106 protein-coding genes, 1 tRNA gene and 1 riboswitch (1 of these 108 cut by a window edge) are annotated in these 112,786 nt (G+C 72.7%); of the genes, 53 read left to right on the plus strand and 54 right to left on the minus strand.

Annotated elements, in window-relative coordinates; translation table 11 throughout:
* Window positions 1-303, plus strand: the end of a protein-coding gene (locus QRN89_RS15600; RefSeq protein ID WP_290350018.1) for a GDSL-type esterase/lipase family protein. It extends 387 nt beyond the left edge of the window; 303 of the gene's 690 nt are visible here — the last part of the coding sequence; its start codon lies beyond the left edge, outside the window; the stop codon is at window positions 301-303.
* Between the two features lie 106 nt (window positions 304-409).
* Here the strand turns inward: QRN89_RS15600 and QRN89_RS15605 are convergent, their stop codons facing one another.
* Window positions 410-865 carry a carboxymuconolactone decarboxylase family protein gene (locus QRN89_RS15605; protein ID WP_290350019.1) on the minus strand — a complete coding sequence of 152 codons (456 nt, stop codon included), beginning with the start codon at window positions 863-865 and terminating at the stop codon, window positions 410-412.
* Between the two features lie 210 nt (window positions 866-1,075).
* Between QRN89_RS15605 and QRN89_RS15610 the strand changes: the two genes are divergently transcribed.
* Window positions 1,076-1,279, plus strand: a complete 204-nt coding sequence (locus QRN89_RS15610) for an antitoxin (RefSeq protein ID WP_290350020.1) — start codon at window positions 1,076-1,078, stop codon at window positions 1,277-1,279.
* Between the two features lie 39 nt (window positions 1,280-1,318).
* Complete coding sequence (locus tag QRN89_RS15615; RefSeq protein WP_290350021.1) at window positions 1,319-1,759, plus strand: CBS domain-containing protein; 441 nt, start codon at window positions 1,319-1,321, stop codon at window positions 1,757-1,759.
* 672 nt (window positions 1,760-2,431) lie between these two features.
* Here the strand turns inward: QRN89_RS15615 and QRN89_RS15620 are convergent.
* The 4 genes from QRN89_RS15620 to QRN89_RS15635 form a co-directional block, all read right to left on the minus strand.
* On the minus strand, window positions 2,432-3,421 hold the full coding sequence (locus QRN89_RS15620) for an aldo/keto reductase (protein WP_290350022.1): 990 nt from the start codon (window positions 3,419-3,421) through the stop codon (window positions 2,432-2,434).
* Window positions 3,422-3,784: 363 nt separating this feature from the next.
* Complete coding sequence (thpR, locus tag QRN89_RS15625) at window positions 3,785-4,354, minus strand: RNA 2',3'-cyclic phosphodiesterase (protein ID WP_290350023.1); 570 nt, start codon at window positions 4,352-4,354, stop codon at window positions 3,785-3,787.
* Between the two features lie 89 nt (window positions 4,355-4,443).
* Window positions 4,444-5,808 carry an MFS transporter gene (locus QRN89_RS15630; protein WP_290350025.1) on the minus strand — a complete coding sequence of 455 codons (1,365 nt, stop codon included), beginning with the start codon at window positions 5,806-5,808 and terminating at the stop codon, window positions 4,444-4,446.
* Window positions 5,809-5,833: 25 nt separating this feature from the next.
* Window positions 5,834-6,271, minus strand: a complete 438-nt coding sequence (locus tag QRN89_RS15635; RefSeq protein ID WP_290350026.1) for a MarR family winged helix-turn-helix transcriptional regulator — start codon at window positions 6,269-6,271, stop codon at window positions 5,834-5,836.
* A 162-nt stretch (window positions 6,272-6,433) separates the two neighbouring features.
* Here QRN89_RS15635 and QRN89_RS15640 point away from each other — a divergent pair, with 162 nt between their 5' ends.
* Window positions 6,434-6,667 (plus strand): hypothetical protein, encoded by a 234-nt coding sequence (locus QRN89_RS15640; protein WP_390701578.1) that lies wholly within the window; start codon window positions 6,434-6,436, stop codon window positions 6,665-6,667.
* Window positions 6,668-6,712: 45 nt separating this feature from the next.
* Here QRN89_RS15640 and QRN89_RS15645 read toward each other — a convergent pair whose 3' ends face one another.
* On the minus strand, window positions 6,713-8,179 hold the full coding sequence (locus QRN89_RS15645; RefSeq protein WP_290350028.1) for an NCS2 family permease: 1,467 nt from the start codon (window positions 8,177-8,179) through the stop codon (window positions 6,713-6,715).
* A 213-nt stretch (window positions 8,180-8,392) separates the two neighbouring features.
* Here QRN89_RS15645 and QRN89_RS15650 point away from each other — a divergent pair, with 213 nt between their 5' ends.
* Complete coding sequence (locus QRN89_RS15650; protein ID WP_290350029.1) at window positions 8,393-8,653, plus strand: DUF2530 domain-containing protein; 261 nt, start codon at window positions 8,393-8,395, stop codon at window positions 8,651-8,653.
* Between the two features lie 130 nt (window positions 8,654-8,783).
* A complete protein-coding gene (locus QRN89_RS15655) occupies window positions 8,784-11,237 on the plus strand; it encodes an HAD-IC family P-type ATPase (RefSeq protein ID WP_290350030.1) in 2,454 nt (817 codons plus the stop codon).
* A 281-nt stretch (window positions 11,238-11,518) separates the two neighbouring features.
* Here QRN89_RS15655 and QRN89_RS15660 read toward each other — a convergent pair whose 3' ends face one another.
* Window positions 11,519-14,668: a sacsin N-terminal ATP-binding-like domain-containing protein gene (locus QRN89_RS15660; RefSeq protein ID WP_290350031.1), complete on the minus strand. Its 3,150-nt coding sequence runs from the start codon at window positions 14,666-14,668 to the stop codon at window positions 11,519-11,521.
* A 652-nt stretch (window positions 14,669-15,320) separates the two neighbouring features.
* Window positions 15,321-16,232, minus strand: a complete 912-nt coding sequence (locus tag QRN89_RS15665) for a DUF3027 domain-containing protein (protein WP_290350033.1) — start codon at window positions 16,230-16,232, stop codon at window positions 15,321-15,323.
* Between the two features lie 280 nt (window positions 16,233-16,512).
* Between QRN89_RS15665 and QRN89_RS15670 the strand changes: the two genes are divergently transcribed.
* The 4 genes from QRN89_RS15670 (at window position 16,513) to QRN89_RS15685 (ending at window position 20,330) form a co-directional block, all read left to right on the plus strand.
* On the plus strand, window positions 16,513-17,880 hold the full coding sequence (locus QRN89_RS15670) for an MFS transporter (protein WP_290350034.1): 1,368 nt from the start codon (window positions 16,513-16,515) through the stop codon (window positions 17,878-17,880).
* Between the two features lie 221 nt (window positions 17,881-18,101).
* Complete coding sequence (locus QRN89_RS15675; protein WP_290350035.1) at window positions 18,102-18,581, plus strand: DUF2771 domain-containing protein; 480 nt, start codon at window positions 18,102-18,104, stop codon at window positions 18,579-18,581.
* A gap of 190 nt (window positions 18,582-18,771) precedes the next feature.
* Window positions 18,772-19,491 carry a futalosine hydrolase gene (locus QRN89_RS15680; protein WP_290350036.1) on the plus strand — a complete coding sequence of 240 codons (720 nt, stop codon included), beginning with the start codon at window positions 18,772-18,774 and terminating at the stop codon, window positions 19,489-19,491.
* Window positions 19,488-20,330, plus strand: a complete 843-nt coding sequence (locus tag QRN89_RS15685; protein WP_290350037.1) for a 1,4-dihydroxy-6-naphtoate synthase — start codon at window positions 19,488-19,490, stop codon at window positions 20,328-20,330. Before QRN89_RS15680 ends, QRN89_RS15685 begins: the two co-directional genes overlap by 4 nt.
* Before the next feature lie 39 nt (window positions 20,331-20,369).
* Here QRN89_RS15685 and QRN89_RS15690 read toward each other — a convergent pair whose 3' ends face one another.
* Complete coding sequence (locus QRN89_RS15690; protein ID WP_093657457.1) at window positions 20,370-20,753, minus strand: cold-shock protein; 384 nt, start codon at window positions 20,751-20,753, stop codon at window positions 20,370-20,372.
* 159 nt (window positions 20,754-20,912) lie between these two features.
* Here QRN89_RS15690 and QRN89_RS15695 point away from each other — a divergent pair, with 159 nt between their 5' ends.
* On the plus strand, window positions 20,913-21,170 hold the full coding sequence (locus tag QRN89_RS15695; protein WP_290350038.1) for a hypothetical protein: 258 nt from the start codon (window positions 20,913-20,915) through the stop codon (window positions 21,168-21,170).
* A gap of 60 nt (window positions 21,171-21,230) precedes the next feature.
* Here QRN89_RS15695 and QRN89_RS15700 read toward each other — a convergent pair whose 3' ends face one another.
* Window positions 21,231-21,872, minus strand: coding sequence for an HAD family hydrolase (locus tag QRN89_RS15700; RefSeq protein ID WP_290350039.1), 642 nt, complete (start codon window positions 21,870-21,872; stop codon window positions 21,231-21,233).
* Between the two features lie 155 nt (window positions 21,873-22,027).
* On the opposite strand from QRN89_RS15700, the gene QRN89_RS15705 reads away from it, so the two are divergent.
* The 3 genes from QRN89_RS15705 to QRN89_RS15715 are packed head-to-tail and all read left to right on the plus strand — an operon-like array spanning window position 22,028 to window position 24,992.
* Window positions 22,028-23,038, plus strand: coding sequence for a FecCD family ABC transporter permease (locus QRN89_RS15705; RefSeq protein ID WP_290350041.1), 1,011 nt, complete (start codon window positions 22,028-22,030; stop codon window positions 23,036-23,038).
* A complete protein-coding gene (locus QRN89_RS15710; RefSeq protein WP_290350042.1) occupies window positions 23,035-24,159 on the plus strand; it encodes a FecCD family ABC transporter permease in 1,125 nt (374 codons plus the stop codon). Before QRN89_RS15705 ends, QRN89_RS15710 begins: the two co-directional genes overlap by 4 nt.
* Window positions 24,156-24,992: an ABC transporter ATP-binding protein gene (locus QRN89_RS15715; RefSeq protein ID WP_290350044.1), complete on the plus strand. Its 837-nt coding sequence runs from the start codon at window positions 24,156-24,158 to the stop codon at window positions 24,990-24,992. The genes QRN89_RS15710 and QRN89_RS15715 overlap by 4 nt, the downstream gene beginning before the upstream one ends.
* Window positions 24,993-25,259: 267 nt before the next feature.
* On the opposite strand, the gene QRN89_RS15720 is transcribed toward QRN89_RS15715, so the two are convergent.
* Window positions 25,260-26,285 carry a hypothetical protein gene (locus QRN89_RS15720; RefSeq protein ID WP_290350045.1) on the minus strand — a complete coding sequence of 342 codons (1,026 nt, stop codon included), beginning with the start codon at window positions 26,283-26,285 and terminating at the stop codon, window positions 25,260-25,262.
* Window positions 26,286-26,361: 76 nt separating this feature from the next.
* Between QRN89_RS15720 and QRN89_RS15725 the strand changes: the two genes are divergently transcribed.
* The 3 genes from QRN89_RS15725 to QRN89_RS15735 all read left to right on the plus strand — a co-directional run bounded on the left by QRN89_RS15725 (window position 26,362) and on the right by QRN89_RS15735 (window position 32,558).
* Window positions 26,362-29,214, plus strand: coding sequence for a helicase C-terminal domain-containing protein (locus QRN89_RS15725; RefSeq protein WP_290350046.1), 2,853 nt, complete (start codon window positions 26,362-26,364; stop codon window positions 29,212-29,214).
* Between the two features lie 1,175 nt (window positions 29,215-30,389).
* The gene (locus tag QRN89_RS15730; RefSeq protein WP_290350047.1) at window positions 30,390-32,033 is read left to right on the plus strand and encodes a DNA repair helicase XPB; all 1,644 of its coding nucleotides are present in this window, start codon (window positions 30,390-30,392) and stop codon (window positions 32,031-32,033) included.
* Window positions 32,034-32,276: 243 nt separating this feature from the next.
* Entirely contained in the window at window positions 32,277-32,558 is a 282-nt protein-coding gene (locus QRN89_RS15735) for a type II toxin-antitoxin system RelE family toxin (RefSeq protein ID WP_290350048.1), read from the plus strand.
* A 102-nt stretch (window positions 32,559-32,660) separates the two neighbouring features.
* Here the strand turns inward: QRN89_RS15735 and QRN89_RS15740 are convergent, their stop codons facing one another.
* Complete coding sequence (locus QRN89_RS15740; RefSeq protein ID WP_435833254.1) at window positions 32,661-33,869, minus strand: glycosyltransferase 87 family protein; 1,209 nt, start codon at window positions 33,867-33,869, stop codon at window positions 32,661-32,663.
* Window positions 33,870-33,994: 125 nt separating this feature from the next.
* Window positions 33,995-34,183: a hypothetical protein gene (locus QRN89_RS15745; RefSeq protein ID WP_290350049.1), complete on the minus strand. Its 189-nt coding sequence runs from the start codon at window positions 34,181-34,183 to the stop codon at window positions 33,995-33,997.
* A 250-nt stretch (window positions 34,184-34,433) separates the two neighbouring features.
* On the opposite strand from QRN89_RS15745, the gene QRN89_RS15750 reads away from it, so the two are divergent.
* Both QRN89_RS15750 and QRN89_RS15755 read left to right on the plus strand, forming a co-directional pair.
* The gene (locus tag QRN89_RS15750) at window positions 34,434-36,506 is read left to right on the plus strand and encodes a HelD family protein (RefSeq protein ID WP_435833255.1); all 2,073 of its coding nucleotides are present in this window, start codon (window positions 34,434-34,436) and stop codon (window positions 36,504-36,506) included.
* Window positions 36,507-36,722: 216 nt separating this feature from the next.
* Window positions 36,723-37,589 carry a GNAT family N-acetyltransferase gene (locus tag QRN89_RS15755; RefSeq protein WP_290350050.1) on the plus strand — a complete coding sequence of 289 codons (867 nt, stop codon included), beginning with the start codon at window positions 36,723-36,725 and terminating at the stop codon, window positions 37,587-37,589.
* A 33-nt stretch (window positions 37,590-37,622) separates the two neighbouring features.
* On the opposite strand, the gene QRN89_RS15760 is transcribed toward QRN89_RS15755, so the two are convergent.
* Complete coding sequence (locus QRN89_RS15760; RefSeq protein ID WP_290350052.1) at window positions 37,623-38,321, minus strand: copper homeostasis protein CutC; 699 nt, start codon at window positions 38,319-38,321, stop codon at window positions 37,623-37,625.
* 180 nt (window positions 38,322-38,501) lie between these two features.
* A complete protein-coding gene (locus QRN89_RS15765) occupies window positions 38,502-38,876 on the minus strand; it encodes a DUF6479 family protein (RefSeq protein WP_290350053.1) in 375 nt (124 codons plus the stop codon).
* 323 nt (window positions 38,877-39,199) lie between these two features.
* Here QRN89_RS15765 and QRN89_RS15770 point away from each other — a divergent pair, with 323 nt between their 5' ends.
* From QRN89_RS15770 to QRN89_RS15780, 3 genes are all read left to right on the plus strand, one after another.
* A complete protein-coding gene (locus tag QRN89_RS15770; protein WP_290350054.1) occupies window positions 39,200-39,874 on the plus strand; it encodes an HD domain-containing protein in 675 nt (224 codons plus the stop codon).
* A 138-nt stretch (window positions 39,875-40,012) separates the two neighbouring features.
* Window positions 40,013-41,401 (plus strand): Cmx/CmrA family chloramphenicol efflux MFS transporter, encoded by a 1,389-nt coding sequence (locus tag QRN89_RS15775; protein ID WP_290353724.1) that lies wholly within the window; start codon window positions 40,013-40,015, stop codon window positions 41,399-41,401.
* On the plus strand, window positions 41,398-42,600 hold the full coding sequence (locus QRN89_RS15780) for a hypothetical protein (protein ID WP_290350055.1): 1,203 nt from the start codon (window positions 41,398-41,400) through the stop codon (window positions 42,598-42,600). Before QRN89_RS15775 ends, QRN89_RS15780 begins: the two co-directional genes overlap by 4 nt.
* Window positions 42,601-42,668: 68 nt before the next feature.
* On the opposite strand, the gene QRN89_RS15785 is transcribed toward QRN89_RS15780, so the two are convergent.
* Together QRN89_RS15785 and QRN89_RS15790 are read right to left on the minus strand one after the other, a co-directional pair.
* Window positions 42,669-42,941 (minus strand): DUF4031 domain-containing protein, encoded by a 273-nt coding sequence (locus QRN89_RS15785; RefSeq protein ID WP_290350056.1) that lies wholly within the window; start codon window positions 42,939-42,941, stop codon window positions 42,669-42,671.
* On the minus strand, window positions 42,938-43,291 hold the full coding sequence (locus tag QRN89_RS15790; protein WP_290350057.1) for a DUF8819 family protein: 354 nt from the start codon (window positions 43,289-43,291) through the stop codon (window positions 42,938-42,940). The genes QRN89_RS15785 and QRN89_RS15790 overlap by 4 nt, the downstream gene beginning before the upstream one ends.
* Before the next feature lie 310 nt (window positions 43,292-43,601).
* On the opposite strand from QRN89_RS15790, the gene QRN89_RS15795 reads away from it, so the two are divergent.
* Window positions 43,602-44,492, plus strand: coding sequence for a MurR/RpiR family transcriptional regulator (locus QRN89_RS15795; RefSeq protein WP_290353725.1), 891 nt, complete (start codon window positions 43,602-43,604; stop codon window positions 44,490-44,492).
* A gap of 23 nt (window positions 44,493-44,515) precedes the next feature.
* Window positions 44,516-45,442: an N-acetylmuramic acid 6-phosphate etherase gene (gene murQ / locus QRN89_RS15800; RefSeq protein WP_290350058.1), complete on the plus strand. Its 927-nt coding sequence runs from the start codon at window positions 44,516-44,518 to the stop codon at window positions 45,440-45,442.
* Window positions 45,443-45,714: 272 nt separating this feature from the next.
* Here the strand turns inward: murQ and QRN89_RS15805 are convergent, their stop codons facing one another.
* The 6 genes from QRN89_RS15805 to QRN89_RS15830 form a co-directional block, all read right to left on the minus strand.
* A complete protein-coding gene (locus QRN89_RS15805) occupies window positions 45,715-46,404 on the minus strand; it encodes an ABC transporter ATP-binding protein (RefSeq protein ID WP_290350059.1) in 690 nt (229 codons plus the stop codon).
* A gap of 55 nt (window positions 46,405-46,459) precedes the next feature.
* The gene (locus tag QRN89_RS15810) at window positions 46,460-47,920 is read right to left on the minus strand and encodes an ABC transporter permease (RefSeq protein WP_290350061.1); all 1,461 of its coding nucleotides are present in this window, start codon (window positions 47,918-47,920) and stop codon (window positions 46,460-46,462) included.
* A 97-nt stretch (window positions 47,921-48,017) separates the two neighbouring features.
* Window positions 48,018-48,140, minus strand: a complete 123-nt coding sequence (locus tag QRN89_RS15815) for a hypothetical protein (protein ID WP_290350062.1) — start codon at window positions 48,138-48,140, stop codon at window positions 48,018-48,020.
* 76 nt (window positions 48,141-48,216) lie between these two features.
* The gene (locus tag QRN89_RS15820; protein ID WP_290350063.1) at window positions 48,217-49,017 is read right to left on the minus strand and encodes a putative protein N(5)-glutamine methyltransferase; all 801 of its coding nucleotides are present in this window, start codon (window positions 49,015-49,017) and stop codon (window positions 48,217-48,219) included.
* Window positions 49,018-49,157: 140 nt separating this feature from the next.
* A complete protein-coding gene (locus QRN89_RS15825; RefSeq protein WP_290353983.1) occupies window positions 49,158-49,373 on the minus strand; it encodes a hypothetical protein in 216 nt (71 codons plus the stop codon).
* Window positions 49,370-49,594 (minus strand): hypothetical protein, encoded by a 225-nt coding sequence (locus QRN89_RS15830; RefSeq protein WP_290350064.1) that lies wholly within the window; start codon window positions 49,592-49,594, stop codon window positions 49,370-49,372. The genes QRN89_RS15825 and QRN89_RS15830 overlap by 4 nt, the downstream gene beginning before the upstream one ends.
* Before the next feature lie 108 nt (window positions 49,595-49,702).
* On the opposite strand from QRN89_RS15830, the gene QRN89_RS15835 reads away from it, so the two are divergent.
* The 4 genes from QRN89_RS15835 to QRN89_RS15850 all read left to right on the plus strand — a co-directional run bounded on the left by QRN89_RS15835 (window position 49,703) and on the right by QRN89_RS15850 (window position 52,194).
* Window positions 49,703-50,545 carry a helix-turn-helix domain-containing protein gene (locus QRN89_RS15835; RefSeq protein ID WP_290353726.1) on the plus strand — a complete coding sequence of 281 codons (843 nt, stop codon included), beginning with the start codon at window positions 49,703-49,705 and terminating at the stop codon, window positions 50,543-50,545.
* On the plus strand, window positions 50,526-50,795 hold the full coding sequence (locus tag QRN89_RS15840) for a DUF397 domain-containing protein (RefSeq protein WP_093657414.1): 270 nt from the start codon (window positions 50,526-50,528) through the stop codon (window positions 50,793-50,795). The genes QRN89_RS15835 and QRN89_RS15840 overlap by 20 nt, the downstream gene beginning before the upstream one ends.
* 226 nt (window positions 50,796-51,021) lie before the next feature.
* Window positions 51,022-51,882: a hypothetical protein gene (locus QRN89_RS15845; protein WP_435833256.1), complete on the plus strand. Its 861-nt coding sequence runs from the start codon at window positions 51,022-51,024 to the stop codon at window positions 51,880-51,882.
* A gap of 87 nt (window positions 51,883-51,969) precedes the next feature.
* On the plus strand, window positions 51,970-52,194 hold the full coding sequence (locus QRN89_RS15850) for a hypothetical protein (protein WP_290350065.1): 225 nt from the start codon (window positions 51,970-51,972) through the stop codon (window positions 52,192-52,194).
* On the opposite strand, the gene QRN89_RS15855 is transcribed toward QRN89_RS15850, so the two are convergent.
* Window positions 52,175-53,167 (minus strand): amidohydrolase family protein, encoded by a 993-nt coding sequence (locus QRN89_RS15855; protein WP_290350066.1) that lies wholly within the window; start codon window positions 53,165-53,167, stop codon window positions 52,175-52,177. The two genes, QRN89_RS15850 and QRN89_RS15855, sit on opposite strands and share 20 nt — an antisense overlap.
* Before the next feature lie 356 nt (window positions 53,168-53,523).
* Between QRN89_RS15855 and QRN89_RS15860 the strand changes: the two genes are divergently transcribed.
* On the plus strand, window positions 53,524-55,383 hold the full coding sequence (locus QRN89_RS15860; protein ID WP_290353728.1) for a PAS domain S-box protein: 1,860 nt from the start codon (window positions 53,524-53,526) through the stop codon (window positions 55,381-55,383).
* A gap of 171 nt (window positions 55,384-55,554) precedes the next feature.
* Here QRN89_RS15860 and groL read toward each other — a convergent pair whose 3' ends face one another.
* The 4 genes from groL to thrC all read right to left on the minus strand — a co-directional run bounded on the left by groL (window position 55,555) and on the right by thrC (window position 60,038).
* The gene (gene groL / locus QRN89_RS15865) at window positions 55,555-57,177 is read right to left on the minus strand and encodes a chaperonin GroEL (protein ID WP_290350067.1); all 1,623 of its coding nucleotides are present in this window, start codon (window positions 57,175-57,177) and stop codon (window positions 55,555-55,557) included.
* A gap of 651 nt (window positions 57,178-57,828) precedes the next feature.
* Window positions 57,829-58,032: a cold-shock protein gene (locus QRN89_RS15870; RefSeq protein WP_003986833.1), complete on the minus strand. Its 204-nt coding sequence runs from the start codon at window positions 58,030-58,032 to the stop codon at window positions 57,829-57,831.
* A gap of 441 nt (window positions 58,033-58,473) precedes the next feature.
* A complete protein-coding gene (locus tag QRN89_RS15875) occupies window positions 58,474-58,749 on the minus strand; it encodes a MoaD/ThiS family protein (RefSeq protein WP_290350072.1) in 276 nt (91 codons plus the stop codon).
* Window positions 58,746-60,038, minus strand: coding sequence for a threonine synthase (thrC, locus tag QRN89_RS15880; protein WP_290350073.1), 1,293 nt, complete (start codon window positions 60,036-60,038; stop codon window positions 58,746-58,748). The genes QRN89_RS15875 and thrC overlap by 4 nt, the downstream gene beginning before the upstream one ends.
* Window positions 60,039-60,055: 17 nt before the next feature.
* Window positions 60,056-60,201, minus strand: a riboswitch (SAM riboswitch).
* A 116-nt stretch (window positions 60,202-60,317) separates the two neighbouring features.
* Between thrC and QRN89_RS15885 the strand changes: the two genes are divergently transcribed.
* The 3 genes from QRN89_RS15885 (at window position 60,318) to QRN89_RS15895 (ending at window position 64,370) form a co-directional block, all read left to right on the plus strand.
* Complete coding sequence (locus QRN89_RS15885; RefSeq protein WP_290350075.1) at window positions 60,318-61,277, plus strand: glucosyl-3-phosphoglycerate synthase; 960 nt, start codon at window positions 60,318-60,320, stop codon at window positions 61,275-61,277.
* A gap of 89 nt (window positions 61,278-61,366) precedes the next feature.
* Window positions 61,367-62,266, plus strand: a complete 900-nt coding sequence (locus QRN89_RS15890) for a DUF7927 domain-containing protein (protein ID WP_290350077.1) — start codon at window positions 61,367-61,369, stop codon at window positions 62,264-62,266.
* Window positions 62,267-62,864: 598 nt separating this feature from the next.
* Window positions 62,865-64,370, plus strand: a complete 1,506-nt coding sequence (locus QRN89_RS15895; protein WP_290350078.1) for an alpha,alpha-trehalose-phosphate synthase (UDP-forming) — start codon at window positions 62,865-62,867, stop codon at window positions 64,368-64,370.
* Between the two features lie 214 nt (window positions 64,371-64,584).
* Here the strand turns inward: QRN89_RS15895 and otsB are convergent, their stop codons facing one another.
* From otsB to QRN89_RS15910, 3 genes are all read right to left on the minus strand, one after another.
* Entirely contained in the window at window positions 64,585-65,436 is an 852-nt protein-coding gene (otsB, locus tag QRN89_RS15900) for a trehalose-phosphatase (RefSeq protein WP_290350079.1), read from the minus strand.
* Window positions 65,437-65,497: 61 nt separating this feature from the next.
* Window positions 65,498-65,737, minus strand: coding sequence for a DUF3263 domain-containing protein (locus QRN89_RS15905; protein WP_290350080.1), 240 nt, complete (start codon window positions 65,735-65,737; stop codon window positions 65,498-65,500).
* A gap of 440 nt (window positions 65,738-66,177) precedes the next feature.
* Window positions 66,178-67,455: an ABC transporter substrate-binding protein gene (locus QRN89_RS15910; RefSeq protein ID WP_290353729.1), complete on the minus strand. Its 1,278-nt coding sequence runs from the start codon at window positions 67,453-67,455 to the stop codon at window positions 66,178-66,180.
* A gap of 160 nt (window positions 67,456-67,615) precedes the next feature.
* Between QRN89_RS15910 and QRN89_RS15915 the strand changes: the two genes are divergently transcribed.
* The 3 genes from QRN89_RS15915 to QRN89_RS15925 all read left to right on the plus strand — a co-directional run bounded on the left by QRN89_RS15915 (window position 67,616) and on the right by QRN89_RS15925 (window position 70,752).
* The gene (locus tag QRN89_RS15915) at window positions 67,616-68,566 is read left to right on the plus strand and encodes an ROK family protein (RefSeq protein WP_290350081.1); all 951 of its coding nucleotides are present in this window, start codon (window positions 67,616-67,618) and stop codon (window positions 68,564-68,566) included.
* Window positions 68,566-69,702 carry an N-acetylglucosamine-6-phosphate deacetylase gene (nagA, locus tag QRN89_RS15920; protein WP_290350083.1) on the plus strand — a complete coding sequence of 379 codons (1,137 nt, stop codon included), beginning with the start codon at window positions 68,566-68,568 and terminating at the stop codon, window positions 69,700-69,702. Before QRN89_RS15915 ends, nagA begins: the two co-directional genes overlap by 1 nt.
* A 123-nt stretch (window positions 69,703-69,825) precedes the next feature.
* Complete coding sequence (locus QRN89_RS15925; protein WP_290353730.1) at window positions 69,826-70,752, plus strand: 1-phosphofructokinase family hexose kinase; 927 nt, start codon at window positions 69,826-69,828, stop codon at window positions 70,750-70,752.
* Between the two features lie 174 nt (window positions 70,753-70,926).
* Here the strand turns inward: QRN89_RS15925 and QRN89_RS15930 are convergent, their stop codons facing one another.
* Together QRN89_RS15930 and cdgB are read right to left on the minus strand one after the other, a co-directional pair.
* On the minus strand, window positions 70,927-71,904 hold the full coding sequence (locus QRN89_RS15930; protein ID WP_290350084.1) for a CBM35 domain-containing protein: 978 nt from the start codon (window positions 71,902-71,904) through the stop codon (window positions 70,927-70,929).
* A gap of 133 nt (window positions 71,905-72,037) precedes the next feature.
* Complete coding sequence (gene cdgB / locus QRN89_RS15935; RefSeq protein ID WP_290350085.1) at window positions 72,038-73,747, minus strand: diguanylate cyclase CdgB; 1,710 nt, start codon at window positions 73,745-73,747, stop codon at window positions 72,038-72,040.
* 454 nt (window positions 73,748-74,201) lie between these two features.
* Here cdgB and QRN89_RS15940 point away from each other — a divergent pair, with 454 nt between their 5' ends.
* Window positions 74,202-74,711, plus strand: coding sequence for a flavin reductase family protein (locus tag QRN89_RS15940; RefSeq protein WP_290350086.1), 510 nt, complete (start codon window positions 74,202-74,204; stop codon window positions 74,709-74,711).
* Window positions 74,712-74,814: 103 nt separating this feature from the next.
* Here QRN89_RS15940 and arfB read toward each other — a convergent pair whose 3' ends face one another.
* Complete coding sequence (arfB, locus tag QRN89_RS15945) at window positions 74,815-75,249, minus strand: alternative ribosome rescue aminoacyl-tRNA hydrolase ArfB (protein ID WP_290350087.1); 435 nt, start codon at window positions 75,247-75,249, stop codon at window positions 74,815-74,817.
* A gap of 148 nt (window positions 75,250-75,397) precedes the next feature.
* Here arfB and QRN89_RS15950 point away from each other — a divergent pair, with 148 nt between their 5' ends.
* Window positions 75,398-75,973, plus strand: coding sequence for a TerD family protein (locus QRN89_RS15950; RefSeq protein WP_290350088.1), 576 nt, complete (start codon window positions 75,398-75,400; stop codon window positions 75,971-75,973).
* Window positions 75,974-76,130: 157 nt separating this feature from the next.
* Here the strand turns inward: QRN89_RS15950 and QRN89_RS15955 are convergent, their stop codons facing one another.
* Window positions 76,131-77,534, minus strand: coding sequence for a M1 family metallopeptidase (locus tag QRN89_RS15955; protein WP_290350089.1), 1,404 nt, complete (start codon window positions 77,532-77,534; stop codon window positions 76,131-76,133).
* A 158-nt stretch (window positions 77,535-77,692) separates the two neighbouring features.
* Entirely contained in the window at window positions 77,693-78,250 is a 558-nt protein-coding gene (locus tag QRN89_RS15960; RefSeq protein WP_290350090.1) for a GlcG/HbpS family heme-binding protein, read from the minus strand.
* A gap of 407 nt (window positions 78,251-78,657) precedes the next feature.
* On the opposite strand from QRN89_RS15960, the gene QRN89_RS15965 reads away from it, so the two are divergent.
* The 3 genes from QRN89_RS15965 (at window position 78,658) to QRN89_RS15975 (ending at window position 81,356) form a co-directional block, all read left to right on the plus strand.
* Window positions 78,658-79,875: a sensor histidine kinase gene (locus QRN89_RS15965; RefSeq protein WP_290353731.1), complete on the plus strand. Its 1,218-nt coding sequence runs from the start codon at window positions 78,658-78,660 to the stop codon at window positions 79,873-79,875.
* Entirely contained in the window at window positions 79,872-80,501 is a 630-nt protein-coding gene (locus QRN89_RS15970) for a response regulator (RefSeq protein ID WP_290350091.1), read from the plus strand. The genes QRN89_RS15965 and QRN89_RS15970 overlap by 4 nt, the downstream gene beginning before the upstream one ends.
* A gap of 354 nt (window positions 80,502-80,855) precedes the next feature.
* Complete coding sequence (locus QRN89_RS15975; RefSeq protein ID WP_290350092.1) at window positions 80,856-81,356, plus strand: hypothetical protein; 501 nt, start codon at window positions 80,856-80,858, stop codon at window positions 81,354-81,356.
* Between the two features lie 60 nt (window positions 81,357-81,416).
* Here QRN89_RS15975 and QRN89_RS15980 read toward each other — a convergent pair whose 3' ends face one another.
* The gene (locus tag QRN89_RS15980) at window positions 81,417-82,091 is read right to left on the minus strand and encodes a pentapeptide repeat-containing protein (protein WP_290350093.1); all 675 of its coding nucleotides are present in this window, start codon (window positions 82,089-82,091) and stop codon (window positions 81,417-81,419) included.
* Between the two features lie 99 nt (window positions 82,092-82,190).
* Here QRN89_RS15980 and QRN89_RS15985 point away from each other — a divergent pair, with 99 nt between their 5' ends.
* Together QRN89_RS15985 and QRN89_RS15990 are read left to right on the plus strand one after the other, a co-directional pair.
* A complete protein-coding gene (locus QRN89_RS15985) occupies window positions 82,191-83,363 on the plus strand; it encodes an NAD(P)-binding protein (RefSeq protein WP_390701576.1) in 1,173 nt (390 codons plus the stop codon).
* 161 nt (window positions 83,364-83,524) lie between these two features.
* Window positions 83,525-84,520: a zinc-binding dehydrogenase gene (locus QRN89_RS15990; protein WP_290350095.1), complete on the plus strand. Its 996-nt coding sequence runs from the start codon at window positions 83,525-83,527 to the stop codon at window positions 84,518-84,520.
* A gap of 254 nt (window positions 84,521-84,774) precedes the next feature.
* On the opposite strand, the gene QRN89_RS15995 is transcribed toward QRN89_RS15990, so the two are convergent.
* On the minus strand, window positions 84,775-85,731 hold the full coding sequence (locus tag QRN89_RS15995) for an aminoglycoside phosphotransferase family protein (RefSeq protein WP_392854426.1): 957 nt from the start codon (window positions 85,729-85,731) through the stop codon (window positions 84,775-84,777).
* A gap of 38 nt (window positions 85,732-85,769) precedes the next feature.
* Between QRN89_RS15995 and QRN89_RS16000 the strand changes: the two genes are divergently transcribed.
* On the plus strand, window positions 85,770-87,164 hold the full coding sequence (locus QRN89_RS16000) for an NAD(P)/FAD-dependent oxidoreductase (protein WP_290350097.1): 1,395 nt from the start codon (window positions 85,770-85,772) through the stop codon (window positions 87,162-87,164).
* 83 nt (window positions 87,165-87,247) lie between these two features.
* Here QRN89_RS16000 and QRN89_RS16005 read toward each other — a convergent pair whose 3' ends face one another.
* Both QRN89_RS16005 and QRN89_RS16010 read right to left on the minus strand, forming a co-directional pair.
* Window positions 87,248-88,810: a hypothetical protein gene (locus tag QRN89_RS16005; protein ID WP_290350098.1), complete on the minus strand. Its 1,563-nt coding sequence runs from the start codon at window positions 88,808-88,810 to the stop codon at window positions 87,248-87,250.
* Window positions 88,811-88,914: 104 nt separating this feature from the next.
* Window positions 88,915-88,988, minus strand: a tRNA-Thr gene (locus tag QRN89_RS16010).
* Between the two features lie 180 nt (window positions 88,989-89,168).
* On the opposite strand from QRN89_RS16010, the gene QRN89_RS16015 reads away from it, so the two are divergent.
* The 6 genes from QRN89_RS16015 (at window position 89,169) to QRN89_RS16040 (ending at window position 95,494) form a co-directional block, all read left to right on the plus strand.
* The gene (locus tag QRN89_RS16015; RefSeq protein ID WP_290350099.1) at window positions 89,169-90,305 is read left to right on the plus strand and encodes an ABC transporter ATP-binding protein; all 1,137 of its coding nucleotides are present in this window, start codon (window positions 89,169-89,171) and stop codon (window positions 90,303-90,305) included.
* 200 nt (window positions 90,306-90,505) lie between these two features.
* Window positions 90,506-90,931, plus strand: coding sequence for a hypothetical protein (locus QRN89_RS16020; RefSeq protein WP_290350100.1), 426 nt, complete (start codon window positions 90,506-90,508; stop codon window positions 90,929-90,931).
* A 76-nt stretch (window positions 90,932-91,007) separates the two neighbouring features.
* Complete coding sequence (locus QRN89_RS16025; RefSeq protein ID WP_290350101.1) at window positions 91,008-91,724, plus strand: nucleotidyltransferase family protein; 717 nt, start codon at window positions 91,008-91,010, stop codon at window positions 91,722-91,724.
* Window positions 91,725-92,589: 865 nt separating this feature from the next.
* Window positions 92,590-93,027: an amino acid ABC transporter permease gene (locus tag QRN89_RS16030; protein ID WP_290350102.1), complete on the plus strand. Its 438-nt coding sequence runs from the start codon at window positions 92,590-92,592 to the stop codon at window positions 93,025-93,027.
* Window positions 93,027-94,889: an alpha/beta hydrolase gene (locus QRN89_RS16035; RefSeq protein WP_290350103.1), complete on the plus strand. Its 1,863-nt coding sequence runs from the start codon at window positions 93,027-93,029 to the stop codon at window positions 94,887-94,889. Before QRN89_RS16030 ends, QRN89_RS16035 begins: the two co-directional genes overlap by 1 nt.
* Window positions 94,886-95,494: a hypothetical protein gene (locus QRN89_RS16040; protein ID WP_290350104.1), complete on the plus strand. Its 609-nt coding sequence runs from the start codon at window positions 94,886-94,888 to the stop codon at window positions 95,492-95,494. The genes QRN89_RS16035 and QRN89_RS16040 overlap by 4 nt, the downstream gene beginning before the upstream one ends.
* A 243-nt stretch (window positions 95,495-95,737) precedes the next feature.
* Here the strand turns inward: QRN89_RS16040 and QRN89_RS16045 are convergent, their stop codons facing one another.
* The 9 genes from QRN89_RS16045 to QRN89_RS16085 all read right to left on the minus strand — a co-directional run bounded on the left by QRN89_RS16045 (window position 95,738) and on the right by QRN89_RS16085 (window position 104,397).
* The gene (locus QRN89_RS16045; protein ID WP_290350105.1) at window positions 95,738-96,067 is read right to left on the minus strand and encodes a hypothetical protein; all 330 of its coding nucleotides are present in this window, start codon (window positions 96,065-96,067) and stop codon (window positions 95,738-95,740) included.
* Window positions 96,068-96,148: 81 nt separating this feature from the next.
* Complete coding sequence (locus QRN89_RS16050) at window positions 96,149-97,018, minus strand: IS5 family transposase (RefSeq protein WP_290350107.1); 870 nt, start codon at window positions 97,016-97,018, stop codon at window positions 96,149-96,151.
* A gap of 235 nt (window positions 97,019-97,253) precedes the next feature.
* Complete coding sequence (locus QRN89_RS16055) at window positions 97,254-98,948, minus strand: DoxX family membrane protein (protein ID WP_290350108.1); 1,695 nt, start codon at window positions 98,946-98,948, stop codon at window positions 97,254-97,256.
* A gap of 182 nt (window positions 98,949-99,130) precedes the next feature.
* Window positions 99,131-100,081 (minus strand): 23S rRNA (guanosine(2251)-2'-O)-methyltransferase RlmB, encoded by a 951-nt coding sequence (gene rlmB / locus QRN89_RS16060; protein WP_290350109.1) that lies wholly within the window; start codon window positions 100,079-100,081, stop codon window positions 99,131-99,133.
* Between the two features lie 118 nt (window positions 100,082-100,199).
* Window positions 100,200-101,600: a cysteine--tRNA ligase gene (gene cysS, locus QRN89_RS16065; RefSeq protein WP_290350110.1), complete on the minus strand. Its 1,401-nt coding sequence runs from the start codon at window positions 101,598-101,600 to the stop codon at window positions 100,200-100,202.
* A 96-nt stretch (window positions 101,601-101,696) separates the two neighbouring features.
* A complete protein-coding gene (locus QRN89_RS16070; protein ID WP_290350112.1) occupies window positions 101,697-102,104 on the minus strand; it encodes a PPOX class F420-dependent oxidoreductase in 408 nt (135 codons plus the stop codon).
* 95 nt (window positions 102,105-102,199) lie between these two features.
* Window positions 102,200-102,730 carry a 2-C-methyl-D-erythritol 2,4-cyclodiphosphate synthase gene (ispF, locus tag QRN89_RS16075; RefSeq protein WP_290350113.1) on the minus strand — a complete coding sequence of 177 codons (531 nt, stop codon included), beginning with the start codon at window positions 102,728-102,730 and terminating at the stop codon, window positions 102,200-102,202.
* Window positions 102,720-103,466: a 2-C-methyl-D-erythritol 4-phosphate cytidylyltransferase gene (gene ispD / locus QRN89_RS16080; protein WP_290350114.1), complete on the minus strand. Its 747-nt coding sequence runs from the start codon at window positions 103,464-103,466 to the stop codon at window positions 102,720-102,722. The genes ispF and ispD overlap by 11 nt, the downstream gene beginning before the upstream one ends.
* 448 nt (window positions 103,467-103,914) lie before the next feature.
* The gene (locus QRN89_RS16085) at window positions 103,915-104,397 is read right to left on the minus strand and encodes a CarD family transcriptional regulator (protein WP_017945956.1); all 483 of its coding nucleotides are present in this window, start codon (window positions 104,395-104,397) and stop codon (window positions 103,915-103,917) included.
* A 588-nt stretch (window positions 104,398-104,985) separates the two neighbouring features.
* Here QRN89_RS16085 and QRN89_RS16090 point away from each other — a divergent pair.
* Complete coding sequence (locus QRN89_RS16090; RefSeq protein ID WP_290350116.1) at window positions 104,986-105,687, plus strand: DUF461 domain-containing protein; 702 nt, start codon at window positions 104,986-104,988, stop codon at window positions 105,685-105,687.
* A gap of 151 nt (window positions 105,688-105,838) precedes the next feature.
* Here QRN89_RS16090 and phoP read toward each other — a convergent pair whose 3' ends face one another.
* Both phoP and phoR read right to left on the minus strand, forming a co-directional pair.
* Window positions 105,839-106,519: a two-component system response regulator PhoP gene (gene phoP, locus QRN89_RS16095; protein ID WP_064067557.1), complete on the minus strand. Its 681-nt coding sequence runs from the start codon at window positions 106,517-106,519 to the stop codon at window positions 105,839-105,841.
* Window positions 106,516-107,934 carry a two-component system sensor histidine kinase PhoR gene (gene phoR, locus QRN89_RS16100; RefSeq protein ID WP_290350120.1) on the minus strand — a complete coding sequence of 473 codons (1,419 nt, stop codon included), beginning with the start codon at window positions 107,932-107,934 and terminating at the stop codon, window positions 106,516-106,518. Before phoR ends, phoP begins: the two co-directional genes overlap by 4 nt.
* A 198-nt stretch (window positions 107,935-108,132) precedes the next feature.
* Here phoR and phoU point away from each other — a divergent pair, with 198 nt between their 5' ends.
* Window positions 108,133-108,810 carry a phosphate signaling complex protein PhoU gene (gene phoU / locus QRN89_RS16105; protein WP_093661104.1) on the plus strand — a complete coding sequence of 226 codons (678 nt, stop codon included), beginning with the start codon at window positions 108,133-108,135 and terminating at the stop codon, window positions 108,808-108,810.
* A 239-nt stretch (window positions 108,811-109,049) separates the two neighbouring features.
* On the plus strand, window positions 109,050-109,199 hold the full coding sequence (locus QRN89_RS16110) for a hypothetical protein (protein ID WP_290350121.1): 150 nt from the start codon (window positions 109,050-109,052) through the stop codon (window positions 109,197-109,199).
* A 118-nt stretch (window positions 109,200-109,317) separates the two neighbouring features.
* On the opposite strand, the gene QRN89_RS16115 is transcribed toward QRN89_RS16110, so the two are convergent.
* The 3 genes from QRN89_RS16115 to QRN89_RS16125 form a co-directional block, all read right to left on the minus strand.
* Window positions 109,318-109,791 carry a GNAT family N-acetyltransferase gene (locus QRN89_RS16115; RefSeq protein ID WP_290350122.1) on the minus strand — a complete coding sequence of 158 codons (474 nt, stop codon included), beginning with the start codon at window positions 109,789-109,791 and terminating at the stop codon, window positions 109,318-109,320.
* A gap of 70 nt (window positions 109,792-109,861) precedes the next feature.
* On the minus strand, window positions 109,862-110,116 hold the full coding sequence (locus QRN89_RS16120) for a hypothetical protein (protein ID WP_290350123.1): 255 nt from the start codon (window positions 110,114-110,116) through the stop codon (window positions 109,862-109,864).
* Window positions 110,117-110,463: 347 nt separating this feature from the next.
* Window positions 110,464-111,225: a phosphoglyceromutase gene (locus tag QRN89_RS16125; protein WP_290350125.1), complete on the minus strand. Its 762-nt coding sequence runs from the start codon at window positions 111,223-111,225 to the stop codon at window positions 110,464-110,466.
* A 135-nt stretch (window positions 111,226-111,360) separates the two neighbouring features.
* Between QRN89_RS16125 and QRN89_RS16130 the strand changes: the two genes are divergently transcribed.
* Window positions 111,361-112,755, plus strand: a complete 1,395-nt coding sequence (locus QRN89_RS16130; RefSeq protein WP_290350126.1) for an MDR family MFS transporter — start codon at window positions 111,361-111,363, stop codon at window positions 112,753-112,755.
* Window positions 112,756-112,786: the final 31 nt, after the last annotated feature.

Here is a 112,786-nt window from a genome sequence, read left to right on the forward strand (position 1 = left end):
AACCCGCACGTCCGGGCCGTGCTGCTGCCGGTCATCCCCAACGTCCGTGCCCTGGTGGACGCCCCGTTCGCCGCCGAGTGCGAGCGGTTCAACGAACTCCTCGCCAAGGCGGTCGCGGACCTGGACACACCCGCGTCGCCGCTGCTGCTGGCCTCGACGCCGGAGACCTACGACCTCCACACCGACACCTACGACGGCACCCACCCGGGCCCCTCCGGAGAGCACAAGCTGGCGGCGGCCTTCGCCGGTGCGATGCAGCAGGCCTGGGGGCTGGGCGGACCGTACGAGCGGGCGGCGGACTAGGTGTGTTGCGAAAGCCCTGGCCTCCACCCGTTCCCGTCCGGTTCCTGTCCTCACCTGCCGCCGCACGTCACCGGGCGGCCTCAGCGGCCGCCCGGCCACCGGGCCCTCACCAGGTGGCGCCCGCGACCTGCCGGGTCGTGGCGTTCAGCCGGTTGAAGAGGTTCGTCGTACCGATCATGAGGATGACGGCGGCGAGCTGCCGCTCGTCGTAGTGGTCGGCCGCCTCGTCCCAGACCTCGTCCGGCACCGGATCGGACCGGTCGGCGAGGCGGGTCGCCGCCTCCGTCAGCGCCAGGGCGGCCCGCTCGGCATCCGAGAAGTACGGTGCCTCCCGCCACGCCGCGACGGCGGAGAGCTGCTCCTCGGTCACGCCGGCCTTCCTCGCGCTCCCGACACCGCCCACCACGCAGTAGCCGCAGCCGTTGATCTGGCTGGCCCGCAGGTGCACCAGTTCCAGTGTCGTCTCCGGCACCCCGCCCTTCCTCGTCGCCTTCAGCAGGCCGAGGACGGCCGGCATGGCCTCGGGGATGACGGTCGCGGGGTTGTTCATCCGTGCCTGCATGGTCTCTGTCCTCCGGGTTCTCGTCGTCACACCGCACTGACGGATCCCGCGGCGCGGATGTGACCGATGCCGGGAAATTTCTTCCGCCCGGTTCCGCCCCTGTTCGGCCCGCACGGGTTCGGCCGTCCGGGCGACCGCCCGCGCAGATGCGAACCGTGCAGGGGGAGGCGACCCTGGAGAAGCGGGGGCTCACGGCAAGGAGGACTGCCCATGTCCATGATGGACAAGCTCAAGCAGATGCTGAAGGGCCACGAGCACCAGGCCTCGAAGGGCGTCGACAGAGGCGGGGACACGATCGACGAAAGGACCCAGGGCAAGTACAGCGGCCACGTCGACACCGGCCAGGACAGGCTCAAGGAGCAGTTCGGCGGCGACCAGCCGGGCCAGGGTCAGGACAAGCCGCCGCAGCCCTGACGGGTACCCGTCGGAAGCCCTGAGGAACGGAAGGCAATCATGGCCGGGAACAGCAAGCTCACCGCCCGCGACATCATGAGCGGCGGAGTGCAGTGCATCGGTGCGCACCAGTCACTGCAGGAAGCGGCGCGCATGATGCGCGACCTGAACGTCGGCGCCCTTCCCATATGCGGCGACAACAACAGGCTCACGGGCCTGGTCACCGACCGCGACGTCGTCGTCCGGTGCTGTGCGGACGGCATAGACCCGGCGACGGTCCAGGCCGGTTCCCTCTCCGGTGAACTCCGCTGGATCGATGCGAGCGCCCCCGCCGATGAGGCGCTGCACCTGATGGAGGAGCACCAGATCAAGCGTCTCCCGGTGATCGACGTCGAGCACGGGCACCAGCTCGTCGGCATGATCACGGAGGCCAATCTCGCCAAGAACCTCTCGGACGAGCAGATCGCGGAGTTCGTGTCCAAGGTGTACGCGAACGCCTAGCCGGAGCGTGTTGCGCAAGTAGCTCCGTCCGCCCGCAGGGCGGGGCCTGCGGCGTCCGGTGCGTGCGATCGCAAGACGAAGGTCATCCTCGTACTGGACGTACTCGGATGACTCCGACAACGCAGCGGGCGTGCGTGCCGGGCGTCGCGGGCCAGGAGGGACTGTCGCCACACGCCCCAGGAGGGGCCGGTTCCCCTGTGGTCCGGCCGTACTCGGCGACCGCGCACTCTCTCTCCTGACAACCACCGACGCCGCCGCCGCGGCACACGCCGACGAGAAGATCCTCGCCTGGCGCTGGTGGACCCCGGAACAGCTGGCGCACGCCACGGAGGCGGTGTGGCCGCCGGACCTCGCGGAACTGCTGGCGGGCCGGCGGACGAGCCCCTGAGCCGGCCTCGCCGCCGGGCGCCTTGAGGGACGGCCCACCTTCCCCGTCCCCGGGGAGGCGTTCCGCGCGTACGCGTCGGGCGGTTCGGCGCCGGCGCCCACCTCCACCGCCAGGGTCGCCGAAGAAGGGGCGGACGTCCCGCCCCTCCCCCGGCAGCACCGGTCACGGTCTCCTCCCGATCCCGGCACCCCTCGGGCCCGGCACCCCTCGGGCCCGGCGACCCTCAGGCCCGGCACCCCTCGGGCCCGGCACCCCTCAGGCCCGGTGAACCCCGATCCCGGCGCTCACCAGGCGAACGCCTCCGGGGACGGGCCCGGGCCCGGGAAGATCGCGTCGAGTTCCTTCAACAGCTCCTCCGGAAGCTCCAGTTCGAGCGCCCGGAGAGCCGACGCCAGCTGGTCCGCCGTGCGCGGGCCGACGATCGGGCCCGTCACACCGGGACGGGTGAGCAGCCAGGCCAGGGCCACCTCGCCCGGCGGCAGGCCGTGCTTGTCGAGCAGGTCCTCGTACGCCTGGACCTTCTCCCGTACGGACGTGTCGGCGAGCGCGTCGGCCGAGCGTCCGGCGGAACGGCGGCCGCCCTCGGCCTCCTTCCTGATCACACCGCCGAGGAGCCCGCCGTGCAGCGGCGACCAGGGGATCACGCCGAGGCCGTACTCCTGTGCCGCCGGGATGACCTCCATCTCGGCGCGCCGCTCGGCGAGGTTGTAGAGGCACTGCTCGCTGACCAGCCCGAGGGAGCCGAGCCGGCGCGCTGTCTCGTTGGTCTGGGCGATCTTCCAGCCGGGGAAGTTGGAGGAACCGGCGTAGAGGATCTTGCCCTGGGCGATGAGGACGTCGATCGCCTGCCAGATCTCCTCGACCGGCGTGCTCCGGTCGATGTGGTGGAACTGGTACAGGTCGATGTAGTCGGTCCTCAGCCGCTTGAGGCTGGCGTCGACGGCCCGGCGGATGTTGAGGGCGGACAGCTTGTCGTGGTTGGGCCAGACCTCGCCGTCCGCGGCCATGTTCCCGTACACCTTGGTGGCGAGGACCACCTTGTCGCGGCGGTCGCCGCCCTTCGCGAACCAGGAACCGATGATCTCCTCGGTGCGGCCCTTGTTCTCGCCCCAGCCGTAGACGTTCGCGGTGTCGAAGAAGTTCAGGCCCGCGCCGAGCGCGGCATCCATGATCGTGTGGCTGTCGGCCTCAGTGGTCTGGGGCCCGAAGTTCATTGTGCCGAGGACGAGTCGGCTTACCTTGAGTCCGGTGCGTCCGAGCTGCGTGTACTTCATGGGGCTCAGCCAACTGCTTCGAGTCCGCTCGAAGCAAGGGCATACCGGCGCGACCGGCCCCCGGCCTTCGTCGCGCCTCGGCGCCTCCCGGCACGGCCCGGCGCCTCCCCGGGCGCTTCTCGCGCCTGCCGCGCCTTCCGCGCTTCCCGGCGCTCAGCGTCCGAGCGCGGCGGCCACCGCGACGACGGCGAACATCAGCACGAGCACACCGGCCATGATCCGGTTACGGGTCTTCGGGTCCACCCTTTGAGCGTAACCGGCAGGTCCGGGCCACCGGTGCGGGGGGCGTCGCATGCGACGTGGCGCGCAGGAGGCGGCAGCGCGGGCCGGTCCCGCGGCGCCGCAGCTTGTGACGTGCCCGCGTCAGCCAGCCGCTCCCAGGGGCCAGCTGTCCACCTCCTCGTAGCGCGGCCGCTCGCCCGGCCGGCCGCCGCCGGGCAGATTGCTGCGGACCAGCAGCAGCCGGGTCACCGTCCACGGCCGGCCCTCGAAGGGGGCCAGGGCGTCGACGTACGGGCGCAGGTCGGTGTCGGTACGGGTGCGGGCGAGGGTCAGATGGGCGTGGTAGCGGCGGTGCTCCTCCATCGCGATGCCCGCACGCCGCGCCGCGGCGTCCGTGCGCTCGGCGAGCACCCGCATCGCGTCGAGCCCGCCCGCCGCGCCCACCCAGAGCGTCCGCCGGCCGAAGCGGCCCCCGCCGTGCAGCCGCAGCCGGAACTCCTCGCTGCGGCGGGCGGCCCGCCCGAGCCGCTCCCCCAGATCGGGGAGCAGCGCCTCGTCGACCTCCCCCATGAACGCGAGGGTGAAGTGCCACCCCGGCCGGCCGGTCCAGCGCAGGCCGTCCGCTCCGGGCAGCCCGTGCAGCCGGTCCACGGCCCGCCCGAGCTCCCGCAGGGCCTCCTCGGGCGGCATCACGGCGGCGAAGAGTCTCATGCCCCGAGTCTCGCAGCGAGGGGTTCGCCCCCGCTCGGTGCCGGCGCGGGCGCCGGGACCCGTCGGCCCCGGCGCCCGCGCCGGAACTCCTACGCCGCGGCCGTCAGACGCTCGCGCGGAACCATCCGTACGTGCCGATGCCCGGGGCGGAGGTCCAGCTTCAGCCGCATGCCGCCGACCCTGACCAGGATCAGTCCGATCGTGACGGCCGCGATCGCCGCGACCGCGCCGCCCGTCGCCATGCCGGCCCGTACGCCGTAGGTGTCAGTGATCCAGCCGACGACGGGGGCGCCCACCGGCGTACCGCCGACGAAGACCATCATGTAGAGGCTCATGACCCGGCCCCGCATCACCGGGTCCGTCGCCATCTGGACCGACGAGTTGGCCGTCACGTTCACCGTCAGGCCGACCATGCCGATCGGGACGAGCAGCGCGGCGAAGAGCCAGAAGGACGGCGAGAACGCGGCCGCGATCTCCAGCACGCCGAAGAGGGCCGCCGCGCCGAGGAGCATCCGCAGCCGCGCGGAGGCGCGGCGGGCGGAGAGCAGGGCCCCGGCCAGGGAGCCGGCCGCCATCAGGGTGTTGAACAGGCCGTACGTACCCGCGCCCGCGTGGAAGACCTTGTCGGCGAAGGCCGTCAGCCAGATCGGGAAGTTGAAGGCGAACGTGCCGATGAAGCCGACGAGCACGATCGGCCAGATCAGCTCGGGCCGTCCGGCGACGTACTTCAGTCCCTCCCTCAGCTGGCCCTTGCCGCGCGGCACCCGTTCGGTCCGGTGCAGTTCGGCCGGACGCATCAGCAGCAGACCGATGATCGGCGCCAGGAACGACAGGCCGTTGAGCAGGAAGGCCCAGCCGCTGCCGACGGCGGTGATCAGCACACCGGCGACGGCGGGGCCGATCAGCCGCGCGGACTGGAAGTTCGCGGAGTTGAGGCTGACGGCGTTGCGGAGCTGCCCCGGCCCGACCATCTCGGACACGAAGGACTGGCGGGTCGGGTTGTCGACGACCGTGACCATGCCGAGCAGGAACGCGACCAGGTAGACGTGCCAGACCCGGACCTCGCCGGACAGGGTGAGCACGGCGAGCGCGAGCCCGCAGAGGCCGAGGGCACCCTGGCTGAAGAGCAGCAGCAGGCGCTTGGGGTAGCGGTCGGCGACGACTCCGCCGTACAGGCCGAGGAGCAGCATCGGCAGGAACTGCAGGGCCGTGGTGATGCCGACGGCCGCGGACGAGCCGGTGAGGCTCAGGACGAGCCAGTCCTGGGTGATGCGGGCCATCCAGGTGCCCGTGTTGGAGACGATCGCTCCGGTGAAGAACAGCCGGTAGTTGCGGACCCGGAGCGAGGAGAACGTCCCCTGGCCCGTCCGGTCTCCCGGGGCTGCGGCGTGCGTGTCGTTGTCGTCGTGGGGCTTCGGTGCGGGTGCGGAGTCTGCTCCGGGTCCCGAACTCAAAGAGGTCGCCTCCTCGGCTGGTCGTCTACAGGTGCGCGAGCTTCTCCAGTACGGGGGCGGCCGCGCGCAGCTTGGCCCACTCCTCCTCGTCCAGGCCCTCGGCGAGCGAGGCCAGCCAGGCGTTCCGCTTGCGGCGGGACTCCTCGAGCATGGCCTCGGCCCGCTCGGTCTGGCTGACCACCTTCTGCCGGCGGTCCTCGGGATGCGGCTCCAGCCGGACCAGCCCCTTGGACTCCAGCAGCGCCACGATGCGGGTCATCGACGGCGGCTGGACGTGCTCCTTGCGGGCCAGCTCACCGGGGGTGGCCGAGCCGCAGCGGGCGAGTGTGCCCAGCACCGACATCTCGGTGGGGCTCAGCGATTCGTCGACGCGCTGGTGCTTCAGGCGCCGGCCCAGCCTCATGACGGCCGAGCGCAGTGAGTTCACGGCGGCGACGTCGTCGCCGTGGGTCAGGTCAGGCATGTTCCTTAGCATAACTCATTACCTATGCTAATGACCACTGGGTTGTACCCCGCATGCCTGCATCACTCAAATGAGTGAGATGGCTTCGGAAAGTGACGCACCGATCGGTTCCGGCCAACGATGCTGGCCGGCATGGCAACGACAGCATCGAGCGCATCGGCAGTGCTCAGCCTGCGGATGGACGGCGAGCTGCTCGACCGGCTCCGGGAGCATGCCGCCAGACGCGGAATGAGCGTCCAGGACTACGTGGTCCGGACGCTCGTCCGGGACGACTTCGACGAGCGCTTCAAAGCGGCCGTCGACGAGACGGAGAAGTTCTACGGCCCGGTGCCGGACCGGCCGGGACCCTGCGGGGATCCCGGCCGGTCCGGCACCGGGCACGGTACGGCGAGGTGAGGCCGGATGCCGGCGGCCGCGGAAGGCGCGGCGCCGGCGACGCGGTCAGGTGAGGCCCAGCGCCGGCATCGCGTAGTAGAAGAGGAAGACCGCCGAGACCACGTACATCGGGACCGGCACCTCACGGCCGCGCCCCACCGCGAGCCGCAGCACGCTGAAGGCGATGAAGCCGATGCCGATGCCGTTGGTGATCGAGTAGGTGAACGGCATCATCACCATGGCCAGGAACGCCGGCACGGCGATCGTGAAGTCGCTCCAGTCGATGTCCTTGACCGACCCGGCGAGGATCAGGAAACCGACCGCGAGCAGCGCGGGCGTCGCCGCCTGGGACGGGACCATCGTCGCCAGCGGCGTCAGGAACAGCGCCACCGCGAAGAGCCCGCCCGTGACGACGGACGCGAGGCCCGTGCGCGCGCCCTCGCCGACGCCTGCCGTGGACTCCACGAAGCAGGTGTTGGCGGAGGAGGAGGTGGCACCGCCCGCGGCGACGGCGATGCCGTCGACGATCAGCACCTTGTTGATGCCGGGGAAGTTGCCCTTGTCGTCCATCAGCTTCGCCTCGTCGCCGACGCCGAGGATGGTGCCCATCGCGTCGAAGAAGCACGACAGCAGCACGGTGAAGACGAACAGCGCGCCCGTGAGCAGGCCGACCTTCTCGAACCCGCCGAACAGGCTGACCTGGCCGACGAGGCCGAAGTCCGGCGTGGCGACCGGATTGCCCGGCCACTCCGGCACCGTCAGGCCCCACGCCCGGCCGGGGAGCTGGGCGACCAGCTGGATGACGACGGCGACCACCGTCATCACGACGATGGAGACCAGGATGGCGCCCGGCACCTTGCGGATGAGGAGCGCGAGCGTGAGCAGCGCGCCGAGCACGAAGACCAGGACCGGCCAGCCGGAGAGATGACCGGTGAGTCCGAGCTGCAGCGGGACGGTGGTGTGGGCGGCGTCCGGGATGCGGGAGACGAAGCCGGAGTCGACCAGGCCGATCAGCATGATGAACAGGCCGATACCGATCGCGATGCCCTTGCGCAGGCCGAGCGGCACGGCGTTCATGACCCGTTCGCGCAGGCCCGTCGCCACGAGCAGCATCACCACCAAGCCGGCGAGGACCACCATGCCCATGGCGTCGGGCCAGCTCATGCGGGGGGCGAGCTGGAGGGCGACGACCGTGTTCACCCCGAGGCCGGCGGCCAGGGCGATCGGCACATTGCCGATGACGCCCATGAGGAGCGTCGAGAAGGCCGCGGTCAGCACGGTCGCGGTGACCAGCTGGCCGCCGTCGAGCTGATGCCCGTACATGTCCTTGGCGCTGCCGAGGATGATCGGGTTCAGCACGACGATGTACGCCATGGCGAAGAAGGTGGCGAAACCGCCGCGAACCTCACGGGCGACCGTGGAGCCGCGGTCGGAGATCCTGAAGTAGCGGTCGATCCGGCCGGGGGCACGGGAACCGGAGTCGGGCCGCTGAGGCTGCCGGACGTCCGCGGGAGCGGTGGCCGTGGGGGGCATACGAGTCCTCGTCGAGGTGGTGCGGGGAAGCTGACCGCGCCCGACACTCCTTGGAGCTTCATACGAAGCAAACCGGCCGGACACAAACCGTTTCAGTATGAACGTATGACCCGAAGATCGGTATCTCCGCGCGTAGACGCCTGGGGGCACAGGGCGGTCACGGTCCTCGGGGACTCCGTCGGGGCCCGCAAGGGTGCCGCCTACACTGACCGCATGGCGAAGTGGACCCCCAAGCACGAGGCACCCGAGCCCCTGGAGGGGCCGGTCGTCGCCACCATCACCGGCGGCACGATCCTGTGGTTCGTCCTCTTCCTGGTCCAGGTCCCCTTCTACGCCTGGTTCGCCGAGCGCGAGCTGGACTGGTGGGTCTGGACGTGCCTCGCCGGCGGCGGCCTGGGCCTCATCGGCATCTGGTACGTACGCAAGCGCGACGCGGCGATCAAGCGCGCGGAAGCCGCGCGCGACACCGGCTGACGGGCCCGCCCCATCCGCCGGGACCGTACCGCCGGCCGTGGACCAACCCTCCCGCCGGACCCGGTCCCCGCCATGGCGGGATCCCCGGCTCGGGGGGTGAACGGGCCCGCGTCGCCGTACCGTACGAGGCATGACTCAGCGGTCGGAGATCGGCAGCGACGGAACCGAGCCGCGCGGCGGCCCGGTCATCGACGCGGGGGCGGAGCTCGACCCCGTGCATCCCGTGCCGCCGCCCGTGCGGCACCGGCCCGGCGGGCTGAGCGCCCACGAGGTCGCCGAACGCATCGCGCGCGGTGAGGTCAACGACGTCCCCGTACGCAGCAGTCGCTCCACCGTCGACATCGTCCGGGGCAACGTCTTCACCCGCTTCAACGCGATCATCGGCGTGCTCTGGGTGATCATGTTCTTCGTCGCACCGTTCCAGGACACCCTGTTCGGCTTCGTCATCCTCGCCAACACCGGCATCGGCATCATCCAGGAGCTGCGCGCCAAGAAGACCCTCGACGGCCTCGCCGTCATCGGCGAGGCGAAACCGACCGTCCGGCGCGACGGCGTCTCCGGCGAGGTGTCCACCTCGGAGATCGTGCTCGGCGACCTCATCGAACTCGGACCGGGCGACAAGGTCGTGGTCGACGGCGAGGTCGCCGAGGCCGACGGCCTCGAGATCGACGAGTCCCTGCTGACCGGTGAGGCGGACCCGGTCCTCAAGCGGCGCGGCGACCGGATGATGTCCGGCAGCTTCGTCGTCGCCGGCGGCGGGGCCTTCACCGCCACCAAGGTCGGCCGCGAGGCCTACGCGGCCCAGCTCGCGGAGGAGGCCTCCCGCTTCACCCTCGTCCACTCCGAACTGCGCTCCGGCATCTCCACGATCCTCAAGTACGTCACCTGGATGATGGTCCCGACCGCCCTCGGTCTCGTCGTCAGCCAGCTCTTCGTCAAGGGCGACGACTTCAAGGACTCGGTCGCGCGCACGGTCGGCGGCATCGTGCCGATGATCCCCGAGGGCCTCGTGCTGCTCACCTCCGTCGCCTTCGCGATCGGCGTCATCCGGCTCGGGCGCCAGCAGTGCCTCGTCCAGGAACTCCCCGCGATCGAGGGCCTCGCCCGGGTCGACGTGGTGTGCCTCGACAAGACCGGCACCCTCACCGAGGGCGGCATGGACGTCACCGAGCTGCGCACCCTCGACGGCTGCGACGAGGACTACGTGCGCACCGTCCTCGGCGCGCTCGGCGAGTCCGACCCGCGGCCCAACGCCTCCCTCCAGGCGATCATCGAGGCCTACCCGGACCGGGAGGAGTGGCGCTGCACCGAGTCCCTGCCCTTCTCGTCGGCGCGCAAGTACAGCGGCGCCGCGTTCAGCGAGGGCGACGGACAGAGCTCGACCTGGCTGCTGGGCGCCCCCGACGTACTGCTGCCGCCCGGCGCCCCCGCCCTGCGCGAGGTCGACGGCCTCAACGAGCAGGGCCTGCGCGTCCTGCTGCTCGCGCGCGCCGCGGTCGAGCTGGACGACCCGGACGTGGCCGCGGGCGCCCGGCCCACCGCGCTGGTCGTCCTGGAGCAGCGGCTGCGGCCGGACGCAGCCGACACCCTGCGCTACTTCGAGGAGCAGGACGTCGCGGCGAAGGTCATCTCCGGCGACAACGCGGTGTCGGTGAGCGCCGTGGCCGGCAAGCTCGGTCTGCCGGGCGCCGCGGACACCGTGGACGCCCGCAAGCTCCCGGCCGAGCGGGAGGCGATGGCCGACGAGCTCGCCGGCAACGCCGTCTTCGGCCGCGTCACCCCGCAGCAGAAGCGGGACATGGTCGGCGCCCTGCAGTCACGCGGCCACACGGTCGCGATGACGGGCGACGGCGTCAACGACGTCCTCGCGCTCAAGGACGCGGACATCGGCGTCTCCATGGGCTCCGGTTCCGAGGCGACGAAGGCCGTGGCGCAGATCGTGCTCCTCAACAACAGCTTCGCCACGCTGCCGTCGGTGGTGGCCGAGGGCCGCCGCGTCATCGGCAACATCACCCGCGTCGCCACGCTGTTCCTGACCAAGACGGTGTACTCGGTGCTGCTGGCGGTCCTGGTGGTCTGCTCCCAGGTCGAGTACCCCTTCCTGCCCCGCCATCTGACCCTGCTGTCCACACTGACCATCGGCGTCCCGGCGTTCTTCCTGGCCCTCGCGCCCAACAAGGAGCGGGCGAAGCCCCACTTCGTACGGCGGGTCATGAGGTACGCGATCCCCGGCGGGATCGTCGCCGCGGGCGCGACCTTCGCGACGTACCTCCTCGCCCGGCACCACTACAGCGGCCCCGGCGCACTGGCCGCCGAGACCAGCGCGGCGACGCTGACGCTGTTCCTCGTCGCCATGTGGGTCCTGGCGATCGTCGCCCGCCCCTACACCTGGTGGCGCGTGTGCCTGGTCGCCGCGATGGGGCTCGCCTTCCTGATCGTCCTCATGGTGCCCTGGCTGCAGGACTTCTTCGCCCTGCGGCTGGTGGGCACGACGATGCCCTGGGCGGCGGTCGCCATGGCCGCGGTGGCCGCGGCGGTGCTGGAGCTCGCGTGGCGGTGGGTGGACCGCCGTTTCCCGGCTTAGCCGTACGGACACACGACGCCGTCCGCCGGGAGGGCGGGGCGCGCGCCGTCCGGTGCGCGCGATCGCGAGGCGGAGGTCATGGGCGTACCCGGGACGACGCGGCGCGTGGGCGCGCCGCGTCGTCGGGCGGGATGTCAGACCCGGCCTGGGTGACCGGTGCGTCCGTGCGGGCAAGAGCCGTTCCCCGCACCGTGGGCCGGCGCGTCCGGCCCGGGACGCGTCCCGGCCCGGGAAACGCCGCGCCCGGCCCTTGAGGGGTTCTCAGGGCTCCTCGGGGGTCCTCAGTCGAACCAGCGGTCCCGTGCCAGCTCCTCCGTGCGCGACGGGTCCTCGAGGAGCGCCGCCACCTCGAAACGGCGGGGCCACTGGCCCGCCGCCCAGGCGAGACCGGCGGCGACGCCCTCCAGCGTCGCGGCGTGGATGACGCCGTCGGACGTACGGCGCCAGTCGAGTTCGACGCCGCCCGCGAGGAGTTCCTCGTGCTCGACGTACGACGTCGGCGTCGCCGGGCCCAGCAGCGCGTGCACCGGCTCCGGCACCTCGTGCTCCTCCCCGACCGTCGTCACCTCCGCCTCCACCGCCTCGCTGAGCCGCCCCACCTGGAACAGCTCGGCCAGGTCCGCGGCCCGGTCCGGGGAGACCGGCAGCAGCGGACGCCCGGCGGTCAGCGGCAGCAGATCGGGGGCGTCCGCGACGAGGGCGTCCGCGGCGTCCACCACCCGCACCTGTCCGTCGACGACCGCGCGCAGGTCGTCCGGGAGCGTGACCTGCTCCGGGTCCAGATCCGCCAGCGCCGTGTAGAGGCCGTGCAACTGGGACGCGGTGACCGGACGGTCCGGGTCGGCGAGCCGCCCCAGCAGCTCGGCCGCGCCGCCCGGCTCGTCGAGCAGCGCGGCCACGGACGTCCGTACGCCCAGGGCGTGCAGCACCTGCTCGTCCTCGAAGCCGGTCGCGTCGGCGGAGTCGTACAGGCCGACCAGCAGCGGATCGCCGCCCGAGGACCGCAGACCCGCGGGGCGGCGGCCGCCCAGCACCGGGTGGTCGCGCAGCCACCAGGCCGTGTACGGCCGGATCGTCTCGGTCGTGCCGTCGGGCAGCAGCACCCGGACCGGCTGGGTCAGCGCGTCCCTCAGCGGCGGCCTGGCCAGCAGCGCGAGAGCCCGCGGCCACTGGTCGTCGTCCACGAGATCCAGGTCGCGCACGGCGGCGATCTCCGTCGCCACCGGCGGTACGGGGGTCTCGGGCAGCCGGTCGAGGACGTCCTCGCACCAGACGTCGACCGCGTCCAGCAGCCCCGCGTCGTCCGGCTCCGCGAAGTCGCCCTCGCGGGGCTCCAGTTCGTCCGGGTCCAGAACGACGTCCGTGGCGCGGACGAGCGCGAAGTTCGCCAGCACCCCGCACGCGGCGAGCGGCTGCTCGCCCCAGCGCTCCGCCAGCTCGGCGTCGACGAGGGCCAGTTCGCCCTCGCGCATCACGGACGCGAAAGGGCTTCCCGGCAGCACCAGTTCACCGGCCGGAGCGAGCTCGCCGTCCTCGTCCGGCAGCGCGAGCGCGCCCAGCCACGGCTCGTCTCCCGGCTCCAGCCCCGCGTCCCTGACGAGGGCGAGGACGATCTCCGCCAGCTCCTCGCTGTCCGGCGCGTCCTCGTCCCACAGCCCGTCGCCGTCCTCCAGCGACGCGGCGACGGCGGCCCGCACCTGGGGGGTCGTCAGCACCGCGCGCGGTGTCGCGGGCAGCGCGCCCAGCTTCTCCAGCAGCGGATGGGCGGCCGCCTGATGGGCCACCTTCAGCCCGAACCGGGCCAGTCCCTCCGGCGTCTCGGCGGTCGGCAGCAGCACCTGGCGCGGGCCGATGGTGGTACGGGGCGCACGGCGCTGACGCGGCTCCTCGTCCTCCTCGCCGGCCACCGCGTCGCCGGCGGCCGCACCCGTACCGGCGAGCGGCACCGGCAGACCGGACAGCCGCTCCGGATCCACTCCGGCGAGGCTGTCGTACAGCCGCCACCACCACGACGGGTCGCGCTCGATGCCGGCGAGCCGGTCGACGGCCTCCGTCAGCGGGACCCGCGCGACACCGAGCGTCCGCAGCTCCACCCGGCGCTCCAGACCGGCGGGGAGCAACGTCGGCAGCACGTCCGCCAGGACCCGTACGGTCTCGGCGCCGGCGCCCTCCACGACCTCGGCCTCCAGCGGGCGCAGCGCCACCACGTCCTCCGAGGGGACGGCGGGCGCGAGGAACGCGACGCGCGGCAGCAGCTCCAGGATCGCCGCGCGCAGCGAACCGTCCAGCTCGCCCTTGCCCAGCGGCCCGGGGACGAGGTCGATCAGCCCGGTCCCGACCGGCTGCCAGTCGCCGAGCAGTTCGGCGTACGCGTCGGCCGCGCGCCGCACCAGGAAGTCGGTGAGCGGACCCGGAGCCGGATGGCGGCGGGCGGTGTCGAGCGGCAGCGAGGCGATCAGCAGCGCCGGCACACCGAGGGGCTCGTCGGTCGGTGTCGGCGCGTGGACGACCGGCGCTGTCGCCGGGTACACGGGCATGCCCTCGGCGTCCACGGGGACCGCCCAGGTCACGGTCCAGTGCGGCCGCAGCCGCTCCTCCACCGGCCGGTCCGCGAGCAGGGCGGGCTCGAGGGCGCCGTGGTGGCTGACGACCCGCCAGCGGCTCAGTCCGCGGGCGCTGTCCTCGACGTGGACGTGGTCGCCGTGCTGCGAGCGGCGCAGGGTCCTGACCCCCTCCGGGGTCTCCACGACGACCTCGGTGAGCCCCGGCAGGGTCAGCAGCAGCGCGTCGTCGATCCCGGCGAGCAGCCGGGAGACCAGGTCCTCGGCGGTCCCGTCGCGCAGCGGCAGGATCACGACCGTGTCGTAGCCGTCGGGTGCGGTGCCCTCGGCGGGCAGCGGCAGCCGCAGCAGGGGTACGTGGCCGTCCCGGCGACGGAGCTCGTCCCCGAGTCCCGGGCTGGCCTGCGCCGCCCGCGCGGCGAGTTCCCGGGCCTCGGCCAGCGACCAGCGGACTCCCCCGTGGCGGCCGACGACGGCGGGCTCGTCGCTCACGGCCAGTACGGCGGCGAAGCCGACGCCGAACCGGCCCACGGCGGTCCGGTCGTCCTCACGCTTGGCGGACGCCCGCAGCGTCGACAGCGACTCCACTCCGGTGGCGTCCAGCGGCGCTCCGGTGTTGGCGGCGACGAGCGTGCCCCGGTCGAGGGTGAGCCGGAGACGCCCGGGGACGCCGGCGCGGCCGGCGGCGTCGGCGGCGTTCTGGGCCAGCTCGACGATCACACGATCGCGGTAGCCGCCGAGGGCGAGGTCCTCCTCGGCGTTGGCGTCCTCGCGGAAGCGGGCGGGGCTCGCGCCCCAGGCGTCGAGCACCCCACGCCGCAGCCGCGCCGTCCCGAACGGGTCGGCCCCCTCGGTCGTCCTGACGCTCACGCCTGTCTCCGCTCTCTGGCTGTTCCGGCATGTCCGGCGGGGTTCCCGCGGTTCCGGCGACCCGCTGGTGCGGCCGTTCCGGCCGCGCGGGGCCGCAGCCCCGCCCCGGGGCCCGAAGGTACCGCGTCGCACGCGCCCCCCGCGCGACCGCTCCGCTGGGGGCTCGCTGCGCGCACCCGCGTGGCGTGGTCGGGGGCCTCGCCCCCCGTACAGGAGGGCGTCCGGCGCGACGGCGGCCTCACCGGGGCGCCGGTCCGTTCGGCGGGCGGGGGCGGCCTGACCGGGGGACCGGTCAGCGCCGCGACCTCGGACGGTCCGCGCGACACGCCCGGGGTCCCGGCCCGGCCGCGTGGCGTGGTCGGGGGCCTCGCCCCCGTACAGGAGGGCGTCCGGCGCGACGGCGGCCTCACCGGGGCACCGGTCCGTTCGGCGGGCGGGGGCGGCCTGACCGGGGGACCGGTCAGCGCCGCCGACCTCGGACGGTCCGCGCGACACGCCCGGGGTCCCGGCCCGGCACTCGTTCCCCGCCAAGCACCCGGAGGCCCGGCCCGAAACTCGTCGGGGCCGGCCGCGGCCAGCCGGCGCGGCGGGCTGGCGGTGTCCGGGGCCTGCTGATCGTGGCGTTCCGACCGGCCGGTCCCGTGGCTAGGGTCTACGAGTGGCCGAGGTCCTCGTCCTGCGGGGACGTCTCCACGTGGTCCGGGACCGAGCCGCTGTCGGGTGCCGGACGGAGCGGGAACTCGTCCGACCGCATCGAGTCCAGCACCGGCGGCGCCGGCCGCGGCGGCTTCGGCATGACCGCCGCCTCGGAGTGCCCGCCGCACCCGTACGACAGCGACACGACCCGCCCGTCCGCCGGGGAGAACTCGTTCGCGCACACCCCGAACGCCTGCTTGAGCGACCCCGACAGCGGCATCAGGAAACCGCAGGACTGGCACGACGCCGGCGCGGCCTGCGCCATCGGCGTCTTCGCGCCGAAGGAGTCCTCCCAGCGGTCCGCGGCGACGTGCAGCCCGTAGCGGGAGAGGACCCGCGCCCGGCGCATGCCCAGTTCCTCGGCCACGGAGGAGATCGCGCCGCGCGACGGGGCGCGGGTCACGATCTCCGCGTCCTCGGCGTCGACGCGGTCGGCCATCTCCGCGGAGACCGCCGAGTTCGGGGGCGGCGCGTCCTCACCCGAGTAGCCGGGCTCGAGCCTCAGGTCCTCCGCGTCCGTGGGCAGCAGATCGCCCGGGCCGAGGTCGCCGGGCCGCAGCCGCTCGCTCCACGGCACCCACTCCGGCGCGAGCAGGGCGTCCGGTCCGGGCAGGAGCACGGCCTCGTCGACCGTGACGTTCTTGGCCCGCGACGCGCGGGCCACCGTGACGGCCCAGCGCCAGCCCCGGTAGCCGGCCTCCCGGCACTCGAAGAAGTGGGTGACGACCCGGTCGCCCTCGGACACGAGCGAGACGTGCTCACCCACCACTCCCGGCGCGGCGGCCTCGTCGGCGGCCGTCCGGGCGAGGTCTACCGCCTCGGCGCACAGACGGTCGGGGGTACGGCTTCGCGTCGTCGCAGCACTCACAGGTCTCGCTTCTCTCCTACGCCGTCTCACGGGTGCGCCTGGCCGATTCGCGATGTACGAGCAGCGGGCGGAGCGGACCAGAGGGCCGCATCGACGTCCGCGCCCGGCACTCTGTCTCGGGCACACCTACCGTCACCCATTCTGCGGGATGGCGAAAAGGCGCGCGGCCGGGAACTACCGCCGGTGGCGCGCTACGCACGCTACCCCCTCCGTGGCGCGCCGCCCACCTGCCCGTCCGAATCCCGGTTCGGGTCGGCGGCGGTTAGGGCACTATGACGACGTGACAGCCGCGAGGTCGTCCGGCGCTCCCGGGCCGCTGAGCAGGGCGTGCCGAGCCGTCGGCCGCGCCCTGCACCTGCCGTTCACCCGGACGGCCAGGGGCATCCGCCGGGCCACCCACGCGCACGGCGCGGGCGAGTCCGGGCTGGGCAAACTGATCGAACTGCACGCCGTCAACGGCGCGGGCGACGTCATGATCACCGTCGCACTGGCGTCCACGGTCTTCTTCTCCGTCCCCACCGACGAGGCGCGCGGGCGCGTGGCGCTCTACCTGGCCATCACCATGGCGCCGTTCACGCTGCTGGCCCCGGTGATCGGCCCGCTGCTGGACCACCTCCCGCACGGCCGCCGCGCGGCGATGGCGGGCACCATGACGGCCCGCGCGGTGCTGGCGCTGACCATGTCGGGCGCCGTCGCCACGGGCGGCATCGAGCTGTATCCGGCGGCGCTCGGCGTACTGGTGTGCTCGAAGGCGTACGGGGTGATCCGCAGCGCCGTCGTGCCGCGTCTGCTGCCACCGGGGTTCGCCCTGGTGAAGGCGAACTCACGGGTGACGCTGGCCGGACTGCTGGCCACGGGCATCGCCGCGCCGATCGGTGCCGGGCTCCAGCAGATCGGCCCCGCCTGGCCGCTGTACGGCGCGTGCGCGATCTTCGTGGCGGGCACGTTCCTGTCGCTGAGCATGCCGCCCAAGGTCGACTCGGCGAAGGGCGAGCGCAAGGCGCACATGCTGACGCACGGCGAGCGGAAGCCGAGCCTGCGGACCGTCGGCCCTTCGGTGCTGCACGGGCTCCAGGCGAACGCGGCCCATCGCATGCTCTCGGGATTCCTGATCTTCTTCCTGGCGTTCCTGCTGCGCGTCCATCCGCTGGCCGGGCAGAGCGCGGCCGCGTCGCTGGTGATGGTCGGTGTCGCCGCGGGGATCGGGAACGCCTGCGGCACGGCGATCGGGGCGTGGGTGCGCCACCGACCTCCTGAGGTGATCGTCGCCACGGGGCTGATGCTGGCGCTGACGGCGGCGGTGCTGACAGCGGTGTTCTTCAGTCCTCTGATGGTGGCCGTGCTGGGCGCGGTGGCCGGGCTGTCGCAGGCGCTGTCGAAGCTGTCGCTGGACGCGATGATCCAGCGTGACGTGCCGGAGTCGGTGCGAACGTCGGCGTTCGCCCGTTCGGAGACGGTGCTGCAGATGTCGTGGGTGGTCGGCGGGGCGATCGGGATCTCGCTGCCCCTGAACGGTGTGGTCGGCATGTCGGTGGCGGCGGGCATCCTGGCCCTGGGCGCGGTACTGGCGCTGCGCGGACTGCTGGTGGCGTCCCGCCGCAGCACGACGGCGCCGAGCCGGGTCACGGTCACGCCACGCGTACGGTGAGGCCGCGTTCGGCGGCCGGCGACGCGGCACGCGCCCGGAGCCCCCGCCAGGGTGCCGGGTCGGCTCGGACTGCCGGCACCGGCGGCGGCCGCACGGAGGCGGGCGCGAGACCGGGCGACCGCCGCGCGGCAGGCCCTCCGTGCGGTGCCGGCGGGGCCATCCAGGGCGCCACGCCGCACCCCCGCGCTGCGGGACACCGGGCGCCCGATAGCCTTCGGACCATGACCGTTGCGCTCCTCTCCGGCAAGCGTCGCCGGGCCGCCACCGCCCTCGGTGCCGTGTCCGCCGGCCTCCTCGTACTCTCCGCCTGCGACAAGCCGACCCCGCTCGCGACCGTGACGGTCGGGACGACCTCGGTGCACACCGAAGCCGCCTGCTACAACGACGGCAAGGCGATCAAGGAGTCGCAGATCCAGGACTGCCTCAACAAGAAGGCCGAGAAGTCCATCACGGTCGCGCCGGACGACAAGGTCCGCTTCGGTGTCGACCCCGAGATCGCCGAGAACGGCTGGACGATCTTCATCGGCGGGGAGCGCGCCGAGCAGGAGCCGTACCACAAGACGTACCGGACGATCCCGGCCAGCGCCTTCTTCACCAGCCCGACGACCGGTGAGCCCTCCAGCTCGGCGCAGGTGTCCATCGTGGAGACCTCGGGCAAGAAGCTGACCGGCATCTGGCACTTCAAGCTGGCCCAGGACTGAGTCCGGACCCGCCCCGGGGAGCGGACACCCCGCACCCCGGGACCAGCCGCCCGGCGGGCCGACGGCCGGCCGTCCGGCACTCCGGGGACCGGGCGCCGGGCAGTCGGACCCCGAGGTCCGGCAGCCCGGGACCGAAGCGACCTACACCGAAGGGACCGGGTTGGGCGGCACCCGCCCGAACGGCTCAGCCATGCGCGTACTCGTCGTCACCGCGGTCACGGCGGAGGCCGACTCCGTCGCCGCCGGGCTCTGCCCCGACGGCACCGTGACCCTCCACCGCATCCCGGGCGGCCACGCCCTGCGCCGCTGCACGGGCGCGGGGACGACCGTGGACGTCCTCGCCGGAGGCGTCGGTCCCGCCGCGGCGGCCGCGGCGACGGCCACCGCGCTGACGGCCGCGGCCGTCGCACCCGGCGCCCCCGCCTACGACCTGGTCGTCTCCGCCGGGATCGGCGGGGGTTTCGCGGGCGTCGCCCCGCTCGGCGCGCTCGTGGTCGCGGACGCGATCGTCGCCGCCGACCTGGGCGCGCAGACGCCCGACGGTCATCTGCCGGTCGAGGAACTCGGCTTCGGTCGCTCCGTCCGTCCGGCCGCCGCGCTGTCGGAGCGGATCGCCGAGGCGCTGGACGCGGTGCACGGGCCCGTCCTCACCGTGTCGACCGTCACGGGCACCGCCGCCCGCGCCGCCGAGCTGACCGCACGTCACCCCCGGGCCGCCGTCGAGGCGATGGAGGGCTTCGGGGTCGCCGAGGCCGCCGCGTCGCACGGCGTTCCCGTCGCCGAGATCCGCGCCGTGTCCAACGCCGTCGGCCCCCGCGACCGGGCCGCCTGGCGCATCGGCGAGGCCCTGGACGCCCTGCGGAACGCGTTCCGGCTGCTGAGCCCCGTCCTCGAGGAGGAGGCCCGATGAGCAAACTCAAGATCGCCTACTCACCCTGCCCGAACGACACCTTCGTCTTCGACGCCTGGGCCCACGGGCGGGTCCCGGGCGCACCCCGCCTCGACGTGACGTTCGCCGACATCGACGTCACCAACGGCATGGCCGAGCGCGGCGAGTTCGACGTCCTGAAGGTCTCCTACGCGGTGCTGCCGTACGTGCTCGACGAGTACGCGCTGCTGCCCTGCGGCGGCGCGCTGGGCCGGGGCTGCGGCCCGCTCGTGCTCACAAGGGAGCCGGGCACCGACCTGAGCGGCGCGACGGTCGCCGTTCCCAGCGAGAAGTCGACGGCGTACCTGCTGTTCCGGCTGTGGGCCGCGGACGTGCTGCCGGACGGGGTCGGCCGGGTCGTCGTCCTGCCGTTCCACGAGATCATGCCGGCCGTACGGGACGGCAAGGTGGACGCCGGACTGGTCATCCACGAGGCGCGGTTCACCTATCAGGAGTACGGCCTGCACTGCCTTGCCGACATGGGCGAGCACTGGGAGACCACGACCGGACTGCCGATCCCGCTCGGCGCGATCATCGCCAAGCGTTCGCTGGGGCCGGAGCTGCTGAGCCTCCTGGCCGAATCCGCTCGTACGTCCGTCCGCATGGCCTGGGACGACCCGCCGGCGTCCCGCCCGTACGTGATGGAGCACGCCCAGGAGATGGACCCGGCCGTCGTCGACCAGCACATCGGGCTCTACGTCAACGAGTTCACGGCCGACCTCGGCGAGGCGGGGTACGCGGCCGTCCGCGGGCTGCTCACACGTGCGGCGGCCGAGGGGCTCGTACCTCCCCTCGGCCGCGAAGCGCTGTCCTTCGTCTGACCGCCGCGCCACCGTCCGGAGGGTGCGCGGCGGCGGAGATCAGACGTCGAGCTGGTCGGCCACCGCGCGCAGCAGACCCGCGATCTTCTTTCCGTGGGCCTTGTCCGGGTAGCGGCCGCGCTCCAGCTGCGGGGTGATGTTCTCCAGCAGCGTCGTCAGGTCCTGGACGATCGACGCCAGCTCGTCCGGCTTGCGGCGCTGAGCGGCCGCCACGGAGGGGGTCGGGTCGAGGACCGTGACCGAGAGTGCCTGGTCACCGCGCTGTCCGGCGACGACGCCGAACTCGACCCGCTGACCGGGCTTCAGCGCGTCGACTCCGTCAGGAAGCACCGACGAGTGGACGAAGACGTCGCCGCCGTCGTCGCGGGAGAGAAAGCCGAAGCCCTTCTCGCTGTTGAACCACTTGACCTTGCCGGTAGGCACGTCTGTCCTCGTCCTCGTACTCGTCGGGAATTGCGAAAAAACGGTCTGGATAGCACTGCAGCGGGCCGCTCGACCCGCCACCACACAAGGCTAATGGTCCGAGGGCCACTGACAAGACGTCCCCGGTGGTTCCTACGCGCTGGGAACTACCCTGGTCGGGTGACTCATGAAACCCAAGCGAATTCGGCCGGTCCCGGCGACGGGCTCGTCCGTGCCGGCGCGATCGTGTTCATCGTCGGCGCCGTGGCCACTCTCGTCACCGTGGCCCCTCTGTTCCTCGGCACGGAGCCGTTCCCGACGGCCGCGTACCTCGTGAGCATGCTGATGGGCGTCGGCTTCCTGATCGCGGGCATCGGTGTGCTCCGGTCGATCGCCGCGCAGCGCCGCCAGGCGCGCTCGACCGCGCCCTCCGCGTAGGCGCTCCGCCGTCCGCGTGGGCGCTCCGCCGTCCGCCTCTCCACGTGGACGGCTCAGCGGTCAGCCCGCGGCCGCCGGGCCGGTGTACCCGGCGAGCCAGGCCGGGAACTCCGTGAGGTCCCGCAGCACGACGTCCGCACCCGCCTCGCGCAGCTCGCGCTCGTCGCACGGTCCGGTCGGCACGGCGAGCGAGAGCACCCCCGCGGTGCGCGCCCCACGGACGTCTCCGACGTGGTCGCCCACGTACACCCGCGCGTCGTGCTCGCGCAGCGCCTCCGCCTTGGCCTCCGCCCACAGCCATCCGATGACCTCGTCGGGTTCGATGCCGAGGTGGGCCAGGTGCAGCTTGGCGTTCGGCTCGTGCTTGGCGGTGACGACGATCGCGCGGCCGCCGAGCGCCTGGACCGCGGCGACGGCCTCCCGGGCACCGGGCATCGCGGGGGTCGGGGATATCGCGTACTCGGGGTAGAGCTCGCGGTAGCGGTCGCCCACCTCCAGGATCCGGTCGTCCGGGAACCAGTGCGCGAGCTCCTGCTCCAGCGGCGGTCCCAGCCGGGTGACCGCGAGGTCGGCGTCTATCCACACCCCGGTCTCCGCGGAGAGTGCCCGGTAGGCGGCCCGGATGCCGGGACGGGAGTCGATCAGCGTCATGTCGAGGTCGAATCCGACCGTCAGGGGGCGTGTCAGGGGTTCCGAGGCCATGGGTGCCATTGTGCCCGCGGCCCGGAAGGCGCCGGGGGCACGGGTGTACGGGGCCCGGGGGTACGGGCGACAGGTACGCAGGCGGGGCCCGGTGAGGCGCCCGTGGCGCGGTACCTAGACTTAGCCGACCCTTACCGGCCTCCCGATGGGAAACGATGTCATCCGCCGCCGCTCCCGGAACCGGACGCGTGGTCGCGATCGCGGCCGCCGTCGTGGCGCTGCTCGTCGCGGTCCTGCTCAGTCTCGCGGTGGGGGCGCGCGCCGTCGCCCCGTCCGCGGTGCTCGACGCCCTGCTGCACGGCGGCACGAGCGACTCCGCCCAGGTCGTCCGGGAACTCCGGCTGCCTCGCACGCTCATCGGTCTGATGGTCGGGGCATCGCTCGCTCTCGCCGGCACGGTGCTGCAGGGACTGACCCGCAACCCGATCGCCGACCCCGGGATCCTCGGCATCAGCCAGGGCGCGTCCGTCGGGGTGGTCCTGGCCATCGCCTTCGCGGGCGTGCACACGCTCACCGGCTACGTCTGGTTCGCCTTCGCGGGCGCGGCCCTCGCCTCCGTGGCGGTGTACGCGATCGCCTCCAGCGGCCGGGGCGGGGCGACGCCCGTGAAGCTGGCCCTCGGCGGCGCGGCGGTCAACGCCCTGCTCGTCTCGGTGACGACGGCCGTGCTCACGACCCGGGCCGCCGCCCTCGACGAGTTCCGCTTCTGGCAGGTCGGCGCCCTCGGCGGGCGGAGCGCCGAGATCGCCGCGCAGATCTGGCCCTTCCTGCTCCTCGGCGTCCTCCTCGTGCTGTCCGTCGCCCGCGGACTCGACGCCCTGGCCCTCGGCGACGACATGGCGAAGGGCCTCGGCAGACGCGTCGCGACGGTCCGCCTCGTCGGCGGCATCGGCGCGACGGTCCTCACCGGCGCGGGCGTCGCCGCAGCGGGCCCGATCGCCTTCGTCGGCCTCGCAGTACCGCACATCGCCCGCGCGATCGTCGGTTCGGACCACCGGTGGGTGCTCCCGTTCGCCGCCCTGCTGGGGCCGGTGGTGCTTCTCGTCTCCGACGTGGTGGGACGGATCCTCTTCCCGCCCGGCGAGATACCGGCGGGCGTGACGACCGCCCTGATCGGCGTGCCGTTCCTCGTCGCCACGGTGCGCAGGAAGGCGGTCCCCGCATGAGCGCCGCAGGGCGGAAGACCGCTCCGCCGGCCGCTCCGGCGGTGACCGCTCCGACGACGGTGCGTGCCGCGGTGCGGCCGGCCGGGCACAGCCGGGTACGGGCCGGTCGGGCCACGTTCCTCCTGCACCGGCGGTCCGCGGCCGTCGCCGCGGCCCTCTCCGTACTCCTGCTGGGCGTGTGCGTCGCCCACCTCTGCTTCGGCGAGAGCTTCGTCGCCCCCGGCGAGGTCGTGAAGGTGCTCCTCGGGCAGCCGTCCCCGGACGAGCTGGTCGTCGGCACGCTGCGGCTGCCGCGGATGGTCGTGGGGCTGTTCGTCGGTGCGGCGTTCGGGGTCGCCGGGGCGCTCGTCCAGTCCGTCGCCCGCAACCCGCTCGCCAGCCCGGACGTCATCGGCATCAGCCAGGGCGCGAGCGCGGTCACCGTGGCCGCGCTGACCTTCGGGGTCACCTCGTACGGCGTGCTGCCGTACCTGTCGGTCGCGGGCGGCATCGCGGCCGCCGCGCTCGTGTACCTGTTCGCGTGGCGCGGCGGGCTCCACGCCGCCCGCTTCGTCCTCGTCGGCATCGGCTTCGCCATCGCGCTGCGGTCGGTCACGACCCTGTTCATGACCAAGGGCGACTACCTCGTCGCCCAGCAGGCCCAGATCTGGATGACCGGCTCCCTCAACGGCCGCGGCTGGGACGAGGCCGCGCCGCTCGGCTGGACGCTCCTCGCTCTCGCCCCGGCCGCACTGTGGGCCTCGCGGGCCATGCGCAACGTGTCCCTCGACGACCACACCGCCACCGCGCTCGGAATCCGGCTGGGGCGGGTGCGCCTCGGCCTCGTCGCCCTGGGTGTCGTCCTCGCGTCCGTCGCGACGGGCGCGGCGGGCCCCGTCGACTTCGTGGCGCTGCTCGCACCGCAGACCGCCCGCCGCATGACCCGTACCGCACAGATCCCGCTGCTCTGCTCGGCGCTGACGGGCGCGGTGGTGGTCGTGCTGGCCGACCTGCTGGGCCGGCGGCTGCTGGCTCCGACCGAACTGCCGGTGGGCGTGCTGACGGCCGCCGTCGGCGCCCCGTACCTGATCTGGCTGATCGTCCGCGGCCGTACCGGCCGTGCCTCTGGAGGCTCCGCATGAGCACGCTGACGGCCCGCGAGCTGACGCTGGCCTACGAGGACCGCACCGTGGTCCGCGAACTCGACCTGGCCGTGCCCGACGGCCGGGTGACGGTCATCGTCGGCCCGAACGCCTGCGGCAAGTCGACCACTCTGCGGGCGCTCGGCTGGCTGCTGCGGCCGAAGGGCGGCGCGGTGCTCCTGGACGGGACCGAGCTGGCCCGTATCCCCACGAAGCGGATCGCCCGGCGGATAGGGCTGCTGCCGCAGTCGCCCGTCGCGCCGGAGGCGATCACCGTCGCCGATCTGGTCTCGCGCGGCCGCCAGCCCCACCAGGCCTGGTGGAAGCAGTGGTCGGACGAGGACGAACGGGCCGTCACGGAGGCCATGGAGCGCACCGACGTCACCGCGCTCGCCGACCGCCCCGTGGACGAGCTGTCCGGCGGTCAGCGGCAGCGCGTGTGGATCGCCATGGCGCTGGCCCAGGACACCGATCTGCTGCTGCTCGACGAACCCACGACGTTCCTGGACATCGCCCACCAGGTGGAGGTCCTCGACCTGGTGCGCCGGCTCAACCACGAGCGGGGCCGGACGGTCGTCGCGGTCCTGCACGACCTCAACCAGGCCGCCCGGTACGCCGACCACCTCGTCGCGATGAAGGACGGCCGCATCGTCGCCGAGGGCCACCCCACGGACATCGTCACCGCGGAGCTCGTCGAGGAGGTCTTCGGGCTCGCGTCGATCGTCGTCGCGGACCCGGTGACGGGGTCGCCGCTGGTGGTTCCGGGGGCGCCGTGGGCCGCGGGCGCGGGGGCCGCGGGGGCGGGGGCCGGAGCACGCGCCGAGAAGGGGTGACCGGCTCCTCCGGTACAGCGCCGCGGGGCCGCCTGCCGGGATCCGAGCACGCCGGAGCGCGCCGAGAGCGAGTGACCGGCTCGGCCCCCCACTTCGCGCCGCAGGCCGGTCCGTCGGGATCCGAGCACTCCGGGCGAGGTCGGGCCACGCCCCACACCACCGGACGCAACGCGACGCGCGGACACTCGCCTCGCCCCACAGGGCACGACGCCGCGCACGGGCGCTCAAGCCTCGGCACGGAAACGCTGACGCCCCGCGGGCGGGGCGTCAGCGGCGCCGGGCCCGCCAGAGGAGGAAGAGGGCGGAGGCCACGGCCGCGCCGCGGACGACCCACGGCCACGCCCCGGTCAGCGCCTCCCGCAGCGCGTCCCCGCCCGGGGCGATCGGGTCGCCCCACCGCCCCTCGGCCCGGCCCCAGATCCAGACCGCGGCGCCCGTGACGACGAGGCCGGGGATGCCGAGGACCGCCCATTTCGCCTCGGCGCGGGAGAGCGTGCGGGTCGCATAGGCGAGGAGCCAGCCACCGGCCAGGGCGACCAGCGATCCCAGGACCGCGCCCACGGCGAGGAGCGTCGCGGCGAACAGCAGCATGGGGTGGCCGAGCGCGAAGCGCACGACCCCGCGGGGCGGCGCGGGCGCGACCGGTGGCGCACCCCCGGGGGCAGCGCCTCCCGCGACCCCGGCGCCCGCCGGCTCCCCGCGCCGCCACCGCAGAAGCCGTCCGCGACGCGCCCCGACGTTCTTCTTCGGCGCGCCCGCGCCACGGTCCCCGTCTTCTGCGTCTTCGTCGTCCTTGCGGGGAGGCCGCAGCAGATCAGGGATCTCCACGCCGCCGACGAACGCGCCGAAGTTCGCGTCCTCCGGGCGCCCACGCTCGATCCGCCACCACTCGGGTTCGCGGGCGCCCGGGACCGTTCCGGGGGCCGCCGCTCCGGAGGACGTCCCGGCGGCGCCGGCCTCGGGCACCCCCGAGCGCTGCTCGGGAACGGACGCGGGAGCCGTACCGGCCGCAGGCGCGGCACCGCCCGTCCCGTCCGTGCCGCCCGTGGAGGGGCGCCGGCCCGGGTCGGGGGCCGCTCCGTCCACCACCTCGTCGGGCGTGCCGAGCCGGCCGAGGATGCGCTGGACGGCTGCCGGGTTGTCGGTGCCGTACTTGGCGCGCTGCCGGTCGATCTCGTTACGCAGCGACGACACGAGCTGCATCCTGGTGCCGGAGGGCAACTGGCGCTGCTGCGCCAGATCGCCGACCCGGCTCAGGTAGTCGAAGACAAGCTGATCGCTCTCGATCCCCACGGTGCCCCTCCACAGCGCGCCCGTCCCGGCGCCCGGTCCTGACGTTAGCGCCTGGGCAGGGGCTAACGTGGGGCGGATGGGGACCGGTGAGCTCGATCGGGAGGCGCACGTGCCCGCAGGAACGTCCGCAGGGACACCGGCAGGACAGCCCGCGCGCGAAGCGGGAGGCACGGCCGGTGCGTCGGGGCGCCCGCCCACAGCCGCCCGGCCGCCCGCTGACGCCCGCGGCGGCGCGGTGACGCGCACGACCCCCGCCGCGGAGGACGGCACCGGCGCACCCCCTCGCACCGCCGACCGCGCCGGCGCACCGCCCCGCACCCTGGCCGAGGCGCTGCGCGGACGCGGCGACCGGGGCCTGGCCGCGCTGCTGCGCGCCCGCCCGGATCTGCTGAACCCGGTGCCGAACGATCTGACGCAGCTCGCCACCCGCGCCGGCACCCGGGCCTCCGTCGTCAGGGCGCTGGAGCGGCTGGACCGCTTCGCCCAGCAGACCGCCCAGGCCCTTGCCGTGGCGGTGGAGCCGACGTCGTACGAGACGCTGCTCGCACTGCTGAGCGGCGACGACGGCGACCCCGCGGTCGAGAGGGCGCTCCCGCGCGCCCTGGGCGTGCTGCGCGAGCAGGCGCTGGTCTGGGGCGACGACGACCGGCTGCGGCTGGTGCGGACCGCGCGCGAACTCCTCGCTCCGTCCCCGCAGCACCCGTCGCCCACGGGCCTCGGTCCGACCGTCGCCGAGACCACGTCGGGGATGTCACCGGGCCGGCTGCAGGAGATCCTCGCCACGGCGGGACTGCCGACGACCCATGACCCGGTGTCGGCCGTGGCGTCGCTGACCTCGCTGTTCACCGACCGGGAGCGGATGACGGCGCTGCTGGACACGGCGCCGGCGGAGGCGCTCGCGGTGCTGGACCGACTGGTGTGGGGCCCGCCGTACGGGACGGTCGCCCCGCCCGGCGACGCGTCGGGCGGCACGGACTCGACGCCGGTGCAGTGGCTGCGGGACCGGGGCCTTCTGCTGCCCTCGTCACCGCGGACGGTGGTGCTGCCGCGCGAGGTGGCCCTGCATCTGCGCGGTGGGCGGGCGCACCGCGAACCGGAACCGGTGCCGCCGGAGATCCGGGTCGCCGCCGAACACCGTCCGCAGATCGTGGACAGCACGGCGGCGGGTCAGGCGTACACCGCGCTGGCCACCGTCGAGGAGCTGCTGAAGGGCTGGCAGACGGGCGGACCGGCGGTGCTGAGGGCCGGCGGCCTGAGCGTCCGGGACCTGAAGCGGACCGCCGCGGCGCTCGACGTGTCCGAGCAGATCGCCGCCTTCTGGCTGGAACTGGCGTACGCGGCCGGGCTGCTGGCCTCCGACGGCGGTTGGGGCACCTCCCGTACCGGCACGGCCGCGGGGGACGAGGAGCGGTTCGCCCCGACTCCCGCGTACGACGCGTGGCTGGACCTGCCCGCGGCCTCGCGCTGGACGGCCCTCGCGACGGCCTGGCTCACCGCCACCCGAACGTCGGGGCTGGTCGGCGGCCAGGACGCCAAGGGCCGTACGCTCGCCGCGCTCGGCCCGGACCTGGACCGCGGCGCGGCCCCCGAGGTGCGTCACCGTGTCCTGACCCTCCTGGCCGGGCTGCCCTGGGGCGCGGCCCCGGACCCGGCGTCGGTCCTCGCCCGGCTCCGGTGGGAGCGCCCGGTGCGTACCCCGGTGCCTGCCGCCGGTACTCCCGAGACCTCCGATCTGCGCTCCCGCATCGCCACCTGGACCCTGACCGAGGCGGAGCTGCTGGGCCTGACCGGCCGCGGCGCCCTCTCCACCGCGGCACGCACCCTCCTGGCCGCCCCGGCTCCTTCCGCGACGGCCGACCGGGACCGGTCCGGCGCCGACGTGATTCCGCACGCGCCGGACAGCACGGACGGGCCTGACACCGCGCAGGGAGCGGCGGCCGGGGGCGGCCCCGCACAGCCCGCCCCGCACGGCCACGCCGATCTCGCCTCCCGGGCCGCGCTCGCCGCCGGGGTGATCGCCCCGCTGCTGCCCGAGCCGGTCGACCACGTCCTTCTCCAGGCCGATCTCACCGCCGTCGCACCGGGGCCGCTGGAACGCCCCCTCGCGGAGGCGCTGGGCGTCCTTGCGGACGTGGAATCGAAGGGTGGCGCCACGGTCTACCGGTTCACTCCGGCGTCCGTACGGCGTGCGCTGGACGCCGGGCAGGCCGCGGCGGACCTGCACGCCTTCCTCGCCAAGCACAGCCGTACGCCGGTGCCGCAGCCGCTGAGCTATCTCATCGACGACGTGGCCCGCAAGCACGGCCATCTGCGCATCGGCGCCGCTTCCGCCTACGTCCGCTGCGACGACGACGCCCTGCTCGACGAGATCCTGGCCGACCGCCGCTCGCAGGGACTGCGGATGCGGCGGCTCGCCCCCACCGTGCTGGCCGCCCAGGCCGACCCGACCACTCTGCTCGAAGGTCTGCGGGCCATGGGGTACGCGCCGGCCGCGGAGTCCGCGGAGGGCGACGTGCTGATCACCCGGGCCGACGCCCACCGCACCCCGCACCGCACCCCGCCGGTTCCCGTTCCGGACGGGCCGCCGGTGCCGGACGCCACCCTGCTCGGCGCCGCCGTGAAGGCGATCCGGGCGGGCGACCTGGCGGCCACGGCCGTGCGCAAGCCCGCGCCGCACACCGGTGCGGGCGAGCTGCCCCGCACCACCCCGGCCGAGACCCTCGCGACCGTGCAGGCGGCCGCGCTCACCGGCTCCGCGATCTGGATCGGGTACGTCAACGCCGACGGGGCCGCGAGCCAGCGCGTCATCGCCCCGGTCCGCGTCGAGGGCGGCTTCGTCACCGCGTACGACCACACCGCCGACGAAGTGCGCACCTATCCCCTGCACCGCATCACCGGCGTCGCCGAACTCGCGGACGAACCGGCCTGAGCGCGCGTCGCCGGACACGACCGGCACGTGGCGGGCGCCCAGGCGCCCCGGCGATTCCGCGAATCATGCGGACGACCGGGACGGTTCCCGCCCGAGGGTGATCAATTACCCACCGGGGAGCGACCTTCGGCATTCCTGCTCGGGGCCACGGGCAGTCACCCGGCGTCCCCGTGACGTTCCCGGGCCGCGACCGGCCCGGGACAGCCGGAAGGAGAGTCGTTTCCATGCGTCGTGTCACCACCGTTCTCGTCGCCGCAGCCGCGTTCCTGGGCGCGACGGCCACTCGGGGCGTCGGCGGTCGGTATCGATCTCGGCGGCGGACTCACGCTGTAGCCGAACCCCGTGCCGAACCAGTGGGTTCGCGCCGCGCCGAACGGCGCGGACCCGCTTCCGGGCCGCGCACGACGACCACCGCAGCGCTCACCAGGGGAGCGCCGGCACAGAAGGGACACCGGCCATGCGCCGTATCGCTGCCGTCCTCGCGACGGCCGCCCTCCTCGCCCTCGGTCACCTCGGCCCGGCTCCGGTCACCGTCCAGATCGAAGGCCCGCTGATCAACAGCCCGCTGATCTGAGCCCCGCGGGGCGGCTCGGGGGCGGCCGGAGGCGAGCGGGACAGGGAGGAGACGGGAGGGACAGGGAGGAGACGGGAGGGGGTCGAGCCGGGAGGTGGCCCGGGGGGATCGGGGAGATCGGGGGAGATCGGGGGCGAACGGGAGGAGGTGGGCTCGGGGGGACGGTCGGGGGTCGGAGGGAACCGGGAGGAGGTGGGCTCGGGGGGAGCTTGAGGGGGGATGGGGGGAGCCGGAGATCCCACGGGGCCGGGGGTGCGGCCCTGGTAGGGGCCGGTGTCCCGGCCGCAGGGGGCGGATCGGGGTGGCCGGGACGGCCGTGGGACTTCGGGAAGGCCGCTGGAGGCGACTCCGCGGGGCAGGGGCGGCACAGAGGCGGGATCAGCACAGAGGCAGGGGCGGGGGCGGCATCGGGAGGGGCCGCCGCAGATCCACCGCCGTCCACCGCCGCCCGCCCGCCGTCCACCGACGAACGGCCGGCGGGCGGTGCGGGCGGCGGTGTGGCCGGGGCCACGCTGTCGCACCGCCCGATGAGGCAAACTGGACGTTTGGCCGCACGGGATCGCCGGGACCCGGACGCAGGCCACGAGGAAAGGTCACCCGCGTGAACGGACCGCTCATCGTCCAGAGCGACAAGACCCTCCTGCTCGAGGTCGACCACGACCAGGCCGACGCCTGCCGCCGCGCCATCGCCCCCTTCGCCGAGCTGGAGCGCGCTCCCGAACACATCCACACCTACCGCGTCACCCCGCTCGGCCTCTGGAACGCGCGAGCGGCCGGGCACGACGCCGAGCAGGTCGTGGACGCCCTCGTCGAGTTCTCCCGCTACCCCGTCCCGCACGCCCTGCTCGTCGACGTGGCCGAGACGATGGCCCGGTACGGCCGCCTCACGCTCGTCAAGCACCCCACCCACGGCCTGGTGCTGACGACGACCGACCGGCCCGTGCTCGAGGAGATCCTGCGCTCCAAGAAGATCCAGCCGCTGGTCGGCACCCGGATCGACCCGGACACGGTCGCCGTGCACCCCTCCGAGCGCGGGCAGATCAAGCAGACGCTGCTGAAGCTCGGCTGGCCCGCCGAGGACCACGCGGGATACGTCGACGGCGAGGCCCACCGCATCGACCTGGACGAGTCCGGCTGGGCCCTGCGCCCGTACCAGAAGCAGGCCGTCGAGGGCTTCTGGCACGGCGGCTCGGGCGTCGTCGTGCTCCCCTGCGGCGCGGGCAAGACGCTCGTCGGCGCCGGGGCGATGGCCCAGGCCAAGGCGACCACGCTCATCCTCGTCACCAACACCGTCTCCGCCCGCCAGTGGAAGCACGAGCTGATCAGGCGCACCTCGCTGACCGAGGAGGAGATCGGCGAGTACAGCGGCGCGAAGAAGGAGATCCGCCCGGTCACCATCGCCACGTACCAGGTGCTCACGACGAAGCGGAAGGGCATCTATCCGCACCTGGAGCTGTTCGACTCCCGCGACTGGGGCCTGATCCTCTACGACGAGGTGCATCTGCTGCCCGCGCCGGTCTTCAAGTTCACGGCCGATCTGCAGGCCCGCCGCCGGCTCGGCCTGACGGCGACGCTGGTGCGCGAGGACGGCCGCGAGTCGGACGTCTTCTCGCTCATCGGTCCGAAGCGGTTCGACGCGCCCTGGAAGGAGATCGAGGCGCAGGGGTACATCGCGCCCGCCGACTGCGTCGAGGTCCGGGTGAATCTGACGGAGTCCGAGCGGCTCGCGTACGCGACGGCGGAGACCGAGGAGAAGTACCGCTTCTGCGCCACCACGGACACCAAGCGGAAGGTCACCGAGGCGCTCGTCCGCAAGCACGCGGGCCAGCAGACGCTGGTCATCGGCCAGTACATCGACCAGCTCGACGAACTCGGCGAGCACCTGGACGCGCCGGTCATCAAGGGCGAGACGCCGAACTCCCAGCGGGAGAAGCTCTTCGACGCCTTCCGGAACGGCGAGATCTCGGTCCTGGTCGTCTCCAAGGTCGCGAACTTCTCGATCGACCTGCCGGAGGCGACCATCGCCATCCAGGTCTCGGGCACCTTCGGCTCCCGCCAGGAGGAGGCCCAGCGCCTCGGCCGCGTCCTGCGCCCGAAGGCCGACGGCCACAAGGCCCACTTCTACTCGGTGGTGGCCCGCGACACGATCGACCAGGACTTCGCGGCGCACCGCCAGCGCTTCCTCGCTGAGCAGGGGTACGCGTACCGGATCGTCGACGCGGACGACCTGGCGGCCGAGGGCTGACGGCGGACGGCAGCCGGGGCGCCGCCGGAGTCCGCCGACACCCGCGCCCGGGGACCCGCCGCTCGCTACGCTGGCCCCGGGACGCGGAGCCCCGGCCGTCAGCGGTCGAGGTCACCGGTACGGATCACGGGGCCGGGCGCACCGCGGACCGGTCCGGACGACGGGTACACACCGCGGCCGGGAGCGCACGGCGGACCGGCCGGGCAGGAGGGCCGGGAGGCACCACGGGCCGAGGAGGACTCGATGCCGCACCACGACAGCTACGAGGTGCTCTTCACGGAGTCGGCGGCCCGTGACCGCGACCGGCTGGACCCGGTACGCCGGGCCTCGTTCGACAAGGCGGTCGAGATCCTCGCCCGCGACCCGTACACCGAGCACTCCCGTCCCATAGGCCCCGGCGAGCAGGACCGCGAGATCCGGCTCACGTCACAGGTCGTGGCCGAGTACATAATCTCGCGGGGGCGGTTGCTCCTCGTCGTCCTGCGGATCTTCGACGACGCGGACATCCTGCTCCCGGAGGGCTGACGGCGTCAGCGGCCACCGGACCGGCCCGGTGGGTCGATGCGCCGGCCCGGCCCGTGCGTACGGCCCCGTGCGTACGGCGACGGGCAGCCACGACGGCGGCGCTCAGCGTGCGGCTCCGGTGCCTGCGCCCGGCGCCGCTCCCGTCGCCGCGGTCCGGCGCCGACCGGGCAACCCGCCGTCCCCGTCGCCGCCGTCGCGTGCGCGAAGAGCCGCGAGCGCCAGGACGGCCAGCCCCAGGGGCGCGTACGGGGACGCCAACGGCTGCTGCCACCAGGGCAGTCGGAGGTCCAGGTCGCCCGCGTGCGGTACGAGCCACATGCTGCGCGTCAGGAAGATCGCGGCCATCAGCGCGGCGGTGCCCCTGCGCCCCTCGGCGATCAGCACCGCCAGCAGCGGCACGCACCACACCCAGTGGTGGGACCAGCTGATCGGCGAGACGAGCAGTGCGGCGAACGCGACGGCCAGCACCGCCCAGCGCTCCGGCGCCCGTCGGGCGGTCCACAGTGCCGCGACGGCGGTCAGCAGCGCGGCCGCCGCCCACACGGCACCCGGTTCGGTCGTGTGCAGCAGACGCGCGAACAGCCCCTGCAATGACTGGTTGTCGACGATCCACGCCTTGCCGACCCGCTCGGTCTCCAGGACCCGCCTCGTCCAGAAGTCGGCGCTGGCCTCGGGGAGTACGAGCGCGCCCAGCAGCACCGTGCCGGCGAAGGACGCGAGCGCGGTGAGTCCGCACCGGCGGCGTCCGGTGATCAGCAGCAGGACGACGAAGACGGCGGGGGTGAGCTTCACGCCCGCCGCGACCCCCAGGGCGAAGCCCTTGCCGACGGCGTCGTCCGGTCGGGAGAGGTCCCACAGCACCAGGCACACGAGGGCGAGGTTGATCTGGCCGAACACCAGGGTCTGGAAGACGGGTTCGAGCCACAGCCCGACGGCGGTGGCGGCCAGGACCGCGGGCAGGGAGGGGGACAGCCCGGCGAAGCGGCAGGAGAGCCGGACGAGCAGGGCCAGGAGCAGGGCGTTCCCCGCGACGAAGACGACCTTGAGGGCGGCGACCGGCAGCCAGGTCGTCGGCACGAACAGGATCGCGGCGAAGGGCGGACAGGCGGCGGGGAGCTGCCAGTGCGTGACGGTGAAGCCGTAGAGGTCGGTGCCGTTGGCGACGGCGGCTCCCTCGGCGCGGTACACGAGGGTGTCGGCCATGGGGATGCGCTGGGCGAGGCAGAGCGCGACCAGTGCGGCGAGCGAGAGGGCGAGAGCGGCGGTCGCCGGGAGCGACCGGGCGGTCACGGTCCGGTACGGAAGCGTCACGGCCGCGACCCTAGTGGATCAGCGGGCGTCCGGCCGTCGGGGGCGACCGCGCTCCGGTACGGCACGGCCCACGCACGGCGCGGACGGCCGCCACCAGGGTGATCCGGCGGACGGCCCAGCGGGACTCAGAGGTGCCGGCGGACGCCCGCTTCCTCGCTGTACTCCCCGAGGACCGCGACGCCGAACGCCGTCGTGACGAAGACCTTGACCGCCCTCAGCGCGTCGCCGAGACGGTGGGAGTGGTGGGCCGGGGCGCCGGTGGCGGTGGCTCCGCGACCGGGCCGGGACGCTGGGGTGAAGGTGGCTGCACTCATGTGACCAGGATGGTTTGTCGGCGTGAGCGTCACATCGGCCTGCGGGCTGAACGCCGGCCGCGGGCGCGTACGACTTCGGACAGAGGGCCTCCCCTACGGGGTGGACCCGCCCCCGGGGGCCTCCCCTACGGGGTGGACCCCGCCCCGCGAAATCCGTTCGCCCCGGCTCGACGGGCTGAGTAAAATCGCCCGTCTTGCCCGCCTCCCTCGCAGGAGAGCCGCCTCCCGGACGGAAACCGGGTGTGCTGTCATGTCGCACTTCCAACGTACCTTCGGAGGCAGCACCGTGCCCGCGCCCGAAGCGCCCGAAGCACCGGCGCACGATCCCCTGGGCCGTGAACGGGCCCATCTGACGTCCTCACGCGCGGCCCTGCGTGCGATGCGCGAGGACGTCGAGGCCCTGGACATCCGAGACGTCACGGCGAACTGGGTGAACGCCGTCGTCCTGGAGTCGCAGATCAACGAGCGGATCAAGGCGCTCGCGGACCTCGCCCACACCCCGCTCTTCTTCGGCCGGCTGGACTATCTGCACACCACGCAGGAGGGGCAGCGCTTCTACATCGGACGGCGCCATGTGCACGACGGCGACGGGGACCCGATGGTGATCGACTGGCGCGCGCCGGTCTCCCAGCCGTTCTACCGGGCCTCCCGCAAGGATCCGATGGACGTGCGGCTGCGCCGCCGCTTCGGCTACACGGGCGGCGACCTCACGGCGTACGAGGACGAGCACCTCAGCGACCCGACGGAGGCCGACCGGACCAGCCGGCTGCTCCAGGCGGAGATCGAACGCCCCCGTGTGGGGCCGATGCGCGACATCGTGGCCACGATCCAGCCCGAGCAGGACGAGATCGTACGGTCGGGACTGGCGGGGACGGTGTGCGTGCAGGGCGGTCCGGGCACCGGGAAGACCGCCGTGGGCCTGCACCGGGTGGCGTACCTGCTGTACGCGCACCGCGAGCGGCTGGCCCGCACCGGCACGCTGGTCATCGGGCCGAACCGGTCCTTCCTCCACTACATCGAGCAAGTCCTGCCCGCGCTCGGCGAGTTGGAGGTCAAGCAGGCGACGGTCGCGGACTTCGTCGCCCATGTCGAGGTGCGCGGGGCTGACGAGCCCGCGGCGGCGCTGGTCAAGGGCGACGCGCGGATGGCGGAGGTGCTGCGGCGCGCGGTCCGTTCGCACGTGACGATGCCGGCCGAGCCGGTGATGGTGGTCCGCGGCTCCCGGCGCTGGCGGGTCCCCGCGTACGAACTGGAGCAGATCGTCCGGGAGTTGCTGGACCGCGACATCCGCTACGGCGCGGCCCGCGACGCGCTGCCGCAGCGCATCGCGCACGCGGTCCTCGTCCGCATGGAGCAGGCCGGCGAGGCACCGGACGACCGGGTGCAGGACTCGGTGGCGCGCAACGCGGCGGTGAAGGCGGCGGTGAAGGCGGTCTGGCCGCAGGTCGACCCGGCGAGGCTGGTGCTGCGCCTGTTGTCGGACCCGGACTTCCTGGCGGAACACGCGGACGGGGTGCTGACCGCGGACGAGCAGAAGGCGATCCTCTGGGCCAGGCCGCCGCGCTCGGTCCGCTCGGCGCGCTGGTCCGCGGCGGACGCGGTGCTGATCGACGAGGCGAACGACCTCGTCGAGCGCACGCCGTCCCTGGGCCATGTCGTCCTCGACGAGGCGCAGGACCTGTCGCCGATGCAGTACCGGGCGGTGGGGCGCCGATGCACGACGGGCTCGGCGACGGTCCTCGGCGATCTGGCGCAGGGAACGACCCCGTGGGCGACGGCGAGCTGGTCCGAGGCGCTGGCCCATCTGGGCAAGCCCGACGCACTGGTGGAGGAGCTGACGGCCGGCTTCCGGGTGCCCCGAGAGGTGATCGCGTACGCGTCCCGGCTGCTGCCGCACATGTCGCCCGGGCTGACGGAGGTCCGCTCGGTCCGCGAGTCCCCCGGCTCGCTGGAGATCCGGCCGTCGGAGAGCGACGCGGACGTGGTCGCCGCGTGTCTGTCGGCGCTGCGGCGCGAGGGTTCGACCGGACTGATCGCCGCCGACGACCGGGTGCCGGCCCTGGCCGCCGCGCTGGCCGACGCCGGCGTCCCCTTCCTCGCCCCGGGCGAGGAGACCACCCCGGACATCCGGCTCACCCTGGTGCCGGCGTCACTCGCGAAGGGGCTCGAGTACGACTACGTGGTCCTCGACGACCCCGCGGCCGTGGTCGCCGCCGAGCCCGACGAGCGCACGGGCCTGCGCCGGCTGTACGTGGCCCTGACCCGTGCGGTCTCCGGCCTGACGGTGCTCCACTCTTCGCCCCTGCCGTGGCAGTTGGGGTGATCCGGGCGGAGCCGCGCGGGAGTCGGCACCGGGCGGCCCGGCCCGCTGCGCACGGGCGGAGCCGTGCACGCACCGGCACCTGGACCGTGTGTCGTCGATCGTCCACTGCCGTCCCGGGCCCCGAACCTTCCCGGGGTCCCCGATCCGCGTCATGTGCGGAGGGGCCGGCCGGAAACCGCGTGCGGACCGTCGGCGCGGTGGTGTCTGATCGGGGCCATGGCGATGGCGATGGGCAGGCCGGGAGTCGACGGGCTGGGCGAGGCCGTGGGCGTTCTGCGCGCATGGCAGAGCGACGGGGCGCCGATGCAGCTGCATCCGGGGGACCTCGGCTGGTTCTGGCGGTGGGGTGCGGAAGCGACCGCCGAGGCAGTCAGGACGTGGAGCCGGGACGGACGGACTCTCGCCGTCGGGCTGCTGGACGGTCCCGGGCTGTTGCGGCTGGCGATCGCGCCGGACGCCCTCCGGGACGAGGAGCTAGCGCGGCGGTTGGCCGCGGACCTGACCGGGCCGGAGCGCGGTGTGCTGCCCCCGGGGAGGGTGAACGTCGAGGTGCCGGCGGGTGCCCTGGTCCACGATCTGCTGTCCGAGGACGGCTGGAACGCCGATGAGCCGTGGACGCCGCTGCGCCGCGACCTCACGGAGCCGGTGAAGGACCCGGGTGTGCGGATCGAGGTGGTCGGGCCGGAGCGGGCGCACGCGTTCGCCGCCGTGCAGCGGGCCGCCTTCGACGCGTCGAGGTTCACGGTCGAGCGCTGGCACGCGATGGCGGCCGGACTGCCGTACGCCGACGCCCGGTGTCTGGTCGCGTACGACGACCGGGGTGACGCGGTGGCGGCGGTGACGGTGTGGTCGGCCGGTCCGGGCAGGCCCGGGTTGCTCGAACCGATGGGCGTGCACCGGGAACACCGCCGCCGCGGCTACGGCGAGGCGATCACCCTCGCCGCGGCGGCCGCGCTCCGGGAGCTGGGCTCGTCGAGCGCGCTCGTCTGCACCCCCAGCTCGAACGCCGCCGCCGTCGCCACCTACAGATCGGCCGGTTTCCGGCCGTGCGCCGAGGTCAGGGACCTCTGCCGGGACGCCTAGGGCGGCGTGCTGCGGCTCGGGCCGTGCCCCCGATCACGCGCTCGCGCCGTCCACCGCCGCGCGCCACTCGCGTACCGCCGCCTCGTCCACCGGCGCCTTCCAGCCGCCGGGCCGTGCGGCGCCGCCGATGTGGAACGCGTCCAGACCGACGGCGCGGAGAGCCGGGAGGTGGTCGAGGCGGAGACCGCCGCCGATCAGCATCCGCGGCTCGTAGCCGGGCTCGTCCCGCCTCGCCGCCTCGGCCACCAGCACCGGCATTCCGTCGTCGACGCCCGCCGCGCTGCCCGCGGTGAGGTACGCATCGAGGCCGGGCAGGTCGGCGAGCTGCTTGCGCAGGGCGTCGCGGTCCGCCGCGCGGTCGACGGCCCGGTGGAACGTCCACCGGCAGCCCTCGATCTCGGCGACCAGCCGTTCGACCGTGACGAGGTCGGGATCACCGTGCGCGTCGAGGAATCCGAACACGAACTCCTCCGCGCCCTCCGCCCGCAGTCCGCGAGCGACTCCCACGAGCGCGTCGAGGTCGCCCGCCGCGAAGCCGTCCGCGAGCCGGAGCATCACCCGCAGCGGGATGTCCACCGCCGCGCGGATGCGGCCGAAGGTCTGCCGGGACGGGCTGAGCCCGTCCGCCGCCATGTCGCTGACCAGCTCGAGCCGGTCCGCTCCCCCGGCCTGCGCGGCGACCGCGTCCCGCGCGTCGAGGGCGATCACCTCCAGGAGTGCACGGTTGCTCATGGCTCATCCTCCGCCGGTAGACGCGATACAGGTCTAGTCCAATACGGAGCCAGCCTAGTCCGCGTCCGTGCACCCCGCAGCCGACCCCCGGCACTCCTCCGGCCCCCGGGCACACCTTTCGGCCGCCGCGCCCGTCCCGCCCGGGCGACAGCGGCCGCACCGTTCGCGCAGCCGCGGGACTCAGCCGCCCAGACTGCCGCTCCCGAACGCCCCACCGCTGCGCCTGCCGTGCTGCGGCCGCGCCTCGGGCCCCTTGCCGGTGGTGTGCGACGTGTGGGTCCTCAGGTTGTAGGGCAGGAGCCGGCTGCCGTCCTCGGGGAAGGCGTCGTCGTCCTCTTCCCTGACCTCCTCGATGTGCTCGCGGTGGTCGGCCGCCTTCGGCTGCTCCTCGGGCCTCGGGACACGCAGTCGGGCCCGCCGCCGCCCGTCCCACCACATCGCGCCACCCAGCAGGACGATGAGGATGACCCCGAAGGTCAGCGGACCGATCGCGGCCAGGATCTGGGCCGCCAGTTCCGTCTTCGGCATGCTCTGCGCTGTGACCGCTGCGTTCATGGTGTCTGCCTCCGCACGGGGGATGAGACACAGGCGTATCCATTATCACCTGGTAAGACCGTTACGTCAGCATTCCGGGCACGCGGGACGACCGACAGGGACCGATGCGGGACGAAGCCGGAGGGGTCGGGAGGGGCCAGGTGCGGGTCGGGAGGGTTCAAGGACGGCCGGAGGGACCCGGGGACGACGCGGGACGGGGTCCGGGGACGGCCGGAGGGACCCGGGGACGACGCGGGACGGGGTCCGGGGACGGCCGGAGGGACCCGGGGGCGCCAGGAGCGCCCCGGCAACCACCCGTCACCGGCCGGCTGGACAATGTGGCCATGCCCGCGCTTCCGCAGCACCCCGCCCATGACGACCTCCGCCGACGCTGGGCCGCGACCGTGGCCGCGGTCGCCGACCGCGCACCGGACACCGCTCTGCCCGGCCCGGACCGGTACGCCGACGACCTGCTCGGCCGCTGGGCCGAGCCGCAGCGGCGGTACCACACCACCGACCACCTGGTGGCGGTCCTGGACCGCGTCGACACGCTCGCCGAGTACGCGGACGACGCCGACCTCGTACGCCTCGCGGCCTGGTTCCACGACGCGGTGTACCTGCCGGAGCGCTCCACCAACGAGGAGCGCAGCGCACGTCTCGCCGAGCGGGCCCTGCCCGAACTCGGCGTCGACCGGGCACGTACCGAGGAGGTGTCCCGGCTGGTGCTGCTCACCCGGACCCACGCGGCTCAGGACGACGACGCCAACGGCACGGTGCTCTGCGACGCCGACCTGGCGATCCTCGCCTCGCCGCCGGACGCGTACGAGAGGTACGCCGCCGCCGTACGCGAGGAGTACGGCTTCGTCCCGGACGACGCCTTCCGCGCGGGCCGGGCCGACGTCCTGCGCCATCTCCTCGACCTGCCGCGGCTGTTCCGCACGCCGTACGGGCAGCGGGAGTGGGAGGAGGCCGCACGGCGCAACGCGGCCGCGGAGCTGGAGCGCCTCCGGGAGTCCTGAGCCCGTGGCGCAGCGCACCTTCGTCGTGCGCTGCCCCGCGTCCACCATGCGGACGGTCCCGGGAACCCGGGAATGACAGGCGCCATCCGGCTGTTGGCCACTGTCATGCCCGCAGCATCCGCCGGTCCCCGCCCCCGTATGCCGCTGGCCGTCTACATCCTGGGCCTCTCGGTCTTCGCGCTCGGCACCAGCGAGTTCATGCTGTCCGGGCTGCTGCCGCCCATCGCCGAGGACATGGACGTCTCGATCCCGCGCGCGGGGCTGCTGATCTCCGCGTTCGCCATCGGGATGGTCGTGGGAGCGCCGCTGCTCGCCGTGGCGACCCTGCGGCTGCCCCGCCGCGCCACGCTCGTCACCCTGATCACCGTCTTCGGGCTGGGCCAGGTCGCCGGCGCGCTGGCACCCACGTACGAGGTCCTCTTCGTGTCGCGGGTGGTCAGCGCCCTCGCCTGTGCCGGCTTCTGGGCGGTGGGCGCGGCGGTGGCCATGGCGATGGTGCCCGTCGACTCGCGCGCCCGCGCGATGGCCGTGATGATCGGCGGGCTGTCGATCGCCAACGTCCTGGGCGTCCCGGCCGGCGCGTTCCTCGGGGAGCACCTCGGCTGGCGCTCGGCGTTCTGGGCGGTCGGCGCGGCCTCCGCGGTGGCCCTGGTCGGCGTGCTGACCAGGATCCCGCCCATCCCGGTGCCCGACGAGAAGCCGCGGCTCCACCGCGAACTCACCATCTACCGCGACCGTCAGGTCTGGCTCGCCGTCGCGGTCACCGCACTGTCCGCGGGTGGCGTCTTCTGCGTGTTCTCCTATCTGGCGCCGCTGCTCACCGACGTCGCCGGACTCGGTGACGGCTGGGTGCCGACCGTCCTGGGGCTCTTCGGCGTCGGCGCGCTGCTCGGCACGGCGATCGGCGGCCGCATCGCCGACGCGCACCTCTTCGGCGTGATGCTCGGCGGCATCACCGCCTCGACGGTGCTGCTGGCCGTGCTCGCCCTGACCGCCGCTTCGCCGGTGGCGGCGGTGGGCCTGTCGTTCCTCATCGGCGTCGCGTCGTTCTTCACGGCCCCCGCCCTGAACGCCCGGATGTTCAACGTCGCGGGCGCGGCTCCCACGCTGGCCGCCGCGACGACCACCGCCGCCTTCAACCTGGGGAACACCAGCGGGCCCTGGCTCGGCGGCACGGTCATCGACGCGGGGCTCGGCTTCGCCGCCACGGCGTGGGCGGGGGCTGCGATGACCCTCGCCGCCCTCGGGCTCGTCGCCCTGGCCCTGCGATTCGAGCGCCGGGGGGGCGGACCCGGCGCACGGGAAGAGCCGCGTGGTGGTCTCGTCCTCCGTCGGCCGGGACACCGGCGCGACGCGCTGCGGCACGGCCTGACGCACCGGGGTGCCCGTGCCCGTCCCGGGCCGAACGCACCGCCGCCGGGGTTGCGCCGGATGGCGGGCGCCTCGGTTGCCGGTGTGCGGCGCCGGGGTGAGGGTCGCTCAGGGGGAGGTAGAGCCCCGTCAGTCTTCTCCTGGAGCGCCCAATGAGAATCGTCGCGAGCGCGGGCGGCGCCGTCGCCCTGGCTCTGGCCGTCGTACCGATGACCCCGGTCCAGGCGGCCTCCCTCAACCCCGACAACGGAAACGACCGCATCGCCTGCAGCACGAGTGCTCTGACGAACGCCATCGACGGCGTCCTCGGTGCGGACGGCGGCACGATCGAACTGGCTCGCGACTGCCGCTACGTCCTGACGTCAGCCCTCCCGACCATCGACGAGCCCGTCACCCTGCGCGGAGGCAAGGGCACGAGCATCGAACGCTCGGTCGCGGCCGGTACGCCCCAGTTCCGCATCTTCGAGGTCGGCGGGTCCGCCGGATTCCTCACCCTGGACGACCTGACCGTGAAGAACGGCGACGGCGCGGGCGACGGAGGGGCGGTCCTCGTCAGAACCGGCCGGACCCTGCTCCTCAAGTCCGCCACGCTCACGCGCAACCGGGCAGCGGGCAACGGCGGGGCGGTCGCGAACGACGGCGGGCGGGTGATCCTCCGGGACAGCAAGGTGGAGAAGAACAGCGCGGGCGTCGACGGAGGCGGTATCCACACCTCCGGCGGTGTGGTCTCCCTCGATTCCAGCGCCGTCAGCCAGAACAGGGCGACGGCCGACGGGGGCGGAGTGGCCTCCGCCGACGGCTATGTGACCGCCACCCACAGCAGTGTGGACAAGAACGAAGCCGACGGCGGCGGCGGTGTCGACAACGACGGGACGGCGGACCTCCAGTCCACCGGTGTCACCGGCAACAGGGCCGGCGGGGACGGCGGCGGCATCCGCAACACGGGCACCCTGATCGTCGGTCGCAGCAGCGTCAACAAGAACACCGCGGCGAACGGCGGCGGGATCCACAACACCGGACTCCTGTGGATCGGCCGCAGTGTGGTCAAGGAGAACGTCGCCGACGCCGACGGCGGCGGCCTCTGGAACGACAACGAGGCCACGGTGGAGTCGAGCGACATCACCGGCAACGAGACCAGGGACGCCGGCTCGCAGGGCGGCGGCGTCTACAACGAGGACGGCGCCCCCGGCGGCAACACCGTCCTGACCGACAGCACCGTCACGAAGAACCAGGCGTCGGTCGGCGGCGGCATCTTCCGCGCCTCCGGCTCCGTCACCCTCAACCGGACCCGTGTGAAGGAGAACGTCCCCGACAACTGCAGCCCCAGCGGGACGGTCGCCGGCTGCGTCGGCTGACCGGGCGGCACACCGGCCCTGCCGCACCCGCGGGAGGGCCGTCCCGTCGTACGGCCGTTCCCGCCGGCCTACCGGCCGCCACCCCCGTGCTTCCGGCGCCGCAGTCCCGCCTCCGTGAGCCGCCGGACCAGTTCCTTCGACCCGATCTCGACCGCGCCGGCGCGCACGGCGTCCTCGTAGCGGTGCGCGGGCACGTCGTAGTGGTCGCGTTCGAAGGCACGGGTGGGGCAGCCGATCGACGCGGCGAAGGCGTGGAGTTCCTCGAACGACACATCGCTGACCAGGTGGGACCACAGCATCCCGTGCCCCGGCCAGGTCGGCGGGTCGATGTAGACGGTCACGGCAGGCCGCCGACGGGCGCGACCACGACGCCCGCCTTGCCGCACACCCAGTGCGGGTCGGGGCCCAACTCGGGTTCCACGTCCAGTGCGTGCGGCTCACCGGAGGTGCAGACCGGGCACAGCGGCCACCGCCCGTACCGTTCCAGCAGGGCGTCCTGTACGTCCTGGGCGATCAGCCCGGCCACGTACTCCGCACCCTCCGGCCACTGCTCGACCCACCAACGGCGCTCCCGGACCGCCTCCTCGACGAGGGAGACGACCTCGGCGTGCGCCACGTCACGGGCGGTGAGGTCAGCGAGGACGAGGGCGCGGGCGGCATGCAGCGCCTGCTCGAGCGGGTTGGCGTCCATACCGTCATTGTCACCCTTTCGGGTGCGGGCCCCCAGCACGGCCCCGCACCTCCCGGGACGAGGGTCCCCGGGGACTCCGTCCACCGGACAAAGGGGGTTGACCGTTCACAGCGGACGAAAATATCTTTCAACTGTGACCAAGGACCTGAAGGATTCTTTCAATGCTCCGGGATCCGGCAGACGCCCCGGCGCGGCCGCCCCGGTCCGGCCGGGCACGTCCGCCTCAGGTGGCACCGGCACCCCTGGTGACGGCGGCACACGCAGGGGCGCCACGAAGAGCGGCGGCACCGGTGGCACGAGCGGCGGCACCGTGGGCGACGTCCCGCCCGCCCCGGCCGCTCTCGCTGCGAAGGTCCGCACCCTCGCCCCCTCCATGACCCGCTCCATGCAGCGGGTCGCCGAAGCCGTCGCGGGCGACCCGGCAGGCTGCGCGGCGCTCACGGTCACCGGACTCGCCGAACGCACCGGCACCAGCGAGGCCACGGTCGTCCGGACCGCCCGGCTCCTCGGCTACCCCGGCTACCGCGATCTGCGACTCGCGCTCGCCGGCCTCGCCGCCCAGCAGCAGTCGGGCCGCGCCCCGTCCGTCACCGCCGACATCGCGGTCGACGACCCGATAGCCGACGTCGTCGCGAAGCTCGCGTACGACGAGCAGCAGACCCTCGCCGACACCGCCGCGGGCCTGGACACCGTCCAGCTGGGCGCCGCCGTCACGGCCCTCGCCGGCGCGCGCCGCATCGACATCTACGGCGTGGGCGCGTCCGGCCTGGTCGCCCAGGACCTCGCCCAGAAGCTCCTGCGCATCGGACTGGTCGCCCACCCGCACAGCGACCCCCATCTCGCCGTCACCAACGCCGTGCAGCTCCGCTCCGGCGACGCGGCCGTGGCGATCAGCCACTCCGGCTCGACCGGCGACATCATCGAGCCGCTGCGCGTCGCGTTCGATCACGGAGCGACGACCGTCGCGATCACCGGCCGTCCGGACGGGCCGGTCTCCCAGTACGCGGACCACGTCCTGACGACCTCGACGGCACGCGAGACCGACCTGCGCCCGGCCGCCATGTCCTCGCGGACGAGCCAGCTCCTCGTCGTCGACTGCCTGTTCATCGGCGTCATGCAGCGCACCTACGAGACGGCCGCACCGGCCCTCGCCGCCTCGTACGAGGCCCTCGCGCACCGCCACACCCCCCGCACCCGCTGAACCACCCGAGAGAGCCGCCTCCCATGACCTCCACTCCCGGACCGGCCGAACTGCGCGCGCAGTTGGAGAGCCTCACGACCGAGGCGTTCCGCCCCGAGCTCGCCGACATCGACCGGCTTCCGACCGCAGAGATCGCCCGCATCATGAACGGCGAGGACCGGACCGTCCCCGACGCCGTCGCCACCCGGCTCCCGGCCATCGCCGCCGCGATCGACGCGACCGCCGACCGCATGGCCCGCGGCGGCCGGCTGGTCTACGCGGGCGCGGGCACGGCGGGCCGGCTCGGCGTCCTGGACGCGAGCGAGTGCCCGCCGACGTTCAACACCGGCCCGGACGAGGTCGTCGGCCTGATCGCGGGCGGCCCGTCGGCGATGGTCGAGGCGGTCGAGGGCGCGGAGGACTCCGAGGAGCTGGCCGCCGCCGACCTCGACGGTCTGGGCCTGACGGCGCTCGACACCGTGGTCGGCATCTCCGCCTCCGGCCGCACCCCGTACGCCGTCGGGGCCGTCGAGCACGCCCGGACGGCCGGCGCCCTCACCATCGGCCTCTCCTGCAATGCGGGCAGCGCACTGGCCGCGGCGGCGGAGCACGGCATCGAGGTGGTCGTCGGACCCGAACTCCTCACCGGATCGACCCGGTTGAAGGCGGGCACGGCACAGAAGCTGGTGCTCAACATGATCTCGACCATCACGATGATCCGCCTGGGCAAGACGTACGGGAACCTGATGGTCGACGTCCGCGCCTCGAACGAGAAGCTCCGCGCCCGCTCCCGGCGCATCGTGAAGCTCGCGACCGACGCGCCGGACGCGGCCGTGGAGACGGCGCTGACCGCGGCGGACGGCGAGGTCAAGACGGCGATCCTGATGCTGCTCGCCGACGTCGACGCCCTGACGGCCGCGGACCTCCTCAAGCGCGCCCACGGGCACCTCCGCGAGGCACTCCGCCTCTGACCCGGCGCGCGGGCCGTGCCTCTTGCACGCCGTGAGGGGCCGGCACCTCGTCCTCCGTGACGAGGGCCGGCACCCCCGACGTTCGTGACGGGAGCCGGCAGCGGGCCGGGGACGGCCCGCCCTGAAGCAGGCCGGCCCGTGGGACGGCCGGCACGAACGTCCCCGGGAACGGGACCGCGGACACGGCGAGCCGGCCGGGCCCGCGTCCCCGGAGGAACGCGGGCCCGGTACACCCACCCACCCGAACCGCCCCGCCCCGCCCGGCGGGAGCACTACACCGCGCCGACCGCCTGCTCCCGGATCGTCACCCGGCCCTTCCTGATCGTCGCGACCCTCGGCGCCCGCCGTGCCAGCACCGAGTCATGGGTGACCATCACGAACGTCAGCCCGTTCTCCTCCCACAGCCCTTCCAGCAGCTCCATGATCTCGTCGCGCATGGACTCGTCCAGGTTGCCCGTCGGCTCGTCGGCCAGCAGCACCGCCGGACGTTTCACCAGCGCCCGCGCGATGGCGACCCGCTGCTGCTGACCGCCGGACAGCTCGCCCGGCAGATGTCCCCGCCGCTCCCCGAGCCCGACCGACACCAGCGCCTCGCCGGCCCGCTCGCGCCGCTCGGCCGCCTTCAGTCCGAGCGGTACGAGCGCGGTCTCCACGTTCTCCTGCGCCGTGAGCGTCGGCACCAGGTTGAATCCCTGGAAGACGAAGCCGATCTTCTCGGCCCGCACCCGGGTGAGCCGTGCCTCGGGCAGCGTCGCGAGGTCGACCCCGTCCAGCACCACCGCTCCCTCGCTCGGCCGGTCCAGGCCGCCGAGCATCTGCAGCAGCGTCGACTTGCCGCCGCCCGTCGGGCCCTGGATGACCAGCCGGCCGCCGTCCGGGATCGTCAGGTCCACCCCGTCGAGGGCCCGGACGGTGTCCTTGCCGCGCTGATAGCGCTTGGTGACGCCTGTGAGCTCGTACATCGTGATTCAACTCCTGCTGTGCGTGGTGACGTTCGTCGGTGGATCGGGACGGCCACTACTCGACGCGCCGCAGCGCGTCCGCCGGCCGCAGCCGCGACGCCCGCCAGCCGCCGAATCCGCCCGCGATCAGTCCGCCCGCGACCGCGAGCGCGACGGCGAGCCCGATCGTGGTGAGGGACACCGGAGCGGTGAGCGCGATGTCGAGGGCCCTGGACGCGCCGTCGCTCATGGGGCCGCCCGGCCCGCCCGGACCGCCGACGAGCATCCGGCCACCGCCGCCCGCGCCGCCCCCGCCGCCGGCACCCAACTGAGCGGTGAGCGTGGGACTGAACGCGGTGATCGCCCAGGCACCCGCGAGCCCGACCCCGATGCCCAGCGCCCCGCCGATCAGGCCGTTGACGAGCGCCTCGCCCGCCACCTGCCCCGTGACCCGGCGGCTCTTCCAGCCCAGTGCCTTCAGCGTGCCGAACTCGCGCACCCGCCTGCTCACCGCGGACGACGTCAGCAGCCCCGCCACCAGGAACGCCGCCACCAGCACCACGATCGACAGCCACTTGCCGACGCCCGCCGCCAGGTCGGAGGCCGTGGACAGCGAGCCCGAGACCGTCTGGGCGAGATCGGCGGACGTGGTCACCGTCGTGCCGGAGATGTTCTTCTGGATCGTGTCCTTGACGCCCGCGATCCGCTGCGAGTCGGTCGCCTTCACATAGACGGTCGTGATCTTGTCCTTGGCGTCCGCGAGGGTCTGTGCCCGGGCGAGCGGCAGATAGACGTCGGCGGCCGCGTCCCCGCTGTCCGCCGTGGCGATGCCGACGACGGTGAACTTCGTGCCCGAGACGGTCAGCGTCCCGCCGACCTTCAGCTTCTTCTCCTTGGCGTACGCACTGTCGACGACGGCGACGGCCGCCGAGGTCTCGCCCGCCGCGAACGTACGCCCCGATGTGATCTTCGACGAGGTCAGCGGTCCGAGACCCTGACGGGCCACGTCCGTCCCGTACACGGAGTACGAGTCGACGTCGAAGTCCGCACCGCCGCCGCGGACCTCCCCGGCGGCCGGGCCACCGCGCTTGACCTCCCCCGGCTCCTGCTTGAACTCGCCCGGCTTGAACTGCCCGTCGACCTTCATGACCCGCACGTTCAGGCCGCCGACCGCGTCCGCGACCCCGTCCTGCCCGGCGACCCGCGCGACCGTCGACGCCGCGAGCGTCTCGAAGCCCTGGACCATCACGATGTCCTGGCTCTGCCGGGCGTCGTCGTCACCGCCCTTGGCATCGAACCGGAACCGCGGCCGCTTCACGGTCGCGCCCTCCTCGGGCGGGGCGGCTGCCTTGGTGACGGTCATGTCGGTGCCGAGCCCGTACAGCGACTCCAGCACCCGGCCCTGCGCCCGGTTCATGCCCGCGGAGACCGAGTTGACGACGATGACCAGGGCGATTCCGAGGGCGAGCCCCGAGGCGACGACGAGCGCCGCCTTCCTGCGGCGGCGCAGCTCGCGCCTGAGGTAGGTGAAGAACATGGCGCGAAAGCTATGGAGGCGGAGTGAGGGACGGTTAAGGCCCCGATGAGACGGACATGAGAAGCGGACGGCGCCCGTGAGTCCCCGAGCCGCTCCGTCACAGCAGCACGTCCGGCCGTCGATGCCGGTGGCCCGTCAGCGCGAGCACGTCGAGCACGTCGAGCACGTCGAGCACGTCGAGCACCGCGAGCACGTCGAGCACCGCGAGCACGTCGAGCACGTCCGGTCACCGCGAACACGTCCGGTCACCGCGAACACGTCGAGCACGGGAGCACCCGCCCTGTGCCGGTGGCCCGTCAAGCGGCCGGTTTCGTCCCGACGACGACGGTGGCGTACAGCTCCTCGCACGTGGCCGCCCGCGGCACCAGCCCACTGGTGGCGACCGCCGCCAGCGCGTCCGCGGCCTGCCGCTCGCTGGTCTCGAACAGCAGGATCCCGCCGGGCGCCAGCCACTCCCCCGCCTCCGCCGTCACCCGCCGCAGCACGTCGAGCCCGTCCGTGCCGCCGTCGAGCGCGACCAGCGGCTCGTGCACACGGGCCTCGGCGGGCAGCAGCCCGACCTCCTCGGTCGGTACGTACGGAACGTTCGCGGCGAGGATGTCGACGCGCCCCCGCAGCCCGCCCGGCAGGGGATCGAACAGGTCGCCCTCATGGACCCGTGCGCCCTCGGGGAGGTTGCGCCGGGCGCACCGCACCGCGGCCGGCTCGATGTCGGAGGCGTGCAGCTCCACCGCGGATCCCGGCAGCGAGGCCGCCAGTGCCGCCCCGACGGCACCGGAACCGCAGCACAGGTCCACGACCACACCGGCGTCCGGGTGGGCGGCCACCGCCCGGCGCACGAGGAACTCGGTACGGCGCCGGGGGACGAACACCCCCGGCTCCACGGCGACCCGCAGACCGCAGAACTCCGCCCAGCCGAGGACGTGTTCCAGCGGATGGCCGCAGGCCCGCCGCTCCACCATGACGGTGAGCTCGGTGTGCGTCCGGGCGGCGGAGAGCAGCAACTCCGCCTCGTCCTCGGCGAAGACACAGCCGGCGGCCCGCAGCCTGCCGACGACGGCGGGAAGAGAAGAGGAAGGATCGAAGGAGATCGACAAGGGGAGCCTCTCGGAAGTCCGAAGCGGGGCTCCCTCACGCACCTTCGGCGACGCGGAGACGAGCACCCGGTCCTGCAGCAGCGGTAATGGGGCTCACCTCCCGACGTCCTGGTACTGGAGTCAGCAACCTTATCGCGGCCCTACCCGCGCAGCCTCCCCTGCCGGTTGCGCTCCCTGACGCGCGCCCGCAGCAGCACAGCGGGGGGCACGGGCCGCAGCGCCTCGGGAGGACAGTCCCACTCGCGCCCGCCTCCCGGCGGCCGTAGTTGCACGTACGGCCCCTCGCGCCCCATCACGCGCCCGATGCGCCCGTCCCGCGAGTCGATCACGTACTCGTCCGGCCCGCCCGCGCTCACCCGCGGGCCCCGTGGAGCACCGCGGCGAGGCGGAGCGCGGTGTCCAGGTTGCAGCGCCCCAGGTCGACCAGGGGATACGCCCCCGAATCGCTCGTCAGCGACACGAGGTCCACGCGCAACGACGGCAGGGTCACCCCCGTCGAGTCGAGCTCCTCCCGCAACTGCGCCACGACCTCCTCGGCCGCACGCAACCGCTCCTTCGGACAGGGTGGAACCACCATGCACCTCCACTCTCGGTATGTACGTTCCCTACACAGCGTGGTCATGGCGGGCTAGCCTGACCAGTGTCGAAGGCCCAACAACCCGACCTGTGTCACACGGAGTTGACCTTGCCTGGACCGAAGGATCTGGACCCGTCCACGTCTCCCAGGGCCCTGCTCGGCGCCGAACTGCGCCACGCCCGCGAGAACGCCGGCCTCAGCCAGCGGGAGCTCGGCGAACCGCTCTTCGTGAGCGCGTCGTTCATCGGCCAACTGGAGTCGGGCACACGGCGGATGCAGCCGGATGTCGCACGCAGGATCGACGAGATACTCGGCACGAACGGCTTCTTCGAGCGGAACTGCCTCGCCGCCAACAAGTCGAGATACCCGGACCACTTCGCCGAGGCGGCCGAGGCGGAAGCGGTCGCGACGACGATCCGCGAGTACGCGCCGCTGCTGATCCCGGGGCTGCTGCAGACGGAGGAGTACGCGCGGGCGGTGTTCCGTGGCGGCCGCCCCACAGCGACAGACGATGCCATCAACGAGCTGGTGGCAGCGAGACTGGAACGCTCACGGCTCCTCGACGATCCAACAAGCCCCATGGTGTGGACGGTGCTGGACGAAGCCGTGCTCCGCCGCAAAGTGGGAGGCGCTTCAGTGATGTCGGAGGCACTCCGCCATGTGGCCACCCTCGCGCGCAACCGCCGCGTCATCATGCAGGTGATGCCGTTCGACGCGGGTGCCCACATGACAGACGAGGGGGCACTGAAGCTGATGTCCTTCCCTGACGCTCCGCCGGTCGCCTATCTGCAAGCCTTGGGCACGGGCCAGTTACAGGATGATCCAGCAACAGTGGCCCGATACGAGCTGGCCTACCATCTGCTCGCGGCAGGCGCCCTGTCTCCCCGCGAGTCCCTGGCCCTGGTCGCATCGGTGGCGGAGGATTACTCGCATGAAGATCAGCAGCCCTGAGTACGACCTGAGTGCCGCGGTCTGGCGCAAATCCAGCTACAGCGGCGGCGATGGCGGCAACTGCCTCGAAGTGGCCACCTGGCGCAAGTCCACGTACAGCGGCTCCAGCGGCGGCGACTGCCTCGAAGTCGCCGACGACCACCCCGGCATCGTCCCCGTGCGCGACTCGAAGAACCCCGGCGGCCCGAAGCTCGTGTTCCGGGCCGCCGCCTGGTCCGCGTTCGTGGACGGGGTCAAGGCGGAGCGCTGAACAACTCCACGACGGAGCCCGGGGGTTGAGCCTCGGGCTCCGAGCGCTCTGAAAAGGGAATGGTGAAGGGCCTCAACCCGCCCACCCTCCCCGCTAGTTGACCGCGTGTGAGCCATTTGCCACGGAGGGTCACGACCCTCTAGCGTGTCCGGAAAACGAACAGCCCCCGTCAGGTGCGCCAACACCAGCGGGGGCTTGACCAGCAAGATCGGTAAGGTCGATCCGGATGGCTGACAGCCAGTTTAGTGCTCCCTCCCTGCCCGCGCACGCCGCTCCGCACCCGATGGCCCGCCCCGGCTACGGAAAGCGCACGACACCGGGCCAACCGCCCCGCACCGCGGCGGACTTCACGCACCTCCCACCCCGCGAGGCCGCCGTCGCCGCGTACATCGACCGGCTCGCGGACGGGGCCGACATCTCGGTGAAGACGCTGGCCAAGGTGCTTCCGTACGGGCAGTGCGCGCTGCGGACCGCCCTCAACCGCATCCAGGCCGCAGGTCATCTGCGCCGCGGGCGCGAGCACTTGGCCCGTTCCGGGAGCCCGCGATGGATCACCCGGACGTGGTGGTCGCGTGCGCCTCGGGACGACACGTGGTGGGCGGCGTACCGGCGTGGGGACGTCCCCGAGGAGGGTCCCCGGCGGCCGACGCGTTCCCGGGCGGTGATCCTGCTCGCGGCTCTCGGGCGGGAGACGCCGGCGATGTCGCTGTCCGCCGCCGAATGCGCGCAGCTCGCCCCGCTGGTGGAGGAGTGGTTCGCGCGCGGCGCCGACGAGGCGCACCTGATGCGCGCGCTCACGGCCGGTCTCCCCGTTCCGGTGCATCACCCCGCCGCGCTCGCCCGGACGCGCCTGACCGCGAAGCTCCCTCCCGAGCGACGCCCGGCGCCTCCTGTCCTCCGGGTCCTCGAATGCGGCAAGTGCGGCGCACCGGCACGTGCCGAGGCCCTGCGGGGCGGCGACTGCGCCGCGTGCCGCGGTGAGCCCAAACCGCCGGCCCGCGCCTCCGTGCTGTCGCCGTCCTCGGTACGCGCCCACGCCGCCGAGGCCCGTGCCGCCGCCCGGTCCAACGAAAGGAATCGCACATGACGGTGCAGCCCGTCCGTGCCGAACCGAGGCACGGCGGAGGGGAGCAGGCGACACCATGCCCCCCCTGCCCCCGCTGACACCCCGGACATGTCCGTCGAGGAATTCGAGGAGCTCGCCCGCCGGGCCCCCGAGACGGTCACGCTCGAATACATCAACGCCGACCGGGACACCGACAGCCTCACCGTCCACAGCGAGCCGGACGGCGACACACACCGGTTGTGCCGGTCGCACGAGTACGGCGACGAGGTCGCTCTCCCCTCCCCCGTCGACATCACCCTCGACACCGAGAAGCTCAAGGACCACGCCGGCTGACGTGCCGGCCGGTCCCGCCGCCGAGCCGGGCGGGGCTTTCGGACGGCAGCAGGTCGGCTCCGGCCTCCAGGACGCGCTCCGCCTCCTCGGGGACGAGCGTCTCCTCGATGAAGGTGACGGCCCGGCGCAGCTTGTCCCCGGTCTGGTACGGGAAGTCCGTGCCCAGCATCAGCCGTTCCGCGCCGTACGAGTCGGCCGCCGCGCGCAGGGCGGGCGCGTGGCCGTGGGCGACGGTGTCGTAGGACATCCGGCGGGCGGCTGACGTGGGCAGCTCGATGACGTCGGGCGCCTCCCACGGAACGTGGTCGTCGGCGCGCTGCAGCAGCAGGGGCAGGGCCCCGCCGAGGTGCGCGTGCACGATCCGCAGCCTCGGGAAGCGGCTCGGGACGCCTTCGAGGATCAGGTGCATCGCACAGATCGTGTCCTCCGTCGGCGCGCCCACCATCCATCTCATCCGGTTCCGCGCGATGAGCGGTGAGCCGGCGTCCCGGCCGGCCGGATGCAGACTCAGTACCGAGCCCCGGTGGTCCAACTCCTCGAGGAGCGGCCGGAAGAGGGGATCGCCGAGGCTCCGGCCGAGCACCGACGTCGTCAGCCCGGCGCCCGCCATCCCCAACTGGTCGAGTGCACGGGCGAGTTCCTCCAGCGAGGCGTCCAGATGCGGCAGGGGCAGCGCGGCGAAGGCGGAGAAGCGTTCCGGCCGGGCGCGGACGAGTTCCGCGTAGTGGTCGTTGGCCAGGCGGGTGGCCGTGACCGCTTCGGTCTCGTCCGGGAAGTACGGCGTCTGGGGGGAGACGGACAGGATCTGGTGGTCGATGCCGGCGGCGTCGTTCATCGCGAACCGTGCGTCGAGTTCCGCCGGACTGTCCCCCGCCCCCAGGCCCCGTTGCGTACCGGTGTCGTCCCGGCCGTAGGACTCGAGGAGGCGGAGATAGTCGTCGCTCCACAGGTGGGCGTGCACATCCGTCCGCACCCCTTCAGCTTCCCGCCGCCCCGGACCGGCCGCCACCGGACGGGCGGCGGACACGAACGGGGCGGCCCGGCGGCGCCCTCCCGGCGCGCCCACCCCGCCACCGGGCGTGCGAATCCATTTCCCGTTCTGCAATCGCCATCAACGGTCAGAATCGGACTTTCCGGGTATGCCGTGAGGCGTTGCGGTGAGATGTCCGGATACCGCTGCGGCGGTCACGGCCAGGGGCAGAATCCGTCCGGGAGGCAAGCATGGAAGGCATCACCACGACGGTCTCATCGGAGTCCGATCTAGACACCGATACCGTCCGAACCTGTCATTGCCGGACGATCCCGCGCCCGGGGGGTGGCGTGAGTCCCGTGGAGGAGCGGTTCCGGGGGCTGCTGGAGGCGGCACCGGACGCGATGGTCATCGTCGACGACGCCGGCACCATCCGCCTCGTCAACGCCCAGACCGAAGCCCTCTTCGGCTACCGCCGCGAAGAGCTCCTCGGCCGCCCCGTCGAGATCCTCGTCCCCGGCCGCTTCCGCAACCACCACGCCGCACACCGCGACGGCTACACCCACAACCGCCAGGTCCGCCCCATGGGCGCCGGACTCGAACTCCACGGCCTCCGCAAGGACGGCACCGAGTTCCCCGTCGAAATCAGCCTCAGCCCCCTCGAAACCACCGACGGACTCCTCGTCTCCGCCGCCGTACGCGACGTCAGCGAACGAAAAGCAGCGGAGGAGCGGTTCCGGGGGCTGCTGGAGGCGGCACCGGACGCGATGGTCATCGTCGACGACGCCGGCACCATCCGCCTCGTCAACGCCCAGACCGAAGCCCTCTTCGGCTACCGCCGCGAAGAGCTCCTCGGCCGCCCCGTCGAGATCCTCGTCCCCGGCCGCTTCCGCAACCACCACGCCGCACACCGCGACGGCTACACCCACAACCGCCAGGTCCGCCCCATGGGCGCCGGACTCGAACTCCACGGCCTCCGCAAGGACGGCACCGAGTTCCCCGTCGAAATCAGCCTCAGCCCCCTCGAAACCACCGACGGACTCCTCGTCTCCGCCGCCGTACGCGACGTCAGCGAACGAAAAGCAGCGGAGGAACGGTTCCAGGCCCTGTACGAGCAGCAGCGGCACGTCGCCCTGACCCTGCAGCGCAGCCTGATGGGCACCCCGCCGGCCGTGCCCGGGCTGGACACCGCCAGCCGCTATCTGCCCGCCACCCAGGGCGCGGGCGTCGGCGGCGACTGGTTCGACCTCGTACCCCTGGGTGCCGGACGGGTCGGCATCCTCATCGGTGACGTCATGGGACGCGGCCTGGAGGCGGCCGCCATCATGGGGCAGCTGCGGTCCGCGGCCCACGCGCTCGCCAAGACCGGGATGCAGCCCCGGCAGTTGATGCACGCGCTCGACTCGATCGTCGCCGAGCTCGACGGGCCCGACCAGTTGGTCACCTGCTGCTATCTGGTGGTTGCGCCGGACGCGGGCGAGGTGACCGTCTGCTCGGCCGGCCATCTTCCCGCTCTCGTCGCCGAACCGGGCGAGGGCGTGCGATCCCTGGATGCGCCGGTCAGCGTGCCCCTGGGCGTGGGTGACCATCTGCACCAGCAGACGACGGTGGCCATCGCTCCCGGGTCGAGCCTGATCCTGTTCACCGACGGCCTGATAGAGACACCGGCGGGAGACATCGAGGAGCAGCTCGACGCGCTCATCGACGCGCTCGACCTGGCGTTCGCCTCGGCGCACGACCTGCAGACGGTGGTGGACGAGGTGCTGGCGTCGGTCCTGCCGGCCACCGAGCACCACCACGACGACGTGACGCTGCTCCTGGCCCAGCTGCCGGCGGCCCCGCTGGCCACGGTGGTGACGGAGCTGGCGGCGGCGCCGTCGTCGGTGTCGCGGGCGCGGGCGTTCCTCGCCAAGTCCCTGGTCGACTGGGGCTGTGCCCAGGTCGCCGACGACGCGCAGCTGCTGGCGTCCGAGGTGGTCACCAACGCCATCCAGCACGGGCAGGGCCCGGTGCGCCTGCTGATGCGACGCAACAGCACCGAGCTCACCGTGGAGGTGAGCGACCACAGCCACCTTCCGCCCCAGCCCCGGCTCGCCGCCGCCGACGACGAGTCGGGGCGGGGCCTGATCCTCGTCGAGACACTGGCGGGCAGCTGGGGCGTGCGGCCGACGGACGACGGCAAGACGACGTGGTTCACGCTGCATCTGGGGCCGATGTAGCGGGCTCCTGCTTCTGGGCCGGTCAAGCGGGCCCCTGCCCGGCACACGGACCGTACGCCCGCACCGCAGCGCACCGCTCAGGGCCGCGCCGGGCACAAAGGCCGAGGGCGGCACCCCCGGGATCGGGGGTGCCGCCCTCGGTTCAGGACGGTCGATCAACCTTCAGGTCGATCAGAAGTCCATGTCACCGCCCGGCATGCCGCCCGGAGCGGCCGCGGCGGCCTTCTCCGGCTTGTCGGCGATGACGGCCTCGGTGGTGAGGAACAGCGCGGCGATCGACGCGGCGTTCTGCAGCGCGGAACGGGTCACCTTGGCCGGGTCGATGATGCCCTCGGCGATGAGGTCGACGTACTCGCCGGTCGCGGCGTTCAGGCCGTGGCCCGGGGTCAGGTTGCGCACCTTCTCCACCACGACGCCGCCCTCGAGGCCGGCGTTGACGGCGATCTGCTTCAGCGGGGCCTCCAGGGCCAGCTTCACAGCGGCGGCACCGGTGGCCTCGTCACCGTCGAGCTCGAGCTTCTCGAACACCTGGGAGGCCTGGAGCAGGGCCACGCCACCACCGGCGACGATGCCCTCCTCGACGGCCGCCTTCGCGTTGCGAACGGCGTCCTCGATGCGGTGCTTGCGCTCCTTGAGCTCGACCTCGGTCGCGGCACCGGCCTTGATGACGGCCACGCCGCCGGCCAGCTTCGCGAGGCGCTCCTGCAGCTTCTCGCGGTCGTAGTCCGAGTCGGAGTTCTCGATCTCGGCGCGGATCTGGTTGACCCGGCCCTGGACCTGGTCGCTCTCACCGGCACCGTCGACGATCGTGGTCTCGTCCTTGGTGATGACGACCTTGCGAGCGCGGCCCAGGAGGTCCAGGCCCGCGTTCTCGAGCTTGAGGCCGACCTCCTCGGAGATGACCGTGCCACCGGTGAGGATGGCGATGTCGCCGAGCATGGCCTTGCGGCGGTCGCCGAAGCCCGGGGCCTTGACGGCGACGGACTTGAAGGTGCCGCGGATCTTGTTGACGACCAGGGTCGACAGGGCCTCGCCCTCGACGTCCTCGGCGATGATCAGCAGCGGCTTGCCCGACTGCATGACCTTCTCCAGCAGCGGCAGCAGGTCCTTCACCGAGGAGACCTTGCCGTTGAAGATGAGGATGTACGGGTCCTCGAGGCCGGCCTCCATGCGCTCCATGTCGGTCGCGAAGTACGCCGAGATGTAGCCCTTGTCGAAGCGCATACCCTCGGTGAGCTCCAGCTCCAGACCGAAGGTCTGGGACTCCTCGACGGTGATGACGCCTTCCTTGCCGACCTTGTCCATCGCCTCGGCGATGAGCTCGCCGATCTGGGTGTCGGCGGCGGAGATGGAGGCGGTGGAGGCGATCTGCTCCTTGGTCTCGACCTCCTTGGCCTGGTCGAGCAGCGCACCGGAGACGGCCTCGACGGCCTTCTCGATGCCGCGCTTCAGAGCCATCGGGTTGGCGCCGGCCGCCACGTTGCGCAGGCCCTCGCGGACGAGCGCCTGGGCGAGGACGGTCGCGGTGGTCGTACCGTCACCGGCGACGTCGTCCGTCTTCTTGGCGACTTCCTTGACCAGCTCGGCGCCGATCTTCTCGTACGGGTCCTCGAGCTCGATCTCCTTGGCGATGGAGACACCGTCGTTGGTGATCGTGGGGGCGCCCCACTTCTTCTCGAGGACGACGTTCCGGCCCTTGGGGCCAAGGGTGACCTTGACGGCGTCGGCGAGCTGGTTCATCCCGCGCTCGAGACCGCGCCGTGCCTCCTCGTCGAACGCGATGATCTTGGCCATGTGAAGTGGTCCTCCCGGACTGGGGTGGATTGCTCCGGACCGCGCTGGTGCCCGCGACGGACGGCCTGCACGCCTTGTGGTTCCTTGCCCCACCCGGCCTGCGGACCTCACCGACCCGGTCCTTAGTTGTCACTCTCACTCGTAGAGTGCTAACGCCAATGATTAGCACTCGGACCCGGCGAGTGCAAGGCGCGACCGCGACTCGGGCCCCCGCCGGCACCCGGCGGCCGCGCCCGGGCCCGGGCCCGACAGAGACGCGACCCGGACCCGGCACCGGCGTGACCGCGCACGATGCGGGTACGACCCGGGCGCGATACGACCCGGGCGCGATGCGGGTACGACCCGGGTACGAAGCGCGGCGCGACCGCGCACGACGAAGGTGCGACCCGGACGCGAAGCGCCGTGCGACCGCGCACGACGAAGGTGCGACCCGGACGCGAAGCGCCGTGCGACCGCGCACGACGAAGGTGCGACCCGGACGCGGGACCGGCGTGACCGCGCAGGGCGGCCGCCGGTCCCGCCGCGGTGGAGGCACGACCCTCGCGCGGCGGCGGGTGGTCCGGCCGCGGCATGTGGCCCGGCCCCGGACACGGCGGAGGGTCCGCGCCCCTGGCACGGACCCTCCGTCACGTTGCTGCAGTCAGTCGGCGCTCAGCCGGCTACGCGGACCATGTCCGCCTGCGGCCCCTTCTGGCCCTGCGAGATCTCGAACTCGACTCGCTGACCCTCCTCCAGGGTGCGGTATCCGTCCATCTGGATCGCGCTGTAGTGGACGAAAACATCCGCACCACCGTCGACCGCGATGAAGCCATACCCCTTCTCCGCGTTGAACCACTTGACGGTGCCCTGAGCCATGCCTAACTCCCCTATTACTGGCCCTTGCACAGGACCGCACTTCGCGGACCCGGGTCAGACCTCACCCAGCGGTGTCACCGGTACCCGGAGGGGCATGCGGATGACCCATGGATGTGCGCCGGAACGCGTCGACCGCGGCTGAATGTATCTGTCCAACTGCCGTCTGCAACAGGTCAATCGGACGAGAATTCCGGGCAGGACCGAAAGGATGAATAAGAGGAAATGCGAGCATTCCCGGGCAAGTCGGGCCGGACAAAGCGCACTTACTGCGCATCACGCTCGAGCACTTTGGCTGTTTCTTGTCGTGTGCGCACGCATTCTCATATGCACCTGGCACACGCAGCGGAGGGGGCTTCCCCAACTCTATCGCGCTCAACCATGCAGAAATGCCCCCTCCGCCGAGCTTGCGGAGGGGGCACCACTGCTGACTCTGCGTGGCGTTCAGCCGCCCGCCACCGCGGGGATGATCGACACGCCGGCACCGTCCGGCGTCGCCGTCTCCAGGCCCTGCTCGAAGCGCACGTCGTCGTCGTTGACGTACACGTTCACGAACCGGCGCAGCTTGCCCTGGTCGTCCAGGACCCGGGCCGCGATGCCCGTGTGGTTCTTCTCCAGGTCGGCGATGACCTCGGCGAGGGTGGTGCCCTCGGCCGGGACCTCGGCCTGCCCGCCCGTGTAGGTGCGGAGGATGGTGGGGATGCGGACGTTGACGCTCATACGAGGCCAGCCTCTCGGAAGGAGTCCAGGTTGGGGCGGATGACTGCGGACATACCCGTGGTCGGGGCCACGGCGTCGAGGGTCTTGAGGCCGTCACCCGTGTTGACGACCACCGTGGTGAGGGCCGGGTCGATCACCCCTGCCTCGATCAGCTTCTTCGCCACGCCGAGCGTCGTACCGCCCGCGGTCTCGGTGAAGATGCCCTCCGTGCGGGCCAGCAGCTTGATCGCGTCCACGATCTCCTCGTCGGTGACGTCCTCCACGGCACCGCCGGTGCGCCGGCAGATGTCCAGCACGTACGGCCCGTCCGCCGGGTTGCCGATGGCCAGGGACTTGGCGATGGTGTCCGGCTTCTGCGGCCTGACCACGTCGTGGCCTGCCTTGAACGCCACGGACACCGGCGAGCAGCCCTGGGCCTGGGCGCCGAAGATCTTGTAGGGCCGGTCCTCGACCAGACCCAGCTTGATCAGTTCCTGGAGCCCCTTGTCGATCTTGGTGAGCTGGGAGCCGGAGGCGATGGGGATGACGATCTGGTCCGGCAGCCGCCAGCCGAGCTGCTCGCAGATCTCGTACGCCAGCGTCTTGGAGCCCTCGGCGTAGTAGGGGCGGAGATTGACGTTGACGAAGCCCCAGCCCTCGCCCACCGGGTCGCCGATGAGCTCGGAGCAGAAGCGGTTGACGTCGTCGTAGTTGCCCTCGATGCCGACCAGCTCACCGCCGTAGACCGCGGCCATGACGACCTTGCCCTGCTCCAGGTCGTGCGGGATGAACACGCAGGAGCGGAAGCCGGCGCGCGCGGCGGCGGCGCCGACCGCGCCGGCCAGGTTGCCCGTGGAGGAGCAGGAGAGCGTCGTGAAGCCGAAGGCGCGGGCGGCCTCGATCGCCTGGGCGACGACCCGGTCCTTGAAGGAGTGGGTCGGGTTGCCGGAGTCGTCCTTCACCCAGAGCCCGCCGGTGACGCCCAGCTCACGGGCGAGGTTGTCGGCCTGGACGAGCTTGGTGAAGCCCGGGTTCAGATTCGGCTTGCTCGCCACGTCGGCGGGGACGGGCAGCAGCGGCGCGTAGCGCCAGATGTTCTCCGGACCGCTCTCGATCCGCTTGCGCAGCGCCTCGGGGTCGCCGCTCGGCAGGTCGTACGCGACTTCGAGCGGCCCGAAACAGGCTTCACAGGCGAAGATCGGGCCGAGGGCGAAGCGCTCGCCGCACTCGCGGCAGGAGAGCCCGGAGGCGGGGCCCAGATCGACGGTGTCGGCAGAATCGGTGGTGGTGGCGACAGTCTGCACAGCCATGGAGGCGAGGCCCTTTCTCCTCATCTTCCCCGCGGTGCGTTTCACCGCGAGACGGAATTGGCACCTTCCCAAGCCGTGGCCTCGGCCGCGATGCGCGACGAGATCGGCTGGAGGGTTGCCGGGGCTTCAACGGGCCGTGTCCCTCTGCCCCTCTGGATGAGCGGTATTCGATTGTTTCCGCGACGACCCCGACATGCATCGGCGGTCCGCGTTGTTCAAGACTGTAACCGAACCCCCGGACGCCTGAGACGGTCGTCCGATCCGCGAGATGGAGATCACGTGCTGGAAGAGGTGGAGCGCTGGCTGGCCCGGCGGTCCTGGTCGGTGGCGGACCGGCCACTGGACCGGCTGCTGTCCGCCAAGCAGGACACCACGGTCAGCGTGGTGCTCCCCGCACTCAACGAGGAGGCGACGGTCGGGGAGATCGTCACCGTCATCCGGCGCGAACTGATGACCGACGCGGTGCCGCTCGTGGACGAGCTGGTCGTCGTCGACTCGGGGTCGACGGACCGCACCGCCGAGGTGGCGGCACGGGCCGGCGCCCGCGTCGTGCACCGCGACGCGATACTCCCGCGCGTCCCGGCCGTCCCCGGCAAGGGCGAGGTGCTGTGGCGCTCCCTCCTGGTGACCGACGGCGACATCGTCTGCTTCGTGGACGCCGACCTTCAGGAGTTCTCCGCGGACTTCGTGTCCGGGATCGTCGGACCGCTGCTGACCGACCCGGAGGTGCAGTTCGTCAAGGCGATGTACGACCGGCCGCTCGGCGACACGCCCGGCCAGGGCGGCCGGGTGACCGAACTGGTGGCGCGGCCGCTGCTCAATCTGCACTGGCCGCAGCTCGCGGGGTTCGTCCAGCCGCTCGGCGGGGAGTACGCGGCGCGGCGCTCGCTGCTGGAGCGGCTGCCGTTCCCGGTCGGCTACGGGGTGGAGCTGGGCCTGCTGGTGGACGCGCTGCACACGGTGGGCCTGGACGCGCTGGCGCAGGTGGACGTGGGCGTACGGCTGCACCGCCACCAGGACGGGCAGGCGCTGGGCCGGATGGCGGCGGCGATCTACCGCACGGCCCAACTACGGCTCTCGCGAGGGCATTTGGTCCGCCCGGCGCTCACCCAGTTCGAACGCGGCGAGGACGGGTTCGTCCCGCGGACGCATGCGGTGGACACGGAGGAGCGGCCGCCGATGGCGGACATCGCCGAGTACGCGTCCCGGGCGGGGCGACGCAACACGGGCGCGGCGTAACACGGCCCAGCCGGAATGATTGTCTACATTTCGGACTTATGGGCAATGCAAGATCACAGGGCGCCGGGGTCCTCCGTTCGGTTCGGGCCGTGCCCGGACGGGACCGCACGAGGAGCCGCGGGCGCAGCAGAGGCAATCGGTCCCGGTTCCTCGGGGCCCTGACGGTCGCCGCGGGCGCCGCCGCCGCCACGACGGGCTTCGGGCCGGCGGCCACCGCCCTGTCGGCGCAGACCCCCGATCTCGAGATCACCAAGACGGCGTCGGCGAAGCGGGTCGCCCTGGGCGACACCCTCACCTTCACCATCCGGGCGAGGAACAACGGCGAGCGGGCCCTCCCCGACGTGCGCTTCACCGACGATCTCGGCGGCACCCTCGACGACGCCGTCTACGACCGCAACGCCCGGGCCACCTTCGGCCGGGTCGCGTACAACGAGCCCGTGCTCTCGTACTCGGGTGCCATCCCGGCCGGGAGGACGGCGACCCTCACCTACTCGGTCACCGTCGGCGGCGAGGACGGCGGCGACGGTGGCGACGGCCGGCTCGGCGGCGGCCTGGAGGTCCAGTCCCCGCAGTCCAACTGCGCCGGCGGCACCAGGGACGCCCGGTGCGCGGCGACCCCGGTGGCCGAGGAGGTCGGGGAGCTCGGGGCTCCGCGGTCGGACTTCGGCGACGAGGAGAGTTTCGACGACAGCCTCGAACAGGGCCACGAGGACGGCCTGGACGAGGAGATCGCGGAGGACGGCGACCCGGAGGGGGCGGGCGTGCCGCCGGCCCTCGGCGGCCCCGGCAGCGCGGCCGGCGCCGGGCACGCCGGTCCCCCGGGCCACGACAGCGGCAGCGGCAGCGGGAGCGGGAGCCGGCCCGTCGGCCAGATCGCGGCGGCGGGTCACGACAGCGAGCGGCTCTGGCTCCTCGGCGGAGTCGCCCTGGCGCTCTCGGCCGCGGGCGCCATCGCGCTCGCGGCGACGCGCGACCGGGGGAACCATTGATCAGGTGAACGCGGCGGGTTCCCGGCGAACGCCCGGGACGGGAGGTGCGGGTCCGGGTGCCCCCGGCCGGTGGTTCGTGGGCCCGTGGTCGTGGGCGGTCGTGGGCCCGAGGTCGGGGCCACCGAACCGGGGCCGTCGGCCCGTCGCCGCCGACCGGAACCGGGCGAACGGCCCGGGGACGAGAGGTGGCGGGTCCGCGTGCCCCGGCCGGTGGCCCGTGGTCGTGGGCGGTCGTGGGCCCGAGGTCGGGGCCCGTGGCCACACCGCCCGTGGTCGTCGTCGGCCGATGACGGGCCGGGCGACCGTGATCGTGGTCGTCGGCCGGTCCCCGGCGAACGCCGGGGGTGGGCGGACGACCGGTCCGGGCGGGGCCGGCCGTGCTCACGGGCCGGTACCGCGGCCACACCCGGGACCCGGGGCCGGCAGGTGACCGAACACGGGCCTACCGCCCCGGCGGTGTGGGCCGGACCCGGGGCCGACGTCCCGGGTGCCCGCCCGCCCCGTCGGCCCCGTGGTCGCGGGACGATCTCCGGCGGTCTCCGGCCACGCAGTCCGGCCGTACGTTTGAGCGGTTCCAGGAAGGGCTAGGTTTCGCGACATGGTCTCTGAGCACGAGCACGCCGCACGAGTTCTCGTCGCCTCCAACCGGGGCCCCGTCACGTACGTCTTCCGCGAGGACGGCACGCTGGACGCGAGGCGCGGCGGCGGTGGACTGGTGTCCGGGCTGTCGGCCATCGGCCCCGAGGCGGACGCCCTGTGGGTGTGCTCCGCGCTCGGCGACGGCGACCGCGAGGCGGTGCGGCGCGGGATCGGCGAACCGGGCGTACGGATGCTGGACATCGACGCCGCGGTGCACGCCGACGCGTACAACGGCATCGCGAACTCGGTGCTGTGGTTCGTCCACCACATGCTGTACCAGACGCCGCTGGAGCCCGTCTTCGACGCCGGGTTCCGGCGCCAGTGGGTGGCCTACGAGGCGTACAACCAGGCCTTCGCGCAGGCCCTGGCCGAGTCGGCGGCCCCGGACGCGGCCGTGCTGGTGCAGGACTACCACCTCGCGCTGGTGCCGGGCATGCTCCGGGACCTGCGGCCCGACCTGCGCATCGGCCACTTCTCGCACACCCCGTGGGCACCGCCGGAGTACTTCCGGATGCTCCCCGACGACATCGCCGAGCAGTTGCTCCTGGGGATGCTCGGGGCGAACCGGCTGGGTTTCCTGACCCAGCGATGGCTCGGCGCCTTCGAGAGCTGCTGCCGCCGGGTCCTGGCCGACCACGACGTGGACCCGCACTGGCCGAAGGACGGGCCGCCCAGCCTCGAGTACCGGCTGCGGGGGCACCGCCGGCGGCGGACCGAGCTGGGCGTGCACGGCCTCGGCGCCGACGCGGACTTCCTGCGGGAGCGGTCGCGGAAGCCCGACGTGGACGAGCGCATGGCCGCGCTGCGCGAGCAGATCGGCGGTGCGGAGCGGGGTCCGGACCGCCGGAAGACGATCGTGCGGGTGGACCGGACCGAGCTGTCGAAGAACATCGTGCGGGGGCTGCTCGCGTACCGCACCCTGCTGGACGAGCACCCGGAGTGGCGCGAGCGGGTCGTGCACATCGCCTTCGCCTACCCGTCGCGGCAGGACCTCGCCGTCTACCGCGACTACACGGCCGAGGTCTCCCGGGTCGCGGAGGAGATCAACGCGCAGTACGGGACGCCCGGCTGGACGCCCGTCCTCCTGCACGTGAAGGACGACTTCGCCCGCTCGCTCGCGGCGTACCGGTTGGCGGACGTCGCCCTCGTGAACCCCATCCGCGACGGGATGAACCTCGTGGCCAAGGAGATCCCGGTGGTCTCGGAGGCCGGGTGCGCGCTGGTGCTGTCGCGCGAGGCGGGCGCGTACGCGGAACTCGGCGACGAGGCGCTGGTGGTGAACCCGTACGACGTGTCGGGCACGGCCGACGCCCTCCACCAGGCGCTGTCCATGCCGGACGCCGAACGTGCGGAGCGCAGCAAGCGCCTGGCCGCCGTTGCGACGGCGCTGCCGCCGCAGCAGTGGTTCCTGGACCAGCTGCGCGCGCTGGAGGCGCTGGACGAGGGCGTCACGGAAGCGGACTGACACGGGGCGTGGGGTCCCGGCGGCGCGCCGGGCCCCGCGCCGTGCGCCCTGGGCCGGGGTCTCCGGTCCCGCGAGCCCTGCCCCCGCACTCACCGTCACGCGGCGCACCCCGTCCCACCCCCGGCGGGGCCGTCCGGGGTCACTCCTCACGAGGACGCACACCCCTCCGCACGCGGCGGAACGGCGCGCGTCGGGCCCCGACGCGGGACGCGCTCTAGGCTCGGCCCCCGACGCGGTCCGCCAGCGCGGCGAGGAACGCGACGACGGCGGCGGGCCCGGGCAGCGGGAGGTCGGCGCGCTCGGCGAGTTCGGGGACCTCACCGCCACTGCAGACGAGCAGTCCGGGCACCCCGTCCGAGCGAAGTTTCTCCACGGCGGCGAAAGCGGCCAGGTCACCGAGGTCGTCACCGGCGTAGACGACCGCCGCGGCGTTCACCTCGCGGACGTACTCGGCGAGCGCGATGCCCTTGTCGACACCCGGCGGGCGCACCTCGAGGACGAGACGGCCCGGCTCGACGATCAGCCCGTGACGCGCGGCGAGATCGGCGACCGGGTCGCGCAGCGCCTCGAACGCCGCCTTCGGGTCCTCGGCGCGGCGGGTGTGCACGGCGACCGCGCGGCCCTTCTCCTCGATCCAGGTGCCCTGCCAGACCCCCATCGAGTCGAGGAGACCGGGCAGCTCGGCCCGTACGGCGGCGACGCCCGGATGCTCGGGCTGGGCGTGGACGGTGCCGGTGACGGCGTCCCACCGCTCGGCGCCGTAGTGCCCCAGGACGACGAGGTGCTCCAGGCCCTCGACACCGGCGAACCCGCCGTACCGCACGGCGACCCCGGCCGGCCGGCCGGTCACCACGACGACCGACTTCACCAGCGGCGCCAGCCGCGCCAGCGCGGGCACCGTCGCGGGATGCGCCCTCGCCTGTTCGGGGTCCGGGACGATCTCCGCGAGCGTCCCGTCGAAGTCCAGCGCGACCACGCTCTCAGACGGCCGTTCGAGGACTGCGGCGAGCCCTTCACGGCCGGCGGCGGTGGTCGGTTCCGGCAGTGCGTGCGAGTAGCTGCCCATGCTCCGACCCTATCGACGGGACCCCCGCTCAGCTACGGCGCGCGGCGGCCTCCTCGGCGCGTCACCGCCGCGCCCGCTGTGCTTCCCGGACGCGCCGCAGCCGGTTCACCGTCACGGGGTCGTGTGCGAGGGCGCGCGGGTCGTCCAGGAGGGCGTTGAGGAGCTGGTAGTAGCGGGTGGGGGAGATGCCGAGGTCCTCCCGTATCGCCCGCTCCTTGGCGCCGGGCCCGGACCACGACGCCCGCTCGAAGGCGAGTACGGCGCGGTCACGCCCGGAGAGTTCGTCGCGGTCGTCGGTCATATCAGCAACATATCCGGCCCCCCGGACAGCGCAGTGGCGTCGGGCGAACGGGTGATTCCGGCCAGGTCGCACCACGCCGGGCGCACACCCGGCGCGACGGGCGGCGCCCGCGGCCCGGCACGCACCACGGCGACGGCAGGTCGCGGAACAACCCCCGCGCCCGGAAACGCCCGCACCGCCCGGAAACGCCCCGGCCGAAGATGCCCGCACCGCCCGCATCGCCCGTGGCCGAAGGCGCGCGGGACCGCCCGAAACCGCCCGGCCCCGAGGCGGACCCGGACCACCCGGGCCCGTCCGAACCCGCCGTCGAGGCGCTGGGCCCGAGCCCCAGCCCGGACACACGGCCCGGACACACGGCCCGACCACGCGGCCCGAGCCTCAGTCCGGACACGCGGCCCGGAGCGCGTCCGCCCCGCCACTGGGTGCCCGCTTCCGCCCCGCTACTCCGCGTGCGCTTCGCTCTCCGCCTTCGCCGCGTCGCTCGCGATCCGGTTCAGCACGGCCGCCGGGTCGCCCTGCGGCGCGACCGCGCCGCCGATGTTCCGCTTCACACTCGCGCTGACCTTCGCCCAGGACGTCTCGCCGGACGGGTACAGCTCGGACGTCGGCAGCGCCTCGAGGAACTTCCACAGGCGCTTGTGCTTGTCGTCCACCGCCATCGCCTCGCTGGCGCTGACCGTCACCGGGAGGATGTCGTAACGGTCGGAGAACTCCAGGACGTTCTTGTCGCTGTAGGCGAAGTCGAGGAAGCGGCCGATCTCCTTGCGGTGGCCGTTCTGCCTGAACGCCATCATCCAGTCCGCCACGCCCATCGACGCCCGGGCCTTGCCGTCGGCGCCGGGCATCGGGACCATCCCGACCTTGATGCCCTTCTTCTCGGCCTGCTGCATCAGCGTGGGGTGGCCGCTGAGCATGCCGACCTCGCCGCGGGTGAACGCCTCGAATGCCTGGGCGCGGTCCAGCTTCCCGGGCGCGACGGGGCCCGTGAGGCCGGGGGTGACCAGGTTGTCCCTCAGCCAGGCGAAGGTGCTGACGTTCTGCTTGGAGTCGATCTCGTAGGAGCCGCCGTAGGGATCGCGGTAGCCGCCGCCCCCGCTCAGCATCCAGATCATCGCCTCCGCCTGGGACTCCTCGGAGCCGAGCGGCAGGGCGAAGGGGTACGTCACCCCGCGCGCCTTCAGCCGCTCCGCCGCGGCACGCAGCTGCGACCAGTCCTCCGGGGCCTCGATGCCGGCGTCGGCGAACAGCTCCTCGTTGAAGAACAGCAGCCGCGTGCTGGCGGCGAACGGCAGACCGTACTGGCCCCGTTCGGTCTGGCCCGCCTCGCTCAGCTCCGGCAGGAAGTTGGCCTGCGTGGGGATCGTGACGAGTTCGTCGACGCGGTACAGCCTGTCCTGGTCGGCGTAGTCGGCGTAGGCGCCGATCTGGGCGATGTCCGGGGCGTTGCCGTCGGCCACCATCTCGGCGACCTTGCGGTCGACGTCCTTCCAGGAGTGGACCTCGACGTCGACCGTGATACCGGGATTGCCGGCCTCGAACGCGTCGGCGAGCTCGTCCCAGTACTTCTGCGAGGAGTCCCCCGCGCCGTTGCCGTAGTCGGCGGCGACCAGCCGGATGGTCACGTCGTCCGGCCCCGCGGAGCTGCCGCAGCCCGTCAGGGCGATCGTCGTACCGAGTGCGACCCCCGCCGCCACCAGAGAGATGTAGCGCCGCTGCACGCCCTGTTTCCCCACCTTGTTGTGCTTGATCCTTAACGATAGAGGTCTACACCACCCTGCCGACGATTGCGAAACGGGACCGGTCACCGCTTTGTACACGCGCGCAACAATCCGAGCAGTGGACTAGACCTTTTCCGGTCCGACGCGCGAGACTGTACGCGTGAGACACGTCATCGCCCTCGATGTGGGCGGCACCGGGATGAAGGCCGCCCTCGTCGGGGCGGACGGCGCGCTGCTGCACGAGTCGCGCCGGGCGACCGGCAGGGACCGCGGGCCCGAGGCCGTCGTCGAGGCGATCCTCGGCTTCGCCGCCGAACTGCGCGCCCTCGGCGAGGAACGGTACGGCGAGAGCGCCGCCGCGGCCGGCGTCGCGGTCCCCGGGATCGTCGACACCGCGAGCGGCGTCGCCGTCTACGCGGCCAACCTCGGCTGGCGCGACGTCCCGCTGCGCGCCCTGCTGGCCGCGCGCCTCGGCGGGGTGCCGGTCGCCCTCGGCCACGACGTCCGCACCGGCGGTCTCGCGGAGGGCCGCATCGGGGCGGGCCGCGGCACCGACCGCTTCCTGTTCGTCCCGCTCGGTACGGGCATCGCCGGCGCGATCGGCATCGGCGGCGCGATCGAGGAGGGCGCCCACGGCTGCGCCGGCGAGATCGGCCACGTCGTCGTCCGTCCCGGCGGCCCGGAGTGCGGCTGCGGACAGCGCGGCTGTCTGGAGACCCTCGCCTCCGCCTCCGCCGTGTCCCGCGCGTGGGCGGCCGCGAGCGGCGACCCGGAGGCCGACGCGGCCGACTGCGCCAAGGCCGTCGCCTCCGGGGACGGGGCCGCCGCACAGGTGTGGCAGGAGGCGGTCGACGCCCTCGCCGACGGGCTCGTCACCGCCCTCACCCTGCTGGACCCCCGGACGCTGATCATCGGTGGCGGGCTCGCGGAGGCAGGAGAAACCTTGTTCACACCGCTGCGGGCCGCGGTGGAGGCGCGCGTCACCTTCCAGAAGCTGCCCGCGATCGTCCCGGCGGCCCTCGGGGACACCGCCGGCTGCCTCGGCGCCGGGCTCCTCGCCTGGGACCTGCTCGACACGTCCGACACACTCACCACGGAGGTAACCGGCTGATGGCCGACCGGATGGTTCTCACGGGCGCCCGGGTGGTGCTGCCCACCGGGGTCGTCGAGAACGGGCGGGTGACGGTCGAGGGGACCCGGATCGCCGGGCACGCCCCGACCGACGCACCCTCCGTCGACCTGTCCGGCCACTGGCTGGTCCCCGGCTTCGTGGACATGCACAACCACGGCGGCGGCGGGGCCTCCTTCACCTCCGGGTCGGCCGAGGACGTGCTCACCGGAGTACGCACCCACCACGAGCACGGCACCACCACGATGGTCGCCTCCACCGTGACCGGCGCCATGGACTTCCTCACCCAGCGCGCCGGATTCCTCTCCGAACTCGTGGAGCAGGGCGACCTGGCCGGCATCCACTTCGAGGGCCCGTTCATCTCGCCCTGCCGCAAGGGCGCGCACAGCGAGGAACTGCTGCGCGACCCCGAACCGGCCGAGGTGCGCAAGCTCCTCGACGCCGCCCGCGGCACCGCGCGGATGGTCACCCTCGCGACCGAACTGCCCGGCGGCATCGAGTCCGTACGGCTGCTCGCCGAGCACGGCGTGATCGCCGCGATCGGCCACACCGACGCCACGTACGAGCAGACCGTCGCGGCGATCGACGCGGGCGCCACCGTCGCCACGCACCTCTTCAACGCCATGCCCGCCCTCGGCCACCGGGCCCCCGGACCGATCGCCGCGCTGCTGGAGGACGAGCGGGTCACCGTCGAGCTGATCAACGACGGTACGCATCTGCACCCGGCGGCCCTGGAGCTGGCCTTCCACCGTGCGGGCGCCGCGCGGGTCGCGTTCATCACGGACGCGATGGACGCGGCCGGTTTCGGCGACGGCGTCTACCACCTGGGTCCGCTGGCGGTCGAGGTCAAGGAGGGCGTCGCCCGCCTGGTGGAGGGCGGCTCGATCGCCGGCTCCACGCTCACCCTCGACACCGCGTTCCGCCGGGCTGCGACCGTCGACGGGCTGCCCGTGGAGGACATCGTCCAGGCGATCTCCGCGAACCCGGCCCGGCTGCTGGGCCTCCACGACAGGGTGGGGTCGATCGAAGCCGGCAAGGACGCCGATCTCGTCGTGCTGGACGCCGACTTCACGCTCAAGGGCGTGATGCGCAAGGGCGCGTGGGTGGTCGAGCCGTAGCGCGGACCGGAGCGCGCTGGATTGGGGCGGTTGGCCTACGGGGGACTGGGCCAACCGCCCGGTTTTTGGCATGATCAGGACCCGTCCGGCGATGGCGAACGCATGCTCAGGGGGGTGTCCACGGTGATCCTCACGGTCACGCTGAACACCGCCCTCGATCTGACCTACCGCGTTCCCTCCCTCGTGCCGCACAGTTCGCACCGCGTCTCCGAGGTCGGTGAACGCCCGGGCGGCAAGGGGCTGAACGTCGCCCGGGTGCTGGGGGCACTCGGCCACGAGGCGGTCGTCACCGGTTTCGCCGGCGGCCCCAACGGCGAGACCCTGCGCGATCGGCTGGCCGGGCTCCCCGTGCGCGACGCGCTCGTACCCGTGGCCGGGAACACCCGGCGCACGCTCGCCGTGGTCGACGCCTCGACGGGCGACACCACCCAGTTCAACGAGCCGGGTCCGACCGTCACGCCCGAGGAATGGGCCGCGTTCCTCACCACGTACGAGTCGCTGCTGCGCGAGGCCGAAGCGGTCGCGCTGTGCGGCAGCCTCCCGCCGGGCATCCACGTCGGCGCCTACGCCGAGCTGGTCCGCCGGGCCCGTGCGGCCGGTGTCCCGGCCCTCCTGGACACCAGCGGCGAACCGCTGCGCCGCGGTATCGCGGCCCGCCCCGACCTGGTCAAGCCGAACGCCGACGAGTTGGCCCAGCTCACCGGCTCCCGCGAGCCCCTGCGCGCTACGCACGCCGCCCGCCGCCGGGGGGCCCGCACGGTGGTGTCCTCCCTCGGCCCCGACGGCATCCTGGCGGCCACACCGGAGGGCATCTGGCAGGCCACCCCGCCCGGAAAGGTCCTCGGCAACCCGACCGGCGCCGGCGACTCGGCCGTCGCCGGGCTGCTGTCGGGCCTCGTCGACGCCCTCCCGTGGCCGGACCGCCTCGCCCGCGCCGTGGCCCTCGCCACGGCGACCGTCCTCGCCCCGACGGCCGGCGACTTCGACCGTGCCTCCTACGAGGACCTGCTCCCCCGGATCACGGTCACGGAGCACGCCCCGGCGGCGTGACGCCGGACACCGGCGCCCCGGACGCCCGGAGGGCACCTGCTCCGGACGTACTCGGAGGGCGCTCCGCTCCCGGACGCAGGCAGACCCGCGCGGGTTTCCGAAGTCCGGGGAAACGACGAAGCGCCCCGGCGGAAGCGGATTCCGTCCGGGGCGCGACTCACGACGCGGCGGCGATCAGTTCGGCGCGCCGGTCCTGACCTCGAGGTAGTCGAGGATCGCGTCGCACTGGTTGCCCTGCTCGCACGAGAGCTTGATCTCGTTCTGGCCCTTCTTCAGGTTCACGGGCGCCCAGGTGGTCTGCCAGTTCTTCTCCCAGTTCGGGTCCTTGGAGCCGATGAAGTTCTTCAGACCGATGGGGTTGCTGTTCGCCTTGCCGTTGACCGAGAGGGTCGCGTCGGCGTCCTTGGCGGGGATGGCGTACCGCACGTAGAGGCGGTACTGGCCCTCCTGATCGATGTTCGCGTTCCACGTCACCGAGGCGCCGACCGCGTTGAAGCCGGTCACATAGGCGCCGTCGGCGCCCTCCGCACCCTTGATGTCCTTGGCGAGGACCGCCGGCGGGCCGAGGCGCAGCGTCGCCGCGTCCTGCTTCGGCAGCTCGACCGGCTTCTCCTCGTCGTCCTTCGCGGGGTCGTCGCTCGGGCCGGCCTCGTCCGCGGGAGCGGTGTTGTTCTGGCCGGCCTGCGGGTTCTCCGTCTTGTCGTCGCCGCTCGTCATCACCGCGGCGGTGATGCCGATCACCACCACGGCCACGACCGCGACGGCGCCGATGAGCAGACCCCTGGTGTTCGGCCCGCGGCCCCGGCCGCTCCCGCCGCCGGGAGGCATCGGGACCTGGCGGGTCGGGGCGCCACCGGGGTAGGTCTCGGGCGCCGCGTACTGGGGGCTGGGCTGCTGGCCGTACTGCGCCTGGTGCGGGACCTGGCCGTACTGCTGCCCGGCCTGCGGCTGCTGGCCGTACTGGCGCTCGCCGACCGTTCTGACCTGGTTGTACGACGTCCTGGGCACACCGGGCTGGGCGGCCGGACCGGGGTAGCCGTAGCCGCCCTGGCGGGGAGTCGAGGTGCCGCCCGCCTGCTGCCCGTCCGCGTACAGGTAGCCGAACGGATCGTCGTCCTCGGGCTTGCTCGCGCCGTTGTTCCCGGCCGTCATCCCTGGTCACTCCTATCCTTGCTCGCCAGCCGTCGCCGACCGGCCGAGCCTACCCCGTCTGAGCTACTCCAAGGACGGCTCCAGGGACCCGACCGGTTCCCCCGCTTCCGTGGTCCGGCGCGTGCGCGGACCCCTATCCGGCGCGTCTGTGGACCTTGGCCCGGGAGCGCTTCTCGATGTACATCCGCTGGTCGGCGGACTGGAGCACCTCTTCGACGGACATTCCGCAGACCGCCCAGCCGATCCCGAAGCTCGCCCCGACCCGGACCGCCCGTCCGTCCACCCGGATGGGCGGAATGATCGCGTTCCGGAGGCGAACGGCCAGGTCGGCGGCGTCCGCGGCGCCGAGGCCGTCGGCGAGGACGACGAATTCGTCACCTCCGAGCCGGGCGACGGTGTCCCCGTCCCGCACACCGGTGGTGAGCCGGCGGGCGACCTCGATGAGGACGGCGTCGCCGGTGTTGTGCCCGAAGCGGTCGTTGATCGACTTGAAGCCGTCCAGGTCGCAGAAGAGCACGGCGAGGCCCTTCGTCCCGTCGTCGACCCCTCCGTCCATGGCGGGCGCGACGGCATGCACATGATGGTCGTACGGGATTCCGGGCCCGTCGAAGTCGAATCCGTCGGCGCGAAAGCCGCTTTCGGCGTCCCCGTCGTCGTATCCACCCGCGTAGCCGTTCTCGCCGTAGCCGCCGTCCGCGTAGTCGCCGTAGGGGTAGTCCGGCACGTCCAGGGTCCGGCCGGCCTCCTGCCGCGCCCCCTGGGGGCGCTCGCACAGCCGGGCGCTGAGCCGGGCGCGCAGCTCGGCGTTGTTGGGCAGTCCGGTCAGTGCGTCGTGGCTGGCCCGGTGTGCGAGGTGGAGTTCGTGCCGCTTGCGCTCCTCGATGTCCTCGACGTGCGTGAGAAGGAAGCGGGGGCCGTCGGCGGTGTCGGCGACGACGGAGTTGCGCAGCGAGACCCAGACGTACGTGCCGTCGCGACGGCCGAGGCGCAGTTCGGCGCGTCCGCCCTCGGCGGAGGTCCGCAGCAGGGTGCCGATGTCCTCGGGGTGGACGAGATCGGCGAAGGAGTACCGACGCATCGCCGACGCGGGGCGGCCGAGCAGCCGGCAGAGGGCGTCGTTGGTGCGGAGCAGCCGGCCGTGCTGGTCGCCGCCCATCTCCGCGATGGCCATGCCGCTCGGCGCGTACTCGAACGCCTGCCGGAACGACTCCTCGCTGGCGCGCAGGGCCTGCTGCTCGCGCTCCAGGCGGACCAGAGCGCGCTGCATGTTTGCTCGGAGCCGGGCGTTGCTGATCGCAATCGCCGACTGTGAGGCGTACATCTGGAGCGCTTCCTGGCCCCAGGCGCCCGGGCGGCGCCCGTTGCGGGGCTTGTCGACGGAGATGACACCGAGCAGCTCGCGTCCGCCGCCCGAGGCGTACATCGGCGCGTAGAGCCGGTCCTGGGGGTGCCACTCGCCCTCGAAGCGCGGCTCGGGGCCTTCCGTGTACCACTGCGGAACGTCGTCCTCCAGCAGCACCCAGCCCTCGGTGTGCGGTATGAAGCGCAGCTCGCCCCACGCCTCGCCCATGCCGAGCCGGCGCTCCCAGGAGGTCCGGGAGCCGACACGCCCGGTGATCAGGGCTTCCGCCGCGGTGTTCCCGGCGAAGGCGGCGACGACGAGATCCCCGTCAGGGCGTACGAGATTGACGCATGCCAGCTCGTACCCCAGCCCGGCCACGATGCCGTCGGCGACGGTCTGCAGCGTGTCCGCCAGGCTGCGGGCCGTGTTGAGGTTCGCCACGACCTGATGCAGCTGCCTCAGGGTCGCAAGACGGACGTACGGCTCCGACTCGGTCTCCATCGCTCGCTCTCCCCGAGACCTCGAACAGCTGACTCCAGGTTCCTCATCGACTCCACTGGTGCACCCATTTGGTGCAGTGTCCCCGCCACTGAATCACAGCGAGCTGTCCACCCGGTACACAGGGTCAACAAATACTGGACTCTGTGACTCAAGTCACAACAGATGATGATGGGGATCGCGTGCGCGGCAGGGGCGTTCCGCCCTTCTTGAACGCAAATTCCGACAGGGTCCGAGCAGGATGCGACGGGAGCCGGACAGGAACCACGAAGGAACCGGACCGGCATACGGGCAGATGTCCGGCCGTCGGTCACCGGAGCGGGCGCCCCGGCCCGGAGTCCTAGGACCCGGCTGGTCCTCTGGCCCGATGTGGCGGAGCGGGGGACGAGGTTAGCGTTCGGCCGTGCCACAGACGAGCCCCACCCCGAGTACCACGACCGTCCTCCATGCTGAGGGGGTGAGCGACGACGAGTTCCGTGCCGCCATGTCCCGGCTGGCCGCCGGAGTGGTGCTGATCACGGCGCACGAGCCGCCCTTGGCGGAGGACGGGCCGCGCGGGGACGACGTCGGCATGACGGCGACGTCGTTCATGTCGGTGTCCCTCGACCCGCCGCTGGTGCTCGTGAGCCTGCGCAACGGCTCACGCATGGACGACCTGCTGGCCGAACAGCCCACATGGGGCGCGTCGGTGCTCTCCGAGAGCCAGCGGCACATCGCCGGCCGGTTCTCGATGAAGGGACGCATCAGCGACCGGCTCCTGTTCGAGGACATCGCGTACACCCGCGGGGAGGTGTGCGGCGCGCCCCTGATGGGCGGGGCGCTGGCGGTCCTCGAGTGCCGCACCGAGCAGCGCGTCGAGGCGGGCGACCACACCCTCGTGATCGGCCGTGTGCTGAAGGCGGGCCTGCCCAGCACGGAGGGCGGCCCCCTGACCTACTTCCGGGGGCGCTACCGGCACTTGGGCTGACGGGCGACGGGGCGCCGGCCCGGGCACGGGACGACGAACGGGTTCGGGCGCGGCACCCGAGCACCCCGAGCTCTCCGGGCGACCGGGCCCACGGTCCCCCGGGTCACCAGTCGCGGGCGCTGCGGCCGCGCTTGGTCTCCCCCCGGCGCTTCTTCTCCCGCAGACGGCGTTCGTTGATGCCGCGGGGGATCTTCGTGGCCCGGCGCGGCCGCGGGGGCGGAGCGGTGGCCTCCGCGAGGAGTGCCGCCAGACGGACCGCCGCCGCCTCCCGGTTGCGCCACTGCGAGCGGTGCTCGGACGACCGGACACTGATCACGCCGTCGTTCAGCCGGGACGCCAGCCGCTCCAGCGCCCGCTCCTTCCACACGGCCGGCAGCGCCTCCGTCGCGGCGAGGTCGTAGCGGAGCTCCACCTGGGAGTCGCTCGTGTTGACGTGCTGGCCGCCGGGACCCGACGACCGCGAGAAACGCCACATGAGCTCGGCCTCCGGCAGGGAGACCGAGCCGCGGATGAGATAGGGCCCGGACATACGTCCCATGGTCGCGTCCATGGCCGACCCGCGTCACGTTCTTTTCCCGGTCGGCGGGGAACCTGGTGGCACTCGGTCCGCGTTAAGGACGGTGACGGTAGCTTCGGGAAGCACGAAGCCCGATCGCACTGCACCCGACCAGGAAAGGGACCTCCCCATGGCTGTAAGCCTGTCCAAGGGCGGCAACGTCTCGCTCACCAAGGAGGCACCGGGCCTGACCGCCGTCACGGTGGGCCTCGGCTGGGACGTCCGCACCACCACCGGCACCGACTTCGACCTCGACGCCTCCGCCATCGCGGTGAACAACGGCGGCAAGGTCGTCTCCGACGGCCACTTCGTCTTCTTCAACAACAAGTCGACGCCGGACCAGTCCATCGTCCACACCGGTGACAACCGCACCGGCGAGGGCGGCGGCGACGACGAGCAGATCAACGTCAACCTGGCCGGGCTCGCCGCGGACGTCGAGAAGATCGTCTTCCCGGTCTCCATCTACGACGCCGAGAACCGCAGCCAGAACTTCGGTCAGGTGCGCAACGCCTACATCCGCATCGTGAACCAGGCGGGCGGCGCGGAGATCGCCCGCTACGACCTGAGCGAGGACGCCGCCACCGAGACCGCCATGGTCTTCGGCGAGCTGTACCGCAACGGCGCGGAGTGGAAGTTCCGTGCGGTCGGCCAGGGTTACGCCTCGGGCCTGGTCGGCATCGCCCAGGACTTCGGCGTCAACGTCTGACACACGCGCACACGCGCCCCGAAGGTTCCGGTCGCCGTCCCGGCCGGGACCTTCGGCACCCAGGCCGCGGAAACGGCCGTCGGCCACGGGGCCACGGCCATCGGCCCACGGGGCTGTACGGCCAAAACGGCCACGGAACGCGACGGGCCCTCGGGCGCTACGGCTTCGAGGGCCTGCCGTCCCCGTACAACCACACGTCCCAGAGCTCCGTGAGGTCCTCGCCGGTCTTCTCCTCCACATAGGCGATGAAGTCCTCGGTGGACGCGTTGCCGTGGCGGTGCTCCTGCGGCCAGCCCTTCAGCAGGGCGAAGAACGCGTCGTCGCCCACGGTCTGCCGGATCTTGTGGAGGACCATCGCGCCGCGCCCGTACACCGGCGCTCCCAGGAGGTCGTCCGTCGGCGGTTCGGCGGGCGGGAAGGCCCAGTTGCCGTCGTCCTCGAACTCCTTCTCGAAGCGCTTCTGCGCCGGGACGTCGTTGAAGTCCTCGTCGTACAGCCACTCCGCGTAGGTCGCGAAGGCCTCGTTCAGCCACACGTCCTTCCACGCCTTCGGCGAGACCGAGTTGCCGTACCACTGGTGGGCCATCTCGTGGACGAGGAACTCCTCGTTGAACGCCCCGGCCGGGTACACGGGCCGGGTCTGGGTCTCCAGCGCGTAGTTCACGTCGTCCGCGCGCTCGACGATCGCCCCGGTGGACGAGAAGGGGTACGGGCCGAAGTTCTCCTGCGCCCAGTCCAGCACCTCGGGCAGGCGGGCCCGCACCTTCTCGCTCTGCGCGGCGACGGTCCTGTCCACGGCAGTGAACTCCGGCACGCCCCGCGCGGGGCGTGAGGTCTTCACGTCGTACTCGCCGACGCCGACGGTCGCCAGATAGCTCGCCATCGGCTCGGCCGAGTGCCAGGCGAACGCGGTCCTGCTGCCGCCGGCCACGGGCCGCTGGGACCTGAGCTCCCCGTTGGAGACTGCGGTGAGCCCCTTGGGCACCGTCACGGTGATGTCGTAGGCGGCCTTGTCGCTGGGGTGGTGGTTGCCGGGGAACCAGGCCATCGAGCCCTGCGGCTCGCCGAGCGCGACGGCCCCGTCCTCGGTCCGCAGCCAGCCTTCCTCGGAGCCGTCCGGGTCCTTCACGGTCTTCGGGCTGCCGGAGTACCGGACGACGGTCGTGAAGGTGCTGCCGTCGGCGACGGCCTCGCGCGGGCGGACAGCGAGCTCGTCGCCCGCGCGCGTGGCCTCGGCCGGGGCTCCGTTCACGGTCACGCCGTCGACGGCCAGTCCGTGCAGGTCGAGGTTGAAGGAGCTGAGGTCCTGGGTGGCGCGAGCGGTGACGGTCGCCGTGCCGCTGAGCCGGTTCGGCTTCGGGTCGTAGTCCAGGGCGAGGCCGTAGTGCCGTACGTCGTACCCGCCGTTGCCCTGCCCGGGGAAGTACGGATCCCGCAGCCCCGCGGCCCCGGGTCTGCCGGCGGCATCGGCGCCGTCGCCGCTCCCCGTGCAGGCCGAGGCCGCGAGCACGAGGAGGGCGGCGACGGGCGCCAGGGCACGGAGGAGCGGTCGCTGGTCCACACGGCGATCCTATGTGCGGAATGTCCGACTCCGTCGGGCGGTGGGTGTGACATCCGCACCCGCGGCGCGACGGCCCTCCGCCCACCGGAAGCGCCCGGCGAGGGCGGGGCGGGAGCCACCCGGCCCGAGGCGGCGACGCCGGCCGCCCGCCCCGCGGGCTACCCGGCGAGGGCGGCGACGCCGGCCCGGGCGAACGTCTCGTCGAGGTCACCGCTCGGGGCACCCGCGACGCCGATGCCCGCGATCGGGGCGCCCTCCGACCGGACCGGTGCGCCACCGCCGAGGAACAGCGTGCCGGGGATGTCCTTCAGGTTCGGCGCCTGCCGGAGCCGCTCGGCCAACTCGGAGGTGGGCGCGTTCCAGGAGACCGCGGTGAACGCCTTGCGCTGCGCGGACTCGTACGACTGCGGGCCTGCCCCGTCGCCGCGAAGGACGACGATCGTGTTGCCGTTGCGGTCGACCACGGCCACGGTGACCCGCTGGTTGTCCTCCTGGGCGGCCTCCAGCACGGCCCGGGCCGCCCTGGTGGCCGCCGCGACGGTCAGATGCGTGGTCTGCTGCAGATTGCGGTTCGCGGCATCGGCCTTCACTGCGGCGGGGGCGGCCACGGCCGGGGCGGAGGCGTTCGCGGAGACCGCGCCGAAGGTACCGGCGCCGAGCGCGGCGGCGGCGAGGGCACCGGTCAGGACGCGGGCACGCAGCGAGAACTTCTTCATGGGACAACTCCTCGAGGGGCGGGACGGACATCGGGCCGGACACCCTGCGTCCGGGCGCACGAGCAGGCACGCACGCGTCCGGGCTACCGGGTTTCCCGACGGCGGCCGTCCGGCAGGGCGGGCCGACCGGCCGGGGCAACCGGTGGTGTGGGGCCGGGGCGACGCTCGTCGCCCCGCCATCGATCCTCCGGCCGGGGACGGACCCGGACGGTCGGCGAAGCGGATGCCTCCGGCCGACCCGGCGGACGACGGTCGGGTCAGCCGATCGGCTGATGCGCACCTGGCTCCGCCGGGTCACGATGGGGGCATCCGTGCAGGTCGGCGAGGAGTGATGGACGGTGGACCAGACCCCCGGCGCGCTCCGGCCCCCGGACCCGGACCCGGACGCCCGATGGCTCGCACGGGTCATGCACGCCGCTTTCTTCCTGCTGCTCGGTGCCTCACTGGTGCGCTATCTGCTGCGGCATCCCTGGGAGGACCGCTCCCCGTGGGTGATCGGTCTCTCGGCGGCGCTCGCGGGGCTGTACGTCCTCGGCCCGGTCCTCGGCCCCCGGGCCGCACCCCGCCGTCTCGCCTGGCTCGGCACCGTCGTCGCCGTCTGGATGGTCCTCGTCGTGCTCGCGCCGAGCTTCGCCTGGTGCGCGGTGCCCCTCTTCTACACCGGCCTGCGCACCCTCCCGCCGCGCGCCGCCCTGGTACTGGTCGGCCTGCTCACCGCCTTCGTCGTGGCCGCGCAGCTCAAGCTCGCGCACGGCGGCTTCGACCCGAACCTGTTGATCGCACCGCCTGCGGTCGCCGCCATCGCGACCGCGGTCTACGTCCACGCGGAACGTCTCTCCGCGCGGCAGCGGGCGCTGATCGACGATCTGCTCAGGACCCGGCGCGAACTGGCCGCGACCGAGCGCCGCGAGGGCACGCTCGCCGAGCGCCAGCGGCTGTCCATGGAGATCCACGACACCCTCGCCCAGCAGCTGTCCAGCCAGCAGATGCTGCTGCAGGCCGCCGACCGCGTCTGGGACGGGGACCCGGCGGCCGCGCGGCGCCACGTCCGTACCGCCGAGTCCATCGCGGAGCGCAGCCTCGCCGAGGCCCGACGCTTCGTCCACGACCTCGCGCCGGTCGATCTCGCGGAGGGCGGCGGACTGGAACGGGCCCTGCGGACGCTCGCCGAGCGGGAGTCCGCGGACTTCCGGGTGGACGGCGCGGCGGTCCCGCTGCCCGACCGGGTCCAGTCGGCGCTGCTGCGCATCGCCCAGGGAGCCCTGGCCAACGTCCGTGAGCACGCCGAGGCGGGCTCCGCCGCGCTGACCCTCACGTACCTCGGCGACCAGGTCGTCCTCGACATCGCGGACGACGGCCGGGGCTTCGAGCCGACGGGCGCGCCCCCGCGCGACCGCGGACACGGCCTGCCGGCGATGCGGGCACGGGCGCGTCAGCTCGGCGGCACGCTGACCGTCGAGTCCGCGCCCGGGGAGGGCACGGTGCTCTCGGCCGCCATCCCGTTGGAGCCCCGGGGGGACGCCAGGAGCCCGAAGAAGCCGGGGAGCACGGGAAACCCGGGGCCCCCGAAGCACCAGGGGACCCCGAAGAACCCGCCGAACCCGAAGCCCCCGGAGTCGTCATGACCGTACGGATCCTGCTCTGCGACGACCACGCCGTCGTACGGGCCGGGCTGCTCGCACTCCTCGGCAGCGAGCCCGGCATCGAGGTCGTCGGCGAGGCGGGCAGCGGCGAGGAGGCGGTCGCCATGGCGGCGAAACTGATGCCCGACGTGGTGCTGATGGACCTGCAGCTGGGCCCGGGCATCGACGGCGTGGAGGCGACCCGCCGTGTCACCGCGCTGCCCGGCGGCGGCGTGCGCGTCCTGGTGCTGACGACGTACGACACGGACGCGGACGTCACCCGGGCCATCGAGGCCGGAGCGACCGGCTATCTGCTGAAGGCCGAACGTCCGGAGGAGCTCTTCGCCGCGATCCGTTCCGCGGCCCAGGGCCGCACCGCCCTGTCGGCCCCGGTCGCGACCCGGGTGATGGACCACATGCGCGGCACCGCCCGACCTGCGCTGACCGCACGGGAACGCGACATCCTGGGCCAGCTCGCCCGGGGGCTGGGCAACCGCGAGATCGCCCGGGCGCTGTTCATCAGCGAGGCCACGGTGAAGACCCATCTCGGGCGCATCTACGCCAAGTTGGGCGTCGACACCCGTGCGGGCGCGGTGGCGGTGGCGAAGGAGCAGCGACTGCTGCCATGAGCGCCCCGCGGTGCGCGGACGACGACCCCTGCGCCGCCGCGCCCTGAGAACCTGCCGGTGCCGAGGTCGAAGGCGAGTGGGGCGGGGAGCGGGACGACCCCGGAGAGCCTGTACGTCGCCTGGCTCCGGTAGTCGTCCCGGAAGGCCGTGTGCACAGCACCGCCCTTCGTGCTCGCCGTCGGCGGGAGGCGTCGGGGCCACTCGGTTGACTCGGCAACGCCGCGCGTCGCCGTGCCGGGCGTCGCGGCGGGGCGAACGTTGCCTGAGGTGGCACCACAGGGCGACTCTCGCCGGAATCCGTCGGCGATCACCCGAGCGTGCGAACGAGCCGCTTCGCCGTGACACCATCGGAGCGTGCTCGACATCGGCTACTCCCTCTCCCGGCGCTTCCCGGACCCTCCGCAGACCGACTACCGGACCGCGGACGTCCACGCCCTGCGCCACGACCTCTTCTGCGGCGACGTCTACCTCGCCGACACCAAGGCCGACCGTGAGGTGTCCACGGCCTGGGGATGGGTGCCGGTGCTCGACTTCGCGTGGGCACTGTGCGACATCGTGGAGCGGCTGGACCGGGACCCCAAGGGCAGCCGGGCCGCGCAGCCGCAGTACGCGGAGATCGACTTCACCGAGTCGGCCGACCGCATGCTCTTCGAGCGCCGCTTCGGCTGGGTGGACGTCGAGGCCGACTGGATGCCCGGCGACGAGGCACCGCTCACCTTCAACCACGGCGAACTGCGCCGCGAGGCACGGGACTTCCTGCACGACCTCGTCGCCGACCTCACCGACATGCACGAGGGGCTCGCCGACAACCCCGTCGTCTGGGACCTCCAGGCCCGCTTCCCCCGTCTGCCCTGAGGCACCGGGCTCCCCCTCTCGCCCAGGCGCCCCGACGCCCGCCCTGCGATCCCTCCGCACTCAATCCTCGACGCGCACCCCCGCCTGCGCCGCGAACGCCGGCGCCAGGTCGAGCAGTTGGGCCGTACTGATCACCGCTCCCGACAGCCCCTCCACGCCCCGGGCGAGGTCGAGTGCGGTCACCTGCCGCAGATCGACGTCCCGCATCCGCGCTCCGCTGAAGTCCGCCCCGCGCAGCGCGCAGTCACGGAACTCCACCCGCTCCAGCTGCGCTGCCCCGAAGTCCGGCTCGGACAGCACGCAGCCCTCGAACACCACGTCCTTCAGCCGGGCGTTGCGCAGGTTCAGGTAGTCGATCTTCCCACCGTGCACCACGACGCGCTCCAGGGCACCACCGTGCAGCTGCACACCGCCCAGCCGCGCGTCCACGACCTCCGCGTCCCGCAGGGAGGCGCCGGCGAGATCCGTGCCGACTCCGCGCACACCCGTCAGGACCGAGTCGATGAACCGCGCGTTCACCAGCGAGGTCTCGTCCAGCACACAGTCCCGCAGCGCGCAGTCAAGGAACCGCGCACCCGCTCCGTCCCCGCCCGACAGATCCAGCCCGGCCAGCTCCATCCCGTCGTAGTCGCCGTCCGGTTCGAGCCCGCCGCCCTCGAACGGACGCAGGGGCGGAAGCCGCACCTCCGGCCGCCGCGCCGCCGCCACCCGTGTCTTCCCGCTCCTCCGCGCCATGGCCCATGGTGACGCACACCACTGACAGTGCCGGGCTCCCGATGTCACAAAGCCGCCGCCGGCGCCCGTCCCCAGGGGGAAGACGACGAAACGGAGCAGATCGTGGCCACCAAGCCCCGCATCACCGTCATCGGCGCCGGACTCGCCGGACTCACCGCGGCCATCGCGGCCACGGAGTCCGGCGCCCGCGTCACCCTCCACGAGTCCCATCGCACGCCGGGCGGCCGGGCCCGCACGGCGGAAGGCCCGTACCGCACCAACGAAGGCCCCCACGCCCTCTACGACGGCGGCCCGCACTGGACCTGGCTGGCCCAGCGCGACCTCATCGGCCCGCTCGCCCCGCTCCCCGCGCACGAAGCCGTCCGGCTGCGGGTCCACCGTGGCGGCCGACTCCGGCGCGTGCCGCCCGCCGCGATGCTGCGCCTCCTGCGCCACGGCCCCGGCGAAGCCCCCGTGGACAGCGACTTCCTGTCCTGGGCCGCGGGGCTCGTCGGCGAGGAGGGCGCACGCGCGGCGGCCAACTTCACCGCGGTCGCGCTCTTCCACCACGACCCGGGTTCGCTCTCCGCGGCCTTCGTCCACCAGCGGCTGCGCCGCGCGGCGGCGCTCCGGCCCGAGGCCCGCTGTCCGCGTGGCGGCTGGGGCAGTCTGATCGAGCGGATGATCGGCCACGCCTGGAACTTGGGCGTCCGGATCGAGACCGGCTCCCGCGTCGACACGCTTCCCGAGGACGGCCCGGTCATCGTCGCCACCTCACTCGACGCCGCCCGGCGGCTCCTCGGCGACGACAGCCTGCGCTGGGAGAGCGGCCGTACGGCCCTCGTCGACCTGGCACTGCGCACGCGCAGGGGCGACCCCTTCGTGATCTCCGATCTCGACGCCCCCGGCTGGCTCGAACGCTTCACCGCCCAGGACCCGTCCCTCGCTCCGGCCGGGGAGCAGCTCGTCCAGGCCCAGTTCCCCCTCGCCCCCGACGAGACCCGGGCCGACGGCGTCGCCCGCGCGGAGCACCTCCTCGACCTGGGCTTCCCGGGCCGGCGTGAACGCACCACGTGGTGGCGCGACTCGGTCGCGGCGGGCCGTACGGGGGCGGTCGACCGCCCCGGTACGACCTGGCGCGACCGCCCCCGTATCGACCGGGGCGACGGCGTCTTCCTCGCGGGCGACCAGGTCGCGGCCCCGGGGCTGCTCTCGGAGGTGTCGTTCACCAGCGCCCTGGAGGCGGCGACCCTCGCGGTGCGTACGGCCCGGCTCGACCTCAACCCCGCCTGAACGAGGGTCCGCCCCACGAGGCTTGACCTCAACCTTGCTTGAGGTTGAAGAGTGGACCCGCCAACGCCCCACGGCGCCCGGTGCGGAACGCGGAACACCTCAGGTCCCGTGCCGCCCCGGCGCCCGGGCACCCGCACCCGCACTCAGCAGGGGGAGCCCTCATGCGCGCCGTACGTCTCCATGCCTTCGGCCCGGCCGACCACCTCACCCACGAGACCGTCGACGACCCCGAGCCCGGACCCGGCCAGGTCCGGATCGCCGTCGCCGCGGCCGGCGTCCACCTTCTCGACGCCGCCCTGCGCGAAGGTCTGCCGGGGCCGTTCCCCGGGCCCGCCGCCCTGCCCACCGTCCCCGGCCGCGAGGTCGCCGGGACGGTCGACCGCGTCGGCGAGGGCACGGACGAGAGCTGGCTCGGCAAGCGCGTCGTCGCGCACCTCGGCCTGGCGCCCGGCGGCTACGCGGAGCTCGCCGTCACCGGGGCCGACCGGCTCCACGAGATCGCCGACGGGCTGGACGAGGCGGAGGCCGTCGCCATGATCGGGACCGGTCGTACCGCCCTCGGCATCCTCCAGTACACCGACCTCGGCCCCGACTCCGTCGTGGTCGTCCCCGCAGCGGCCGGGGGCATCGGCACCCTCCTCGTCCAGTACGCCAAGAACGCGGGCGCCACGGTCGTCGGCCTCGCCGGCGGCCCCGCGAAGGTCGCCCGCGTCACCGCCAACGGCGCCGATCTCGCCGTCGACTACACGCTCCCCGACTGGCCAGCCGAGGTCCGCGCGTACCTGGGCGAAAGGGCCGCCACCGTCGTCTACGACTCGGTCGGCGGTGACACCGGCCGCGCCGCCGTGGACCTGCTCGGCAAGGGCGGCCGGCACATCGTGTTCGGCTGGTCCAGCCAGGGCATCCGCGACGGATCCGCCCTCACCTTCACCGACGAGGAGCTCTCCGAACGGGGCATCACGTCCGAGTCGGTCCTCGGCCCCGCCATGCTCGAGAAGGCCGGAGGTCTGCGCGCCCTCGAGACCCGCTCCCTGGCCGAGGCCGCGGCGGGCCGGCTGCGGCCCGCCGTCCACCGCTTCCCGCTCGCCGAGGCGGCGGCCGCCCATCGCGCGATGGAGACGCGCGGCACGATCGGCAAGGTCGTCCTGATCCCGTGACCGGCCGGGGCCGACCGCGCCGCCGCGCGTTCACGGCCCCGGTTCACCGCCCCGTTCCCCGCAAGCAGGCCACCGCCCCGGTCCAACACCCCGTTCACGGCCCCGGTTCACCGCCCCGTTCCCCGCAAGCAGGCCACCGCCCCGGTCCAACACCCCGTTCCCCGCGTCGGTTCACCGGCCCCGTTCCCCGCAAGCAGGCCACCGCCCCGCTTCACCGGCCTCGTTCCCCGCGTCGGTTCACCCCGCTCACCCGTTCACCGCCCCCGCAGGATCCGGGCGATCGACACCTGCTCGGACCGCAGGCGCGTTCCCCCGTCCTCGACGTCCCACAGCCCGTTCTGCAGCACCCTCCCCAGCGTCCACGCCCGTGCCCGCTCCCGGTCGAGGCCCAGCCGCTCGGTCAGCAGGTCGAAGCGGCGGAGCGTCGTGCCGGCGTCGAACCGGTTGTCGAGGGCGGGCATGAGGTCGAACCCCGGATCGCCGGCCAGCGGCTTCGGGTCGATCGCGAGCCACGGCTCCCGCTCGGCGGCCAGCACGTTGTCGTAGTGCAGGTCCCAGTGCAGCAGCCGGTCCCCGGGCTCGGCCATCACCTCGCGCACCGCGGCCGCGCAGTCCCTCAGCAGCCGGCGGTCCTCCTCGTCCGCCAGGCCCGCCAGCACCCCCGGCAGCCGCTCCAGCATCCCCGCCGCGATGTCCCCGAGCCGCCGCAGTCCCCCGGCGGGCGCGGGCACGGCCGTCAGCCGCGCCAGCAGATCCGCCAGCACCTCGACCGCCTCCGCCTCGTCCGCCACGTCCGACAGATGACGCCGCTCCCCGCCCCCGCTCCGACCCCCGTCCCCGGGGACGCCGAGCCATTCCAGGAGCATCGTCCCCGTCGCCGCGTCGTGTTCCAGCAGCCGTACCGCCCCGGCCCCCGCCCAGATCCGCAGGCCCAGCGGCTCACCGACCGTCTCCTCGTCAGCCAGTTGCATCTTCAGCGCCGCGCGCGAGCCGTCCGCCACGCGCGCGACCGGCAGCACCAGCGACGCCACCCCGTTCATCGGACGCCCGGTGACCACCAGCCCCCACCGCTGCGTGAACTCCTCCGCCAGACGCGGCAGCGCCGCGACGAACGCCCGACCCGCCTCGCCGTTGTACCGGAGCTGCGACTCGACCAGTTCGCCGGGAATCTCGATCACGCGTGGATCGTAGGACCGCCCGCCCCGGCCCACCTGGACAGTCCGACAGCCACCGGTGTACGAACAGCCCCATGACGAGCACGATCAACGGCGGCATCTCCTTCTGGTACACGGACGACGGCATACCCGCGCCGCGCGAACCCCTGCCGGGCGACTCGACCGCCGACGTGTGCATCGTCGGCGGCGGATACACAGGGCTGTGGACGGCGTACTACCTCAAGAAGGCCGTCCCCTTCCTCAACATCACCGTGCTCGAGGCCAGGTTCTGCGGCTACGGCGCCTCCGGACGCAACGGCGGCTGGCTGTACAACGGCATCGCGGGCCGCGACCGCTACGCCCGTCTCCACGGCCACGACGCCGCCGTACGCCTCCAGCAGGCCATGAACGACACCGTCGACGAAGTGGTCCGCACCGCCGCGGAGGAGGGCATCGACGCCGGTGTCCACCAGGGCGGCGTCCTCGAGGTCGCCTACACGCCCGCCCAGCTCGCCCGCCTCAAGGCGTTCCACGCCACCGAGGTCTCCTTCGGCGAGAAGGACCGCGAACTGTACGGCGCGCGGGAGACCGCCGAGCGCGTCCGCGTCGCCGGAGCGGTCGGCTCCAGCTGGACCCCGCACGGCGCCCGTCTGCACCCCGTCAGGCTGCTCAAAGGACTCGCAACCGCGGTCGAGGCACTCGGCGTCACCGTCCACGAGTCCACCCCCGTCACGGAGATCAGGCCCAAGCACGCGGTCACTCCGTACGGCACCGTCCGCGCGCCCTACGTCCTGCGCTGCACCGAGGGCTTCACCGCCTCCCTGGCCGGCCAGCGCCGGACCTGGCTGCCCATGAACTCCTCCATGATCGCCACCGCGCCGCTCCCGGAGGAGGTCTGGGAGGAGATCGGCTGGTCCGGCCGCGAGACCCTCGGCGACATGGCCCACGCCTACATGTACGCCCAGCGCACCGCCGACGACCGCATCGCGCTCGGCGGCCGCGGCGTCCCGTACCGCTTCGGCTCCCGCACGGACAACGACGGCAGCACCCAGGCGGCCACGGTCGACGCCCTCCGGGCGGTCCTCGTCCGGTTCTTTCCCCAGCTCACCGGCACGGAGATCACCCACGCCTGGTCCGGCGTCCTCGGCGTGCCCCGCGACTGGTGCGCCACGGTCACCCTGGACCGCTCCTCCGGTCTCGGCTGGGCGGGCGGCTACGTCGGCTCCGGCGTGGCCACCGCCAACCTCGCCGCACGCACCCTCCGGGACCTCATCCAGCAGGACTCCGGCCAGGCCGGCCCGACCGAACTCACCGCGCTCCCCTGGGTCGGCCACAAGGTCCGCACATGGGAACCCGAGCCCTTCCGCTGGCTCGGCGTCCGCGCCCTCTACGCCGCCTACCGCCGCGCCGACCGCCACGAACTCACCCACCACACGGCGGAGACGGCACGCATCGCCACGCTGGCGAACCGGATCTCCGGCCGCCACTGAACGCGTCCGGCCCGTCCGGACGGCGAACGGCCCGTGGCAGGTGCGCAACGGGCCGTTCACGATCGCGGGATCAGGCGTACGGATCAGGCTCCCGGCGCCGTCACCAGCAGCGGAATCGTCAGATCCCGCCCGGGGTAGGACAACCGCAGCTTCACCGGAGTGTCGACCGCCACCGGCTCCGTCGTCACGGTGAAGGTGAGGACGGACGTCTCGCCGGAGCTGCCGACGTTGCCCCACTCATCGGCGGCCGGGACACGCACGGCCGCGTCGTCCGAGACGACGTTCACCGAGAGTCCCCGTTCGCTGCCCGAGGTGAAGTTGACGGTCACCTCGAACGAAGTGCCTCCCTCGACCGTCTCCGGCAGCCCGGTCACGCTCTCCACCCGGGGGATGATCGCGGGTTGGACGGTCCGCTGCGCCGCGTCGAAGATCGACGCGGTGATCGACGGACCGTCGTACCAGCCGGTCGGGGCGTCCTCGTCGACGTCCACCGCGAAGGTCGCCGACGTGGAGCCCGCGGGAATGACGACCTCACCCGGCAGATGCACCCACGGCACCCCGTTCTCGTCCGTGAGGGACACCCGGAGTCCGCCGGCCGGCGCCGGGTTGGCGATCGTCACGGTGTACTCGTGACTGGTGCCGACCAGAAGCGCGTACGGCCCGGCGAGATCCCAGGATCCGGGGTCGAACGGCTCCGGCGCCAGAACCGCCGTGAACGACCTGCTGACCGTCCCGATCTTCGCAGTGAGCGTGACCGGGGTCTCCTTCTGCACCGGCAGCGTGTCGACGCTGAAGGTGCTCCCCAGTCCACCGCTCGGCACGCTCGTGGTCGCCGGCACCTTCACCAGCGAGCTGGAACTGCTGAGCGCCACGGTCGTACCGCCCTCGGGGGCGCTCCCCGTCAGATTGGTCCAGACGCCCAGCCCTCGGCCGCCCACGGCCCAGGTGGTCCCGCCGAAGTTCTTCAGCCCGGGGTCGACCCGGAGGGACCCACTCGCGGCACGGCCGCCGACGGCGGCCGTGAGCACGGCCTGGGTGCGGCCGGACACGGCCGCGGCGTCCACGGTGAAGGCCGCCTCCTTGCTGCCGAGGGGCACCTGGACCGTCGCGGGCACGGTCAACGCGGAGGCCGGAGCCGCACTCAGTCTGACGGTCGCCGGCCCGCCCGTCGGCGCGCAGCTCAGCCGGACCGTGCCGGTCAGCCGGTCCCCGCTGTGGGCGGTGGCCGACGAAAGGCTGACCGCGGCCGCCTGCGGGGCGGGGCACGGGGGCAGCAGCCGCAGCGTGCCGCTCCGGACGAGTCCGCCGCCGAGTTGGGCGTTGATCAGAACGGCGGTGAGCCGGGCGACCGGCTTCGTCGGTACGGAGAAGGCGACGCCGATCCGTCCGGCCTTGACCCGCACGGTCCTGGGGGGAGCGGCCACCGAGCCGCCGGACGACACCGCGAGCGTGACGTCGGCCCTCGGTGCGCAGGTGAGGTCGGCACGGACCACCGCGGCGGTCCCCCCGACGACCGGGGTCGCGGGGGCGGTGACGCTCGCCAGCCGGGGACTGGCGCAGCCCGCGGCCTGAGCCGCGGTGGGCACAAAAAATCCGGTGCCGACGACGGCACCGGTCAGAGCCAGGAGGGCAAAGGTTCTTCGCACGGTCAGAGGGAACACAGCACCTTCAACCCGGAGTCGGACGACGGGACGACACGGCGTGCGGACGAGGATGGCCCCGCCTCGGGAAGGGCGGGGCCATCGCATCGAGCCCCCTGTCGGATTCGAACCGACGACCTACGCATTACAAGTGCGTTGCTCTGGCCAGCTGAGCTAAGGAGGCACTGCGCACGAGTGTAACCGGATCAGCGCGCGCCCCCGCCGGGAATTCCGGCCCCCGGAACTGCTGACAGAACGGCTCCCGCAAGGTACCGTCACCCGAAGTTCACTTCGGTGGACTAGACCCATCCTTCCTTTACTCGGATCGTCCGGCACGTTCCTGCCGGTGAAGGGACACATCACCATGGCCACTGTCACGTTCGACAAGGCAACCCGGATCTACCCGGGCTCCACCAAGCCCGCGGTCGACGGCCTCGACATCGAGATCGAGGACGGCGAGTTCCTCGTCCTCGTCGGCCCCTCCGGCTGCGGCAAGTCCACCTCGCTGCGCATGCTCGCCGGGCTCGAGGACGTCAACGGCGGAGCGATCCGCATCGGTGACCGCGACGTCACCCACCTCCCGCCGAAGGACCGGGACATCGCCATGGTGTTCCAGAACTACGCGCTCTACCCGCACATGACCGTCGCGGACAACATGGGCTTCGCGCTCAAGATCGCCGGCGTCAACAAGGCCACCATCCGGCAGAAGGTCGAGGAGGCCGCGAAGATCCTCGACCTGACCGAGTACCTCGACCGCAAGCCGAAGGCGCTCTCCGGCGGTCAGCGGCAGCGTGTGGCGATGGGTCGGGCCATCGTGCGCGAGCCGCAGGTGTTCCTCATGGACGAGCCGCTGTCGAACCTCGACGCCAAGCTCCGCGTCTCGACCCGTACGCAGATCGCGAGCCTCCAGCGCCGCCTCGGCATCACCACCGTGTACGTCACGCACGACCAGGTCGAGGCCATGACGATGGGCGACCGGGTCGCCGTGCTCAAGGACGGTCTGCTGCAGCAGGTCGACTCGCCGCGGAACATGTACGACCGCCCGGCGAACCTCTTCGTCGCCGGCTTCATCGGCTCCCCCGCCATGAACCTGGTCGAGGTGCCGATCACCGACGGCGGTGTGAAGTTCGGCAACAGCGTCGTCCCGGTGAGCCGCGAGGCGCTGTCGGCGGCCGCGGCCCGCGGCGACCGCACCGTCACGGTCGGCGTGCGCCCCGAGCACTTCGACGTGGTGGAGCTGAACGGCGGCGCCGCCCAGTCGCTGTCCAAGGACAGCGAGGACGCGCCGGCGGGCCTCGCCGTGACCGTGAACGTCGTCGAGGAGCTCGGCGCGGACGGCTACGTGTACGGCACCGCCGAGGTCGGCGGCGAGAAGAAGGACCTGGTGGTCCGGGTCAACGGCCGGTCCGTGCCGGACAAGGGCGCGGAGCTGCACGTCGTGCCGCGGCCGGGCGAGACGCACGTCTTCTCGACGTCGACGGGCGAGCGCCTCAGCGACTGAGCGCCCGACGTACGACGCCACATGGCAGCGGCCCCCTCGCCTTCCGCGAGGGGGCCGCTGCCATGTGCCTCCAAATACCCCGCCAAACCGGGCAATTCACACACCGGCGTCAACCTGCGATTCGAATAATTCCCTCGAACCATCCCTCGCGGGAGTGACTAAATGTCTCCATGTCACTACCGGCCGCTACGCTCGCCTCCGTGACCCAGACAGCAGCCCGCCGTATCGGCCGTACTCTCGCCCTCGTCCTGCCCGTCGTCCTGGTGCTCTCCGGAACCCTGGCGGTCACCAGCGTCCCGTGGGCGAACCGCAGCACCGAGTCCCAGATGCTCACCGCGTCCTCGGAGAACGTGTCGGTCCGCGCCACGTCCCGAGCCCCGCACGACGTCCTCCGCGAGAAGCTCCTCACGGACCTGCAGCAGAAGGATCCGGGCGTCGCGCTCACGAACCTCCAGCGCGCGGTCGAGGGCCGTCCGTCACTGGCGCGGCACTGCATGACGATCGCCCGCGACCTGGGCCGTGCCGCCGTCGCCCGCTACGGGCCCACGCGCGCCCAGTCGTTCTCCCGCCCCGTGTGCGACACGTCCTTCGCCGCCGGCGTCTCGCAGCAGGCGCAGGGCAGCTGACGTCCCGGCCGGCCGGCAGCGGCCGGCGGGACGGGGCCGGACGACCCGCGAGAGGGGCACCGCATATCGTGCCCGTATGCAGACCCATCCGACCCAGGCCGTGGTCCTGGCGGGCGGCCAGGGCTCCCGGCTGCGCCCGTACACCGACGACCGCCCCAAGCCGATGGTCGAGATCCCCGGAACGGGGACCCCGATCATCGGCCATCAGCTTTCCTGGCTCGCCGCCGAGGGCGTGACGGACGTCGTCGTCTCGTGCGGGCATCTCGCCGAAGTGCTGCAGGAGTGGCTCGACTCCGCCGTGCTGCCGCTGCGCGTCACGACCGTGGTCGAGACGGAGCCGCTGGGCCGCGGCGGCGGCCTGAAGCACGCCGCCAAGAGCCTCCCGCACCCGGACGAGCCGTGGTACGCGACGAACGGCGACATCTGGACCCGTTTCTCGCTGCGCGAGATGGCCGAGTTCCACGCGGAGCGCGACGCCACCGCCACGCTCGCCCTGGCCCGCCCCCGCATTCCGTGGGGTGCCGTGGAGACGGACGAGTTCGGTCATGTCCTCGACTTCATCGAGTCGCCGCCGTCGCCGTATCTGATCAACGCCGGTGTGTACGTGTTCTCGGCGGCCTTCGCGGATCTGCTGCCCGACCGAGGCGACCATGAGCGGACCACCTTCCCCCGGCTGGCGCGGGAGCGCTCGCTGGCCGGGTTCCCGCTGCCGCAGGGGGCGTACTGGCGGGCGATCGACACGGCCAAGGACCTCACCGAGGCCGCGAGGGAACTCACCTCCCGGACGCCCTGAGACGCACGCGCCGCGGCCGCGGTCCCCTCACCGTCGCGCCCCACTGCCTCGACGACGTTTCCGTTGGGCGGAGTGACCCCGGCCTGGGCCCGGCCCATGGGAACCGGTGCCTGGTCAGTCAGGCGCCGAGGAGCCCGCGACCAGCCGCGTCGCCGCTTCCAGGGGGTTCCGGACACCCACCGGGGGCGATCGCGTGGAGCAGCGCGCTGAGTTGTTGCGCGTCGTCGTGCGCCACGGCGTCGTTCCAGGTCTCGTCCGGCACTGGCTCCGCCGCGTTGACGTTGCGGGTGACCGCCTCGGTGAGGGCGGGGGCCGCACGCCCGGCGTCCGTGAAGAACGGGGCGTCAGGCCGGCTGAAACGTCAACCCCGACAAGCGTCACCGAGCCCCCCCGGGGAGCCGGCCGATCCGAGCTCGCCCGCAGTGGATGGACTGCCCCACATCCGCTCCGACTTCTGGTCCATCCGGCGGCCTAACCCTCTCGGCCCAGTGGTGACCCACGGTGCAGCGGTACGGATGGTTCGGACCCGATCTCCCGTCGGGTGCGTACCGGGGACGGGTAAATGTCACCCGCGGATGATGACGAGCTGTTGCCCCAGCACTTCCAGACCATCGCTCTCGCCTCCGGTCAGCCGCGAACCGGATGCTCGAGCCCCTGAGCAAGGCCGACGACGCCGAACAGAAAGGGTGTGACCGCTGGCTCAGCGCCGATAACTGGTGCTCAACGCCCGGATCGCTTGAGTACGCGTACTCATTGGCCCCAGCGCCGCCGCCGAGAGAATGTCCACGGGCAGTTCGGTAACCTGCCCCGGTGATCCCGGATGGTCTGGGCGAGCAACGCATATATACGGGGGAGGAGACCACACGTGGCGTGGGACGAGTGGGAGCAGCTCAAGGCATCCGCGGCCGAGCGGCACTCGACAGGAATGCAGCTCAACCAGTTCCCGGCCGATCGCGGCGGTGGCACCCCCTCTTCTGGCAGGCCCCGGCTGAAGCACTCGGCACAGCCGTGGAACCGCGCTGCGGCAACCGCCAGCAGCCTCAGGACCAGCACCGACAAGGTCAAGGCGGACCTGACGGCGGGCCATGCGGGGATGGCGGGCGGCCTGACCGGACTCGCCAGCCTCGGCTCGCTGAAGAGCGTGGTGAGCTCCTGGGAGACCCGCCTGGGTGCAGTACGGGACGAGTGCGAAGGCCTGGAGCCCACGCTGCGGCAGGTAGCCAAGGAACTCGGCGGGGTCGACAAAGAGGTCGGGACCAAGTCGAACGGGGTGAGGGTCCCCCACGGCGGTGACGCCAAGTGATGTCGTCGCTAACCTGGCAGCAGCTGCGAGATCTGAAGCTCGGTGAGCTGGACGACGCCGCCGACAGTTGGGGCGCCGTTTCACGACATGCGGACGCGGCCGATGAACGCGTCACCGGGGACATGAGCGGTGCCCTGTCGAAGACGCAGGAGAGCGAGTCCGCCGAGGCCGCGGTGAAGCGCCTCAAGCAACTCAACCGCAACTACGACTACATCAAGACCGAGTGCGGTCTGATACGCACTGCGGTGAGTGGGCTGGCAGCCGAACTCGCTTCCCCGCAGCGTCGTCTCAAGGAGGCGCTCGCCGACGCCGAGGCCCAGTCGTACACGGTCCACGAGAACGGCAGCATCGACTACCCGACCGGCGGCAAGAACGAGCTGACGGGGCAGCCGGTCCCGGGCGGCACGGCCGTGGGCAGGTCCGGCCTCTACGCGCCCGCCAACAACAACGGTCTCCTCAACCCCGGCAGCGGCTACCAGGCGCCGGGCCTGATCAACCCGAACCCCCACCACGCCAAGGCCCAGGACATTGCCGACCGCATCGCGAACGCACTGCGCGATGCGCGGGAGACCGACGCGCGCTACCAGAGGACGCTCGACAAACTCAAGGCGGCGCCGGGGCTCACCGTCGACGCGAAGACCTGGGCCGACGCGGCAGCCGACATGGAAGCGGTGCGCGAGGCCGCCGGCGACCAGATCAAGCGCGAGATCCCGCTCGACAAATCCCCGGCCGACCGCAAGAAGTGGTGGGACGGACTCACCGAGGTTCAGCGCGAGGAGTATCTCGCGAGCTACCCGGACGTCATCGGCAACCTCGACGGCATTCCGGCCCTGACCCGCGACGAGGCGAACCGGGAAAACCTGCAGCTGCTGATCGCGAAGTTCTCGGGTGAGGACGGCGAGGCGGCCAAGGCCCGGCTGGGCGGCCTGAAGGAGATCCAGAACCAACTGGAACTGAACGCAGCCGCCCGGCTCACCGACCGAAGGGAGCCGCCAATGTATCTGCTGGGCATCGCCGACGAGGGTACCGGCCGGGCGATCGTGGCCTACGGCAACCCGGACACGTCCCGGAACGTATCTGCATACGTACCGGGCCTGGGCACGGCACTCGACGACGACTTCGCCCGGAACGACCTCAAGCGGGCGCACGACACCGCCGTCGGGGCCCGCAAACATGACGTATCCAGTGCCTCTATCGTCTGGCTCGGATACGACCCGCCCCAACTCGGCGGAGTGGATGCCGAGACCTTGCTCTCCAACACCGACGTAATGTCCGCCGACCGGGCCGAACGGGGAGCTCCCGCATACAACTCGTTCATGAGGGGCCTGGGCGCCACCAATGATCACGGTGACCCGCATCTGACGGCGATCGGACACTCGTACGGCTCACGCCTGGTCGGCGCCGCCACCCAGGAAGGGGGCGGGATCCCAGGCGCGGACGACATCGTTCTGCTCGGCAGCCCTGGCGTCGGCGTAGACAAGGCGGAGGACCTGGGTGTCGGCAAGAACCACGTGTTCGTGGGCGCGGCCGAGAACGACCCGGTGAGCAAACTGCCGTCGAAACAGGAAGCGACCGCCGGGGGCGTCTTCATGGGCGGCGGCCCGCTGCTGTCGTACCTGGCCGCGGACATCGCCGACCAAGGTGACGACGACATCTGGTTCGGCAAGGACCCTGCCAGCGAAGCCTTCGGCGCGAACCGGTTCAAGGTCGATGACGGACCACGGCCGATCATCGACGGTGAGGGCCCGACGCCAGCTCATTCCAACTACTTCAACCCCGAAAAGGACCCCGAGTCCGCCGCCAACGTGGCCGCCGTCGTCGCGGGACGGCCCGACTTGCTCACCTCGCAGGAGCACCGATGAAGCACCGCATTCTCGCAGTGGCACTCGTCCTCGCCGTCGTGTCCGGCTGCGGGCTGATCGGCGACGGGGATGCGCAACCGAAGGGAAAGGCACCTACGAACATGAATATGCAGGAAGCCGGGGACCGGGCCGAACAGATCCTCGATGGCATCTTCGGGGCCGTCAAGCCGAGTGTCGAAACTGAGCGCGGTCCGTCGAGCGACTCCATCTGCACCGACTTCAAAAACGACAGCACCGGGACCGGGAGCATCACCCGCCGACGCTACGTGATGACGATCATCTCGGACGAGCGGCGCGGCAACTTCCTCGGGGTCGTCGAGCGCAAGTGGAAGAAGGACGGGTACGAGATCACGTCGGTCCGCAAACACAAGGAGAACCCGGCGATCTTCGCAACGACCCCGGAGGGTTTCCGGGTCGTCCTGGAGTTCGGATACAAGGGTCAGGCCAGCATCGACGTCACCTCGCCCTGCGTGACCGAGTCCGAGGTCACCGAGGCCCCCCGGGAGCCGCTCGACCCGAGCTCCCCCGCGGCGGACGGGTTCCCCTACATCCGCTCCGACTTCTGGTCTGCCAAGACCCCGGCACCGTCTGCGTCAGGCGGCTGAGCCCCTTCGGCCCGGCGGTACGGGCCGTTCGGACTCATGAGCGGTACGGACCCCGAGTCGGCGGCGCTCGTCACCGCCTGAGTCGGGGTCACGATGGCCGTCCTCGACGACCCAGGCGGTGACGAGCGGATCGCCTTCATCCCGTACGACACCGTGCCCTCGTCAAGATTGCGCCGACGCGCGCTCGATGACCGCCCCTCCGCGTCAGCGGCCGGTCCGGGGCCGTGTCACCTAAGGCGTGTTTTAGAACTCGTTGATCTGCCTGGCTGGCCCTCCTGGGAAGTCGCGGACGGCCAGCCAGTGGGTGAGGTCACTGGCGATGTGGCCGATGTCAGATTCGGTAGTCACTTCGTGCTCGCGGCGGGTGGCGTCGCGCAGGACCACCTCGTAGCCGCCTTCGTCCAGGACGGCCACGGAGGCGAACCAGGCCGGGTCGTCTTCGTCGGGCTGGACGATGACGAAGGTGTTGTCCGAGCCGTCGAGCTCATCGATCAGCATGAACAGCACGTCCTCGGACGGGTCGTCGACGTGGACGCCGTTCTCGCTGTCCGCGCAGTAGTACGTGGCCCCCATCTGTCCCTCTCAGGTTGTCGACGCGCCGGGCTGACACTGCGAGGCAGCATGGCATGTATGGGTGACATCGCCGGGTCCGTGTCAGAGCCATTCGTGGATCGCGGCGATGTGGACGTTGGCCTCGAAGCGCACGGCGAGCTTGTCGAACCGGGTGGCCACGGCCCGGTTCCGCTTGAGCCCGTTGATGCCGCACTCGACTGCGTGCCGGGCCTTGTAGTCCTCGCGGTCGAAAGCTGGAGGCCGCCCGCCGACCGAGCCACGGCGCCTGCGGTGGCCCGCTTGGTCGGCCGGTTCGGGGATGGTGCAGCGGATGCCGCGCTTGCGTAGATAGGCGCGGTTGGCTCGCGAGGAGTAGGCCCTGTCTGCGCGGACCCGGAGCGGGCGTCTGCGAGGACGCCCCCGCCCCTGCCGGGGCACACGGATAGCTTCCAGGACCGCGACGAATTGGGGGCTGTCGCCGCGCTGACCGGCGGTGATCAGCAAAGATAACGGCCTCTGGCCCTGTACGCAGGCGAGATGGATCTTGGTCGTCCAGCCGCCGCGGGAGCGCCCCAGGCCGTGGTCATCCGGCTCGGTGCGGGTGCCACCGGGCGGTTCCTTCTGTTCCTTGCCGTCGCGGCGGGCACCGGCCGCGTGCTGGTGAGCCCGGCAGATCGTGGAGTCGACATTCACCTCCCAGGTGATGAGCCCGGCCGCGTCGGCCCGAGCCTGCAATCCGGTCAGCACCGTTGCCCAGACGCTCTCGCGCTGCCCGCCGCGAAAGAGCCCATAAACCGTCTGCCACGGCCCGTACTCTGCCGGCAGATCCCGCCACGGTGCACCGGTACGCACCCGCCACCGGATTCCGTCGATCAGCCTCCGTCGACACAACGACGGTCTGCCCACCCGTGCAACGGGCAACAACGGCTCCAGCACAGCCCACTGGCCATCAGAGAGATCCCCACGCCCCACACCGGGATCATCCCGGCGCGGAGCATGGGCAAAGGAGCAGTTCTAAAACACGCCTTAGGTGTATTGCACTGTGAGGTTGCGCGATGGCCTCCAAGGTGCGGTGGTGATCGGCTCACCGTCGACCTCGGAACGGATCGGCCGGCATCAACGGCTCGATCCGGTCCCACATCACATCAGTGATCACTAATCGGATAGACACATCCGATCAACTGACCACCGATCAAAGAGACACGCTCTAGCCGAGGAGACCGCCGATCGGGTTCCGGTTGCCGCCGCTGCCGCCGCCGTTGCCGCCACCCGTACCGCCGGTGCCGCCTCCGCCGTCGGAGCCGCCGACCGAGCCTCCCGTGCCGCCGTCCGTACCCCCCGAGTCGCCGGTTCCGGAGGAGGAGGGGCCCGAGCTGCCGGACGGCGGGTTCACGGGCTCGGACTGGACCGGAGCCTGCTCCCCGTCGGTGCCCCGGGACTCGCTCGGCCGGCCCGCCTCGCCGGCGCTCCCGGTCTCACCGGCCGTCTCGGACGGCTCGGCCCGCTCCGCGGCGGGGCTGCTCGACTCACTCCTGGAGGGCTGGGCGCTCCGCTCGGCCTCGCGGGTCGGGCTGCGCCGGCCGGACTCGCTGGGGAGCGCCGCACCCGGGAGGTGGTTGGTCGGGTCGACGTCGGGGCCGGGGACGGTCACGAGTTCCGTGGACCGCACGGCACCGCCGAGGACCGAGCCGACCAGCAGCGTCAGACCGACCACCACCGCGGCGAGGATGCCGCCGCGCCGCAGCACACGGCGTCGCAGCTCCCACAGTTCGGAGCGCGGGCCGAGCTTGCGCCAGGCTTCGCCCGCCAGACGGCCGTCGACGGAGTAGACGGGGGCGCCGGCGATGATCAGCGGCGACCAGGCCGCGAGGTTCATGATGTCGGGCGCGTCGTACACCGGGACGGTCCGCCAGCTGACGGTCATGATCAGGGCGGCGGAGAGCGAGGCGCCGACGACGGCCGCGACGCGCTGCCAGAGGCCGAGGACGGTGAGCACGCCGACGACGACCTGGAGGAACGCGACGGTGAGGCCCGCGCCGACGGGGTGGGCGAGGGCGAAGTCGCGCAGCGGCTCGGCGAGGGCCCAGGGCTCCAGGGACGCCAGCCACTTGATCATGGAGCCGCGCTCCCCGCCGTCGAAGTAGACGGGGTCGCAGAGCTTGCCCATCCCGGCGTAGATCGAGATGAAGCCGAGGAAGACGCGGAGCGGGAGGAGGACGACGCCGAGGTTCATCCGGCGGCCGGGGTAGTAGGCGTGGCGCACGCCGCCGTACGGGGCGGTCGCGGTCTGCCGGCCGCCGCGTCCGCCGTGCGCGGCGAAGTCGGTCGCCTCCTCGGCTTCCTCGCCGTACGGCTCGTAGGCGTCGTACGCACCCTCCGCCTGCCGCATCGGGGGCAGCAGCGGCTCCCGGCGCTGGGCGCCGATGACGGGCGTGGGCAGGGTGTCCGGGGAGGAGGGCGCGTCGACCCGGGGGATGACCTGCGTGGCGGCGCCGAGGTCGAGGCCGTGACCACCGTCGAAAGCCCTGGTGTCGTCGAAGGCCCTGGTGTCGTCGAACGCGGGCCGGCCGTCGTGTGCGCGTCCGGGGTGGGTGACGGACCCCGCGCTGCGCACGGCCTGCAGCAGCCCCGAGGCCCCGGGGTCGCCCGGGGCGGACTTCCCGCTCCACACGACGGGTGCCCGGCGCCGCGCCACGGGACGCGCACCGGCACCGCTGAGAGCGGGGATCCTGGTGGTGTCGACCATCCCCCGGACAGGGCGCCTGGTCGGACTCGGGCCGAGCTTCACCCGGAAGCTGGCGTGGTTCACGATGACCTGCGCCGGATCGCAGTCCACCTTGGGGGTGTTCAGGGGGAGCTGATCGTCGAACCCGGGCCGGGGCGTTCTGGTGTCCACACTCATCTAACCGAGTGACCTGTCCTTAGGACACTGCCTTGACGGCCCCGGAATGTCCGAGACCCGTCAAGATCGTTCCCGGCTCGGGCGCCGCCCTCCGGCCCGGCGCGGGAGGTGCGTCGCAGGCACGCCCCCGACGTGCGCCGACGCCTCCGGAACGCACGGCCCCGAAGGCGTCCCCGCCTCCGTCAGGCCCGGCGGCGCGCCGCCTCGTAGAGGACCACGCCCGCCGCGACACCGGCGTTGAGGGACTCCGCCCCGCCCGGCATGGGGATCCGGACCCGGAAGTCGCACGTCTCGCCGACGAGTCGGGAGAGCCCCTTGCCCTCGCTGCCGACGACGATGACGACCGGGCCGTCGAGGGCCTCCAGCTCGCCGACCTCGACCTCGCCGTCCGCCGCGAGGCCGACCACCGTGATGCCGGCCTTCTGGTAGGCCTCCAGGGCCCGGGTCAGATTGGTGGCACGGGCCACCGGTGTACGGGCGGCGGTGCCGGCGGAGGTCTTCCAGGCGCCGGCGGTCATGCCCGCGGCCCGGCGCTCCGGCACGACCACGCCGTGGCCGCCGAACGCCGCGACGGAACGGACGACCGCGCCGAGGTTCCTCGGGTCGGTGACGCCGTCGAGGGCCACGATCAGCGGGTCCTCGCCGTCGTCGAAGGCGGCGGCCGCGAGGTCCTCGGGGTGGGCGTACTCGTACGGCGGGACCTGGAGGACGAGGCCCTGGTGGTTCAGGCCGTTCGTCATCCGGTCCAGCTCGGCGCGCGGCGCCTCCATCAGGTGGATGTTGCCGCGCTGCCCGGCGAGCTGCAGCGCCTCGCGCACCCGCTCGTCGTTGTCGATGAACTGCTGGACGTACAGCGTCGTCGCGGGTACGCCGTCGCGGAGCGCCTCGAAGACCGGGTTGCGGCCCACGACCATCTCGGACGAGCCCTTGCCGCCCCGGCGGGCGACCGGGCGCCGCTGGACCTGCTTGGCCTTGGCGTTGGCGATGCGGTTCTTCACATGGCCCTTGCGTGCCGACGCGGGCGGGGTCGGGCCCTTGCCCTCGAGGGAGCGGCGCCGCTTGCCACCGCTGCCGACCGTCGCGCCCTTCTTGTTGGACGTACGGCGGTTCCTGCGCTGGCTGTTCCCGGCCATGACTACCTGTTTCCCTGAATCCTCGTGGGTCCCGGACGGTGCCGCTCGGGTCCCTGTGCGTGTGTACGTACGTAGGAAAGTGTGCCGCCCGGAACCCCGGGCGGCACATTGTCGCCGGTCAGCGCGGTGCGAGTGTCCAGCGCGGGCCGTCGGGGCCGTCCTCGACGGCCAGCCCGGACTGGTTCAGCTGATCGCGGATCGCGTCGGCGGTGGCCCAGTCCTTGCGGGCCCGTGCCGACTCGCGCTGCTGGAGGACGAGCTGGACGAGGGTGTCGACCACGCCGTGCAGGTCCTCGCCGCGGTCGGACTCGCCGGCCCAGTGCGGGTCGAGCGGGTCGAGGCCGAGGACGCCGAGCATGGCGCGCACCTCGGCGAGCCGGGCGACGGCCTCTTCCTTGTCGTCGGCGGCCAGCGCCGAATTGCCCTGCCGGACGGTGGTGTGGACGATCGCGAGCGCCTGCGGGACCCCCAGGTCGTCGTCCATCGCCTCGGCGAACGCGGGCGGCACCTCGGCGGCGGGGGCCACCGTCTTCCCCGCCTTCTCGGTGACCCGCTGGATGAAGCCCTCGATCCGCGCGAAGGCCGACTCGGCCTCGCGCAGCGCCTCCTCGCTGTACTCGATCATCGAACGGTAGTGCGGGGTGCCCAGGTAGTAGCGCAGGACGATGGGCCGCCAGTTCCTGACCATCTCGCTCACGAGGACCGAGTTCCCGAGCGACTTCGACATCTTCTCGCCGCTCATGGTCACCCAGGCGTTGTGCACCCAGTAGGAGGCGAAGTCGTCACCGTAGGCCTTGGCCTGCGCGATCTCGTTCTCGTGGTGGGGGAAGACCAGGTCGAGCCCGCCGCCGTGGACGTCGAAGGCGGAGCCCAGGTACTTGTGCGCCATGGCCGAGCACTCCAGGTGCCAGCCGGGGCGGCCGCGTCCCCACGGGGTCTCCCACGACGGCTCCCCGGGCCGCTCCGCCTTCCACATGGCGAAGTCGCGCGGGTCGCGCTTGCCGGTCTCGTTGTCGCCGGAGGGCTGGCGCAGGTCGTCGATGTCCTGGTTGGAGAGTTCGAGGTAGCCGGGGAAGGACCGCACGTCGAAGTAGACGTTGCCGTCGGCCTCGTAGGCGTGGCCCCGCTCGATCAGGCCGCGCATCATCTCGACCATCTCGGTGATGTGGCCGGTGGCGCGCGGCTCGTAGCTGGGCGGCAGGCAGCCGAGGGCCTCGTAGCCCGCGGTGAACGCGCGCTCGTTCTCGTACCCGATCGCCCACCAGGGGCGCCCCTGGTCGGCGGCCTTGGTGATGATCTTGTCGTCGATGTCGGTCACGTTGCGGACGAACGTGACGTCGTAGCCGCGGTACTCGAACCAGCGGCGCATGATGTCGAAGTTGAGCCCGGACCGGATGTGCCCGATGTGCGGGGCGGACTGCACGGTCGCGCCACACAGGTAGATCGAGACACAGCCCGGCGTGAGCGGGACGAAGTCGCGGATCTGCCGGGCGCTGGTGTCGTACAGCCGAATAGTCACGCCTCAAGAGTAGTGGGCCGTCGGCAGTGCCCCGCGCCCCTCTGGGACGCGGGGACCGATTGTGACCCGTGAGCCGCGCCGCGGTCCGCGGCCGGTTCAGGCGAGCGGCCCGACGACCTTCCGCGGGGTGATCCGGACGACCACGCGCGGCGCGTCCTTCCCCGAGTCCGGGTTGAACTCCGCGTACCTCTTGCCGGTGTACTTCACCGACAGTTCGTCGATCAGCTCCTGGCCGCCCTCCTCGGTGAGGGTCACGGTGCCGCGGACCTCCGCGTAGACGTACGGCTCGTCGACGGGCTGGACGACGACGGTGGCCCGCGGGTCGCGCCGGAGGTTCTTCTCCTTGCGCCGGCCGAGGGTCGTGGAGATCAGCAGGTCGTCGCCGTCGCGCTTGACCCAGACGGGGGAGACCTGAGGGCTGCCGTCGGGCTGGACGGTGGCGATGTCGACGAACACGGGGCCGTCGAGGATGTCCTTGAGCTTGTCGCTGAGTGCGGCGGTCACGGTGCGGTCCTCCCTGGACTTCGGCGCGCGGGGTGCGTGCGCAGGAATTCGTTCACGTCACAACCGCATCTACCCCACCGACGGCCCCGTACGGCTCAGGACGCGCGGAACACGAGCGCCGTGGCGATCGCGGCCAGCCCTTCGGCCCTGCCGGTCAGCCCGAGCCCGTCGGTCGTCGTGCCGGACACGGACACCGGGGCGCCGGCCGCGGCGCCCAGCGCCTTCTGCGCCTCCTCGCGGCGCTTGCCGATCTTCGGGCGCACGCCGATGACCTGCACCGCGATGTTGCCGATCTCGAAGCCCTCGGCGCGGACGATCCTGGCCGCCTCGGCGAGCAGCGTGACCCCCGAGGCGCCGGACCACTCGGGCCGGCCGGTCCCGAAGTGGGCGCCGAGGTCGCCGACCCCCGCGGCGGAGAACAGGGCGTCGCAGGCGGCGTGGGCGGCCACGTCGCCGTCGGAGTGGCCGGCGAGGCCCCAGCCGCCGGAGTCCTCCCAGAGGAGTCCCGCGCACCACAGCTCCCGGCCCTGCTCGAAGGCGTGGACGTCGGTGCCGATGCCGACGAGCGGCACGGCGGGGGTGTGCGCTGCGGGCGGCGTGGCCGGCCCGGTCGTGTCAGAAGCCATCGTTGGCCCTCCTGCGGGCGAGCACGGCCTCGGCGAGGACCAGGTCGAGCGGACGGGTCACCTTGAACGCCTCCTCGTGGCCGGGCACGACCACCACCGGGGCGCCGAGGCGCTCGACCATCCCCGCGTCGTCGGTGGCGCCCTCACCCCTGACGGCGACGGTCTCGTGGGCGCGTACGAGCGTGTCGCGGTCGAAGCCCTGCGGGGTCTGCACGGCGCGCAGCCTGGCGCGCTCGGGGGTGGCGACGACGGGCTCGGGCGTGCCCTTCTCCCGCGGCTCGACCTCCTTGACGGTGTCGGCGAGCGGCAGGGCGGGGACGACGGCGGGCGCCCCGTCGAGGACGGCCGCGATCACGGCGTCGACCGTGTCGACGGGAACGAGCGGGCGGGCGGCGTCGTGGACGAGCACGGTGCCGACCGTCTCGGGCAGCGCTTCGAGGCCGAGGCGGACGGACTCCTGGCGGGTGTCACCGCCCGGCACGACCAGGTAGTCGGTCCGCTCGGGCAGGGCGTGCGCGTCGAGGAGGTTCTTGACCTCGGGGGCGCCGTCCGGCGGCGCCACCACGACGACGAGCGAGACGGCGCGCGAGGCCGCCATGGCGCGTACGGCGTGGATCAGCATGGGGGTGCCGTTGAGCGCGCGGAGCGCCTTGGGGGCACCCGGGCCGAGCCGTACGCCCCGGCCGGCCGCGGGAATCACCACGGCGGTGCGGCCCGTGCGCGTCTGTTCTGACATCGGTTCCACTCCGGGGATCAAAGTCGCGGAAGGTCACGGTAAGCCGCCGGCAGCCGGAAAAGGAACCGCCCCTTTTTTCGGCATGCCCGGGGGGAATTGACATGGCCAGGTTTGTTCCCTCGGCCGATATGGGTATGGCCTGGGCGTACCCCGACCGAAGGTTGGGGAGTGCCGGGCGCGACGCCCTCGACCGGACCCTTCCGTGACGACCGGTCGAGCCGGCTGTCCGCCCGGCCCGGCGCACCAGGAGGGCAGGGGACGGGGGACACGGCGGGGATCGGCACAGCGCGCGGCGTCCGGCAGTGCGGTGGACATGCCGCAGTGCCCGGCGACACAACCTTCCAGCTGGGTCAGCGGGCACCGCGGCATTCAGTTCTGCACCGTGGACACGCGCCTGACGCCGGACCACCGCCGGCCTCAGGCCCTGCTTCTCACAGCAGGACGCGCGTCAGGACGCGAGGACCTCGTCGAGCAGGGCCTCGGCCTTGTCCTCGTTGGTGTTCTCCGCGAGAGCCAGCTCGCTCACCAGGATCTGGCGAGCCTTGGCCAGCATGCGCTTCTCTCCGGCGGAGAGACCGCGCTCGCGCTCGCGGCGCCACAGGTCACGCACCACTTCGGCGACCTTGATGACGTCGCCGGAGGCGAGCTTCTCGAGATTTGCCTTGTAGCGACGGGACCAGTTCGTCGGCTCCTCGGCGTACGGCGCGCGCAGCACGTCGAAGACCCGGTCCAGCCCGTCCTGACCGACCACGTCGCGCACGCCAACGAGATCCGCATTGTCCGCCGGCACACGAACCGTCAAGTCGCCCTGGGCGACCTTGAGCACCAAGTAGGTCTTGTCCACGCCTTTGATCTGGCGAGTTTCGATGGCCTCGATCAGCGCGGCCCCGTGATGGGGATAGACCACGGTGTCGCCAACCTTGAACGTCATGTGACAGGTACCCCTTCCGTGGCTATCCAGGGTAACACGAGAACGGCTTCTTCTGAATGACGTTTTCGCAGGTCAGGGCATATCTCGGGGCTTGACAACAGCAACATGGACGTGCTGCGGACAGCTTCCGGAAGGGGGTATTCGCAGGTGGGAGCGGCTGCACGGGCGCCCGGAAACACGGGCGTTACGCACCTCACAACCCCCGTCCAAGTGGCCGAAAGTCCCGATTTGCCGGGTTCTCAGCAGTCTACTTCGCCTACTCCGTTCGAGGCTCGGTCACCCGTCCGGCGGGACGCGCGAGAGGGAATCCCGAATTGATCATCCGGAGATCGCCGGAAGACCGCCGGGGAGCCGTCGGCGTTTTCCCGAGGAATGCGCGACGACCTCGGAATTGATCACGCTGCTTATGTGAACGACGGATGAAATCCGGCACGGGAGCGGGGTTCGGATCCGGCCACGGGAGCACGGCCGGGGCGCCCGGGGCCGTGTCGGGGGCGGGTCGGGTGCGGGACGCCGACGAGGGGTCGGTAACCTAAGCCCGCTGACCGATCTTCACCCCGTCCGTACGTCCTAGGAGATGCCGCCGCCGTGAGCAGCAGCCTTCGACGCGGCGCCCTCGCCGCCACTGCCCTCCTGTTCTCGATCGCCTCGCTCTCCGCATGCGCTGCGGGCAACGACGCCCAGACCCTCGGCGTCCGGCCGGACAACGCCGAGACCTCGGTGGGCGACATCAAGATCCAGAACGCCACGGTGATCACCCAGCCGCAGCGCGGCGTCCAGGGCCAGGCAGCCGTGTCGGCGACCCTGTTCAACGACGGCACCAAGGAGCAGACGCTCGACTCCGTCACGCTGCCGGGCACCAAGTCGACCGTGAAGCTGTCCCCCGCCACGGGTGCCGGCCCGATCACGCTGGCGCCCGGCGGCTCGGTCGTCCTGGGCGGCAAGGGCAACCCCTCCGGCGTCATCGAGAACAGCGGCGAGGCCGGCGAGCTCGGCGACGTCCAGCGGATCGTCTTCCGCTTCAGCGAGACCGGCGACGTCACGCTCGACGCCTTCGTCGTCCCGGCCGCCGACTACTACCGCGACTACGGGCCGTCCAGCCTGCCCCAGCCCCCGGCCTCGTCCCCGGCCGCCAGCCCGACGGGCTCGGCCCCGGCGGAGGGCGCCCACGGCAACGAGGCCGAGGACGGCGAGAGCGGCGAGCACAGCGGCGAGACGGAGGGCGGCGAGCACAGCGGCGAGACGACCCCCTCGGACTCCGCCTCCGCGTCCCAGAACGCGGGCCACTGACGCCCGCGCGGCGCGGCACGCGAACCCGGGGCGTCCCCGCTCCGCACGCCGCGCGCCGGCCGTGCACCGCACGTGCGAAGGCGGCCCCGCCAGGAAGTCCTGGCGGGGCCGCCTTCGTACGCACTCGGCCTGTCCGGGAGGCGGGGCCGGTCTACGGCTCGAACTTGTAGCCGAGACCGCGCACCGTCACCAGGTAGCGCGGGGCGCCCGGGTCGGGCTCGATCTTGGCGCGGAGGCGCTTGACGTGGACGTCGAGGGTCTTGGTGTCGCCCACGTAGTCGGCGCCCCAGACGCGGTCGATCAGCTGCATCCGGGTCAGGACGCGGCCCGCGTTGCGCAGGAGCATCTCCAGGAGGTCGAACTCCTTCAGCGGCAGGTCGACCTTCCCGCCCGCCACGGTGACGACGTGGCGGTCGACGTCCATGCGGACCGGTCCGGCCTCGAGGGCCGCCGGGGCGACCTCCTCCGGCTCGCCGCGGCGGCGCAGGACCGCGCGGATGCGGGCGACCAGCTCCCGCGAGGAGAACGGCTTCGTCACGTAGTCGTCGGCTCCTATCTCCAGGCCGACGACCTTGTCGATCTCGCTGTCCTTGGCCGTGACCATGATGACCGGGACGTTGGACCGGCCGCGCAGCTGCCGGCAGACCTCGGTGCCGGGCAGTCCGGGCAGCATCAGGTCGAGCAGGACGAGGTCGGCTCCGTTGCGCTCGAACTCGTCGAGGCCCTCGGGCCCGGTGGTCGCGACCGCGACCTCGAAGCCCTCCTTGCGGAGCATGTAGGAAAGAGCGTCGCTGAAGGACTCCTCGTCCTCGACGACAAGCACTCGGGTCACGGAAGGACCTCCGGGGCAGGCAGTGGTTCGCGTGGTGTGGTCCGAGGATCAGGACCGGAAGGGGAGTCGGGGTCCGACTCCGTCGGGCGGTCCGCCTCCGCACCGGGGGCTTCGCGGTGACCGGAAGCGGCGTCGGAGTCGGGACCGGGGTCGGAGTCGGGATCGGGGTTCGGGTCGGACGCCGGATCGGCGTCGTACGGTCCGGCGTCGGCGTCCTCGCCGCTCCGGACCTGCGTACGGTCCCTGACGGAGCCGGCCTCCGGCAACCGCAGGGTGAAGGTGGAGCCCTGGCCCTCGGTGCTCCAGACCGTGACCTCCCCGCCGTGCGAGGCGGCCACGTGCTTGACGATGGCCAGGCCCAGGCCGGTGCCACCGGTCGCACGGGAGCGGGCGGGGTCGACCCGGTAGAAGCGCTCGAAGATCCGCTCGCGGTCCTTCTCGGAGATGCCGATGCCCTGGTCGGTCACGGCGATCTCGATCTGGTCCCCGCCGGGGGCGGTGACGCGGCGTGCGGCGATGCCGACGCGGGTGCGGGCCGGGGAGTAGTTGACGGCGTTCTCGACGAGATTGCCGAGGGCCGCCGCCAGCTGGCCCCGATTGCCCCAGACGTGCAGGCCGGCGGTGCCGTCCGCCCGGGTGGTGCCGCCGACGGCCATGGTGATCTGCTTGGTGGACGCCGTGTGGCGGGACCGGTCGATGGCTTCGGCGACCAGTTCGTCCACGCGCACGGGCTCGGCGTCCTCGAGCGGGTCGTCGTTCTGCACCCGGGAGAGGTCGATGAGCTCCTGCACGAGGTTGGTCAGCCGGGTCGCCTCGATCTGCATCCGGCCCGCGAAGCGGGTGACCGCCTCGGGGTCGTCGGAGGCGTCCATGACGGCCTCGGAGAGCAGCGAGAGCGCACCCACCGGCGTCTTGAGCTCATGGCTCACGTTGGCGACGAAGTCGCGCCGTACCGCTTCGATGCGCCGGGCCTCGGTGAGGTCCTCGACGAGCAGCAGCACCAGGCGGGAGCCCAGCGGCGCGACCCGGGCGGAGACGGCAAGGGCCTCGCCGCGTCCGGTGCCGCGCCTCGGCAGATCGAGTTCCACCTGCCGTATCTCGCCGTCACGGCGGGTGTCGCGGGCCATGTGGAGCATGGGTTCCACGGCCAGCTTGCCGCCCCTGACCAGGCCGAGCGCGTACGCGGCCGAGCTGGCCTTGACGACGGAGTCGCTCTCGTCGAGCACGACCGCCGAGGAGCGCAGCACGGAGAGCACCGTGTCGACGCCGGGCGGCAGCACGGCGTCCGTGTGCAGGGAGCTGCGGGTGGGTCTCGCCTGGTCGCGCTCGCTCCAGCGGAACGCCAGCATGGCGATCACGCCGGTGCACACCCCGGCGATCGCGGCCAATGCGGCGACCGCCGCGTTCACGTCCATGCATCCAGGTTATGCACGCTCGTCCCGGCTCTCCCAGCCGTCCGAGTGGCACCTCGAACAGTCGTCGCCCAGAGTTCACCAAGGGGAAGGGAGCGGTTCACTTGGGAGGGTGGATCCGGACGCGTTGCGGACGGAACGTGGGAGCGTGGGGGTTCAGCCCCACCCGGACCCCCTGACGCTTTCAAGAGAGGGAACCCCATGCGGGACGCGTACCACGAGGAACTGGACTCGATCGGCGAGGGCCTCGTCGAGATGGCCAGGCTGGTCGGCTCGGCGATCGGGCGCGCCACCACGGCCATGCTCGACGCCGATCTCAAGCTCGCGGAGAGCGTGATCGCCGCGGACCAGAAGGTCGACGATCTCCAGCACGACCTGGAGGCCCGGGCGATAGCCCTGCTGGCGCGCCAGCAGCCGGTCGCGACGGACCTCCGCATCGTGGTGACCTCGCTGCGGATGAGCGCGGACCTGGAGCGCTCCGGCGATCTGGCCCAGCACGTGGCCAAACTGGCCCGGCTGCGCTTCCCGGACTCGGCGGTCCCGCGTGACCTGCACGCGACCATCCTGGAGATGGGGCAGCTCGCGCAGCGCCTGATGGCGAAGGCCGCGGAGGTCATCATCACCAAGGACGTCGACCTGGCGCTCCAGCTGGAGACGGACGACGACGAGATGGACCTGCTGCACCGGACGCTCTTCACGCACCTGATCGACGACCGCTGGAAGCACGGCATCGAGACCGCGGTCGACGTCACGCTGCTCGGGCGCTACTACGAGCGGTACGCCGACCACGCGGTGGCCGTCGCCAAGCGTGTCGTGTACCTGGTCACGGGCGAGCACGCGGACGAACTCCAGCCGGAGACGAGGGTCGAGGGCGCGTAGCGGGCGGACCGGCGGCATCCGGTGGCGCCGAGACCCCGCGTGCGGGCGGGACCGGGCACCGGAGCGGTTACGGGGTCGGGGCCGGAGACCGGAACGGTGTACGGGATCGGGGCGCGGGGTCCGACGCGCCGGGCGGGACCGGCTCGCGGCGACTTGGCCTCCGTGCGCCGTTGATGCGCCGGGCCGACTGGGCATGCAATGGGGAGAGGCGTCAAAGGTGCGCCTTTGAGGAGGATCCCATGGCCGACTCCCCCACGACCGACCCGCGCCAGGACGTGTCCGTCGAAGTGCCCCAGGAGCCGCGCCGGCTCCCGTTGCTCGGTGCCTGCGGCTGCGGCTCGGGCTGCGGTTGCGGCTGCCAGTCGGGCGCGCCGTGCCAGTGCGGCTGACCGAACGTGCGCCCGAGGGGCCCCGTCCGTGCGGACGGGGCCCCTCGGCCCGCCATGGCGAAGGTGAGCGTCCGCACCGCGGGGGCTGACGGCTCCGCGAGCCCCGGCCCGCGGCTCCTCAGGAGGCGGGAGCCAGGTCCAGCACGCCGACGGTCTGGCCTCCGCTCGTCTCGCCGGTGGTCCGGAAGCCGAGCTTCAGGTAGAACGCGCCGGGTCCGGCCTCGCCCGGCTCCCAGGTCGTGAAGAGGCGATCCCGCCCGCGCCGCCTGATCTCCTCGCCGACGGCGCCCACGGCGAAGCGCCCGTACCCGCGGCCCTGCGCGTCCGCCGCGATGTTCAGCCGCCACAGACCGCTGCGCCGGTCCTCGGGGTCCCCGGCCGGGTTCCACGCGATGTCGAGGAACGCCATGAGGAAGCCGACGAGCCGGTCCCCGTCGACGATCAGCCGCGGCCAGGCCGTCTCGCCCCACGCGTACGCCTCGGCGAGCGAGACCGCGACCGGCTCGACGTTCTTGTCCTGCTCGGGCCGCACGCGCAGCTTCAGCGCGGCCTCCACGTTGTCCGGCGGGATCTTCTCCAGGCGCAGGGTCATGCGCGCACGCCAGCGACGAACGCGCCCCCGCCCGGGGGCGGTTCGCTGCCGTGCGCGCTGCCGCCCGTGCTCACCTCACGGCGACGAGGATGACCACGACGTCGTTGAAGTTCCTGTCGAAGTCGTCGTAGTACCGGTCGTAGTACCGATCGTGGTGCCGGTAGTCGCGGTAGTCGTCGTAGTAACCGCAGCCCCCGCCCCTCCAGTCGGAACAACCCCGATCAGCCGTGACCTGGCTCGCGGCGAACGCCCCGGTTGCCGGCATCACGCCGAGTGCGAGCCCTGCGGCTCCTGCCGACAACGCGGCTACGATCCTGCGGCGCATTCCCATGCACCTCCGACCATGAAGAATTAATCAGACTTTCAGGGCATTTCCAGCGTCCTCCCCCTACGGGGACCTGTCAAAGAGAACGGCGACCATGACCGGCGAACACGCGCTGGTCTGCGACGACGCCCCCCGGGAGGTGCTGCTCACGGATCCGGGCGAGGCAGCGGTCGCGGGCCCTCCGGGGCTCGGGCGGGCGAGCAGAGGTGCGCGATCGGCCGGAGCGGGACCGCCTCGAGATCTCACGGGCGGCATCGCGACGCGGCTGGAAAACGCGGGCGGCACGCGGGCACCGAAAAGCCCCCTCCCCGCGAAGGACCGCGGGGAGGGGGCTTGTTCGTGAGCGACTACTTCTTCTTGCCCTGGTTCTTGACCGCCTCGATCGCCGCCGCCGCGGCCTCGGGGTCGAGGTACGTGCCGCCCGGGTTGAGCGGCTTGAAGTCGGCGTCCAGGTCGTAGGCCAGCGGGATGCCCGTCGGGATGTTCAGGCCCGCGATGTCCGCGTCGGAGATGCCGTCCAGGTGCTTGACCAGGGCGCGCAGGCTGTTGCCGTGGGCGGCGACGAGGACCGTGCGGCCGGTCAGCAGGTCCGGGACGATGGCGTCGTACCAGTACGGGAGCATGCGGACGACGACGTCCTTGAGGCACTCGGTGCGCGGGCGCAGCTCCGGCGGGATCGTCGCGTAGCGGGGTTCGTGCGCCTGGGAGAACTCGTTGTCGTCGTCGATCGGCGGCGGCGGGACGTCGTAGGAGCGGCGCCACAGCATGAACTGCTCCTCGCCGAACTCCGCGAGGGTCTGCGCCTTGTCCTTGCCCTGCAGGGCGCCGTAGTGGCGCTCGTTCAGACGCCAGGAGCGGTGCACCGGGATCCAGTGGCGGTCCGCGGCCTCCAGCCCGAGCTGGGCGGTGCGGATGGCGCGCTTCTGGAGCGAGGTGTGCACCACGTCGGGGAGCAGACCGGCGTCCTTGAGCAGCTCGCCGCCGCGGACAGCCTCCTTCTCGCCCTTCTCGGTGAGGTTGACGTCCACCCAGCCGGTGAACAGGTTCTTCGCGTTCCACTCGCTCTCGCCGTGGCGGAGGAGGATCAGCTTGTACGTCGCGTCGGCCATGGAGCCGAGCCTAATCGACGCCCTGCACGGCCGACGATTGACGTCCGGCGTCAATTCACTGGCCATCCGGAGCGGCCCACTTGTAAGTTGCTGATCGCTGCAGGGGCACTTACATCACTCCGGGGGGATGCCCGTATGTCCATAGCCGCGCTCAGACGGGCCGCGAAGGAGAGCGTCTCGGGTCTCCCCCGGGCGTTCTGGTGGCTGTGGACCAGCACCCTGGTCAACCGGCTCGGCGCCTTCGTCGCCACCTACACGGCCCTGTACCTCACACTGGAGCGCGGCTACTCCGCCTCGTACGCCGGACTCGTCGCCGCCCTGCACGGGCTCGGCGGCGTCGTCTCGTCGCTCGGCGCCGGGGTGATGGCCGACCGGCTGGGGCGGCGGCCCACGCTGCTGATCGCCCAGACCTCGACCGCCGCTTCCGTGGCCCTGCTCGGCTTCATGGAGCATCCGGTGGCGATCGCCGCCGTCGCCGGCCTCGTCGGCATGACGAGCAACGCCTCCCGGCCTGCCGTGCAGGCGATGATGGCGGACATCGTCCGGCCCGAGGACCGGGTGCGGGCCTTCTCCCTCAACTACTGGGCGATCAACCTCGGGTTCGCGATCTCCTCCGCGGGCGCCGGACTCGTCGCCGAGTACAGCTATCTCGCCGGCTTCCTCGGCGAGGCCGCGCTCACCCTCGTCTGCGCGGTCGTCGTGTTCGTGAAGCTGCCCGAGTCCCGGCCGGAGCGGCCGGCCACCGCGGACAGGGCCGAAACCGAGATCAGCCTGGGCACCGTGCTGACCGACGGGCGCTACATGGGTGTGGTCGGGCTGTCCTTCCTCCTCGCCCTCATCTTCATGCAGAGCTCGGTCGCCCTGCCGGTCGCGATGGGCATGGACGGCTGGTCGCCCTCGGACTACGGCTTCGTCATCGCCCTCAACGGCGTGCTCATCGTCGCCCTCCAGATCCCGGTCACCCGTCTGATCGAGCACCGCGACCCGCGGCGCCTGCTCGTCCTCTCCGCCCTGCTCGCGGGCTACGGCTTCGGCCTCACCGCGTTCGCGGGTTCGCTCGGTCTCTACGCGCTGACGGTCGTGGTGTGGACGCTCGCCGAGATCGTCAACTCCCCCACCCAGATGGGCCTGGTGGTCAGGCTCTCCCCGGTGCACGGCCGCGGCCGCTACCAGGGTGTCCACACCCTCTCCTGGTCGGCGGCGGCGCTGCTCGCCCCGCTGATGGCCGGTTACGTCATCGACCACTTCGGCGCAGCGTGGCTGTGGGCGTCGTGCGCGGTCATGGGCACCGTGGCGGCGCTGGGTTACTGGCTGCTGATGCGCGGACTCCCGGACGGGCCCACGGCGTCCGTGGAGCACGCGCCCTCCGCGGTCCCCGCCCCGCCGGCCGCGCCCGCACCGGCGCCCGTCGAGCCCGTACCGGCGGCTTCGGTACCGGCGGCGCCCGCAGGCGGACCCGGCACGGCGACGGCGACGGACACCGCGACCGGGACGGGCATCGGGACGGCCGCGGGGAAGGCCGGGGTCTGACGGCCGCCGCTGCTGGGCGGCGTGGGCCCGC

The organism is Streptomyces sp. HUAS CB01, from assembly GCF_030406905.1.
GTDB lineage: Bacteria > Actinomycetota > Actinomycetes > Streptomycetales > Streptomycetaceae > Streptomyces > Streptomyces chengbuensis.

Excerpts from the sequence above, each read along its gene's own strand:
- QRN89_RS15845 (WP_435833256.1), top strand. The coding sequence starts at position 51,022 with ATGGCTGACAGCCAGTTTAGTGCTCCCTCCCTGCCCGCGCACGCCGCT.
- nagA (WP_290350083.1), top strand. The coding sequence starts at position 68,566 with ATGGCCGACCGGATGGTTCTCACGGGCGCCCGGGTGGTGCTGCCCACC.
- QRN89_RS15895 (WP_290350078.1), top strand. The coding sequence starts at position 62,865 with ATGGTCTCTGAGCACGAGCACGCCGCACGAGTTCTCGTCGCCTCCAAC.
- QRN89_RS15650 (WP_290350029.1), top strand. The coding sequence starts at position 8,393 with ATGGCGAAGTGGACCCCCAAGCACGAGGCACCCGAGCCCCTGGAGGGG.
- QRN89_RS16045 (WP_290350105.1), bottom strand. The coding sequence starts at position 96,067 with ATGGGGGCCACGTACTACTGCGCGGACAGCGAGAACGGCGTCCACGTC.
- QRN89_RS15645 (WP_290350028.1), bottom strand. The coding sequence starts at position 8,179 with ATGCCCCCCACGGCCACCGCTCCCGCGGACGTCCGGCAGCCTCAGCGG.
- QRN89_RS15950 (WP_290350088.1), top strand. The coding sequence starts at position 75,398 with ATGGCTGTAAGCCTGTCCAAGGGCGGCAACGTCTCGCTCACCAAGGAG.
- QRN89_RS15680 (WP_290350036.1), top strand. The coding sequence starts at position 18,772 with ATGCGCGTACTCGTCGTCACCGCGGTCACGGCGGAGGCCGACTCCGTC.
- QRN89_RS15710 (WP_290350042.1), top strand. The coding sequence starts at position 23,035 with ATGAGCGCCGCAGGGCGGAAGACCGCTCCGCCGGCCGCTCCGGCGGTG.
- rlmB (WP_290350109.1), bottom strand. The coding sequence starts at position 100,081 with ATGGCCGGGAACAGCCAGCGCAGGAACCGCCGTACGTCCAACAAGAAG.
- thpR (WP_290350023.1), bottom strand. The coding sequence starts at position 4,354 with ATGAGACTCTTCGCCGCCGTGATGCCGCCCGAGGAGGCCCTGCGGGAG.
- QRN89_RS15675 (WP_290350035.1), top strand. The coding sequence starts at position 18,102 with ATGACCGTTGCGCTCCTCTCCGGCAAGCGTCGCCGGGCCGCCACCGCC.
- QRN89_RS15840 (WP_093657414.1), top strand. The coding sequence starts at position 50,526 with ATGAAGATCAGCAGCCCTGAGTACGACCTGAGTGCCGCGGTCTGGCGC.
- cdgB (WP_290350085.1), bottom strand. The coding sequence starts at position 73,747 with ATGGAGACCGAGTCGGAGCCGTACGTCCGTCTTGCGACCCTGAGGCAG.
- QRN89_RS15850 (WP_290350065.1), top strand. The coding sequence starts at position 51,970 with ATGTCCGTCGAGGAATTCGAGGAGCTCGCCCGCCGGGCCCCCGAGACG.
- QRN89_RS16040 (WP_290350104.1), top strand. The coding sequence starts at position 94,886 with ATGAAGCACCGCATTCTCGCAGTGGCACTCGTCCTCGCCGTCGTGTCC.
- QRN89_RS16000 (WP_290350097.1), top strand. The coding sequence starts at position 85,770 with ATGACGAGCACGATCAACGGCGGCATCTCCTTCTGGTACACGGACGAC.
- QRN89_RS15655 (WP_290350030.1), top strand. The coding sequence starts at position 8,784 with ATGACTCAGCGGTCGGAGATCGGCAGCGACGGAACCGAGCCGCGCGGC.
- murQ (WP_290350058.1), top strand. The coding sequence starts at position 44,516 with ATGACCTCCACTCCCGGACCGGCCGAACTGCGCGCGCAGTTGGAGAGC.
- QRN89_RS15615 (WP_290350021.1), top strand. The coding sequence starts at position 1,319 with ATGGCCGGGAACAGCAAGCTCACCGCCCGCGACATCATGAGCGGCGGA.
- QRN89_RS15725 (WP_290350046.1), top strand. The coding sequence starts at position 26,362 with ATGGGGACCGGTGAGCTCGATCGGGAGGCGCACGTGCCCGCAGGAACG.
- QRN89_RS15705 (WP_290350041.1), top strand. The coding sequence starts at position 22,028 with ATGTCATCCGCCGCCGCTCCCGGAACCGGACGCGTGGTCGCGATCGCG.
- QRN89_RS15775 (WP_290353724.1), top strand. The coding sequence starts at position 40,013 with ATGCCGCTGGCCGTCTACATCCTGGGCCTCTCGGTCTTCGCGCTCGGC.
- QRN89_RS15790 (WP_290350057.1), bottom strand. The coding sequence starts at position 43,291 with ATGGACGCCAACCCGCTCGAGCAGGCGCTGCATGCCGCCCGCGCCCTC.
- QRN89_RS15930 (WP_290350084.1), bottom strand. The coding sequence starts at position 71,904 with ATGACGGCCGGGAACAACGGCGCGAGCAAGCCCGAGGACGACGATCCG.
- QRN89_RS16025 (WP_290350101.1), top strand. The coding sequence starts at position 91,008 with ATGCAGACCCATCCGACCCAGGCCGTGGTCCTGGCGGGCGGCCAGGGC.
- groL (WP_290350067.1), bottom strand. The coding sequence starts at position 57,177 with ATGGCCAAGATCATCGCGTTCGACGAGGAGGCACGGCGCGGTCTCGAG.
- QRN89_RS15685 (WP_290350037.1), top strand. The coding sequence starts at position 19,488 with ATGAGCAAACTCAAGATCGCCTACTCACCCTGCCCGAACGACACCTTC.
- ispD (WP_290350114.1), bottom strand. The coding sequence starts at position 103,466 with ATGTCAGAACAGACGCGCACGGGCCGCACCGCCGTGGTGATTCCCGCG.
- QRN89_RS15750 (WP_435833255.1), top strand. The coding sequence starts at position 34,434 with ATGTCGCACTTCCAACGTACCTTCGGAGGCAGCACCGTGCCCGCGCCC.
- QRN89_RS15960 (WP_290350090.1), bottom strand. The coding sequence starts at position 78,250 with ATGAAGAAGTTCTCGCTGCGTGCCCGCGTCCTGACCGGTGCCCTCGCC.
- QRN89_RS16015 (WP_290350099.1), top strand. The coding sequence starts at position 89,169 with ATGGCCACTGTCACGTTCGACAAGGCAACCCGGATCTACCCGGGCTCC.
- otsB (WP_290350079.1), bottom strand. The coding sequence starts at position 65,436 with ATGGGCAGCTACTCGCACGCACTGCCGGAACCGACCACCGCCGCCGGC.
- QRN89_RS15610 (WP_290350020.1), top strand. The coding sequence starts at position 1,076 with ATGTCCATGATGGACAAGCTCAAGCAGATGCTGAAGGGCCACGAGCAC.
- arfB (WP_290350087.1), bottom strand. The coding sequence starts at position 75,249 with ATGGGACGTATGTCCGGGCCCTATCTCATCCGCGGCTCGGTCTCCCTG.
- QRN89_RS15805 (WP_290350059.1), bottom strand. The coding sequence starts at position 46,404 with ATGTACGAGCTCACAGGCGTCACCAAGCGCTATCAGCGCGGCAAGGAC.
- phoR (WP_290350120.1), bottom strand. The coding sequence starts at position 107,934 with ATGGACGTGAACGCGGCGGTCGCCGCATTGGCCGCGATCGCCGGGGTG.
- QRN89_RS16055 (WP_290350108.1), bottom strand. The coding sequence starts at position 98,948 with ATGAGTGTGGACACCAGAACGCCCCGGCCCGGGTTCGACGATCAGCTC.
- QRN89_RS15875 (WP_290350072.1), bottom strand. The coding sequence starts at position 58,749 with ATGAGCGTCAACGTCCGCATCCCCACCATCCTCCGCACCTACACGGGC.
- QRN89_RS16115 (WP_290350122.1), bottom strand. The coding sequence starts at position 109,791 with ATGACCCTGCGCCTGGAGAAGATCCCGCCGGACAACGTGGAGGCCGCG.
- QRN89_RS15970 (WP_290350091.1), top strand. The coding sequence starts at position 79,872 with ATGACCGTACGGATCCTGCTCTGCGACGACCACGCCGTCGTACGGGCC.
- QRN89_RS15830 (WP_290350064.1), bottom strand. The coding sequence starts at position 49,594 with ATGGTGGTTCCACCCTGTCCGAAGGAGCGGTTGCGTGCGGCCGAGGAG.
- QRN89_RS15715 (WP_290350044.1), top strand. The coding sequence starts at position 24,156 with ATGAGCACGCTGACGGCCCGCGAGCTGACGCTGGCCTACGAGGACCGC.
- phoU (WP_093661104.1), top strand. The coding sequence starts at position 108,133 with ATGCGGGACGCGTACCACGAGGAACTGGACTCGATCGGCGAGGGCCTC.
- QRN89_RS15755 (WP_290350050.1), top strand. The coding sequence starts at position 36,723 with ATGGCGATGGCGATGGGCAGGCCGGGAGTCGACGGGCTGGGCGAGGCC.
- QRN89_RS15745 (WP_290350049.1), bottom strand. The coding sequence starts at position 34,183 with ATGAGTGCAGCCACCTTCACCCCAGCGTCCCGGCCCGGTCGCGGAGCC.
- QRN89_RS15810 (WP_290350061.1), bottom strand. The coding sequence starts at position 47,920 with ATGTTCTTCACCTACCTCAGGCGCGAGCTGCGCCGCCGCAGGAAGGCG.
- QRN89_RS15620 (WP_290350022.1), bottom strand. The coding sequence starts at position 3,421 with ATGAAGTACACGCAGCTCGGACGCACCGGACTCAAGGTAAGCCGACTC.
- QRN89_RS16035 (WP_290350103.1), top strand. The coding sequence starts at position 93,027 with ATGTCGTCGCTAACCTGGCAGCAGCTGCGAGATCTGAAGCTCGGTGAG.
- QRN89_RS15870 (WP_003986833.1), bottom strand. The coding sequence starts at position 58,032 with ATGGCTCAGGGCACCGTCAAGTGGTTCAACGCGGAGAAGGGGTATGGC.
- QRN89_RS15735 (WP_290350048.1), top strand. The coding sequence starts at position 32,277 with ATGCCGCACCACGACAGCTACGAGGTGCTCTTCACGGAGTCGGCGGCC.
- QRN89_RS15605 (WP_290350019.1), bottom strand. The coding sequence starts at position 865 with ATGCAGGCACGGATGAACAACCCCGCGACCGTCATCCCCGAGGCCATG.
- QRN89_RS15760 (WP_290350052.1), bottom strand. The coding sequence starts at position 38,321 with ATGAGCAACCGTGCACTCCTGGAGGTGATCGCCCTCGACGCGCGGGAC.
- QRN89_RS15965 (WP_290353731.1), top strand. The coding sequence starts at position 78,658 with ATGCACGCCGCTTTCTTCCTGCTGCTCGGTGCCTCACTGGTGCGCTAT.
- QRN89_RS15765 (WP_290350053.1), bottom strand. The coding sequence starts at position 38,876 with ATGAACGCAGCGGTCACAGCGCAGAGCATGCCGAAGACGGAACTGGCG.
- QRN89_RS16130 (WP_290350126.1), top strand. The coding sequence starts at position 111,361 with ATGTCCATAGCCGCGCTCAGACGGGCCGCGAAGGAGAGCGTCTCGGGT.
- QRN89_RS16085 (WP_017945956.1), bottom strand. The coding sequence starts at position 104,397 with ATGACGTTCAAGGTTGGCGACACCGTGGTCTATCCCCATCACGGGGCC.
- QRN89_RS16110 (WP_290350121.1), top strand. The coding sequence starts at position 109,050 with ATGGCCGACTCCCCCACGACCGACCCGCGCCAGGACGTGTCCGTCGAA.
- thrC (WP_290350073.1), bottom strand. The coding sequence starts at position 60,038 with ATGGCTGTGCAGACTGTCGCCACCACCACCGATTCTGCCGACACCGTC.
- QRN89_RS15780 (WP_290350055.1), top strand. The coding sequence starts at position 41,398 with ATGAGAATCGTCGCGAGCGCGGGCGGCGCCGTCGCCCTGGCTCTGGCC.
- QRN89_RS15770 (WP_290350054.1), top strand. The coding sequence starts at position 39,200 with ATGCCCGCGCTTCCGCAGCACCCCGCCCATGACGACCTCCGCCGACGC.
- QRN89_RS15635 (WP_290350026.1), bottom strand. The coding sequence starts at position 6,271 with ATGCCTGACCTGACCCACGGCGACGACGTCGCCGCCGTGAACTCACTG.
- QRN89_RS16125 (WP_290350125.1), bottom strand. The coding sequence starts at position 111,225 with ATGGCCGACGCGACGTACAAGCTGATCCTCCTCCGCCACGGCGAGAGC.
- ispF (WP_290350113.1), bottom strand. The coding sequence starts at position 102,730 with ATGGCTTCTGACACGACCGGGCCGGCCACGCCGCCCGCAGCGCACACC.
- QRN89_RS15905 (WP_290350080.1), bottom strand. The coding sequence starts at position 65,737 with ATGACCGACGACCGCGACGAACTCTCCGGGCGTGACCGCGCCGTACTC.
- QRN89_RS15980 (WP_290350093.1), bottom strand. The coding sequence starts at position 82,091 with ATGGCGCGGAGGAGCGGGAAGACACGGGTGGCGGCGGCGCGGCGGCCG.
- QRN89_RS15700 (WP_290350039.1), bottom strand. The coding sequence starts at position 21,872 with ATGGCCTCGGAACCCCTGACACGCCCCCTGACGGTCGGATTCGACCTC.
- QRN89_RS15990 (WP_290350095.1), top strand. The coding sequence starts at position 83,525 with ATGCGCGCCGTACGTCTCCATGCCTTCGGCCCGGCCGACCACCTCACC.
- QRN89_RS16120 (WP_290350123.1), bottom strand. The coding sequence starts at position 110,116 with ATGCGCCGCAGGATCGTAGCCGCGTTGTCGGCAGGAGCCGCAGGGCTC.